We start from the raw sequence: 112,123 nt of genomic DNA on the forward strand, positions 1-112,123 counted from the left end.
GGTGGCCACCGTGATGGAGGCCGGCTCGGCCTATCCGGACCTGACGGTGCGCGAGCACCTGATGCTGGTCGCCGTCGGCCACGGACTCGGCCGCCGCGCGGGCGAGACGGTCGACCGGGTGCTGGCCGACCACCGGCTGGCCGGCCACGCCGGGTCCCGGCCCTCGGCGCTCTCGTCGGGGCAGACCCAGTCCCTGCTGCTGGCCTCCGCGTTCGTACGGCCGCACGACCTGCTGGTGCTGGACGAACCCGAGCAGCGGCTGGACGCCCGGGCCCGCGTGGAGCTGGCGCAACGGCTCACGGCCCACAAGCGGCGGGGGGCGGCGATCCTGCTCGCCACCCACGACGACGGGCTGGCGGCGGCCGTGGCCGACCACGTGCTCACGCTGGAGGACGGACGGGCCACCGTGGCCCCGGTCGGGGGGAACCGGTGAAGACCGACCGCACCCCCCGCGACACGGACCGCACCACCGGCACCGGCAGCGGCGAAGGCACCGGCACCGGCACCGGCACCCGCAGCGGTACCGACACCGACCTGCGCCGGCGCACGGACGAGACGCTGGCGTTCCTGCACGAGGCCCGCACCGCGACGCGCCTGGGCAAGCGCAGGAGCAACGCCTTCGTGCTGTACTGCGTCGCCCTGGGCACGGCCTTCTGGCTGGTGCCCCTGCTCATCGCCGCCGCCGGGGCCGGCCGGCGCGGGGAGTGGCACGGCAGCACCTCCGGCCACCTGCTGGCGGGCCTCCCCCTCGCCGTGCCCGCGCTGCTGACGCTGGTGGTGGTCCACGCCGCCCGCGGCGCCGTCTGGCGGGGCCCGGTGCTCGTGGACCTGCCGACCGTCTCGTGGCTGCTGCCCCTGCCCGTCCTGCGCGGTCCGCTCCTGCTGCCCCGGCTCCACGCCGCCGCGCTCCGCGCGGCCGCGATCGGCCTGGCCTGCGGCGGGGTGCTGGGCTACCTGCTCTCGATCGCGGGCTCCGCCGCCTGGCTGCCGCTGACCGCGGCGGGCGCGTGGGCCGGCACCGCCGCGGCGCTGACCGCGGTGGCCGCCGGGCTGCTCGTCGAACGCCACGACCGCGCCGTCGCCCGCAACGCCGTCCGGTTCCAGGGGATCACCTGGACACTGGCGGCGGGCTCGGCGGCGCTCTGCGCGTACGCGTCCCTGCGCGGCGCCGGCGGCCCCGCCGGCACGCTCGCCCTGTGGTCCGGCCCCTGGGGGTGGGCCGCCCAGCCGCTCGTCGCCGCGGCCGGGCACCCCGCCCCCGGCTGGCCCGCCGGGGCGGCCCTGTCCGCGGCGTTCACGCTCGCCGCGCTGCTGTTCGCCCGGCGCGCCACCCCGGACGTCCCCGAGGAGGCCCTCCGCGCCCGCGCCACCGTCGCGTCCCGGGTCTCCGCGTCCGTGTACTCCCTCGACCTGCGCCAGGCCCGTTCCGCGGCGCGCGCCACGCGGGGGCAGCGCGCCAGACCGCTGCTGCGGCTGCCCGTACCCCGCAGCCGGTGGCTGATCGTGCCCTGGCGCGACGCCACCGGACTGCTGCGGGCCCCGGGGCGGCTGCTGTGGGCGGCCCTGTGGGGCACCGCGGCCCTCGGCCTCGGCGCCGCCGCCCACCACGCCCGGCCCGACGGGCAGGCCGCCCTGTGCGCGGCCGCCCTCGTCGCCGAGTACCTGGCGGCGGCGCAGCTCACGGAGCCCGCCCGGCTCGACAGCGACGACGCCCGCCGCTCCGCCAACCTCCCCTGCTCGTTCCGGGACCTCGCGCTGCGGCACGCCTGGGTGCCGTGCGCCCTGCTGCTGGGCTGGCTCGGCGCGGGCACCGCCGCGGCCTGGTCCACCGGCCGGGGGACAGCGGCCTTCGCGGTCCTGGTGGCGGCGGTGCCGGCCATGGTGGCCGCCGCGCTGGTCAGTTCGTACCGCGGGCCGGTCCCCACCCACCTGCTGGTCGGCGCGGAGACCCCCATGGGCAACACCGCCGCGCTCCAGACCGGGCTCTGGTACGCGCGCGGCCCGCTGGCCGCGCTCGCGCTGTGCGCCCCCGCGCTGGTCACCGCCGACCGCGCCCGCGAGGCCGGCGCCGGCCACATCGGCTGGCTGCTCCTGGTGGGCGCGGCGGGCCTGTGGTGGGCGCGGCGCACCGCCCACCGGCTGCACGGCGCACCGCCGGGCCGGCCCCCCCGACACGCGGGCAGAAGACTGCGCGCCTACCTCATCACAAGGCTGAAATGACCGACGATCTCGCCACCACACCCGCCGTGCAGGCCCTCCTGGAGCGGCTCGGGCTCGGCCTGCTGCCGCCCCCGAAGGGCGACGGACCCACCGGCCGCAACCGGAACGCGGCCGGCCGGACCACCACCGGCCGCGCCGTCTTCGTCAAGCAGCTGGACGCCCGGCAGCCCGACGCGGCCCGCCGCTTCCGCCGCCAACTCGCCTACGAGGAGACGGCCACGGCCCACCCCGGGGCCCTCGCCTCGCCGCGGTGCCTGGGCTGGGACGCCGACGAGCTGCTGATCGTCTTCGAGTGGCTCGAAGGCGCCCGCTCCGGCTCCGACCTGGCCGCCGACGAGGAGTTCGACGACGAACTCGCGCGCCGGGCCGGGGAGATGATCGGCGCCCTGCACTCCCTCCCGCCCCGGGCCCTGCCCGCCCGGAGTGCCGCGGCCGCGGAGCCGGACCCGATCCTGCTCCCCCCGCTGGAGTTCTTCGACGCGCTCCCGCTGGCCTACCACACCCAGGCCAGCGGGGCCTCGCTGGAGGCCTGGGGGATGCTGCAACGCGACACCGAACTCGCCGGCGCGCTGCGCCGGCTGCGCGCCGAGGAGGCGGCCGCGCCGACCGCCCCCGTCCACGGCGACCTGCGCCTCGACCAGTTCCTGCTGCACGGCGGGCGGCTGCGCCTGTGCGACTGGGAGGAGTTCCGCAGGGCCGATCCGGCCCGGGACGTCGGCGCGTTCGTCGGCGAATGGCTGCACCGCGCCGTCCTCGACATCCCGTCGAAGGACGCGGAGCTGAGCGGCCCCGCTCCGCAGCTCTCCCACCAGGACGTCGTCGAGCGCGGCGTGGCCGAACTGAACCGGCTGCGGACGCGCAACGTCGCCTTCTGGGAGGGCTACCGGGCGGCCACCGCGTCCGCCCCCGCCGCGTCCGCCGCCCACGACCCCGGCCTGCCCGTCCGGGCCACCGCCTTCGCCGGCTGGCACCTCATCGACCGGATGTTCGCCTCCGCCGAGCAGCGGCCGCGGCTCACCGCCCTCGACCGGGCGGCGGCCGGCATCGGACGCTCCGCCGTGCTGCACCCCGAGAAGTTCACCACCGTCCTCGGCCTGGAGGCTTGAGATGGACGCCTTCCCCCACCTCGCGGAACTCCTGTCGGACGTGCGCGTGCACCCCGGGACCCGCGGCGCCCGCGTCGGCGACCGCGACATCACCGCGGACACGGCCGGCCGGCTCCGCCAGAAGCTGATCACCGCGCTCTACGAGACGTTCCACGTGGGCCACGCCTTCGCCGAGGAGCGGCCCCGGACCTACCGGGACCCGCTGTTCGAGGAGCTGCTGGGCGCGGCCACGCCGCACGACACGACGATGGCCGCCGCCCGCCTCGACGGCGACGGCCTGGTGCTGGTCGACGGGGTGCGCGTACGCGTGCCCGAGCCGGACGTGGTGGGACCGCGGGTGCGGATGCCCGCCCGGCGCCCCGGCCTCTCACCGGGCTTCTTCCTCGTCGACGGCTCCCGCGGGCACTCGTCCCGGCGGCCGCTGCTGCGGGTGTACGTCCACCTGCGCACCCCGGAGGAGGCCGTCCGCACCTGGGGAGAGGTGCTGCGCGCGCTGGAGCGCGACGGGGTGCCCTACCGGGCCAAGGTGACCTCGTCCCGCCGGCTGTTCCCGCGCAGGGACGGGCTGGTGGTCTACCTGGGCGAGGACGCCTGGCACGGCGCCTCGGTCGTCGCGGACGCGGTACCGCGGCCCGACGCGCCCCGCCTGACGGCCCCCACCTCCTCCTTCGCCCGGGAACTGGCTCCCGGGATCGCCATCGCCTGGGAGCCCGAGGACACCCGGCCGGGCATGCGGGGGATGAGTTTCGGGCAGCACCGCGCCGCCGCCGTCGCGGACGCGCTGCTGGCGCACGCCGCCGGGTCCGGCCGCACCCTGGACGACTGCCTGCGGGAGCAGCTGACCGCCGCGAACATCGACCACGAGGCGTTGTACAGGAATGCGAATTCGCCCCGACTTCCCGAAGTCGCGCATTCGACTTCCCGAAGTCGCGCCATTCCGGAGCGGAATGGAGGGCAACCTTCCTAAGTCGCAGCCGAACCCCGTGACGCGGCCCACAGATTGATCTCCGGAGCTCCGGAAGATGATCTACTGAGAAACGTCAGAAGGGCGGGGCCCGAACGGGAAACCGCTCATCGAATTCTTTATCAAGGGGGAATCCACATGGACTCCATGGACCTCATCGCCGGTTACGCCGCCTACACCACGCCGGAGGAGCTCGCCGCTTCCGAGGCCACCGACGCGCCGGCCATCACCACCACGGTGACCTCGTCGGAGATCTGCATCACGATCACCGTCGGCTGGGGCTGCTGACCTTCAGCGCCGATCCGCCAGTGGCCCGGGCCCGTCCTTCGGACGCCGCCCGGGCCCCGGTCCGAAGAGGGAGTTCCCACGTCATGCCGGAGGACCTCGAATCCCCCTCCCGCTTCACCCTGCCCAACGGCCTGCGCGTCGTGCTGTGCCGACGGGGCACGGCCCCGCTCGCGGCCGTCTGCGTGCACTACGACGTGGGGTTCCGGTCCGAGCCGGAAGGGCGCAGCGGATTCGCCCACCTCTTCGAGCACCTGATGTTCCAGGGCAGCGAGAACGTCGGACGTTCCGAGCACTTCACGATCGTGCAGGGATCGGGCGGAACGGCCAACGGATCCACGCGCCAGGACTACACCGAGTACTACCAGATCGCTCCCGCGTCGGCCCTCGAAAGACTGCTCTTCCTCGAGGCGGACCGCATGCGGACGCTGCGGCTCACCCAGAATTCCCTTGACACCCAGCTGGCGGTGGTCAAGGAGGAAATAAAGCTCAACGTCCACGACCGCCCTTATGGCGGATTTCCCTGGACGAACCTCCCTTCGATCCTCTTCCGGAAATTCTGCAACGCGCACAACGGCTACGGCGATTTCATCGATCTCGACCGCGCCACGCTGGAGGAGTGCGCCGCCTTCTTCGACGGCTACTACACGCCGTCCAACGCGGTGCTCACGATCGCCGGCGACATCGATCCGGCCCGGACCCTGGAATGGGTGACCCGGCACTTCGGCGACATCCCGGCACGGCCGGCGGCGGCCCCGCAGGACCTGGCCGAACCCTGGCCGTCCCGCCCCAGGACCGGCGACCACATCGACCCGCGCGCCCCGCTGTCCGCCACCGCCGTCGGCTACCGCCTGCCCGACCCGGTCGCCGGACGCGAGCGCTACCTCGGCCACATCGCCCTGGCCGCACTGCTGGGCGGCCCGTCCGGACGGCTTCGGCAGCAGGCCCTCGCCCGGGGCGTCGACCTCACGACCGCCACCGCCCAGTGCGGGTTCTTCGGCCCGTTCGACGCCCGCGACCCCGACACCTTCGTCGTGACGGCACGTCACCCCTCGAGCCGGCACCGGGAGGTCACCGGCGCCGTCACGGCCGCGCTGGAGGACCTCGCCGGACCGGGGCCCGACGACGCCGAGACGGCCGCCGCGATCGGCGGGACCGTCGCACGCTGGCACCGCCGGCACGACAACCTCCTCACCTTCGCGCGGGCCGTCGGAGCCTCGGCCCTGCTCCACGACGAGCCGTCGCTGCCGATGGACCTCCCCGGGCACCTGGAGGCCCTCGGCCCCGGCGCGGTGCGCGACGCGGCCGGGAGCCTGGCCGGCGGCGCACCCGCCGCACTCCTGGTCCACACGCGCGACGCCGGAGGAACACCGTGACGCGGCCCCTGCCCCCGCTCCACCCCGAGAAGCCCCTCGCCCTCCCCCGCGTGGCCGAGCGGCACCTGCCCTCCGGCCTGCGGATCTTCGCGGTGCCCAGGAAGGGCGCCCCGCTCGTCGAGGTCCGCGTCCTCGTCCCGCTGTCAGCCGGCGACCCCGTACGGTCGGCCGCGGCCGAGCTGCTCACGACGACGGCCTTCTCCGGGTCCGTACGGCTGGACGGCCGCGACGTCCCCTGGGACTCCGCCTTCACCACCGGCCGGCCGCAGGCGCAGCGCACGGCGGAGTGGCTGACGGTCGTCGGACACGTGCCCGCCGCCGGGCTCGACCGGATGCTCGCCATGACCGCCTCCTGGCTGGCCGCGCCCGCCGTCCCCGAGGACCGCCTCGCCCGCGAACGCGAGCGGCTGTCGCAGGCCCTGGCGATCCTCGACGCCCAGCCCCAGCGGATCGTGCTGCGCGAGCTCAACCGGGCCCGCTACGGAGACCTGCCGGTCTTCGGCGCGTGGCCGCCGGCCGCCACCGTGGCGGCACTCACCGCGGACGACGTGCTCGACACGCACCGCCGCTGCCTCTCGCTCCGCGAGGCCCGCGTGATCGTCGTCGGGGACATCGACGCCGACGCCACCGCCGACGCCGTGACCCGGGCCTTCGACGGCCTGCCCGCGGGCACCGCCGCACCCGTCCGCCCGGCGCCGGCCCCGGCCGGGCGCATGCGGCTGGTCGCGCGCCCCGGGGCCGCCCAGTCCCACGTGGCGCTGTCCGGCCGTTCCGTGCCCTTCGACGACCCCCGCTACCCCGCGCTCGCCGTGGCCAACGCGGTGTTCGCCGGGTACTTCTCCTCCCGGCTCGTGGCGAACGTCCGCGAGCGCCGGGGCCTGGCCTACCACGCCCTGTCGCGCTTCGACCGCACCCTCGGCTCCCCGTCCACGGTGACCGACGTGGTCTGCGGGACGCCGTCGACCGGGCTGGTGGTGTCCGAGGTCCTCACCGAGCTGACGAGGCTGGTGGAGAGCCCGCCGACGCCGCGGGAGATCGACGGCGCCCGCACGTACCTCAGGGGCTCGCTGCTGACCGCCACCGCCTCCCAGTCGGACCTGGCCAGCCTCCTCGCCTCGCTGTGCTGCTGGGACGTGGGCACCGACTGGATCCAGCAGTACCCCCGGCAGCTCCTGGAGGTGACCGCGGACGAGGTCGCCGCGGCCTGCCGGGACTTCTTCGGCCCCGGCCCGCAGGCGGGCGTCGTCCTCGGCGACCCGGCGGCCGTAGGGCCGTCCCTGACCCGGTTCGGATTCGATTTCGAGGCAGCAGGAGAGCAGACGTGACCCACGAGGAAGTCCACGCCGGCGGCGTACCCGTCCCGGAGTTCGCCGCCGAACGGCTGCTCGTCGTCGCCACGGGCGCCGTCCACGCGGCCCACCTGCCCACCTGGGCCGGCTGGCTCCGGCTCGCCTACCCGCGCCTGGAGACCCGTATCGTCCTCACCCGCAGCGCCGAACGCTTCGTCAGCCGGGCCGCGCTGGCCGCCCTCGGCGGCGGCGAGGTGCTGCCCGACGTCTGGCCGGAGGAGGCCACGACCACCGCCCGGCACGTCGAACTCGCCCAGTGGGCGGATGCGGCGATCGTCTATCCGGCCACCATGAACTTCATCGCCCGCTTCGCCACCGGCATGGCGGACACCCCGGCCCTGCTCGCCCTGCAGTGCACCCGCGCCCCGATAGCGGTGGCCCCGGCGCTGCCTCCGGGCGGGCAGGACAACGTGACCCTGCAACACCACCTCACCTCCCTCGGAGCCCGCCCGAACGTGGTCGTCGTCCCCACCACCCCCGGCCGCAGCATCACCACCGGACGCGACGACGCCGCCGTGCCGCCGCCGCTGCCCGTGGTGATCGGCGCCCTGGCACGGAAGCGCGCGGCCCATGCCGGTTGAGGAATACGGCACGAGCCGGCTGCGCACCCGCGTCGTCACCGCCCCCGACGGCCGCTACCTCTGGCACCGGACGCACCTGACGGGCACGCCGCCGGACCGGACCGCCCACCGGCTCACCCCGTCCCCGAACGTCGCGGCCGCCACCTTCGACTGGGACACGGAGACCGAGACGGAGACGGCCTCCTACACTGCCCCCGGCGCCACGTCCCTGGCCCGCACCGTCTGGCCGCCGACCCCCGCCCCCGCGCCCTTCGCCCTGGGCCCGGTCATGGAAGCCGTCGCCCGCGCCCTCCGCGACATCGGCCGGCGCCCCCTCCCGCCCGGCACCACGGGCCCCCCGCCCGCCCTCGGCCGGCTCGGCCGGTGGCTGCGCACCGGCGCCGGGCCGGCGGGCGCGGTCCGGCTCCACCGCCTCTGTACGGACCGCCTGGGGCCCGCCCGGCTGGACACCCTCGCCCAGTGGTGCCGGGACGCCGCCCCGGGCGGCCCGGGCGACGTACTGCTGCACGGCGAACCGTCCCTGGGGCTCACGGTCCCCGCCCCGGACGGCAGCCACACGGTCCTGCTCACCGGCGAGACCCTGTCCCGCGGCCGGCCCGAACACGACGCGGGCTGGATCCTCGGCGAGCTCGCCGAGATGGCGGACGTGGCCGCCCGCAACCTCCCGGACCCGTCGGCGCCCTCGCCGTTCCGGCTCATGGCCGGAGCCTTCCTCACCGCCTACGGCGCCGCCCCGGACGACACCCTCCTGTGCCGCAGCGCCACCCTGCGCCGCACGGCACACCTGCTGGACTTCGCCGAGAACGTCGGCTGGAGCGCGGGCGTCAGCGCGTACGCCGACGCCCTGGCCGGCCTCACCGACGCCCCCCGCTCCGTACTGGCCCCGCTCACCCCGCCCGCGTAACGGCCACCTCCACGACATCGCGGGACGGTCCGCGGCCCGGGGTTGCTACCGTCGATCCGATCTCCCCACCCCGCTCGCCGGAGAAGAAGGATCTTCCTCATGCATGATGCCCGCGCCCTGATCGACATGGGTGCCGAAGCGGTTCGTCGGCTCGCTCGTCGCGGCTACACCCTGGACCTGTCCCGGCTGGAGGACCTCCAGTCCCGGCGCAACCAGGGCATCCGCTCCGCCGACGACCTGCGGGCGGAGTCCAAGCGGGTCGCCAGCGAGGTCCAGCAGACGGCCAGGGCGGGCGGCGACATCTCCGAGCTCAAGGAACGCGCCCGCGAGCTGAAGGACCGGATCCGGGACATCGAGGCCGAGCAGGAGCAGGTCCAGGAGGAGCTGCGCGAACTGCTGCTGACCATCCCCAACCTGCCCGACGACGCGGCTCCCGACGGCGACTCCGAGGAGTTCGCGGTGGAGGTCCGCCGCGTCGGCACCCCGCCGGAGTTCCCCTTCGAGCCGAAGGACCACGTCGACCTCGGCGAGGCCACCGGCATCCTCGACTTCGCCCGCGCCACGAAGCTCTCGGGCCCGCGCTTCGCGGTCTCCCGCGGCGCCGGCGCCGCCCTGGAGCGGGCCCTGGCCGCCCTCTTCCTCGACCTCCACACCCGCCGCCACGGGTACGTCGAGCACGCCGTCCCGTACCTGGTCACCCGCAAGACGATGACCGGCACCGGCCAGCTGCCGAAGTTCGAGGAGGACCTGTTCAAGACGGGCGTCGCCGACCGCGAGCTGTTCCTGATCCCGACGGCCGAGGTCCCCCTGACCAACCTCTACGCCGACGAGATCATCCCGCCGGCCGAACTGCCGCTGGCGCTGACCGCGCACACCCCGTGCTTCCGCTCCGAAGCCGGCTCCTACGGCCGCGACACCCGCGGCCTGATCCGCCAGCACCAGTTCGCCAAGGTGGAGATCGTCAAGATCGTCGACCCGGAGACGGCGGACGCCGAGCTGGAGACGATGGTCGGCCACGCCGAGGCGTGCCTGCGGGAACTCGGCCTCGCCTACCGCGTCGTCCGGCTGGCCGCGGGTGACACGGGCTTCTCCGCGCAGCTCACGTACGACATCGAGGTCTGGATCCCGAGCCAGAAGACCTACCGGGAGATCTCCTCGGTCTCCAGCTTCGGCACCTTCCAGGCCCGCCGCGCGAACATCCGCACCCGCGGCGCGGACGGCAAGCCCAAGCCCGTCGCCACCCTCAACGGCTCCGGCCTCCCCATCGGCCGCACCCTGGCCGCACTCCTGGAACAGTGCCAGCAGGAGGACGGCTCCCTGGTCCTGCCCGAATCCCTCGTCCCCTACCTCGGCTTCCGCCACATCACGCCGAACGGCACCCCGGAGTCCTAGCCCACCGGCCCCAGGGCACCCACCCTGGGGCCACCCCGGCCACCGCCGAGGAGCCCGGCTTCCGGGCATGAAAAAGCCCCAGGTCACGGCGAGTGAGTCCTGGGGCTGATCCGAGCCGCCTTCGGGATTCGAACCCGAGACCTACGCATTACGAGTGCGTTGCTCTGGCCAACTGAGCTAAGGCGGCACCGCTGGGAAGACAAGGCTTTTCCCCGGGGGGAAGGCTCTCATCAGCAGCGGCGCCAAGTCTACAGGGTCAATCGGGGTGCCCCGAACCGGGTGGGCGGGCGGCCGTCAGCAGCGTTTGGCGTCCGCCGGGGGCTGGCCCTCGAGCAGGTATCGGTTGATCGCGGTGTCGACGCAGTCGCTGCCCCGGCCGTACGCGGTGTGGCCGTCGCCGTCGTACGTGAGGAGCGTGCCCGACTCCAGCTGGCCGGCCAGGGCCTGGGCCCACTTGTACGGGGTCGCCGGGTCGCGGGTCGTGCCGACCACCACGATCGGGGCCGCGCCGGCCGCCTTCAGGGGCTTCGCCGCGCCCGTGGCCTTCACCGGCCAGTACGCGCAGTTCAGGGAGGCCCAGGCCAGGCCCGCGCCGAAGACCGGGGAGGCCTTCTCGAAGGAGGGCAGCGCGGCGTCCACCGCCTCGGGGCCGCTGAAGGCGGCCGGCTGGTCCAGGCAGTTCACGGCCGCGTTGGCGTACATCAGGTTCGCGTACGAGCCGTCCGACTCGCGCTCGTAGTAACTGTCGGCGAGGGCCAGCAGGCCGGCGCCGTCGCCGTCCATCGCGGCCGTGAGCGCCTCGCGCAGCTGCGGCCAGGCGCTCTCGTCGTACAGCGCCGCGATCACGCCGGTCGTCGCGAGGGCCTCGCCCAGCGGGCGGGCCGGGTCGCCCGACGGGACCGGCTGGGCGTCGACCTTACGGAAGAACTCCTTCAGGCGCTGTGCCACCGCGTCCGGGCCGCCCTGGCCGAGCGGGCAGCCGGCCTGCTTCGCACAGTCCTTCGCGAAGGAGCGGAAGGCGGTCTCGAAGCCCGCCGTCTGGTCGCGGTTCAGGTCGAGGGACGACCGGGACGGGTCCATGGCACCGTCCAGGACCATCCGGCCCACACGGGCCGGGAAGAGGTCCGCGTACGTGGCGCCGAGGAAGGTTCCGTACGAGGCCCCGACGTAGTTCAGCTTCTCGTCGCCGAGGACCGCGCGGAGCATGTCCATGTCCCGGGCGGCGTCCACCGTCGAGACGTGCGGCAGCACCCGCCGGGAGCGGGTCTCGCAGCCCGCCGCGAACTCCTTGAACGCGGCCACCAGCTTCGCCCGCTCCGCCGGATCGTCCGGGGTCTGGTCCACCTGGGTGAAGCGGTCCATCGCCGGCCCGGTCAGACACTCCACCGGGCTGCTGCGGGCCACGCCGCGCGGGTCGTAGGAGACCATGTCGTACTGGGCGCGCACGGCGGCCGGGTAGCCGATGCCGGCGTACGCCTGGAGGTAGCCGATGCCGGAACCGCCGGGGCCGCCCGGGTTGACCAGCAGGGAGCCCAGCCGCTTGCCCGGGCCGGTGGCCGCCCTGCGGGCCACGGCGAGCTCGACGTCCTGCCCGGAGCCGGGGTCCGCGTAGTCGAGCGGCGCCTTCAGGGTGGAACACTGGAAGCCGGGGACACCGCAGTCGCGCCAGCTCAGCTTCTGGTCGTAGTACGGGCGCAGGGCGTCCGGGACCGCGGTGGGCTCGGCCGAGGCCGCCGCCCCGGGCCCCCCGGTGGTGCACCCGGAGACCAGCAGCCCGGCGGCTGCGATCACGGTTCCGGCGGTACGCAGCAGGCGCCTGGTGTCCATGCGGCGAGCCTACGTGCTGCCGGCCGCCCCCGTCGGGCGCGCCGGAGCCCGGACGGGAGCGCGGGCGGCCGCACCGACCCGGCGCCTTCCGGGCGCCAGCCGGGCGCGCGGCGCGTACCGGGGTCCCGCGGCGCTCCGCCCGGGACCGCTCGTACGGGTGAAGCGGCCGGGCTCCGCGCGGAAGGTCAGCCCGCGCGGAGCGCCATCGTCATGGCCTCCACCGCGAGCAGCGGCGCCACGTTCCGGTCGAGGGCCTGCCGGCAGGCGATGACCGCCTCGATGCGGCGCAGTGTGCGCTCGGGGCGCGAGGCGCGGGCGATCCGGTCGAGGTCCGGCCGTATGTCCTCGTTGGCGATGGCCACCGCCGAGCCGAGCTGGAGGGCCAGCACGTCCCGGTAGAAGCCGGTGAGGTCGGTCAGGGCGAGGTCGAGGCTGTCGCGCTGCGTCCTGGTGCGGCGGCGCTTCTGGCGGTCCTCCAGCTCCTTCATCACCCCGGCGGTGCCGCGCGGCAGCCTGCCGCCGGCACCCGCTCCGGCGCCGAGCGCGGCCCTCAGCTCCTCGGTCTCCTTGGTGTCGATCTCCTCCGCGACCTGCTTGGCGTCCTCGGAGGCGGCGTCGACCAGCTCCTGCGCGGCCTTGAGGCAGCCGCCTACGTCATCCACCCGCAGCGGGAGCTTGAGGACGGCGGTGCGCCGGGCCCTGGCGGCCTCGTCGGTGGCGAGCCTACGGGCCCGGTCGATGTGGCCCTGCGTCGCGCGGGCGGCCGCCGCCGCGGCGGCCGGCTCCACGCCGTCCCGGCGGACCAGGACGTCGGCCACCGCCGCCACCGACGGGGTGGTCAGGGTCAGGTGCCGGCAGCGGGAGCGGATCGTGGGCAGCACGTCCTCCAGGGAGGGCGCGCACAGCAGCCAGACCGTCCGCGGAGCGGGCTCCTCCACGGCCTTCAGGAGGACGTTGCCCGCGCCCTCGGTCAGCCGGTCGGCGTCTTCCAGGACGATGACCTGCCAGCGCCCGACCGCCGGCGACAGCTGGGCCCGGCGGACCAGGTCGCGGGTCTCCTTCACACCGATGGACAGCAGGTCGGTGCGCACGATCTCCACGTCGGCGTGGGTCCCGGCCATGCTGGTGTGGCAGCCGTCGCAGAAACCGCAGCCCGGTTCACCGCCGAGGGCGCGGTCCGGGCTGACGCACTGCAGGGCCGCCGCGAAGGCGCGGGCGGCGGTGGCCCGGCCGGAGCCGGGCGGGCCGGTGAACAGCCAGGCGTGCGTCATCTTCGACGCGGGGGGCGGCGGGGTGCCCCGCTCGGCGGCCGTGACCAGGGCGTCGGCGTCGCGAGCCGCGGCGGCCAGCTGCGCCTGCACGCGATCCTGACCCACCAGGTCTTCCCACACGGGCATGCCGCCCACCGCCTTTCACTCTCCGTCGACACTGCCTGCTCACATTGTGGCGCCCGCCACTGACAGTCCCCGCCCGCGGTCACTCTCCGTGGACGGGGCCGCCGTCAGCGGCGGCGGCGCGGCCTGCCCCGGCCGTCGGCCTCGTCCTGGCCGTCCTCGTCGTCCCGGCGCGGGCCCAGCAGCTCGTCCGCCAAGGTCGGCAGGTCGTCCATCGGGGTCGCCTCGGCCCAGTCGGACGGGGCCCGCCGCGGACGGCCGTCCTCACCGACGACGGGGAGCTCGCGGGTCACGTCGTTCCCCGAGTCCCGGAAGATGCCTGGCGGCACCCGGTCGGCCGGGGCCTCCTGCGAGTGGGGCTCCGTCGGCCGCTCCGCCGGACGGGCCCGTCCGGACGGGGCCTGCCGGGGCTCGTCCTCCGCGGAACCCTCCGGGCGCACGGGCGGCAGTACGGCCGTCTCGTCCAGGGGGCGCGGAGCGCGCGGGTCGATCTTGGGCACCGGAACGGTCTGCGTCACGTCGTCGGGCTGCACGAACCGGCGGACCACCGGCGTCTCGACCGTGACGGCGTCGTCCGGCAGCGGCTCCTTGCGCATGTCGACCCTCGGCGCGGACGGCCCGGCGGACTCCGCCGGGGCCGGCACGGCCGCTGCACGGGCCTGAGCCTCCGCCCGGGCCTGAGCCTGGGCCTGCGCCTGCGCCTGCGCCTGCGCCCGCGCCCGCGCCTCGGCAGCGGCACGCGCCTCGGCGGCCGCCTGGGCCTCGGCCGCGGCCTGAGCCTGCGCGGCCCGGGTCGCCTGCTCGGCGGCCGCGGCGGCGGCAGAGGCCTCCGCCAGCCGGCGCGCCTCCTCCGCCCGCAGCAGGGCCTCCTCGGCGCGCCGCTGCTTCTCCAGGCGCCGCTCCTCGGCCTCGGCCCGCAGCCGGGCCTCCTCCGCCTCCTGGAGCCGGATCCGCTCCCGCTCGGCGGCGCGTGCCTTCTCCTCCGCCTCGGCACGCAGCCGCTCGGCCTCGGCCCGGGCCCGGGCCTCCTCCTCGGCCCTCAGCCGCTCCTCCTCGGCGCGGCGGGCCGCCTCGGCCTCGGCGCGCAGCCGGGCCTCCTCGGCCTCCCGGGCCAGGCGGGCCTCCTCCTCGGCCTTCAGCCGGGCTTCCTCGGCCTTGCGCGCGGCCTCCTCCTCGGCCCTGCGCCGGGCCTCCTCCTCCGCGAGCCGGCGGGCCTCGATCTGCGCGGCCACCTCGGCCTCGGAGAGCGGGAGCATCCGGTCCAGGCGGTGGAGCAGGACGGTGGTCACCGAGCCCGGGTCCTGCCCGGCGTCGACCACGAGGTAGCGCCCGGGGTCGGCGGCGGCCAGCGTCAGGAAACCGGCCCGCACCCGCTGGTGGAACTCGGTCGGCTCGGACTCCAGCCGGTCGGGCGCCTCCGTGAACCGCTCCCGGGCGGTCTCCGGGGACACGTCGAGCAGCACGGTCAGGTTCGGCACGAGACCGCCGGTGGCCCAGCGGGAGATACGGGCGATCTCGGTCGGGGACAGGTCGCGCCCGGCACCCTGGTAGGCCACCGAGGAGTCGATGTAGCGGTCGGTGATGACCACCGCGCCCCGCTCCAGGGCGGGCCGGACCAGGGAGTCCACGTGCTCGGCGCGGTCGGCGGCGTACAGCAGGGCCTCGGCGCGGTTCGACAGACCGGCGGAGGAGATGTCGAGCAGGATCGAGCGGAGCCGCTTGCCGACCGGGGTGGCACCGGGCTCGCGCGTCACGACGACCTCGTGGCCCTTGCCCCGTATCCATTCGGCCAGCGCCTGCACCTGGGTGGACTTGCCGGCCCCGTCGCCGCCCTCCAGGGCGATGAAGAACCCGGTCGTGGGCGGGGCCTGGAGGGGCTCCCCGCCGCGCAGCGCCTCGCGCAGGTCGCGGCGCAGCGGCACCCCGCGCCGGTCGTCGGCCTTGACCAGGACCACCACCGCGACGGGCAGCAGCAGCACGCCGGCCAGCATCAGCGCGTAGCCGGCGCCGCCGTACCAGGGGCCGGACGGCCCGCCGACGTGGTGCGGGCCGATCGCCGCGGCCACCAGCGGGGCGGAGACCGCGCCGAGGGCGACCGCCACCCGGACCACGGCCTGCAGGTGCTCGGTGACCCGGCCCCGGCGGAACTCCTCGGTCTCCTGGTCGAGCAGGGTGTGCCCGGTGTTGGCCGCCACGCCCGCGGCGGTGCCGGCGAGCAGCGCCAGGAACAGCACGGTGGCCGTGTCGGAGACCAGCCCGGACAGCAGCAGCGCCAGCCCGGCGACGGCGACGGCCAGGGCCAGCAGCCGGCGCCGCGACAGCGCGGGCAGCACCTTGCCGGCCTGCGCGGCGCGGATCCCCAGCGCGGTACCGCCGACGAGGGCGAGCACCAGCAGGGCGACCGCGGACGGGCCGCCGCCCAGGTCGAAGGCGTGCAGCACGGAGACGGACGCGGCGAAGGCGACAGCCCCCGCGACGGCGGCGCAGGCCGTCACGAGCAGCCGGAGCGCGCCCGTACGGCCCTTCTCGGGCTTCTCCCCCGCCCGCGGGGCCCGCAGGCCCTCCAGCGGGGAACGCGGCCTCGGGGTCTTCACGGCGGGCAGCGTCAGCGGCACCAGCAGCGAGAGGGACGCGGCGAACAGGCCGGCGGCCACGTACGAGCCCAGCGCCGCCTGGTTCGCGGCGAACCAGTCCACGCCCAGGGCCAGCGCCCGCCCTATCAGGGTCGCGGCGAGCAACGCGGCGGCCGCCACGGGCATCGCCGCGAAGGCGGTGCGCAGCGAGAGCCGCCGCAGCGCGTCGAGGTGGTCGGGCAGGGGCCGTACGGTCGCCCCCTCCGGGGGCGGCGCGGGCAGCAGCGCGGGCGCGGCGCTCTCCTTGGCCAGCGTCCACACCCGCTCGGCACCGCCGGAGACGAACACGGTGGCCAGCAGCGCGATCGTGGCCTGCGCGGGGATCCAGTCGAGCCACAGCGGGGCGACGACGAACAGCCCGATCCGCAGCCCGTCGGCACCGACCATCGTCCAGCGGCGGTCGAGCTTGCCTCCAGGAGCGGTGAGCTGGGCCAGGGGGCCGAGCAGGACCGCGCCGAACAGGACGGTGGCGAGGAAGCGCACGGCGAAGACGGCGGCGACGGCGAAGGCCGCGCCCCGGTAGCCGCCGCCGAACAGCCCCTCGGCGCCGGCGGTGACGGCCGCCTGGAGGGTCAGCAGGACCAGCACCAGCAGGGCGAGGGCGTCACCGATGCCGCTCACCAGCTGCGCGCTCCACAGCCGGCGCAGCCCGGGTGTGCGCAGCAGGGCGCGCACCGCTCGCTCGCGGGAGTCCGCGGCCAGGGCTTCGTCGTAGGTGGGGTTATCGGAGTCGGTCACGACCGTCGGCTGCTCGGCTCGCGTCATCCGCCCAGCCTATCCGCTGCGCTTGGCCGTTGCGGGGGCCTGTGGACGACGCCGGGTGTGACCCGCCACCCACCTCCCGGGGCCGCTGCGCGGGCCGGGTCCCCTACCCGCCCTTCCACCGTTCCCAGGGGCTCCGCCCCTGACCCCGATACCGGACGCTCCGCGCCCGTTTGAGGCGCGGGGGTCTGGGGGCGGAGCCCCCAGGGAACGGGCGGAGGGCGGGGCGGGGAGCAGCACCGCGCAGCGGTATCCCCGCCCCGCCCCCCGGCGGCTTCGGTTACTCGTCCGCCGGGGCGGACGCCGCCGTCTTCTTCGCGGCCGCCGCCGTCGTCTTCTTGGCGGCAGCCGTCGTCTTCTTGGCGGCAGCCGTCGTCTTCTTGGCCGCCGCCGTCTTCGTGGCGGCCGCCTTCTTCGCCGGCGCCTTCTTGGCGGCAGCCTTCTTGGCGGGAGCCTTCTTCGCGGTCTTCTTCGCCGGCCCCTTGGCCCGCTTCTCCGCGAGCAGCTCGTAGCCCCGCTCCGGCGTGATCGTCTCGACGTCGTCGTCCCGCCGCAGCGTCGCGTTCGTCTCGCCGTCCGTCACGTACGGGCCGAAGCGGCCGTCCTTGACCACCACCGGCTTCTCGCTCACCGGGTCCGTGCCCAGTTCCTTCAGCGGCGGCTTGGCCGCGGCCCGGCCCCGCTGCTTCGGCTGGGCGTAGATCGCCAGGGCTTCGTCCAGGGTGATCGAGAACAGCTGGTCCTCGGTCTCCAGGGAGCGCGAGTCCGTGCCCTTCTTCAGGTACGGGCCGTAGCGGCCGTTCTGGGCGGTGATCTCCACGCCCTCCGCGTCCGTGCCGACGACGCGCGGCAGCGACATCAGCTTCAGGGCGTCGTCGAGGGTGACGGTGTCCAGGGACATCGTCTTGAACAGCGAGGCCGTCCGCGGCTTGACCGCGTTCTTGCCGGTCTTCGGCGTGCCCTCGGGCAGGATCTCCGTCACGTACGGCCCGTAGCGGCCGTCCTTGGCGACGATCTGGTTGCCGCTGACCGGGTCGGCGCCCAGCTGGAACTCGCCGCTCGGCTTCGCGAACAGCTCCTGCGCGTACTCGACCGTCAGCTCGTCCGGGGCCAGGTCGTCCGGCACGTCGGCCCGCTGGTGGCCCTCCGCGTCCTTCTCGCCGCGCTCCACGTACGGGCCGTAGCGGCCCACGCGCAGCACGATCCCGTCGCCGACGGGGAAGGAGGAGATCTCCCGGGCGTCGATCGCGCCGAGGTCCGTGACCAGCTCCTTCAGGCCGCCGAGGTGGTCGCCGTCGGCCGGTACGACCTCGGAGGCGTCCTCGGAGCCGAAGTAGAACCGCTTCAGCCACGGCACGGACTGGGCCTCGCCCCGCGCGATGCGGTCGAGGTCGTCCTCCATCTTGGCGGTGAAGTCGTAGTCGACGAGCCGGCCGAAGTGGGTCTCCAGCAGGTTCACCACGGCGAACGACAGGAAGGACGGGACGAGGGCCGTGCCCTTCTTGAAGACGTAGCCGCGGTCGAGGATCGTGCCGATGATCGACGCGTACGTCGACGGGCGGCCGATCTCGCGCTCCTCCAGCTCCTTGACCAGCGAGGCCTCGGTGTAGCGGGCCGGCGGCTTGGTGGAGTGGCCGTCGGCCGTGATCTCCTCGGCCGTCAGCGCGTCGCCCTCCGCGACCTGCGGCAGCCGCCGCTCGCGGTCGTCGAGCTCGGCGTTCGGGTCGTCCGCGCCCTCGACGTACGCCTTCATGAAGCCGTGGAAGGTGATCGTCTTGCCAGAGGCGCTGAACTCGGCGTCCCGACCGTCCGAGGCCCGGCCGCCGATCTTCACGGTCACCGAGTTGCCGGTCGCGTCCTTCATCTGGGAGGCGACGGTCCGCTTCCAGATGAGCTCGTACAGGCGGAACTGGTCGCCGGTAAGACCCGTCTCGGCGGGGGTGCGGAAACGATCACCCGAAGGCCGGATCGCCTCGTGCGCCTCCTGCGCGTTCTTGACCTTGCCCGCGTAGACGCGCGGCTTCTCCGGCAGGTAGTCGGCCCCGTAGAGCTGCGTGACCTGCGCCCGCGCCGCCGCCACCGCGGTGTCGGAGAGCGTGGTGGAGTCCGTACGCATGTACGTGATGAAGCCGTTCTCGTACAGCTTCTGCGCCACCTGCATCGTCGCCTTCGCACCGAAGCCCAGCTTGCGCGAGGCCTCCTGCTGGAGCGTCGTCGTACGGAAGGGGGCGTACGGGGAGCGGCGGTACGGCTTGGACTCGACCGAGCGGACGGCGAACGAGGTCTCGGCCAGCGCGGCGGCAAGGGCCCGGGCGTTCGCCTCGTCGAGGTGCAGCACCTCGCTCTTGAGCTGCCCGTTCGAGCCGAAGTCGCGGCCCTGCGCGACGCGCTTGCCGTCCACCGTGTTCAGGCGGGCGACCAGGGTCGACGGGTCGGAGGCGTCACCGGCGCGGCCGGTGGAGAAGGTTCCGGTCAGGTCCCAGTACTCGGCGGAGCGGAAGGCGATGCGCTCGCGCTCCCGCTCGACGACGAGGCGGGTGGCCACGGACTGGACGCGGCCGGCCGACAGCCGCGGCATGACCTTCTTCCACAGGACCGGCGAGACCTCGTAGCCGTAGAGGCGGTCGAGGATGCGGCGGGTCTCCTGGGCGTCGACCATGCGCTGGTTCAGCTCGCGCGGGTTGGCGACGGCGTCGCGGATCGCGTCCTTGGTGATCTCGTGGAAGACCATCCGGTGGACGGGGACCTTGGGCTTGAGGACTTCCTGCAGGTGCCACGCGATGGCTTCGCCCTCGCGGTCCTCATCGGTGGCGAGGAAGAGTTCGTCGGACTCGGCGAGCAGGTCCTTGAGCTTCCTGACCTGCGCCTTCTTGTCCGCGTTGACCACGTAGATCGGCGCGAAGTCGTGCTCGACGTCCACGCCGAGGCGGCGGACCTCGCCGGTGTACTTGTCGGGGACCTCGGCGGCCCCGTTCGGGAGGTCGCGGATGTGCCCGACGCTCGCCTCGACGACGTATCCCGGGCCGAGGTAGCCCTTGATCGTCTTCGCCTTGGCAGGGGACTCGACGATGACGAGTCGGCGGCCGCCCTTTGCGGTCTCGCTAGTCGGGGACAACTTGGCTCTTCTCTCCAGTCGGCACGGTCGGCACTCGGTCGCGGTACGGCGACGCTGCGGAGTGTGACGGTACAACCCGCCCCCGTGTCAAACGGCACAAGCCCGCAACGGCCACTCGAACGGTAACCCGACAAGTGCCGTTTCTGCCGCCCGGATGCCGCGCCGGGCCCCTCCCGGTCACCGGCCAGGGTGGCTCGGGGGCCGTCTGGCCCCGCCCCCGCACCGCTCGCGACGTCGGGTTTCTCACCCGGGGCGGACCGCCTCCGGGGGCCGCTTCAGATGTGCTGGAGGCACCAGATACCGAGGGCCAGCGAGCCCGCTCCGGCCAGTACGGCCAGCGGTACGGCCACGACGGGGCGCACGCCTTCGGCCACCGGCGCCCGGTGCCAGGCGCGCGCCCCCGTCCAGACCAGCAGAGCGGCCCCGAACAGCAGGAACACGGCTGCCGCGAAGATCGCCGGACCGCGTTCCATGCCGTTCCCCCTTTTCCCCCGGGCCGCTCGGGCGTCCCCCCGGATCGCCCGCTGCGGGGGAGCCTGCCACCCGAGGGGGTACGGCAGGCGAACCCCGGGTTACATCACGGCGCCGACCGCCGCCGGCTACTGGGCGGGGCCCTGCACGGGCTCCAGGAACCCCTGCTCGACCAGCATCCGGATCGCCTCCGGGGTCCGGTCCCGCAGGACGACCGGGTCCTCCTCCACCAGCTGTGCGATCGCGTCCAGGATCCGGCCCGCGCTGAGTGAGCCGTCGCACACCCCGGCGAAGCCCGCGCCGACCGTGTCCACCTTGGTGGCGCGGCGCATCCCCCGGTTCTGCCGGAGCACCACGTGCTCCGGGTCCTCCGCGCCCGGCGCGCCGACCTGCTCCTGCACGACCTCGGCGGTCAGCTGGAAGTACCCCGCCAGCAGGGCCGCGTCGTCGTGGTCGCGCAGGTAGTCCTGGCGGGCGAAGTGCGCGAGGACCGTATCGCCGAGCGGCTGCTCCACCGAGTGCGGCCACTCCTCCACCACGATCGAGGGCTCGGCCGCGTCCGTACGGCGCAGGGTGATCCAGCCGAAGCCCACCGCCTTGGTCTTGCGGGCTTCGAACTCGTCGAGCCAGTCCTCGTACCTGGCCGCGTACTCGGCCGGATCCGTGCGGTGGTCGCCCGCGTCGCGCAGCCACAGCTCCGCGTACTGCGTCACGTCCTGCACGTCACGCTGCACGATCCACGCGTCGCAGCCGTGCGGCACCCAGGAGCGGACCCGGTCGCGCCAGTCCTCCCCCTCCACGTGCTGCCAGTTGCCGAGGAACTGCGCGTACCCGCCCGGGTTGAGGTGGTCCCCGGCCTGCTGGACCAGGGTGCGGCACAGGTCGTCGCCGCCCATGCCGCCGTCCCGGTACGTGAGCCGCGCGCCGGGCGAGATCACGAAGGGCGGGTTCGACACGATCAGGTCGTACGCGGCGTCGCCCACGGGCTCGAACAGCGAACCCGCGAGCAGTTCGGCCTCCGGCGCCCCGGAGAGCGCCAGCGTCAGACGGGTGAATTCCAGGGCGCGCGGGTTGACGTCGGTGGCCGTGACCCGGGTGGCGTGCTGGGCGGCGTGCAGCGCCTGGATGCCGGAGCCGGTGCCGAGGTCGAGGGCGGAGCCGACAGCGATGGGCACGGTGATCCCGGCCAGGGTGGTGGAGGCGCCGCCGACGCCGAGCACGACGCCCTCCTCGCGGCTGCCGATCCCCCCGGCGCCGCCGACGGCGCAGCCGAGGTCGGAGACGATGAACCAGTCCTCGCCGTCGGGGCCGCCGTACGGGCGCACGTCGACGGTCGCGTGCACCTCGTCGCCCTCCCGGCGCAGCCAGCCGTCGGCGATGGCGCCCTCCACGGGCATCACGGCGGCGGTGTGCACGTACGGCTCCGGCTGCTGGAGCAGGAACAGCCTGATCAGGCTCGCGAGCCCGCCGTCCTCCGCTCCGCGGGTGGCGCGCAGGGCGGGGACCGTCTCGCTGCGGGCCAGCGCCGCGTAGGCGGGGGCGCCGAGCAGGTCGAGCAGTCCGTCGGCGGTGAACCCGGCGGCGAGGAACGCCTCGCGGAGTTCGGCGGCGTGGTCGGGCTTGGGGAGGCTGGTGGTACTCACCGGACCATTGTGGCCGCTGGGGTCGGTATTCCGTACGAGCCCCGGCGGCGGGCCCCCGGAACGCCGCGGGTGGCCCGATCCGGTCGGGATCCCGGCCGCCCGTCGCGCCCCCCGCCGCGCGGGGGTGCGCGGGGCGGGCGGCGCACAGCGCGCGCTCAGCTCTTCCCGGGCGTCGCGACCTGGCAGCCCTTCTGGCTGTAGATCACCTTGAGGCCGGTCGACTTGAGCTTCTCCTTGGCGGCCGTCTCGTTGGCCGCGACCTCGGTGAGCCCGCCGGCGACGCCCTGGAGGCCGTCCGCGAACTTGCTCTGGTCCTTGGGGTCGAGTCCGTCGATCTTCGTCTTGAGGTCGGTGTACCTCTTGGAGATCTCGTCGTAGCTCTTGACCACGGAATCCGCCGCGGACTTGCCGTCCTTGACGGGCGGTTCACCGGCCGACGTCAGGGCGCCGCCCATGGACTTGTAGGCGTCGGAGAGGTTCTGGAAGGCCGCCGAGTCGGTCTTCTGGACCTCCTCGGGCTTGGTGCTCGTGGACGCGACCCGCTTCAGCTCGTCGTTGGTCGTCTTGATCTTGGTGAGCTCGGGCTCCCACTTGTCGCAGACCTTCTTGGCCCAGGCGCCGGCCTTGTTGTCGCCGTCGTCGTCCCCGCCGCCGCAGCCGGACAGGACGAGCATCAGTACCGCACCGCCGGACACCGCGGCCGCAAGCTTCTTGTTCACCGGATTGGTCCCTTCGAAGGCTCTCGGCCGGAAGATACACGTCCGCCATCAGGGCTCGCACAAAGGCGGACAGACGGCGCGTCAGTCCGCGCCGCCCGTCCGCCGTTCGGGCGCATCTTCGAGCCGGCCGGCCCACAGGGGCCTCCGAGGCCGGCCTCAGGGACCCTGGAGCGTCAGGAGACCACCGCCGGATCGGCCGGCTGGGCCACCCGCTCGGCGTTGGCGCTGCCGCCGTCCTCGCCGACGGCGATGCCGCGGCGCTTGGAGACGTACACCGCGGCGACGATCACCGTGAGCGCGATCACCGCGACGACGGCCCGGACGATGGCGCTGGTGTCCGGTCCGTAGCTGAACTGCACGACCGCGGGGGCGATCAGCAGGGCCACCAGGTTCATGACCTTCAGCAGCGGGTTGATGGCCGGGCCCGCGGTGTCCTTGAACGGGTCGCCGACGGTGTCGCCGATGACGACCGCGGCGTGGGCCTCGCTGCCCTTGCCGCCGTGGTGGCCGTCCTCGACGAGCTTCTTCGCGTTGTCCCACGCGCCTCCGGAGTTGGCGAGGAAGACCGCCATCAGCGTGCCGGTGCCGATGGCGCCGGCCAGGAAGGAGCCGAGCGCGCCGACGCCGAGGGTGAAGCCGACCGCGATCGGGGTGAGCACGGCGAGCAGACCGGGCGTGGCGAGCTCGCGCAGCGCGTCCTTGGTGCAGATGTCGACGACGCGGCCGTACTCGGGCTTCTCCGAGTAGTCCATGATCCCGGGGTGCTCGCGGAACTGGCGGCGCACCTCGTAGACGACGGCGCCCGCGGAGCGGGAGACGGCGTTGATGGCCAGGCCCGAGAACAGGAACACCACGGCCGCGCCGAGGAGGAGGCCGACCAGGTTGTTGGGCTGGGCGATGTCGAGGCTGAGGTTCATCTCGCCGGCCTTGGCGCCGACTTCCTTGACCGCGTTGGTGATGGCGTCGTTGTACGAGCCGAAGAGCGCGGCCGCGGCCAGCACGGCGGTGGCGATGGCGATGCCCTTGGTGATGGCCTTGGTGGTGTTGCCGACCGCGTCCAGGTCGGTGAGGACCTGGGCGCCGGCGCCCTCGACGTCGCCGGACATCTCGGCGATGCCCTGGGCGTTGTCGGAGACGGGGCCGAAGGTGTCCATCGCGACGATGACGCCGACGGTGGTCAGCAGGCCGGTGCCGGCCAGGGCCACCGCGAAGAGCGCCAGCATGATCGACGTGCCGCCGAGCAGGAAGGCGCCGTAGACGCCGAGACCGATCAGGAGCGCCGTGTAGACGGCGGACTCCAGGCCGACGGAGATGCCGGCGAGGACCACGGTGGCGGGGCCGGTCAGCGAGGACTTGCCGATGTCCCGGACGGGACGGCGGGTGGTCTCGGTGAAGTAGCCGGTCAGCTGCTGGATCAGCGCCGCGAGCACGATGCCGATGGCGACGGCGACCACGGCCAGGACGCGCGGGTCCCCGCTGTGGTTGGAGATGGCGGCGTCCTCGACGCCGACGAGCTCCTTGTAGGTGGCCGGCAGGTAGCTGTAGACGGCGACGGCCACGAGCGCGAGGGAGATCACGGCGGAGATGAAGAAGCCGCGGTTGATCGCGGTCATCCCGCTGCGGTCGGCGCGGCGCGGGGCGACCGCGAAGATGCCGATCATCGCGGTGATCACGCCGATGGCGGGCACGATCAGCGGGAAGGCGAGGCCCAGGTCGCCGAAGGCGGCCTTGCCGAGGATGAGCGCGGCCACGAGGGTGACGGCGTAGGACTCGAAGAGGTCGGCCGCCATCCCCGCGCAGTCGCCGACGTTGTCGCCCACATTGTCGGCGATGGTCGCGGCATTGCGCGGATCGTCCTCCGGAATGCCCTGCTCGACCTTGCCGACCAGGTCGGCGCCGACGTCGGCGGCCTTGGTGAAGATGCCGCCGCCCACGCGCATGAACATCGCGATCAGGGCGGCGCCCAGGCCGAAGCCCTCCAGGACCTTGGGGGCGTCGGCGGCGTAGACCAGGACGACGCAGGACGCGCCGAACAGGCCCAGACCGACCGTGAACATGCCGACCACGCCACCGGTACGGAAGGCGATCTTCATCGCCTTGTGGGCCACCTCGGTCAGGTCCTTGGCGGGTTCGCCCTCGGCGGGGGTGGCCTCGCGGGCGGCCGCGGCGACGCGGACGTTGGCGCGGACCGCGAGGCGCATGCCGATGTAGCCGGTGACGGCCGAGAAGATGGCGCCGACGAGGAAGAAGGCGGAACGTCCGGCCCGCTGCGACCAGTCGTCGGCGGGGAGCAGGAAGAGCAGGAAGAAGACCACCACGGCGAAGACGCCGAGGGTGCGCAACTGGCGGCCCAGGTAGGCGTTGGCGCCCTCCTGCACGGCCGCCGCGATGCTCTTCATGCTGTCGGTGCCCTCGTCGGCGGAGAGGACCTGGCGGACCAGGATCTGCGCGACGACGAGCGCGGCCAGCGCGACGCCCGCGATGACGAACACGATGACTCTGTTGTCATCGGTGAGTACTGCGGCTGCCAGATCATGGGCGTGATCCGGCGCGATAGGGGTGAAGAGCCCCGTCATTCGTCCTCCTTGACGTGATGAGCTCAAGATGTGGACGGATTGTAGGGAGCGCGACCTGATCAAAACAGTGGGCGTGGAACGGAATTGGCGCGCTCTTGCTCCTCACCAATAGATCACGTCACTCCATTACCCCCGAAAGAGGTAATGGGGCAAAGGCATTGACGGTCGATCAGCGATCTAGAAGTTTTCCCGGGAAAACGAAAAAGGCCCTGCTCAGCAGGGCCTTGGTAAAGATCCGAGGAATTTCCGAAGATCGGAAAATAGGGTGAGGGGGGTGTTACGGAAGATCGGCAGCGCCGGCGACGGGCCAGCTCATGCGGATCGTTCCGCCCGATTCACCACTGGTCACCGAGACGTCGTCGACGAGCCCGCTGATCACCGCGAGCCCCATCTCGTCCTCCTCGTCCGCGTCCGGGTCGAGGACGGCGGCGATCCCCGGCACCGACTCCGCGGAACCGCCGGCCGGCCCGGGCACCTCGTCGCCGACCTCGATGGAGAACGACTTCTCCTCCTCGGTCAGCACGACGCGCACGGGCGCGGTCAGGCCGTTGCTGCGGTGCAGTCCGACGGCACGCGAACAGGCCTCGCCCACGGCGAGGCGGACCTCGTCGAGGACGGCCTCCTCCAGCCCCGCCCGGCGCGCCACGGCGGCCGCGACGAGGCGGGCCGTCCTGACGTGTTCGGGCTGGGCGCTGAAGCGCAGTTCAACGGTGGCCATGTGCGTCCCCCTCGGACTACGGGCGTGCCTTCACAGGGGCCCGGACCAACCGTGGCCCGGTACCCCCGCTCCTCGACGGCTCCTCGGTGTCGGGAGCCTTACGTCAGTCGGTGGCCTGGACGGCGTCCTCCACCGAGGTGTGGATCGGGAACACCTTGGTCAGACCGGTGATCCGGAAGATCTTCAGGATGCGCTCCTGGTTGCAGACCAGACGCAGCGAGCCCTCGTGCGCGCGCACGCGCTTGAGGCCTCCCACGAGCACACCGAGGCCGGTGGAGTCGAGGAAGTCCACTCGCTCCATGTCGACGACCAGGTGGTAACTGCCGTCGTTCACCAACTCCACCAACTGCTCGCGCAGCTTGGGCGCGGTATACACATCAATCTCGCCACCGACCTCTACGACCGTGCGGTCGCCGACAGTGCGAGTCGACAGGGACAGGTCCACGGATCCTCCAGCACCTTGCTATCGAGCGGCGCCCCCCAGGGGCCTCCCCACCCGAAGGTAGGGGAGGGGATCGGCTGCCGCGATGGCATTCAATCACTTACCGGCAGGCGCGCACGACGCCTTGGGACCATTGTCCCGCACGCCAGTGACACACTCGGTTCCAATGGCCAACACTCACCGCCCCGGTCCGCCCACGGCACCCGCCGATCCACGACCCGCTCCCGGCACGGTCCTGGACCGCCTGTCACGGGGGCCTTCCCGGGCTGCGCGCATCACCCATACGGAGCACTTGCCCCCTCGGGAGGGCCGTCATGCGGTCTGGCCCCATCGCATCCGAACGGATGTCGTAGCCGCGATCCGGGACGCGGGGATCGACCATCCGTGGGAACACCAGGCCGCGGCCGCCGAGCACGCCCTGGACGGCGAGTCCGTGGTCGTCGCCACCGGCACCGCCTCCGGCAAGTCCCTGGCCTACCTGGCCCCCGTGCTGTCCGCCCTCGCGGACGGCGCCCAGGCGCCGAACGGGCGGGGTGCGACCGCCCTCTACCTGGCTCCCACCAAGGCTCTGGCCGCCGACCAGCGGCGGGCCGTCCGGGAGCTGTCCGCACCCCTGGGCAACGCCGTGCGCCCGGCCGTGTACGACGGGGACACCCCCGTCGAGGAACGCGAATGGGTGCGCCAGTACGCCAACTACGTGCTGACCAACCCCGACATGCTGCACCGGGGGATCCTGCCCTCCCACCCCCGCTGGTCCTCCTTCCTGAAGGCCCTGCGCTACGTCGTCATCGACGAGTGCCACACCTACCGCGGCGTGTTCGGCTCCCACGTCGCCCAGGTCCTGCGGCGGCTGCGCCGACTGTGCGCCCGCTACGGTTCCGAACCGGTCTTCCTGCTGGCCTCCGCCACCGCCAGCGACCCCGCGGCCGCCGCGTCCCGGCTGACCGGCGTGCCGGTGACCGAGATCACTGACGACGCCTCCCCGCGCGGCGAGGTCGTCTTCGCCCTGTGGGAGCCGCCGCTGACCGAGCTCAAGGGCGAGAAGGGCGCCCCGGTACGCCGGACCGCGACCGCCGAGACCGCCGACCTGCTGACCGACCTGGTCGTCCAGGGCGTGCGGACCGTGGCCTTCGTCCGCTCCCGGCGCGGAGCCGAGCTGATCGCGGTGATCGCCCAGGAGCGGCTCGCGGCGGTGGACCGGTCCCTGCCCGGGCGGGTCGCCGCCTACCGCGGCGGCTACCTGCCCGAGGAGCGCCGGGCCCTGGAGCGGGCCCTGCACTCCGGGGAGCTGCTGGGACTGGCCGCGACCACCGCCCTGGAGCTGGGCGTCGACGTGTCCGGCCTGGACGCCGTGCTGATCACCGGCTACCCGGGCACCCGGGCCTCGCTGTGGCAGCAGGCCGGGCGCGCCGGACGCTCGGGGCAGGGCGCCCTGGCCATCCTGGTCGCCCGGGACGACCCGCTGGACACCTACCTGGTCCACCACCCCGAGGCCCTGTTCCGCCAGCCGGTGGAAGCCACCGTGCTGGACCCCGACAACCCGTACGTCCTGGCCCCGCACCTGTGCGCGGCCGCCGCCGAGCTACCGCTGACCGAGGCCGACCTGGACCTCTTCGGCCCCGCCTCGCGCGGCCTCATGCCCCAGCTGGAGGCGGCGAAGCTGTTGCGGCGGCGGGCCACGGCCTGGCACTGGACCCGCCGGGAGCGGGCCTCGGACCTGACCGACATCCGCGGCGGCGGGGGCCGCCCGGTGCAGATCGTGGAGGCCTCCACCGGCCGGCTGCTGGGCACCGTCGACGAGGCCGCCTCGCACACCGCCGTCCACGACGGTGCCGTCCACCTGCACCAGGGCCGCACCTACCTGGTGAAACACCTGGACCTGGAGGACTCCGCCGCCCTGGTCGAGGAGGCGAACCCGCCCTTCTCCACCACCGCCCGCGACACCACCTCCATCTCCGTCCTGGAGACCGAGACCGAGGTCCCCTGGGGCGCGGCCCGGCTCTGCTTCGGCTCCGTCGAGGTCACCAACCAGGTCGTCTCCTACCTGCGCCGCAAGCTGGTCACCGGCGAGGTGCTCGGCGAGGCCAAGCTCGACCTGCCGCCGCGCACCCTGCGCACCCGGGCCGTGTGGTGGACGGTGACCGAGGAGCAGCTGGACGAGGCCCGGATCGCCCCGGAGATCCTCGGCGGCGCCCTGCACGCCGCCGAGCACGCCTCCATCGGCCTGCTCCCGCTGTTCGCCACCTGCGACCGCTGGGACATCGGCGGGGTCTCCGTCCCGCTGCATCCGGACACCCTGCTGCCCACGGTCTTCGTGTACGACGGCCACCCGGGCGGCGCCGGCTTCGCCGAGCGGGGTTTCCAGACGGCGAGGGCCTGGCTGACCGCCACCCGGGACGCCATCGCCGCCTGCGAGTGCGAGGCGGGCTGCCCCTCCTGCATCCAGTCCCCCAAATGCGGCAACGGCAACGACCCCCTCCACAAACGCGGCGCCGTACGCCTCCTCACCCGCCTCCTCTCCCCGGCCCCCTGACCCCCGCCCGGCCCACCTCCCCGGCGGCCCCCTGACCCCCGCGAGCGGCAGGCCCCGGGGCGTCGGGCCCGGGCGGGGCGGGCTCCGCGGGGGCGGCCGCGGGTGGCCCCGCGCGGGCGGCGGCCTCGGGGGTGAAGGGGCCGGCCCGGACGCCCGCCCGGACCTCGGCGACCTCACCGCCGACCTCGCAGGCGGCCACCACCGCCCCCTGGGCCCCGGCCACCCGCCGGGCCGCCGCACAGGCCCGCTCGGGGCCGTGCGCCCAGCTCGCGGCCGCTGCCAGGGCCGCCAGGTCGGCCGCGGCGCCGGCCCGGTGGCGGGCCACCACCGCCTGCCCGAGCAGCAGCACGCCCCCGAACACGGCCACCAGCACCGCCGCCACCACGGTGGCCCACACCGTCGCGACCCCGCGGTCCCGCCCGGCACCCCGCCGCCGGCGCCGACACCCGCTCATGACGGCGGCCCCACGCTGTCCTCCGCCAGGGCCACCGCCCGCGCCCCCAGCCGTACCGGCAGGCCGCCCGGCCCCGGTGCCGGGGCGGCCACCCGGACCCGCCACAGGTCGCCGGACCGCTCCACCTCCACCTCGGCCCCAGCCGGAGCGGCCTCCCGGGCCGCCGCCACCGCCGCCGCCACCGGCTCGGACCGGGCCGCCACCCGGGCACCAGCCCGGGCGGCGTCCACACACCGGATCTGCGCGGCCGCCGCCATCAGCGCCCACACCAGCAGCGCCGCGAACAGCACCAGGGCCGGAATGACCACAGCGGCCTCGGCCGTCACATATCCGCGGTCCCCGATTCCCGGCCGCTTTCGCTCAGAAGGGCGCATCGAGCGCCTTCCCGATCGTCGACTGGAGTGCCGCCGACACCACGTCGCTCGTCACCACCTTGTACAGGACCGCCGCGAACGCGCAGGCCGCGATGGTGCCCATGGCGTATTCCGAAGTCGACATTCCCGCATCTCCCCCACGCCCCTTCAGCACCGCCCGCAACCGATTCCGGATGATCCTCATGACAACCTCCTGTGGGATTACGTTCTTGATCTGATTTCAGGTTTTGATTTCCGACGCACCGGACGGTTCGCGTCACCGCTGCGACAGCAGTCCCGAGGCCATTCCGATCACCACCGGCGCCACGCCGACCGCGAGGAACGCGGGGAGGAAGCACAGCCCCACCGGAGCGGTGACGAGCACCGCCGCCCGCTGCGCCCGGGCGCCCGCCCGCCGGGAGCGGTCCGCCCTCAGGGCCGCCGCCAGACGGGAGACCGGCTCCGCGGCCGGCGCCCCGGTCCGCGCGGCGCGCTCCAGGCACTCCGCCAGTCCCCGCGCCCCGGGTATCTCCGCCAACCTCCCCCACGCCGCCCCCGGTTCGCCGCCCAGCCGCAGCTCCGCCCCCGCGAGGGCCAGCCGCTCACCGACCGGGCCGCCCAGCGACTCCCCGACCACCTCGGCCGCCTCCACCGGCCCCGCCCCCGCCGCGAGACAGGCCGCCAGCAGGTCCGCCGCGAACGGCAACTGCGCCTGTGCCTCCCCCAGGTCCGGCCCGACGGCCGGCCGGGCCCGCGCGAGCAGCCGCCACGCCGCGAACGCCGCCCCGCACCCGACGAGGAGCCCCGGCACCCCGCCGACCAGCACCCAGCCCGCCAGCAGCGCCCCGGCCGGCCCCGCCCAGGACGGACCCGCGGCCCGGATCCCCGGCCCCCACCACGGGCCCCGCCGCACCGGCCCGCCCCGGAAGAGCACCGCCGTCCTGCGCCGGACCGCCCGCCGCCCCAGCCGCGCCACCACCGCCGAGACCGGCCACCACACCAGCGCCGCCGCGCACAACGCCGTCCCCAGCCTGTGGACCGCCGAGCCGTCCATCACCGCTCCCCCGTCCGGACGATCCGCCGGCACCAGAGCAGCCCCAGCGCCTCCAGCAGCCCGCCCGCGAGCAGGCAGCCCCACCCGACCGGGGAGTGCAGCAGCACCCGCAGCGGGTCCGCGCCCAGCGCGGTGCCCATCAGCAGTCCCACCAGCGGCAGCAGCGCGAGCACCACCGTCGTGGACCTGGCCCCCGCGAGCTGGGCCCGCAGCGACTCCTCCCGGTCCCGCTCGGCCCGCAACGCCCCTTCCAGCCGGTCGAGTCCGGCCGCGAGGCCCGCGCCCCCGTCCACCGATACCCGCCAGCAGGCGGCCATCCCGGCCAGTCCCCGCGCGCCGGGCTCCCGCGCCGCCTGGTGCAGGGCCCCGGCCACGTCCCCGCCGAACGCGGCTGCGGCCAGGACCCCCGTCTCCGCCGCCCCCGGACCGCCGGGGCCGGCCGCGGTACGCCGTATCGCCACGGTCAGCGCCCTGCCCGGCTGGGCGCCGGCCCGCAGCTCCCCCACGACGGCCCCGCACAGTTCCACGACCCCCGCGGCCCGGGCGGCGCGCGCCCGCTCCCGCTCCCTGGCCCGCAGCCAGCGCCGCAGCAGCGGCACCGAGGCGGCGCCGAGCGCCAGCGGGATCGCCGACCCGCCCGCCGCGGCGACCAGCACCCCGGCCGCCAGACCGGCCCACTCCCGCCAGCGCGCGGCCCGTACCCGCAGCGCGGCCGCCAGCCGCTGCCCGGGCGCCGGCCCGCCCGGAACCAGCGGTCCGCCCCCGGCCAGGACCAGCCGGGCCCGCCGGGGCCGCCCCTCACCCCCGGCCAGCCCCCAGGCCGCCGCCCCGGCGCAGAGCACCCCGGCGAACACCGGCACCGACCCGAGCGCCCCGGCGTTCACCGCGCACCCCCGAGCAGCGGGGCGAGCCGTGTCCAGCCGGCCTCCCGCACGAAGCCGCGCGGCCCCCACCGCAGCGCGGGCACGGTCACCACCAGCCCGGCCGGGTCCCGCTCCAGCACGTGCACCTCGGCCACCCGCCGCCTCCCGGACCGGTCCCGCACCAGGTGGACCACCAGGGTCAGCGCTGCCGCCAACTGGCTGTGCAGGGCGGCCCGGTCGAGCCCGGCGGCCGTCCCGAGGGCCTCCAGCCGGGCGGGCACGTGCCCCGCGGCATTGGCGTGCACCGTCCCGCAGCCCCCTTCGTGCCCGGTGTTCAGGGCGGCGAGCAGGTCGGCCACCTCCGCGCCCCGCACCTCGCCGACCACCAGCCGGTCGGGCCGCATCCGCAGGGCCTGGCGGACGAGGTCGGCGAGGGTGACGAGCCCGGCCCCCTCCTGGTTCGCGGGCCGGGTCTCCAGCCGCACCACGTGGGGGTGGTCGGGGCGCAGCTCGGCGGAGTCCTCGGCGAGGACGATCCGCTCGCCCGGCCCGACCAGTCCGAGCAGGGCGCTGAGCAGGGTGGTCTTGCCCGTCCCGGTCCCGCCGGAGACGAGGAACGACAACCGGGCCTCGACCATCGCCCGCAGCAGCCGCTGCCCGCCGGGCGGCAGTGTCCCGGCGGCGACGAGCTCGTCCAGCGTGAACGCCTTGGGCCGCACCACGCGCAGCGACAGACACGCCGATCCGACGGCCACGGGAGGCAGCACGGCGTGCAGCCGGGTGCCGTCGGGCAGCCGGGCGTCGACCCAGGGCCGGGCGTCGTCGAGCCGCCTCCCCGCGACGGCGGCCAGCCGTTGGGCCAGCCTGCGCACGGCCTCGGCGTCGGCGAAGGCCACCGGGGTCAGCTCCAGCCCGGCGCCCCGGTCCACCCACACCCGGTCCGGGGCGGCGACCAGCACGTCGGTGACGGCGGGGTCGGCGAGCAGCGGCTCCAGCGGCCCCGCGCCCACCAGTTCGGAGCGCAACTCGGCTGCCACCCCGAGCACTTCCGCGTCCCCGAGGAGCCGCCCCTGGGCCCGCAGGGCCGCGGCGACCCGGGCGGGCGTGGGCTCGGCCCCGCTCTCGGCGAGGTGCTGGCGCACCGCGTCCAGCAGCACGGCGCTCATGCGGGCACCCCCTGGGCGGAGCCGAGCGCCCGCCGCCAGAAGCCGTCGCAGAAGCGGGCCAGCGTGCCCCGCGCACCCGGCGGTTCCCCCTCGGCGACCCTCCCCGGAAGCCCCACCTCGACCGGTACCTCCCCGGCGAGCGGAGCCCCCAGCAGCCCCGCCACGGCTTCGGCGTCGAGCCCCTCGGGACAGCGGCCCCGCACGACGACGCGGACGTCCCGGGCCGCCATGCGCACTGCGGCGGCGACCCGCCCCGCCGCGGCCACCGAGCGCAGTTCGCCCGGCACCACCAGCAGCACGAGGTCCAGCTGGGCCAGCACCTCCGCGACGGCCTCGTCCACCCGGCGGGGCAGGTCGACCACCACGACCCCGCCCCGCCTGCGGGCGGCGGCCACGACCGACCGCATCGCGGCGGGCGGCACCACCACCCGCTCCCCGCGGTCCCAGCTCAGCACCCGCAGCGCGTGCAGCTCGGGCAGGGACTCCTCCAGCGCCCCGGCCCCGACGCGGCCGCGCGAAGCGGCGAAGTCGGGCCACCGCAGCCCTTCGGCGCTCTCGCCGCCGAGCAGGACGTCCATGCCCCCGCCGAGCGGGTCGGCGTCGATGAGGATGGTGCGCTCGCCGCCCTTGGCCGCCCGGAGGGCGAGCGCGCAGGCGAGGGTGGAGGCCCCGGCCCCGCCGCTGCCGCCGATCACGCCGACGGCCAGCGCGGGCCGGCCGGCGCCTTCCGCCACATCGGCGATGCGGTCGACGAGCGTGCTCTCGGCGTCGGGCAGGCGCAGGACCTCCTGGGCGCCGATCTCCACCGCCCGCTGCCACACGGAGGGGTCGTCGAGGTCCCGGCCGACGAGCAGCACCCCGTCCCGGCGGGGCGCCCCGCGCACCCGGCGGGCGGCGTCGTCCCCGATCAGCACCAGGGGCGCGGAGTCCCATCCGGGCGCCCCGGCCCCGTCCGTGGCCGGCTCCGGCACCGCGTGGTGCACGTGCGGCTCTGCGCCCGCGGCGGCGCACAGCCGCAGCAGGTCGTCGAGGAGCACCGGGTCCTCGGTGATGATCAGCGGCCGTCCGCCACCGGGCCCGGCGCCTCCGGCGCGGCCGCCGTTCCCTGCCCCGCCCGCCACCACGGGTGCCGCAGGTGCCTGCGCTTCACACGACTTCGATCCAGCCACGATCTCCGCCCCCTTCTCACTGCAAATCCACGAGCCGCGGACTTCGCGGCTGGAATCACGGTGGAGGGATCCGGAAAAAGAAGTGGATCTTGCTCGAAAACTGTGGACAAGAAGACGCCTGTGAATAACTTCGCCACACCATCAGGTGAGTTCCACAGCGCTGCGGAACCACTACGCAGCGTCACGAGTTCGGAGGAGTACAGGCCTGTGCCAGGCGGGCCCATCGATGAAGGAGGGCCGGGATGATGGTCGCCGCGGACCGGGTGGAGGGGACGCGAACCGCGTCCGGACATGCGACGACCCCCGCCGGGGGGGAGAGCGGGGGTCGTCCCCACGGTCCGACTCGGGGGGGGAGGAGCCAGACCGGGTTAGCACGGTCGCGAACGATCCGTGACTTCCATGGTGTACCCGAGAGCCTTCTCAGGCAAACCCACGCGCCACACCTTACGCCGAATGGTGGGCGCATATGCTCGGCTCGTGGAAAATCAGCCCTTGCCGCACTCGCTGCCTCGGACCGCCGCCTTCTTCGACCTGGACAAGACGGTCATTGCGAAGTCGAGCGCTCTGACGTTCAGCAAGTCCTTCTACCGGGGCGGCCTGATCAACCGCCGCGCCGTGCTGCGGACGGCCTACACCCAGTTCATCTTCCTGGCCGGCGGCGCCGACCACGACCAGATGGAGCGGATGCGGGAGTACCTGTCCGCCCTCTGCAAGGGGTGGAACGTCCAGCAGGTCCGGGAGATCGTCGCCGAAGCCCTGCACGACCTGATCGACCCGATCATCTACGACGAGGCCGCGTCCCTCATCGAGGCCCACCACACGGCCGGCCGTGACGTGGTGATCGTCTCCAGTTCCGGTGCCGAAGTCGTCGAGCCGATCGGCGAGATGCTCGGCGCGGACCGGATCGTCGCCACCCGCATGGTGGTCGGCGAGGACGGCTGCTTCACCGGGGAGATCGAGTACTACGCCTACGGCCCCACGAAGGCCGAGGCCGTCCGCGAGCTCGCCGAGTCCGAGGGGTACGACCTCGCGCGGTGCTACGCGTACAGCGACTCGATCACCGACGTACCGATGCTGGAGGCCGTGGGGCACCCGCACGCCGTCAACCCCGACCGTGCGCTGCGGCGCGAGGCCGTCGCGCGGGAGTGGCCGGTCCTGGTGTTCAACCGGCCGGTGCGGCTGAAGCAGCGCCTGCCCGGGCTGTCGATGCCCGCGCGGCCCGCCCTGGTCGCGGCGGCGGCCATCGGAGCGGCCGCCGCCACCGCCGGTCTCGTCTGGTACGCGAGCCGCCGGCGCGCGGGGATCTCCGCCGCCTCGGCCTGACCGGACCCTCCCGGCCTGGGGCGATACGGCTTGTCCGGTTCGCCCCGGGTCGCCCCGGAAAGTAAAGGAATCCTGCCAGGGGTTTCGCTCGGCACCGAAGCGGAGTAGAAAGGAGTCACGGCCCGCGAGACCAAAGAACATCCGAGAGGATCATCTTTAAAACGCAGTAAGGCCCACGGACCGAAGCATGAACGCCGAGCACCCACGCGACGTCGACCCGTCGATTACGGGCCAGCCGCACCAGGCCACGGGCAAAGTTCCCGGCCTGATGGGCAACCATCGAGGACGCTTGGTAACTGGGCGGGAATGCCAGCGGCGACACCAGAGCAAGACGGTGTCGCCGCAACCCTGCGCCCGGCCGGAACGGCCTCAGGCCGCGCCGCGCTGGAGCGCCTCGCAGACCGCGGTGGACTCGCGGACGCCGAGCTCGATCGAGCGGCCGCAGTGCCCGATCCACTGCGCCATCCCCTCCGCGGTGCCGGAGACGTAACCCTCGAAGGCCTTCAGGTAGGCCTCCGCCCCCTGCTCCGCGTGGCCGACCTCCGCCGGGCAGACCGCCTTCGGGTCCAGCCCGCTGTTGATCAGCACGATCCGCTCGGCCGCCCGCGCCACCAGCCCGTTGTACGAGGCGAAGGGCCGCAGGGCCAGCAGTTCCCCGTGCACCACCGCGGCCGTCACCAGCGCCGGAGCCGACCCGCCCGCGATGACCAGCCGGGACAGACCGTCCAGCCGCCCCGCGACCTCCTCGGCGTCCGGGAGCGGCAGGTCCACCAGGAGCTCCTCCACCGGCTCGCCCGCCAGCCGCGGCCGGCCGACGACGTCGGCGGTCCCGTCGGCCGACGCCGGGGCCGTCGCCCCGCACGCCACCAGGTGCAGCCGCGCCAGCACCCGCAGCGGCGACTGGCGCCAGATGCTCAGCAGCTGCCCGGCCTCCGCCGTCAGCCTCAGCGCGGCGCCCACCGTGCGCGCCTCGTCCTGCGCCCCGAAGTCGGTCCGGCGGCGCACCTCCTCCAGGGCCCAGTCGGCACCGGACAGCGCCGCGCTGCCCCGGGCGCCGCGCAGGGCGGCCTCGGAGGTGATCTCGCCGCTGCGCCGGCGCATCACCCGGTGCCCGTAGACGCGGTCCACGGCCTTGCGTACGGAATCCACCGACTCCGCGACCCCCGGCAGGGATCCGAGGGCCGCCAGCGGGTCAGAAGCGCTACTCATAAGTAGGGAGCCTACGCACTGCGCCCCCGTAGCACCGACCCCTCCTTGGAGTGGTCTTCTTCACTCACCTTGACCACACGGCGCTACCGAGCGGCTACGCTTGGTGAACATGAAGATCGCTTTCGTGGGAAAGGGCGGCAGCGGCAAGACGACGCTGTCCTCCCTCTTCATCCGCCACCTCGCAGCCAATGAAGCGCCCGTCGTCGCGGTGGACGCCGACATCAACCAGCACCTCGGGGCGGCCCTCGGGCTCACCGACGAAGAGGCCGCCGCGCTGCCCGCCCTGGGCGCGCACCTGCCCCTGATCAAGGAGTACCTGCGCGGCTCCAACCCGCGCATCGCCTCGGCCGACAGCATGATCAAGACCACGCCGCCCGGCGCCGGCTCGCGCCTGCTGCGCATCACCGAGGACAACCCGGTCTACGAGGCCTGCGCGCGCACGCTGCCGCTCGACGACGGGGATTCCGTACGGCTGATGGCCACGGGCCCCTTCACCGAGTCCGACCTGGGCGTGGCCTGCTACCACTCGAAGGTCGGCGCGGTCGAGCTCTGCCTCAACCACCTGGTCGACGGCCCGGACGAGTACGTGGTCGTCGACATGACGGCCGGGTCCGACTCCTTCGCGTCCGGCATGTTCACCCGGTTCGACGTGACCTTCCTGGTCGCCGAGCCGACCCGCAAGGGCGTCTCGGTCTACCGCCAGTACAAGGAGTACGCCCGGGACTTCGGGGTGGTGCTCAAGGTGGTCGGCAACAAGGTGCAGGGACCGGAGGACATCGAGTTCCTGCAGGACGAGGTGGGCGACGACCTGCTCGTCACCTTCGGGCATTCCGACTGGGTCCGCGCGATGGAGCGCGGCCGCCCGGCCGCGTTCGAACTGCTGGAGGCCGGCAACCGGCTCGCCCTCCAGGCGCTCCAGGACGCGGCGGAGGACTCCTACGCGCACCGCGACTGGAGCAGGTACACCGAGCAGATGGTGCACTTCCACCTGCGCAACGCCGAGAGCTGGGGGAACGCCAAGACCGGGGTCGACCTGGCGGAACAGGTCGACCCCGCCTTCGTCCTCCACGAGGCCCTGGTCAGCCCTCGCCCTGCTCCGCTGCCCGCTCCTCAGCCGGCTTGACCTTGTCCGCGCCCGGCGGGGCGGCCGGAGGCGCCGGCGGCCCCGCGGTGAGGAACTTCGTCCAGCCCTCCTTGGGCGCCTCGCCGACGTCGAGGGTGCGCATCCACTCCAGCGTCTTCGGGTTCTGGGCGTCCAGCCAGTCGGCCAGCTCGCGGAAGGGCACGCACCGCACCTCCGGCTTGGTGCACATGTCCTTGATGGACTCCTCGACGGCCCGCATGTAGGTGCCGCCGTTCCACGACTCGAAGTGGTTGCCGATGATCAGCGGTGCGCGGTTGCCCTGGTAGGCCCGGTCGAAGGCCTGCCGCAGGCCGTCGCGCATCTGGTCGCCCCAGTACTGGTGCTGCGCGGGATCGCCCTGCGTGGTCGTCCCGGACTGGTTGACCATGTAGTTGTAGTCCATGCTCAGCGTGTCGAAGGCGCGCCCCGGCATGGGCACCAGCTGGAGCGGCAGGTCCCAGAGCCCGTCCGTCTTCTTGGGCCAGATCTGCTTGCTGATGCCGCTGGAGTCGTAGCGGAACCCCATGTCCTTGGCCGCCAGCATGAAGTTCTTCTGGCCTTCGAGGCAGGGGGTGCGGGCCCCGATCAGCTCCTTGTCGTAGTCGAAGGGGAGCGGGGCCATGTTCTTCAGGCCCGCGTTCGTCTTCCAGTTCTTGACGAACGACTTGGCCTGGTTGATCTCGCTCTTCCACTCCGCCACCGACCAGGTGCCGACGCCGCCCTCGGGGCCGCAGAAGTGGCCGTTGAAGTGGGTGCCGATCTCGTTGCCCTCCAGCCAGGCGGCGCGGACCTGGGTGGCGGTGTCCTTGATGCCCTGGAGGTCGCCGAAGCCGATGTCGGAGAGGCCCGGGGAGTGCTGCGGCGCCGTGTAGAGGGAGCGCTTCTCCTCCGGCAGCAGGTACACCCCGCTGAGGAAGTACGTCATCCGGGCGTTGTACTGCTTGCCCACCTCGCGGAAGTGCGAGAAGAGCTTCTGGCTGTCCTCGCCCGCGCCGTCCCACGAGAACACCACGAACTGCGGGGGCTTCTCACCCGGCTTCAGCTTCTTCGGCACCTGCACGTTGGGCTGCGAGCCGGTGTAGGCCGTCGAACCGTCGCCGATGAGGCGGTTGAGGCTGCCGGGAGCGTCCGGGGCGGCGGGGCCCTTCTTCGCGCTCTGGCCACCGGGCGCCCCGGGCTTGGCCGGGCCGGAACCGCTGCACCCGGCGGCGCACAGGACCAGGGCCGTGGCGACCAGGCCGCCGGCGATCTTCTTCGTGGCGGCGATCATCCGCACACCTCTCCCTCGCAGTTCCATCGCGGGACCTTTCGCGATGGAACGTCCCATGCGGTCGTGTTTTAGGAAGGTGTGACAAGCCAGACAAAATACTTATTCACCCTTGAGTGCTAATTCCTAGGCCATTTGCCCGCATTACCCCCCACAGCCCTTTACTCTCCATTACCGTTCATTTACCGAGTGTTGAGACTCCCGCCGCTTCATCCCTCCTCAGAGGAGACGGGAACCCATGACAGCCACCACCCCAGCCCCCACCCCGGAACCGACCCCGGCCCCGCCCCCGTCCCCAGCCGCGGCCGGCCCGCGGAAGCGAAGTCCGCTCCAGGACCTCCCCGCCGACCTGTCCGCGTCCGCCGCCGTCTTCCTGATCGCCCTCCCGCTCTCCCTCGGCATCGCGCTCGCCACCGGAGCCCCGCTCCAGGCAGGGCTGGTGGCCGCGGCCGTGGGCGGGATCGTGGCCGGCCGGTTCGGCGGAGCCCCCCTCCAGGTGAGCGGCCCGGCGGCCGGACTCACCGTGGTGACAGCCGAGTTGATCCAGCGCTACGGCTGGCGCACCACCTGCGCCATCACCGTCCTCGCCGGCGTCTGCCAGCTCGGGCTCGCCCTCCTGCGGACCGCCCGGTCGGCGCTCATGGTGAGCCCGGCGATCGTGCACGGGATGCTCGCCGGCATCGGCGTCACCATCGCCCTGGCCCAGCTGCACATCGTGCTCGGCGGCAGTCCGCAGAGCTCCGCCGTGGCCAACGTGCTCGGGCTGCCGGCCCAGTTGGCGCACCCCCATCCCGCAGCCCTCGGGGTGAGCGCCCTGACGCTGTGCGTCCTGCTGGGCTGGGGCAGACTGCCCGGGAGGGTGGGCCGCGCCCTGCGCAAGGTGCCCGCCGCGCTCGCGGCCGTCGCCACCGCCACCGCCTTCGCGGCACTGGCCGGGCTCAGCCTGCCCCGGGTGGACCTGCCGTCGTGGCGCAGCCACGCCCTGCCCGAACTGCCCGAGGGGCCGGTGCTCGGCCTGATCGCCGCCGTCCTGACCATCACCCTGGTCGGCAGCGTGGAGTCCCTGCTGTCCTCGGTCGCCACCGACAAGCTGATCGCCGCCGAGCGCGGTACCGACAACCGCCCGCCCCGCGCCGACCTCGACCGCGAACTCCGCGGCCAGGGCGCGGCGAACATCGTCTCCGGCATGCTGGGCGGACTGCCCATCACTGGCGTGGCCGTGCGCAGCGTGGCCAATGTGAAGTCGGGTGCCGTCAGCCGAAAATCAGCCATGTTCCACGGGCTGTGGGTGGTGCTCGCGGCCGGGCTGCTCGTGCCCGTCCTCGACCTCATCCCGCTCGCCGCGCTGGCCGCCCTGGTCATGGCCGTCGGAGTGCAGATGGTCAGCATCACGCACCTGCGCACGATCAGCCGGCACGGGGAGGTGCTGGTCTACGCGACGACCATCGTCGCGGTGGTGCTGGGCGGAGTGCTGGAGGGCGTGGCCGTCGGGATCGCGGTCGCCGTGGCGCTGGCCCTGCGCCGGCTGACCCGGACCCGGATCACACTGACCGAACGGGACGGCGTACACGAGGTCTGCGCCCGCGGCCAGTTGACCTTCCTGGCCGTCCCCCGGCTGAGCAGGGTGCTGGGCCAGGTCCCGCACGGCGGGCACGTGGTGGTCGAACTGGACGGCTCGTTCATGGACCACGCCGCCTACGAGGCCCTGCACGACTGGCAGAACTCGCATCTGGCGCACGGCGGTTCGCTGGAGCTCACCGGCCGCGGCGGACGGGCCCTCGCGGGCACCGGTCCGGACGCGGACACGGAAGCCGAAGCGGACACGGACGCGGCCTCGCCCACCGCCGCGGACGCGGGCTCCGGTGCGGGCGGCGGGCACCACCGGACCGACTCCGGGCGCGGGGCGCACCACTGCTGCCGTCCCTGGACGCCGTGGCAGAACCACTGCGACCACCGCGCGGCCCACGCCCCCGCCGTCGCGGCGGGCCCCGGCGGCACGGTCGCGCGTACGATCCCCAGCGCGTCCGGGGTCCCGGCCGCCGAGACGGCGTCCCGCCGGCGCGGAGCCGGCCAACTGGCCAGCGGGATCAGCGCCTTCCAGCGGGACACCGCCCCGCACGTCCGGGACGAGCTGGCCCGGCTGGCCCGCGAGGGGCAGCGGCCTTCGCAGCTCTTCCTGACCTGCGCGGACTCCCGCCTGGTCACCAGCATGATCACGGCGAGCGGTCCGGGTGACCTCTTCACCGTCCGCAACGTGGGCAACCTCGTCCCGCTGCCCGGGGCCGAGGCCACGGACGACTCGGTGGCCGCGGCGATCGAGTACGCCGTGGACGTGCTCAAGGTCGCCAGCATCACGGTGTGCGGGCACTCGGGCTGCGGGGCCATGCAGGCCCTGCTGAACTCCCACCCGGAAGCGCCGGTGACCCCGCTGACCCGCTGGCTGCGGCACGGCCTGCCCAGCCTGAAGCGGATGGGCAGCCGGCACCACGCCTGGGCCCGGATCGCCGGGCGGCTCCCGGCCGACGCCGTGGAACAGCTCTGCCTGACCAACGTGGTGCAGCAGCTGGAGCACCTGCGGGCCCACGAATCGGTGGCCCGCCGGCTCGCGGAGGGCACGCTGGAGCTGCACGGGATGTACTTCCACGTGGGTGAGGCGCAGGCCTATCTGCTGTCCGAAGGAGAGGACTTCTTCGACTGTCGGGTTTTCGACAGCGTCGGCCAGAGCGTGTGATCCACGACAGGCCCGAACCGATAGCCTCCCGTATCCGTGCAAGCTGTTGGCCCCTTCCCGCACCCTGCAGGCGGGAAGGGGCCATTCGTACGCCGTGGACGTGCTCCCGGACCTGCGCCGCGACCCTCCCGGTCGTGATATAGGTCTAAACCAATTTTCGGCTACCCCTTGTCACCTGGGCATCCGACTGATGAGCTATGCCCGGAGACACAGCTATGCCCGGGGACAACGGAAACTCTGGGAAAGGGAGATGTCGTGAGCACTGACAGCCTGGCCAACCTGCTCAAGGAGGAGCGGCGGTTCGCGCCGCCCGCCGATCTGGCCACCGCCGCCAACGTGACCGAGGCGGCGTACGCACAGGCCGCCGAGGACCGGCTGGGCTTCTGGGCCGAGCAGGCGCGCCGGCTGAGCTGGGACACCGAGCCCACCCAGACGCTCGACTGGAGCAACCCGCCCTTCGCGAAGTGGTTCGCCGACGGCAAGCTCAACGTCGCGTACAACTGCGTGGACCGGCACGTGGAGGCCGGCAACGGCGACCGCGTCGCCCTCCACTTCGAGGGCGAGCCCGGCGACAGCCGCTCGATCACCTACGCCCAGCTCAAGGACGAGGTGTCCCAGGCCGCCAACGCCCTCACCGAGCTCGGTGTCCGGGCGGGCGACCGGGTCGCCGTCTACCTGCCGATGATCCCCGAGGCGGTCGTCGCGATGCTCGCGTGCGCCCGCGTCGGCGCCGCGCACTCGGTGGTCTTCGGCGGCTTCTCCGCCGACGCCGTCGCCTCCCGCATCCAGGACGCCGACGCCAAGCTGGTGATCACCGCCGACGGCGGCTACCGCCGCGGCAAGCCCAGCGCCCTCAAGCCCGCCATCGACGAGGCCGTCACCAAGTGCCCGCAGGTCGAGCACGTCCTCGTCGTGCGCCGTACCGGCCAGGACACCGCCTTCACCGAGGGCCGTGACGTCTGGTGGCACGACGTGGTCGGCCGGCAGTCCACGGAGCACACCCCGCAGGCCTTCGACGCCGAGCACCCGCTGTTCATCCTCTACACCTCGGGCACCACGGGTAAGCCGAAGGGCATCCTGCACACCTCGGGCGGCTACCTCACGCAGGCCGCGTACACCCACCACGCCGTCTTCGACCTCAAGCCGGAGACCGACGTCTACTGGTGTACCGCCGACATCGGCTGGGTCACCGGGCACTCGTACATCGTCTACGGCCCGCTCGCCAACGGTGCCACCCAGGTCATGTACGAGGGCACGCCGGACACCCCGCACCAGGGCCGGTTCTGGGAGGTCGTGCAGAAGTACGGCGTCACCATCCTCTACACCGCGCCCACGGCGATCCGTACGTTCATGAAGTGGGGCGACGACATCCCCGCGAAGTTCGACCTGTCGAGCCTGCGCGTGCTGGGCTCGGTCGGCGAGCCGATCAACCCCGAGGCCTGGATCTGGTACCGCAAGCACATCGGCGGCGACCGCTGCCCGATCGTGGACACGTGGTGGCAGACCGAGACCGGCGCCATGATGATCTCCCCGCTGCCGGGCGTCACCGCGACCAAGCCCGGCTCGGCGCAGCGCGCGCTGCCCGGCATCTCGGCCACCGTGGTGGACGACGAGGCCAACGAGGTCCCCGACGGCGGTGGCGGCTACCTGGTGCTCACCGAGCCGTGGCCGTCGATGCTGCGCACCATCTGGGGTGACGACCAGCGGTTCATCGACACCTACTGGTCGCGCTTCGAGGGCAAGTACTTCGCGGGCGACGGCGCCAAGAAGGACGACGACGGCGACATCTGGCTGCTCGGCCGGGTCGACGACGTCATGCTCGTCTCGGGCCACAACATCTCCACCACCGAGGTGGAGTCGGCGCTCGTCTCGCACCCCTCCGTCGCCGAGGCGGCGGTGGTCGGCGCGGCCGACGAGACGACGGGGCAGGCCATCGTGGCGTTCGTGATCCTGCGCGGCACCGCCTCGGAGACCGAGGGCCTGGTCGCCGAGCTGCGCAACCACGTCGGCACCACCCTCGGCCCGATCGCCAAGCCCAAGCGGATCCTGCCGGTGGCGGAGCTCCCGAAGACCCGCTCCGGCAAGATCATGCGCCGTCTGCTGCGTGACGTTGCGGAGAACCGCGCGGTCGGCGACGTCACCACGCTGGCGGATTCCTCGGTGATGGACCTGATCCAGACGAAGCTGCCCAGCTCCTCCGACGAGGACTGAGCACCGGCCGGCCACGGGCCGTCCGAGCCCTGGGGGCGTCCGGCGCACAACGCGCCGGACGCCCCCCGCGCGTTTAAGGTGAAGATCGCCCGATACGACCGAACGGGCCCTGTAAGACGGACCCTGTAAAATATGAAAAGCGTCAAGATGTGACGTTCTAAGTCTCAGGGTGCGCCGGGAAGTCTGGTCGGCAACTGCATGTGTCATGCCGTCGACCGACCGGAGGTTCCTCCGTGGCAACGCCCACCCCCCGCCGCAAACTGCTCGGCCGCCTCTCCCTGCCCGAGCGCCGCTTCGTCGCGGACGCCCTGCGCACGGAGACCGTCGGCGGCGTGCTGCTGCTGGTGGCCGCGATCGCCGCCCTCCTGTGGGCGAACATCCCCGCCGTCTCCGCGAGCTACGACACCGTCCGGTCCTTCCACATCGGCCCCGCCGCCCTCGGCCTGGACCTCTCCCTCCAGCACTGGGCGGCCGACGGACTCCTCGCGGTCTTCTTCTTCGTCGCCGGCATCGAGCTCAAGCGCGAACTCGTCGCGGGCGACCTGCGCGACCCCAAGGCGGCCGCCCTCCCGGTGATCGCCGCGATATGTGGCATGGCCGTCCCCGCCCTCGTCTACCTGCTGGTCAACACCCTGGGGAACGGCTCCACCTCCGGCTGGGCCGTCCCGACCGCCACCGACATCGCCTTCGCCCTCGCCGTCCTCGCGGTCATCGGCACCTCACTGCCCTCCGCGCTGCGCGCCTTCCTGCTGACGCTGGCCGTGGTTGACGACCTGTTCGCCATCCTGATCATCGCGGTGTTCTTCACCAGCGACCTGAACTTCGCCGCCCTCGGCGGCGCCGTCGCGGGCCTGGTCCTCTTCTGGTTCCTGCTGCGCGCCGGCGTCCGCGGCTGGTACGTCTACGTCCCCCTCGCCCTGGTCATCTGGGGCCTGATGTACAACAGCGGCGTCCACGCCACCATCGCCGGCGTGGCCATGGGCCTGATGCTCCGCTGCACCCGCCGGGACGGCGAGGAACACTCCCCCGGCGAGCACATCGAGCACCTGGTGCGCCCCCTGTCCGCCGGGCTGGCGGTTCCGCTCTTCGCCCTCTTCTCCGCCGGGGTCTCCCTTTCGGACGAATCCATCGCACAGGTCTTCACCCGCCCCGAGACCCTCGGCGTGGTGCTCGGCCTCGTCGTCGGCAAGGCCGTCGGCATCGTCGGCGGCACCTGGCTGGCCGCCCGCTTCACCCGGGCCGAGCTCAACGAGGACCTCGCCTGGCCCGACGTGCTCGCCGTGGCCTCCCTCGCCGGCATCGGCTTCACCGTCTCCCTGCTGATCGGCGAACTCGCCTTCGCCGGCGACGAGGTCCTCACCGACGAGGTCAAGGCCGCCGTACTCATCGGCTCCCTCGTCGCGGCGATCGTCGCGAGCGTCATGCTCAAGCTCCGCAACCGCACGTACCGGGCCCTGACGGAGGCCGAGGAGCGCGACGAGGACCTCGACGGGATCCCCGACGTCTACGAGCAGGACAACCCGGACTACCACCTGCGGATGGCTCGGATCCACGAGGAGAAGGCCGCCGAACACCGCCGCAGGGCCGCGGCCGTGGCCCTCGCGCGGGGCTCGGACGCGAACCCGGCCGCCGGAGAACCGGCGGGCGGGTCCAGCGCCGGCGCCGACCGTCCGGCATGATCTGAGGGACGACGGAGGACAGCCGCCGGCAGACGACGACAGAGGGAGACAGAGATGAGCGCAGTGGACCAAGGGGCTCCGGGAGCCGAGCGCACACTCGGCCAGCTGGTCGCCGCGGCCACCGCCGAGATGTCCGCCCTGGTGCACGACGAGATCGCCCTCGCCAAGGTCGAGATCAAGCAGGACGTCAAGCGCGCGGGCATCGGCAGCGGCGCCGCCATCGCGGCGGGCGTGCTCCTGCTCTTCTCCCTCCCCGTACTGAGTTTCGCCGCGGCCTACGGCATCCACAATCTCGGTCTCGGCCTGGCCTGGTCCTTCCTCATCGTCGGCGGCGCGTTCTGGCTGCTCGCGGGCCTCGTCGGGCTCCTGGCGGTGACGAAGTTCAAGAAGATCAAGCCGCCGGTGAAGACCATGGACTCCGTCAAGCAGACCGCCGCGCTGGTGGGAACCGTCAAGCCGCACCCGCGGCCGGTGAGTGACCAGGCTGTGGGTGTGGCACGCTCGTCCTCATGACAGCGCCCTCGGCCGACTCCGGCACTCCGCCCACCGCCGCCACGGCGGTACGGCTCGACCTGCCCGGCGGGCGGGCGGTGACGCACCGGGACGTCGCCGCCAACGGCGCCCGCTTCCACGTCGCGGAGGCCGGTGACGGGCCGCTGGTGCTGCTCCTGCACGGCTTCCCGCAGTTCTGGTGGACCTGGCGGCACCAGCTGGCCGCCCTCGCGGACGCCGGGTACCGGGCGGTGGCCATGGATCTGCGCGGGGTGGGCGGCAGCGACCGCACCCCGCGCGGCTACGACCCTGCGAACCTGGCCCTGGACATCACCGGGGTCGTGCGCTCCCTCGGCGAACCGGACGCCGCCCTCGTCGGGCACGACCTGGGCGGCTACCTCGCCTGGACGGCGGCCGTGATGCGGCCCAAGCTGGTGCGCCGGCTGGTCGTCTCCTCCATGCCGCACCCGCGTCGCTGGCGCTCGGCGATGATGGCCGACTTCGGCCAGACCCGGGCGAGTTCCCACATCTGGGGGTTCCAGCGGCCGTTCATCCCCGAGCGGCAGCTCGTCGCCGACGACGGGGCCCTCGTCGCGGAGCTGATCCGCGACTGGTCCGGGCCGCTGCTCCCGGAGGACGCCGATCTGGACGTGTACCGGCGGGCGATGTGCATCCCGTCCACCGCGCACTGCTCCGTCGAGCCCTACCGCTGGATGATGCGCTCGATGGCCCGCCCGGACGGGCTCCAGTTCTACCGCCGGATGAAGCGGCCCGTACGGGTGCCCACGCTGCACCTGCACGGCTCGCTGGACCCGGTGATGCGCACCCGCAGCTCGGCCGGTTCCGGGGAGTACGTCGAAGCCCCGTACCGCTGGCGGCTCTTCGACGGCCTGGGGCACTTCCCGCACGAGGAGGACCCGGACGGCTTCACCACCGAGCTGCTGAACTGGCTGAAGGACCCCGAACCCGACCGCTGACGAACCGTCGCAGGGGCCCGGGGCAAACCCGCCTGACGGGCCGTCCGGTCACTCGTACGGTGGTCCTACGGTCATTCAATTGCCCGGCGCATAGGCCAATTGGCCGCCCCGGACGGGATTACGGACCTTGGACCCCGGGCACAGCTCGTTGTATGGGCTGGACGCACGACCACGGTGACACCGCACGCGAACGCCGCTCGGCCAGGGTGCCGGGCACGCACGACAGGACCGGCCGGGACGACCACGACCCCCGGCTCGGGATTCCGCGCATCCTCCGCCGCCGCGCCCGCTGGGTCTCGGCGCGGCTGCGCCATCCACGCATGTAGGACCCCCGTCCGGGAGCGGCCCCGCCGGCCGGTACGCGCTCGCGTACCGGCGGGTCAGAGGGCGCAGCCCTGGGTGTCCGCCCGGCGCTCGGCGGTCTTCCCGACGCGGATGTCGTCGCGGATCTCGTCACCCGTCAGGGCGTAGCCGGTGTTCGGGTCGTCGAGCGACTTCGCGAAGACGACCCCGTACACCTTGCCCTCGGGCGTCAGCAGCGGGCCGCCGGAGTTGCCCTGGCGGACGGTCGCGTACAGCGAGTACACGTCACGGCGGACGGTGCCCCGGTGGTAGATGTCCGGGCCGTTGGCGTTGATCCGGCCGCGGACGCGGGCCGCGCGGACGTCGTAGGAGCCGTTCTCCGGGAAGCCGGCGACGATCGCGTCGCTGCTGCTCGTCGCGTCCTTGTCGGTGAACTCCAGCGCCGGGGCCTTCAGCTTGGGCACGTCGAGGACGGCGATGTCGCGCTCCCAGTCGTAGAGCACGACCTTGCCGTCGTAGAGCTTGCCCTCGCCGCCGATCTGCACCGTCGGCTCGACGACCCCGCCGACGACGTGGGCGTTGGTCATGACCTTGCCCGGCGCGAAGACGAAGCCGGTGCCCTCCAGGACCTTGCTGCAACTGGGCGCGGTGCCGACGACCTTCACGATCGAGAGCTTGGCCTGCTGGGCGACCGCGCTGCGGGCGAGGGCCGGGTCGGGGGCCTTCACCTCGGTGATCGGCTCGTTCGAGAACGGGCTGAAGACCTGCGGGAAGCCGTTGCGGGCGAGGGTGGAGCTGAAGTCCGAGAACCAGGTGTTCGCCTGGGCGGGCAGCACCCGCGAAACGCCGAGGAGCACCTTGGAGTTGCGCACCTCCTTGCCCAGGGTGGGCAGCGAGGTCCCGGCCAGGGCCGAGCCGATCAGCCAGGCCACGAGCAGCATGGCGACGACGTTGACCAGGGCGCCGCCGGTCGCGTCGAGCGCGCGGGCGGGCGACCAGGTGATGTGGCGTCTGAGCCGGTTGCCCAGGTGCGTGGTCAGCGCCTGGCCGATGGAGGCGCAGATGATGATGACCACGACCGCGATCACCACCACGGTGGTGGACACCTGGGTGCCGTTGTCGGTCACGCGGTCCCAGATCAGGGGCAGCAGGGACACGGCGATGAGGCCACCGCCCAGGAAGCCGATCACCGACAGGATGCCGACGACGAACCCCTGGCGGTAGCCGACGATCGCGAACCACACGGCGGCGACCAGCAACAGGATGTCCAGCACGTTCACGTGGGCCACCGTCTCATGCGTGCCAGTCGAGCGGGACGTGACGTGAGCGGTCCCACGGTCGCTCCCAGCCCGAGAAGTGCAGGATCCGGTCGATGACGCCGGCGGTGAAGCCCCAGACCAGGGCCGATTCCACGGTGAATCCGGGCCCTTCGTGCCCGCGCGGGTGGACCACGGTGACCCGGTGGGCGGGGTCCGTGAGATCCGCCACGGGCACCGTGAAGACCCGGGCCGTCTCCGCCGGGTCCACCGCGCCGACCGGCGAGGGCTCGCGCCACCAGCCGAGCACCGGGGTCACCACGAACTCGCTGACCGGGATGTAGAGGCGCGGCAGCACCCCGAAGAGCTGGACGCCGGACGGGTCCAGCCCGGTCTCCTCCTCCGCCTCGCGCAGGGCGGCGCGCAGCGGGCCGGTGGTGTGCGGGTCGCCGTCCTCCGGGTCGAGGGCGCCGCCGGGGAAGGAGGGCTGCCCGGCGTGCGAGCGGAGGCTGCCCGCGCGCTCCTGGAGCAGCAGCTCGGGGCCGCGCGGCCCCTCGCCGAAGAGGACGAGCACGGCGGACTGGCGGCCCCGGCCGTCCTCCGGGGGCAGGAAGCGGCTGAGCTGGCGCGGCCGGACGGTCCGGGCGGCCGCCACGACGGGCTCGAGCCAGGAGGGCAGGCCGGCCGTCGTGAGGGCCAGGCCGTCCCCCTCGCGGGCGGCTGCCGTGGTCTCGTCCTGCGTACCGCGCGTCATGGGCACCCCTGTCCGCGTTCCTCTGTCGGCTTTCCTCTGGCAACACCGTCTCCCACACCGCTGAACGCGGTCCGGTTCCCGATTCGTTCCGGCGGGGGCGCGGGGGCCGGGCGCCGCGCGCCCCCGCCGCGCCCCGCGCCCCGCCCGCCACGCCCCGCGCTCAGGGCTCCGTACGGGCTCCCAGCGGCGGCGCGGGCAGGCCCGGGTAGTCCGGGGGCGGGCTCAGGCGCTGGCCCGGCTGGCCGCCCTTCTCGTACTTCAGGAGCTTCTTCGCCTTCTCCGGGTCGGTCTCGCCCTCCCCGTAGGCCGGGCAGAGCGGGGCGATGGGGCAGGCGCCGCAGGCGGGCTTGCGGGCGTGGCAGATGCGGCGGCCGTGGAAGACGACGCGGTGGGACAGCATCGTCCACTCGCTCTTGGGGAAGATCGCGCAGATCTCCGCCTCGACCTTCTCCGGGTCCTCCTGCTCGGTCCACTTGAAGCGGCGCACCAGCCGGCCGAAGTGGGTGTCGACGGTGATCCCGGGGACCCCGAAGGCGTTGCCGAGGACCACGTTGGCCGTCTTGCGGCCGACGCCGGGCAGGGTGACGAGGTCCTCGATCCGGCCCGGCACCTCGCCGCCGAAGTCGTCCCGCAACGCCTTCGAGAGGCCCAGCAGGGACTTCGCCTTCGCCCGGAAGAACCCGGTCGGCCGGATGATCTCCTCCAGCTCCTCGGGCACGGCCTCGGCCATGTCCTCGGGGGTCGGGTAGGCGGCGAAGAGGGCGGGGGTCGTCTGGTTCACGCGCAGGTCGGTCGTCTGCGCGGAGAGGACCGTGGCGACGAGCAGCTCGAAGGGATTGCGGAAGTCCAGCTCCGGATGGGCGTACGGGTACACCTCGGCGAGCTCGCGGTTGATGCGGCGCGCCCGGCGGACCATCGCGAGACGGGATTCCGGCTTCGCCGCCCCCGGTTTCTTGGCCGAACCTTTACCCAACGGGACAGGTCGCACCTTTTCGGACGCCTCCACAGGGGCTTGTTCGCCCACGGCTGAATTCGGGGTCCCCGTCACTCCCGCGGACCCCTTGGCCTGTGCTCTCACCGGCCTATTGGACACCCGGCCAGCCTAAGCCCGGCCGCCGACACCCGCCCGGACCTCAGGTAACACCACCCCGATCGGCCTCTCGCCGCACAGCACGCCCATCCGTCCGGCATCCTTGTGATTGATCGCACTGTTTGAGCCGTCCGGCAAAATGGGGAGCGGTCCCCACTGGCTGGTCGACATAGGAGAGAGACTCGTGGACGACGTTCTGCGGCGCGCCCCGCTCTTCGCGGCGCTCGATGACGAGCAGGCCGCGGAGCTCCGCGCCTCCATGGCCGAGGTGACCCTCGCACGCGGCGACGCCCTGTTCCACGAGGGCGACCCCGGCGACCGGCTGTACGTCGTGACCGAGGGCAAGGTGAAGCTCCACCGCACCTCCCCCGACGGCCGCGAGAACATGCTGGCCGTCCTCGGTCCCGGCGAGCTGATCGGCGAGCTGTCGCTCTTCGACCCGGGCCCGCGCACCGCCACCGCCACCGCGCTGACCGAGGTCAAGCTCCTCGGCCTCGGCCACGGTGACCTCCAGCCGTGGCTGAACGCCCGGCCCGAGGTCGCGACCGCGCTGCTGCGCGCCGTCGCCCGGCGCCTGCGCAAGACCAACGACCAGATGTCCGACCTGGTCTTCTCCGACGTTCCGGGCCGCGTCGCCCGGGCGCTCCTCGACCTGTCGCGCCGCTTCGGCGTGCAGTCGGAAGAGGGCATCCACGTCGTGCACGACCTCACCCAGGAGGAGCTGGCGCAGCTCGTCGGCGCCTCCCGCGAGACCGTGAACAAGGCCCTGGCCGACTTCGCGGGCCGCGGCTGGCTGCGCCTGGAGGCGCGTGCCGTGATCCTGCTGGACGTGGAGCGGCTCGCCAAGCGCTCGCGCTGACGGCTGGGCACGTCTTCGCGCAGGGGCCCCGTCCGGGTGCGGACGGGGCCCCCGCGCGCGTTCCGGGGTGGCACGGCACGCACGGCCCGGCAGGACCGGCCGTTGAAGAACCGCCGGTCAGCGCCCCGGGCGGGCAGAGTAGGGCCATGGAGCGCAGAGGACTGGACGCGTACGGATACCTGGAGCGGGAGGGATCCCTCGGCCGGGTCCAGCCCGAGTTCGCGGCCCTGGTCGCGGCCACGCGGGGCCGGGTCGCGGAGGCGTACGGGCGCCGCCTGCACAGCGCCTACCTCTACGGCTCCGTACCGCGCGGGACGGCCCGGCCGGGGCGCAGCGACCTCGACCTGCTGATCGCCCTGCACCGGGAGCCGGGCGACGAGGACCGCGACACGGCCGAGGTGCTGGGGCGCGGGCTCGACGAGGACTTCCCGCAGATCGACGGCGTCGGCGTCCTGCTGTACGGCAAGGAGCGGCTGCTGAGCGAGCAGGAACGTTACGACCTGGGCTGGTTCCTCGCCTGCCTGTGCACCCCGCTGCTCGGCGACGACCTGGCCGAGCACCTGCCCCGCTACCGGCCCGACAGCCTGCTCGCCCGGGAGGCCAACGGGGACCTGGCCGCCCTGCTCCCACGCTGGCGGGCCCGGTTCGAGGCCGCCTCGGAACCCGCCGAGTTCCGCAGGATGAACCGCTTCTTCTCGCGGCACCTGGTGCGCACCGCGTTCACCCTCGTCATGCCCCGGTGGGGCGGCTGGACCAGCGACCTCACCGAGTCCGCCGAGGTCTTCGGCGGGTACTACCCGCAGCGGGCCGCCCAGCTGCGGCGCGCTGCCGCCGTGGCCCTGGACCCCGTGGACGACCCGGCCGTGGCCCGCGCCTACCTCGACGACCTCGGGCCGTGGCTCGCCGACGAGTACACGGCCCTCCACGGCACGAAGACGCCGCGGGACTAGGCCCCGGCGGCGGCGGGGGCTTCGAGGGCCTCCACCGCCCGCTTGGCCTCCGCCAGGCCCGCGCCCGTGATCCGCCGGTAGACCCTGATCGCCGAGATGGTCCGGCCGTCGCGCACCAGGGCGCGGACCTCGTCCATCCCGGCCGGCTCGGGCTCCTCGATGCCGAAGTGGTCCAGGACCAGGCCCAGCCGGCGCTCCAGCCGGGCGGCCTTGTCCTCCAGGGCCCGCACCTTCAGGTTCAGGGTCGAGGTGATCCACCCCGCCGCCGCGAGCAGCGCGAGGGTCAGGAAAAGCGTGTTCATTCGGGGCCCCCCGGGATCAGTCCGTGATCGCGAAGGTACTCCAGCTGTGCCTGGACCGACCACGTCGCGGCCGGCCACAGCGAACGGTCCACGTCCGCGTAGACCCGGGCGACGACCGCCTCGGCCGTGGTCAGCCCGTTCTCCACGGCCGTCTCGACCTGGGCGAGCCGGTGCGCGCGGTGCGCGAGGTAGAACTCGACGGCCCCCTGCGCGTCGTCCAGTACCGGCCCGTGGCCAGGGAGCACCGTGTGCACCCCGTCGTCGACCGTCAGGGAGCGCAGCCGGCGCAGGGAGTCGAGGTAGTCACCGAGCCGCCCGTCGGGGTGCGCGACGACGGTGGTGCCGCGGCCCAGGATCGTGTCCCCGGTCAGCACGGCCCGGTCGGCCGGCAGGTGGAAGCAGAGCGAGTCGGCGGTGTGCCCGGGGGTGGCCACCACGCGCAGCTCCAGGCCGCCGGTACGGATGACGTTGCCGGCCGCCAGGCCCTCGTCGCCGAGGCGCTGCGCGGGGTCGAGGGCGCGGACCTTCGTACGGGTGAGCTCGGCGAAACGGCCGGCGCCCTCGGCGTGGTCGGGGTGGCCGTGCGTGAGGAGCGTCAGCGCGACCCGCTTGCCGGCCTGCTCGGCGGCGCCGATGACCGCCCGCAGGTGCCCCTCGTCCAGCGGGCCCGGGTCGATGACGACGGCCAGCTCGGAGTCGGGCTCCGACACCAGCCAGGTGTTGGTGCCGTCCAGGGTCATCGCCGAGGCGTTGGGGGCCAGGACGTTGACCGCGCGGGCCGTGGCGGGCCCGGAGGAAACGGTCCCCCGGGGCTGGCCGGGGAGGGCTGCGGCATCGGTCATGCGGGGTCTCCCGGGCTCACTCGCTTCGTGAACTCGTCGTGGCCGGGCCAGCTGAGCACCAGCACGCCGTCCTCCAGCGCGGCCCGCGCCAGGACGGGGGCCAGGTCCTGCCCGCCGGCCGCGGCGAGCGCGTCGGCGGCGCTCCCGTACGGCTCCAGGGAACGCAGGGTGGAGATGGTCGGCGGCATCATCAGCAGCTCGCCCCGGTCGTACCCGTCGGCGGCGTCGGCGGGGCGGATCCAGACGGTCCGGTCGGCCTCGGTGGAGGCGTTGCGGGTGCGCTGGCCCTCCGGGAGGGCGGCGACGAAGAACCACGTGTCGTAGCGGCGCGGCTCGAACTCCGGGGTGATCCAGCGGGCCCACGCCCCGAGCAGATCGGAGCGCAGCAGCAGCTTGCGCCGGTCCAGGAACTCGGCGAAGGACAGCTCGCGCGCCACGAGGGCCTCGCGGTCGGCCTCCCAGTCGTCGCCGGTGGTGTCCCCGACGACCGTGTCCGGGGTCTCCCCCGCGAGCAGCACCCCGGCCTCCTCGAAGGTCTCGCGCACCGCCCCGCAGACGATCGCCTGGGCGGTGGCGGCGTCCGTGCCGAGGCGCTCCGCCCAGAGGTCCAGGCCGGGCCCGGCCCAGCCGATGCGGTGGTCCTCGTCACGGGGGTCGACGCCGCCGCCGGGGTAGGCGTACGCACCGCCGGCGAAGGCCATGGAGGAGCGACGGCGCAGCATGTGCACGGCGGGGCCGGCGGGAGTGTCGCGCAGCAGCATCACGGTGGCCGCACGTCTGGGCTCCACCGGGGTGAGGACCCCGTCGGCGAGCGCGCGGATGCGGTCGGGCCACTCCGGGGGGTACCACTGGCCTCCGGCGGGCGGCTGGCTGGGCGAGGGCTGACCGTGCTGACCATTGGGCATGGGCCGGATGCTACGGCCATCCGGCCCGATGTTCGAGGCCCCAGCCCTGGCCGGGCCACTCCCCACGCCGGGCGGGCGCGTCCGACACCGGCGGGCCGCCTGCGGGTGGTGCGCCGCCCCGGGTGGTCCGCCCCTGCGAGCGGTGGACCCCGGCGGGACGGTACGCCGCCGCGAGCAGTGGACCCCGGCAGGACGGTACGCCGCCGCGAGCGGTGGGCACCGGCGGCCGGTGCGCCGCCGCGCGGAGCGAGGTCCCCTACCCGCCCTTCGCCCGTTCCCCGGGCTCCGCCCGGACCCGTGCCTCGATCGCCGCCGGGGCTGAAAGACCCTGGCTCCGCCCCGGACCCCACCCGCGCCTCGGACGCCCGGCGGGGCTGGATCTTCCGGCCTCGCCGGCGTGTGAGGCGCGGGCGCAGTGGCGCCGTGTCCGTAGCCGCGCCCGGCGACTGAGGGCGAGAACGGTTGAAGGGCGGGGAGGGGCCGGCACCGCGCAGCGGCACACGAACCGGCCCCGCCCCGCACACCGCCGGACGGAGTCCGACGCGGCGGCGCGAAGCCGGTGAGGCGCCCGGGCGCCGAGCCGCGCGAGCGGCGAGTCAAAACAGGGGTCAGGCCCCGGCGGTCAGCTCGACCTGGATCTCGATCTCGACCGGCGCGTCCAGCGGCAGGACCGCCACACCGACCGCGGAGCGCGCGTGCACGCCCTTGTCGCCGAGCACCTCACCCAGCAGCTCGCTCGCACCGTTCAGCACGCCCGGCTGCGCCGTGAAGTCGGGGGCCGAGGCGACGAAGCCGACGACCTTCACCACACGGGCGATCTTGTCCAGGTCGCCGACCACGGACTTGACGGCGGCCAGCGCGTTCAGCGCGCACGTCGCCGCGAGTTCCTTCGCCTGCTCCGCGGAGACCTCGGCGCCGACCTTGCCGGTGACGGGGAGCTTGCCCTGCACCATCGGCAGCTGGCCCGCGGTGTACACGTACGCGCCCGACCGGACCGCCGGCTGGTACGTGGCCAGCGGCGGGACGACCTCGGGCAGGGTCAGGCCGAGCTCGGCGATCCGGGCCTCGACGACGCCGCTCATGCCTTCTCCCGCTTGAGGTAGGCCACGAGCTGCTCGGGGTTGTTCGGGCCGGGCACGACCTGGACGAGCTCCCAGCCGTCCTCGCCCCAGGTGTCCAGGATCTGCTTGGTGGCGTGAACCAGCAGGGGGACCGTCGCGTATTCGAACTTCTTGGTCATGGGGGCGAGCGTAATGCCTGAGCGGGAGTGGTTAGGCTCGGACGCTGTGAGCAGGCTCCAGGTGGTCAGCGGCAAGGGCGGCACCGGCAAGACCACGGTCGCCGCGGCACTCGCGCTGGCCCTCGCGCGCGAGGGCAGGCGGACTCTTCTCGTGGAGGTCGAGGGCAGGCAGGGCATCGCACAGCTTTTCGGCACGGAAGCGCTCCCCTACGAGGAGCGGAAGATCGCCGTCGCGCCCGGCGCGGGCGGGGGTGAGGTGTACGCGCTCGCCATCGACGCCGAACGGGCGCTGCTGGACTACCTCCAGATGTTCTACAAGCTCGGCTCGGCCGGCCGCGCCCTGAAGAAGCTCGGCGCGATCGACTTCGCGACGACGATCGCGCCCGGTCTGCGGGACGTCCTGCTGACCGGCAAGGCGTGCGAGGCGGTGCGGCGCAAGGACAAGGCCGGGCGGTTCGTCTACGACCACGTGATCATGGATGCGCCGCCGACCGGGCGGATCACCCGCTTCCTGAACGTCAACGACGAGGTGGCGGGGCTGGCCCGGTTCGGGCCCATCCACAACCAGGCGCAGGCCGTCATGAAGGTGCTGAAGTCCCCGGACACGGCCGTGCACCTGGTGACGCTGCTGGAGGAGATGCCCGTCCAGGAGACCTCGGACGGGATCGACGAGCTGGTGGGGGCGGGGCTGCCCGTCGGCCGGGTGATCGTCAACATGGTTCGCCCGCACCACCTCGACGAGGACACCCTGCGGGCGGCCGCGGACGGCCACCGCACCGAGATCGCCAAGGCCCTGTCCCGGGCGGGGCTGGGCGGGGCGCGGCGGGGCGGGCTGGCCGAGCGGCTGGTGGAGCCGCTCCTGACGCAGGCGGCCGAGCACGCGAGCCGGGTGGAGCTGGAGCGGGAGCAGCGCGCGGTGCTGGCGGGCCTTGGCGTGCCGACGTACGAACTCCCCCTGCTCGGCTCGGGGATGGAGCTGGCCGGGCTGTACGAGCTGGCGGCGGAGCTGCGCAAGCAGGTGGGCGCCGAATGAGCGGGGGCGGGGAGACCATGGGGCTGGACACGCCGCAGCGGCTGGCGGTCGACGCGCTGTTGGACGATCCGGGGACGCGGATCATCGTGTGCTGCGGCGCGGGCGGGGTCGGCAAGACCACCACCGCGGCCGCACTGGGCGTACGGGCGGCCGAGCGCGGGCGGAAGGTGGTCGTGCTGACCATCGACCCGGCGCGCAGGCTGGCCCAGTCGATGGGGATCGACTCCCTCGACAACACGCCGCGCCGGGTGCCGGGGATAGAGGGCGGCGGCGGGGCGGGCGGCGGTGAACTGCACGCCATGATGCTGGACATGAAGCGGACGTTCGACGAGATCGTCGAGTCGCACGCGGACGGCGAGCGGGCGCGCGCGATCCTGGCGAACCCCTTCTACCAGTCCCTGTCGGCCGGCTTCGCGGGCACGCAGGAGTACATGGCGATGGAGAAGCTGGGGCAGCTGCGGGCCCGGGACGACTGGGACCTGATCGTCGTGGACACCCCGCCGAGCCGGTCCGCGCTGGACTTCCTCGACGCGCCGAAGCGGCTGGGGTCCTTCCTGGACGGGAAGTTCATCCGGGTGCTGATGGCTCCGGCGAAGGTCGGCGGCCGGGCCGGGATGGCGTTCCTCAACGTCGGCATGTCGATGATGACCGGCACCCTGAGCAAGCTGATGGGTGCCTCGCTGCTGAAGGACGTGCAGACGTTCGTGGCGGCGATGGACACGATGTTCGGAGGGTTCCGCACGCGCGCGGACGCGACGTTCCGGCTGCTCCAGGCTCCCGGTACGGCGTTCCTCGTGGTCGCGGCGCCGGAGCCGGACGCGCTGCGCGAGGCGGCGTACTTCGTGGAGCGGCTGGCCGCGGAGAGGATGCCGCTGGCCGGTCTGGTGCTGAACCGGGTGCACGGGAGTGACGCGGAACAGCTGTCGGCGGAGCGGGCGCTGGCGGCCGCAGAGAATCTTGAAGAAGGCGGCATTGTCGATCAGGAGTCCGGGAAAGCTGGACTTCGTGACGCCGCCGACGACGGCTCCCCCGGTGTGGGCGACGTACATGACCAGCGCGACGTGAACGACGCGAACGACACGAATGACGTGGACGGCGTGAACGGCGTGGACGGCGTGGACCAGATCACCGCAGGACTGCTGCGCCTGCACGCCGAGCGGATGCAGGTGATCGCGCGTGAGCAGCGCACACGCGATCGCTTCACCTCTCTTCACCCGGAGGTGGCGGTGGCCGAAGTGGCCGCCCTGCCCGGCGATGTGCACGACCTCGCCGGGCTGCGGGCCATCGGAGAGCGACTCGCGGCCGGGGTTCCGGCCGCAGGAGCGTAGGCGTACGTACGAGTGGTGCCGGCGCGGCGCCCGGGTGGTTACCCGGCTGCCGCGTAGGTCTCGTACGACACGTCGATCTCCGCGTCGACATCCACGGTGAGGATGCCCGTACTGCGCTCGTACTCCGTGCGGGCGGTTTCGAGCAGCCGTCGCCACGAGGTGACGGTGGGACGCCGGCGCAGCAATGCGCGTCGTTCCCGCTCGGTCATGCCGCCCCACACTCCGAACTCGACACGGTTGTCGAGTGCGTCGGCCAGGCATTCGGTCCGCACCGGACACCCGGTGCACACCGCCTTGGCCCTGTTCTGTGCCGCTCCTTGAACGAACAGTTCATCCGGATCGGTAGTGCGGCAGGCTGCCTGCGCACTCCAGTCGGTAACCCAGCCCATCCCGGTGCCGTCCTCTCCCGAATCGAGGCTCCCCCACGGCGGTAGCGGCATATTCACCGCTGCCAGTTGAGGACGTTACGGAAGGCGGGGACGGTGCAACACCCCCGACGGGCCCAATCTTGAATGGTCCGAACGGACTATGGGTAAGCGGCAGATCACCCGACGGAGTGATCCGGCGACATGCCCGACCATTCCGGCGATTCGGGTGAAATCGGGGAGCGCCGGTGAGCCGCCGTCAGAGCGAAGGGCGGGATTCGGACATGAGTCCACCCCATTCGGGAAGGGTGAAAATCAAGCCGGGGGGTTGATGTCGCACCGCACTGCTGTGACAGTTGGGGACAGCTTAGGCCAAGGCATTCGCGCGTGTCCGGTGAATGAGAACGTAGGCTGCCCTCTATGGGAAAGAAGCGCTCGGGCGCAGGGCTGACGGGGCCGCAGCAGGCCGCCAAGTTCCTCGGGGTGTCGGTTCTCTCCGGAGTCGTACTTGCCGGCATCGCGATCCCGGGCGCAGGCGCGCTGGGCCTCGCGGCCAAGGGCACGGTCGAGGGTTTCGATGAGATCCCGGCCAATCTGAAGACGCCTCCGCTGAGCCAGCGCACCACGATCCTGGATGCCGAGGGTGGCTTGATCGCCACCGTCTATTCACGGGACCGGCAGGTCGTGCCGCTGACGGCCATGTCGCCCTACATGCAGAAGGCGATCGTCGCCATCGAGGACTCGCGCTTCTACGAGCACGGCGCGGTCGACCTCAAGGGCATCCTCCGTGCGGTCAACCGCAACGCGCAGGAGGGCGGCGCGGCCCAGGGCGCCTCCACGCTCACGCAGCAGTACGTGAAGAACGTCTTCGTCGAGGAGGCCGGCGACGACGAGACGAAGGTGCGCGAGGCCCAGGAGAAGAGCCTCGGCCGCAAGATCCGCGAGCTGAAGTACTCGATCCAGGTCGAGGAGGAGCTCGGGAAGAAGAAGATCCTCGAGAACTACCTCAACATCACCTACTTCGGCCAGGGGGCGTACGGCATCGAGTCCGCCGCCCAGCGCTACTTCAGCAAGCCCGCCAAGGACCTGACGCTGGAGGAGTCGGCGCTGCTCGCCGGCCTCGTGCAGTCGCCCAGCCGGTACGACCCGGTGAACGACAGCCAGGAGGCGATGAAGCGCCGCAACGTCGTCCTGCAGCGCATGGCCGACGTCAAGGACATCTCGCAGGCCGAGGCGGACGAGGCGAAGGCGAAGCCGGTCACGCTGAAGGTGACCCGGCCCAAAAACGGCTGCATCACCGCGGTCAAGGGCGCCGGGTTCTTCTGCGACTACGTGCGCGCCACCTTCCTCTCCGACCCGGTCTTCGGCAAGACCCGCGAGGAGCGGGCCAAGATCTGGAACCAGGGCGGCCTGACCATCCGCACGACGCTGGACCCGCAGTCGCAGGAGGCCGCCAACGCCTCGATCAAGGACCACGTCAACGAGGACGACTCGATCGCCACGGCCGTGACCATGGTCCAGCCGGGCACCGGCAAGGTCCTGGCGATGGGCCAGTCGAAGCCGTACGGCTTCGGGAAGAACGAGACGCAGATCAACTACTCCGTCGACAAGCGGATGGGCGGCTCCAACTTCGGCTTCCAGGTGGGCTCCACGTTCAAGCCGTTCATCGCGGCCGCCGCCATAGAGCAGGGCATGGAGCCGACGAAGGTCTACTCGGCCCCGAACAAGATGGAGTACCCGAGCCCGGTGGCGCGCTGCTCGGGCCCGGCCTGGCAGAACCTGCCGCTCGGCAACGGCAAGCTGCAGACCGCGGAGAACGAGACGCGGGACGAGGTCGGCCCGTACGCGCTGCGGACGGCGATGGAGAAGTCCATCAACACCTACTTCGTGCAGATGATCTCGGACATCGGCCTCTGCCCGGTGACGGAGATGACGCAGAAGCTCGGCGTGGTCCCGGCCAGCGGGGTCAAGCTGCCCGAGGAGCCGTCCATCGCGCTCGGCTCCGCCGAGATGTCCCCGCTGACGATGGCCAACGCGTACGCCGCCTTCGCGAACCGGGGCGTCTACTGCACCCCGATCGCCCTGGAGTCGATCACCGACGCGCACGGCAAGGCGCTCACGGTGCCGAAGACCAAGTGCGACCGGGCGATGTCCCAGGACACGGCCGACACCATCAACCAGCTGCTGCGCGGGGTCGTCGACTCCGGTACGGGTGAGCGGGCCGGCCTGACCGACCGCGACAACGCGGGCAAGACCGGTACCACCGACAACCGCTACAACGCCTGGTTCGTGGGCTACACCCCGAACCTGTCCAGCGCGGTGTGGGTCGGCTCCGGCGGCTCGAAGAAGATCTCGATGGAGGACATCACCATCGGCGGTCAGTACTACCCGAAGGTCTTCGGCGGCGGCCTGCCCGGCCCGATCTGGAAGGACGCCGTCTCGGGCGCGCTCTCCGGCCGCGAGGCCCCGAACTTCGTCGGCGCCAGCGTCCCGGAGTCCCCGGTCGGGGGCGGCGGCGCGGGCAACGGCGGCACCGGCGGGAACGGCGGCGGCCGGGGCAACACGCCCCAGCCGCCCGCCACCCCGCGCAAGCCGAACAAGCCCGGCAAGCCCGGCGGTGACAACAAGCCCGGCGGCGGGGCCGGTGGCGGCGGAGCTGCCGCCGGAGGCGGCGGGGTCAACCCGGTCCCCGACGTGCCGGTCAAGCCGGTGCCCGAGGTCCCGGTGATCCCGGGTCCGACGGGCGCCGGCGGCGGGGCGACCCCGTAGCCGAACGGAGACGAAAGAGGGGGAGGGCCCCGGCCGGATCACCGGCCGGGGCCCTCCCCTCTTCTTCTCTGCTGTTCCTGTCCCTACGAAGGCCGACCCTACGAAAGCTGCTTCTTGACGGCCGCGGCGACGCGGCCGCCCTCCGCCAGACCCGCCACCTTCGGGTTGACGATCTTCATGACGGCGCCCATGGCCCGCGGCCCCTCGGCACCAGCCGCCTTGGCCTCCTCGACGGCCTGCGCCACGATCGCGGTCAGCTCGTCGTCGCTGAGCTGCTTGGGCAGGTAGGCGTCGAGGAACTCGCCCTCCGCGGTCTCCCGCGCGGCCTGCTCGTCGCGGCCGCCCTGGGCGAAGGCCTCCGCGGCCTCGCGGCGCTTCTTCGCCTCCTTGGCGATCACCTTGAGGACTTCCTCGTCGGAGAGCACGCGCGCCTCCTTGCCCGCGACCTCCTCCTTGGTGATGGCGGAGAGGGTCAGGCGCAGGGTGGACGAGCCGAGTTCGTCGCGCGCCTTGATGGCGGTGGTGAGGTCTTCCTGGAGCTTGGCCTTGAGCGTGGTCATGCCCCTGAGTCTGCCAGGTGCGGGGCCTGGGGCGCCCATCGGTTTTCCTGGTCTGCGACGATGGGGGCATGCACGCGCGTTACGCAACCCCCCTGAAGGTGACCGCCTCGATCGCGGCGGTGGGGGCCGCTGGTGTGGCCTATGCCGCGGGGTTCGAAGCCCGGTCCTTCCGACTTCGCCGGATCACCGTTCCGGTACTGCCCGCCGGGATGCGCCCGCTGCGCGTACTGCAGGTCTCGGACATCCACATGGTCGGCGGCCAGCGCAAGAAGCGCGCCTGGCTGCAGTCCCTGGCCGGACTGCGCCCCGACTTCGTCGTGAACACCGGGGACAACCTCTCCGACACGGAGGGCGTGCCCGAGCTGCTCGACTCTCTGGGTCCGCTGATGGAGTTCCCCGGGGTGTACGTCTTCGGGTCCAACGACTACTACGGGCCGCGGCTGCGCAACCCCGGGCGCTACCTGATCGAGAAGGTGCAGGGCCGCCACGGCCTCAACGGCAACAAGCCGGTCGTCGGCGCCGTGCACAACCCGTGGGAGGACATGCGGGACGCCTTCGACGCGGCGGGCTGGCTGAACCTCACGAACACCCGGGCCCGGCTGAAGGTGAACGGGGTGGAGCTGGCCTTCACCGGCCTGGACGACCCGCACATCAAGCGGGACCGCTACGAGCGGGTCGCGGGCGGCCCGGAGGCGGACGCGGACTTCTCCCTGGCCGTGGTGCACGCCCCCTACCTGCGGGTACTGGAATCCTTCACGGCCGACCGCTACCCGCTGATCCTCGCCGGGCACACCCACGGCGGCCAGCTGTGCGTCCCCTTCTACGGGGCGCTCGTCACCAACTGCGACCTCGACACGAAGCGGGTGAAGGGCCTGTCCACGTACGAGACCCAGGGCCGGCGCTCGTACCTCCACGTCTCGGCCGGCTGCGGCACCAACCGCTTCACCCCGGTCCGCTTCGCCTGCCCCCCGGAGGCGACCCTCCTGACCCTGGCCCCCAAGGCCTGACCCCGGCCCCGGACCCCCGCGAAAACCGGATTTCGTCTCAGGCCGAGGGTCCGCTAAAGTAATCGATGTCGCCAGGACAGCACAGCTTCAGGGCGACGATCGGGGTGTAGCGCAGCTTGGCAGCGCGCTTCGTTCGGGACGAAGAGGTCGTGGGTTCAAATCCCGCCACCCCGACTTCGTAAGACCAGGTCAAGGGCCTGATCCGCATCGCGGATCAGGCCCTTCCTGCATTTCGGCGTGCCGTCCTTCGGGTACCCCCGGGCGTCCTCGACCGGATCGCCAGCAAGGCAAAAGCGGATGCGTGGACCCTGGATGCCGCAGCTTCGCAGCTCCTTGGAGCGCTCACGCCGCGGCCGGCTTTCCGTCGGCCGGAAAGGAACACCATCGTGCTTTCCCTGCCCCCGCGCCCCGGCGCGGCCCCGCGCGTCTTCGGTCCTGCCCCGCACGGCCAGGGCTCCCAGATCTCCCCGATCATGATGCAGGAGGAGCTGTGGGGGCGGATGCGGGCGCTGCCCTTCGTCTACATGGCCCCCACGCTCGTCTCCGTCTCGCACGCCCGCTCGCTCTTCCTGCCCGAGGGCATCGGGTCGGGTCCGGACGAAGCGTTCCAGGGCGGCCGGGAGTTCGCGCACATCCACCCCCACCACGACGGCTCCCTCCACGTGACCCTCCCGAAGGACATCGAGGCCGAGGTCATCGACGCCGGTTGGGGCGTGCACCACCCCGTCCAGAACGTGACGCTCATCTACGGGCCCCGGAACTCGGCGGAGCTGGAGATCGCCTGGCGGATCGTGCAGGAGTCGTACTGGTACGCGCTCGGCGCGAAGTAGCACCCGCCGCCTTCTCCAGGTCAGGGGCCTGATCCGAGGACCGGATCGGGCCCCTGCAGTGTCCTGACCGCTCCGGTGGGTGTGCGTGGGGTGCGGGGTGGGGGTGGGGGTGTTGGAATGCGGGGAGGGACAGGCTGCGGTGAGGAGCGGTCATGGGCGGCGGCTCCGGGTGGATGGTGGTGCTGGTGCACCTGCTGCGGGCGGTCGGGTCCGGGGCGCTGGTGACGTACCTGTACTACGTGGCCCCGCTGGACTACGGCTTCGGGGTCGTGGCCGTCGCGGCGCTGGCCGCGGGGCTGCTGGTCTTCGGGTGCCTGATCGTCTGGCAGGTCAAGGCCATCGCCCGTTCGGCCCATCCGAGGCTGCGGGTCCTGGAGGCCCTGGGCACCGCGGTGCCGCTGTTCCTGATGCTGTTCTCGGCGGCGTACTTCCTGCTCTCGGGTGACCGGCCCGGGTCGTTCTCCGAGGCGCTGAGCCGGACCGACGCCCTGTACTTCACGGTGACGGTGTTCGCGACCGTGGGCTTCGGCGACATCGTGCCCGCCGACGGGACCGGGCGGGCGCTGGTCACCGCGCAGATGGTGGCCGATCTGATCATGGTGGGGCTCGTCGCCAAGGTGCTCTTCGGAGCGGTGGAGACCGGGCTGTCCCGGCGGCCTGAGAAGAGGAGCGGTCCATGACGGCTACGGAACCCCAGCCCGGGCAGCCCGGCCGGCCCGCCCAGCCGGCCCGGCAGCCCGAACCGGTGGTGCTGCGGGGGCTGCTGAAGACGGCTTCGTACCGCAGGATCCTGCTGCTCTGCGCCCTGGTCGGGATTCCGGTGTCCCTCGTCTGCTTCTGGTTCCTCGCGGGGCTGCACGCGTTGCAGCAGCTGCTGTGGGAGAGCCTGCCGCACTCGCTCGGCTGGGACGGGCCGCCGTGGTGGTGGCCGCTGCCGCTGCTGCTGGTCGGCGGCATCGGCGTGGGCCTGGTGGTGGCCCGGCTGCCCGGGGCCGGCGGGCACGTCCCCGCGGCCGGGCTGGCCGTGGGCGGGGCGTCGACCAAGGTGCTGCCGGGGGTGGTGCTCGCGGCGGCGGCGAGCCTGCCGTTCGGCGCGGTGCTGGGCCCGGAGGCGCCGCTGATCGCCCTGGGCAGCGGCTTCGCGCTGCTGTTGAGGGACCTCGCGCGGGGGTCGGCCACCCCGCAGGCCACGGCGCTGCTGGGGGTGGCGGGCGCGGCCGCGGCCATCGCCGCCATCTTCGGGAGCCCGCTGGTCGCGGCCGTGCTGCTGATCGAGGTGGTGGGGGTGGGCGGCCCGCAGCTGGTCGCCGTCATGCTGCCCGCGATGCTGTCGAGCGGGGTGGGGGCCCTGGTGTTCACCGGGTTCGGGCGCTGGACCGGCCTGCAGACCGACGGGCTGGCCGTCACGCTCCCCGGGCCCGTGCCCCGGCTGGACGCGGCCGACGTGGGCTGGGCGCTGCTGCTGGCCGTGGTGCTGGCGGCCGTCGTGCGCGAGGCGGTGGGGGCGGGTCAGGTGGTGGCGGCGTTCGTGGCGAAGGGGCCGGTGACGCGTACGGCGCTGTGCGCGCTCGGCGCCGGTGTCTGCGCGGCCGTGTACGCGCTGGTCACGGACCGTTCCCCGGTGGACGTGGCCTCGTCCGGGCAGGCCTTGCTGGCCTCGCTGGCCGGTGATCCGAAGGCCTGGGGCGCGGGGGCGCTGGTGGCCGTGCTGCTGTGCAAGACCGTCGCGTACGCGCTCTGCCTCGGCGGCATGCGCGGCGGCCCGATCTTCCCCGCGCTGTTCCTGGGGGCGGCGGCCGGGGTGCTGGCGGCGCCGCTGCCCGGGCTGGGGGTGGTGCCGGCGGTGGCGGCGGGGCTGGCCGCGGCGGGGGCGAGCGTGCTGCGGCTGCCGGTCAGCAGCGCGGTGATGGCGATCCTGCTGGTCGGCAGCCCGGGGATGACGCCGGTGGTGATCCTGGCCGCCGTCGCGGCCCTGATCACCACCGAGCTGCTGCCCGGGCCCCGGCGTCAGCTGTCAGGCTGAGGGCCCGTCGGCGCCGAAGAACTCCGCCAGGGCGGGGGCCAGGACGGCCGGGTCCACGTCGTGGGTCTGGCCGTCCAGGGTGCGGTGGCGGCCCGCCGGCAGCAGGGCGGCGAGGGCCCGGGCGCCGGACTGGAGCCAGGGGTCGCTCGCGCCGCCGCCGATGGCCAGCACGGGGATCCGTACGGCCGCCCAGCGGTCGGCCGGCAGGGGGTGGCCGGACATGGTGTCGCCCATGACCCGGGCGTCGTACGGGAGGGTGTGCGCCAGCGCCGCGAAGTGGCTCCAGAGGCCGCTCGCCCGTATCTGGCCGACGAGTTCGGCCGGGACGAGGACGGCGGCGGTGAGCATGAGGGTGACGGCGTCGTCGCGCCGGTCCTCGGCGATGGCGGTGTCCAGCTGCTCCACGTAGTCGGCGGGGACCGGGGGGCGGCTGTCGTCGACGACGAAGGGGGGCTCGTACAGGGCGAGTTCCTTCATCGGGACGCCGTGGGCCGCAGCCTCCAGGGCCAGGACGGCGCCCGAGGACATGCCCATCACCCGGACGGGGCCGTCGAGTTCGGCGATGACGGCGGCCAGGTCCTCGACCTCCCGCTCCACCGCGTAGGGGGCGGTGTCGCCGCTGTCGCCCCGGCCGCGGCGGTCGTAGGTCACGACGGTGAAGCGCTCGCCGAGGAGCCCCGCGAGCACGGCCCACCTGGGGTCGTTGCGGACCTGGTAGGCGCCTCCGACGAGGACGAGGGCGGGACCCGCGCCGCTGCGGTCGTAGGCGATGGCGGTCCCGTCGCGGGAAATGGCTTTCTGCACGGTCTGCTCCCCCTCACACTATGTGAACGGCGTCCACATCTCGATCGTAGGCTATACCTGTAAGTTCACGCCGTCCACATAAAGCGAGGAATCGAGGCCCGATGCCTTCGGAGACCGAACCACCGCCCCCGCCCAAGCGCAGTACCTACCGCCACGGGAACCTGCGCAGCGCGCTGCTCGAAGCCGCCCTGGAGCTGGCGCGCGAGGGCGGACCGGACGCCGTCTCGCTGCGCGAGGTCACCCGGCGCGCCGGGGTGTCGCCCAACGCCGCCTACCGGCACTTCGCCGACCGGGGGGCACTGGTGCACGGGGTCTCGCAGGCCGCGATGGCCCGGGTGGCCCTGGCGATGGAGGCGGAGATCGACGGCCTGCCCCCCGCCCAGGACCCGGCCGAAGCCGCCCGCGCCCGCTTCCGCGCGGTGGGAACGGGCTACATCCGCTTCGCCGTGACCGAGCCGGGCTGGTTCCGGACCGCCTTCCACGTACCGGCCGACATGACGTACGCGGCCGACGCCACGGCCGCCGGGGCGGGCGGGCTCACGCCGTTCGAGCTGCTCGGCGCCTCGCTGGACGGGCTCGTGGAGACCGGCGCCCTGCCGCAGGCCCGCCGCCCGGGCGCGGAGTTCCTCGCCTGGTCCGCGGTGCACGGCCTGGCGTCCCTGATCATCGACGGCCCCCTGCGCGGCATCACCCCGGAGCAGGCCCACGACGCGGGCCGGGACGTGATCGCCATGATCGAGCGGGGGCTCTGACGCCCGACGGGGACCGGGCCGGGCCGGGGGCCGCCGCCCGGCCGGCCCCGTGCGTCACGCGTCGAGGGGGTTCGCGGCGATGCGCTTCGCCGCGCCGCCCGCGACGTAGGACGCCGCCGCGCAGGCGGGCTTGCGGGCCGCCTGGTCCTCGACCAGGGCGAGGAAGGAGGGGCCGAAGCCGAGGCGGGGGTAGTGCTCCAGCAGGCCGGAGAGGAAGGCCGGGTCGAAGTCGGCCACGCGCAGGCCGGACACGTCGGCGCTGGTGCCCACCTGGAGGAGGTGGCTCTCGACGTCCTCGGCGGCCGTGACGTCGTCGCGCATGTGCAGCACGATGACCTCCTCCGCGCGGGCCCGGCGGGCCGGGGGCCAGCCCAGGCCGGCCGTGAAGAGCCGGGCCACGTGTCCGCCGGCCTCCTCGAAGGGCAGGGTGTGGCTGTCGAACGGCGCGGTCAGGCCCAGGTCGTGGAGCAGGGCGCTGACGTAGAGCAGCTCCGCGTCGTACGAGAGCCCGTGCGCGCGGGCGTACTCGGCGCCGAAGGCGTAGGAGCGGACGGAGTGGTTGAGGAGGGCGGCGTCGGCGTACTCCGAGGCGATCTCGAAGGCCGAACGGGCCGTGTCCGAATCGAGGTTGTGAAGGGTCCACGTCATGGACCGCACTCTAGAGGGGGGTGGTGAAGTCCACCGCCGACGGGCCTTCCTCTCCCGGCCACCACAACCGGGCCGGTGCGGGCGGGGTTTCGGCGAGGACGGTGCCGCGCGAGACGACGTACCGCGGCCGGACCTGGCGGCGGATCGCCTCCGCGGGGGTGGGTGCCGGGAGGAGGACGAAGGAGGCGGGGGCGCCCGGCGTGATCCCGTACTCGGTGGAGGACAGGCCGAGGACCCGCGCCGCGTGCTCCGTCACCATCGAGAACGCGACCGGGATGTCGTCCGCGCCGGTGAGCTGGGCGGCGTACAGGCCGACGAGGGCGGTCTGGAGCGGGTTGGCGGTGCCGAGGGCGTTCCAGGGATCCATCACGTCGTCGTGGCCGAAGGCCACGTTGACCCCGGCGGCCAGCATCTCCTTCACCTGGGTGAGGCCGCGCCGCTTGGGGTAGGCGTCGAAGCGGCCCTGGAGGTTGAGGTTCGCGAAGGGGTTGGCGACCAGGTTGATGCCGGAACGGGCGAGCAGCCGCTGGAGTTTGAAGCTGTAGGCGCCGTTGTAGGAGCCCATGGCGGTGGTGTGGGAGGCGGTGGCGCGCTCGCGCAGGCCCGAACGCAGGGCGAGGCTGGCCAGCACCTCCACGAAGCGGGACTGTTCGTCGTCGATCTCGTCGCAGTGGGCGTCTACGCGGAGTCCGTGCTCCTCGGCCACCGCGAACGCGGTCCGCAGCGAGGCGACGCCGTCCTCGCGGGTGTCCTCGAAGTGCGGGATCGCACCGACCACGTCCGCCCCGCGGGCGACGGCCTCGCGCAGGAGCGCCTCGCCGTCGGGGAAGGAGACGATGCCCTCCTGCGGGAAGGCGACGATCTGCAGGGTCATGATGTCCCGCACCCGGTCGCGGACCTCCAGCAGCGCGTCCAGTGCGGTGAGGGACGGGTCGGTGACGTCGCAGTGCGTACGGACGTGCAGCACGCCGTTGGCCGCCTGCCAGCGCAGCACCTCGGTGGCCCGGGCGATCACGTCTTCGCGGGTCAGGGTGCGCTTGCGCTCGCTCCAGCAGGCGATGCCCTCCCACAGGGTGCCGGAGACGTTCGGGCGGGGCCGGCCTGCGGTGAGGGCGGTGTCCAGGTGGATGTGCGGCTCGACGAAGGGGGCGGTGAGCAGCCCGCCGTGGGCCTCGATGAGCACGCCGGTCGCGGGCGGCTCCTTCTGGTCGTCGTACGGGATCACCCGCGCGATCCGGCCGTCCTCGGCGACCTCCACGTCGGACAGGCCGTCTTCGTGCAGCAGCCGGGCGCCCCGGACGATCATCCGCATGCGAGCCAGCCTAGGCACCCCGCCCGGAGTGCGCACGCGGCTCGGCGGACCCGCGCGTGCACACATACCCGCGCGGGCACACGGACCCGCGCGGGCCCGGGGCCCGACACCGGCACGCGGCCCGACGTTTCACGTGAAACATCGGGCCGGTGACCGGTGCCGAGGCTCAGCCGCGCTTGGCCTGTGCCTTCTGCTGCATGCCTCGCGTCTTCGCGGAGAGCGACTGGGCCTCTCTGCCCGCGGCCTTGGCACGTGCCTCGGCCGCCGTGTTCTTCGCCATCGCGCGTTCGGAATCCTGGTGGCTGTGGTGGCCGGTACGAGCCTTCTTGGCCATGATCAACACCCTCTCGCAGCGTTCGGCGTACCCACACCACCATGCGCCCGTTCGGCGCAGTCGGCATCCCGGCCGCCCGCCGCGGCCGGACCCGTAAGAATGGGGCGCATGACCAGCAGCGACAGCGACCTGACCCCCGGCACCGCACCCGCTTCCGAGATGCCCGACTGGGAGAAGCGCTTCCGGGCACCGCGCGTGGGCCTTCCCGAGTGGGCCGAGGACGCCCCGGACCGCTCGCTCTTCGTCTCGAACGCCACCGGGACCTACGAGCTCTACGCCTGGGACCGGGCCACCGGCACGCAGCGGCAGGCCACCGACCGCCCCAACGGCACCACCGACGGCACGCTCTCCCCCGACGGGGAGTGGATCTGGTGGTTCTCCGACACCGACGGAGACGAGTTCGGCACCTGGGTCCGCCAGCCCTTCGCCGGCGGACCGGACGAGCCCGCCACGCCCGGACTGGAGCCCTCCTACCCCGCCGGCCTCGCCATCGGCCGTGACGGCACGGCGGTCGTGGGCCGGTCCACCGACGAGGAGGGCTCCACCATCCACGTCGTACGCCCCGGCGCCGCCCCCGAGGTCGTCTACCGGCACCGCGAGTCGGCCGGCGTGGGCGACCTCTCCTACGACGGGACCCTCCTGGCGATCGAGCACACCGAGCACGGCGACGCCATGCACACGGCGCTGCGCGTGGTCACCCTCGACGGCGCCACCGTCGCCGAGCTGGACGACTCCCGGGGCGGCACCGAGGAACTGGGCCTGGAGGTGCTCGGCTTCGCACCCGTCGCCGGGGACACCCGGCTGCTCATCGGGCACCAGCGCCGCGGCCGCTGGGAGCCGATGGTGTGGGACGTGGCCAGTGGGGCGGAGGAGGACCTGGCCGTCGACCTGCCCGGCGACGTGAGCGCCGAGTGGTACCCGGACGGGAGCGCGCTGCTCATCGCCCACAGCTTCGAGGCGCGCAGCGAGCTGTGGCGCTACGACCTGGCCGCGCGCGAACTCGTACGGGTGGACACTCCGCCGGGAACGGTGTCGGGTGCGACGGCCCGCCCGGACGGGACCGTGGAGTACCAGTGGTCCTCGGCCGCCGAGCCGGCCGTCGTACGGTCCACCGCGGGCGGGGTCGTCCTGGACCCGCCGGGCATGCGGCCGCCGGCCTCCGTCCCGGTGGAGGACGTCTGGGTGGAAGGGCCCGGCGGGCGGATCCACGCGCTCGCACAGCGGCCCGTGGGCCACGGTGACGGCCCCTTCCCGACGGTCTTCGAGATCCACGGCGGGCCGACCTGGCACGACTCCGACGCCTTCGCGGCCACCCCGGCGGCCTGGCTGGACCACGGTTTCGCGGTGGTCCGCGTCAACTACCGGGGCTCGACGGGCTACGGCCGCGAGTGGACCGACGCCCTCAAGCACCGGGTCGGCCTGATCGAGCTGGAGGACATCACTGCGGTCCGGGAGTGGGCCGTGGCCTCCGGCCTGGCGGATCCGGCGCGGCTGGTGCTCTCGGGCGGGTCCTGGGGCGGCTACCTGACACTGCTCGGCATCGGCATGCGGCCCGACGACTGGGCGGTCGGGCTGGCCGCCGTACCGGTCGCGGACTACGTGACGGCGTACCACGACGAGATGGAGGCGCTGAAGGCCCTGGACCGCACCCTCTTCGGCGGCACCCCGGAGGAGGTCCCGGAGCGGTTCGAGGCCTCCTCGCCGCTGACGTACGTGGACGCGGTGAAGGCGCCGGTGCACATCGCGGCGGGCGTCAACGACCCGCGCTGCCCGATCCGGCAGATCGAGAACTACGTCGACCGGCTCGCTGCGCGCGGCGCGGTGCACGAGGTGTACCGCTACGACGCGGGACACGGCTCGCTGGTGGTGGAGGAGCGCATCAAGCAGGTCCGGATGGACCTGGAATTCGCGCTGAAGCACCTGCCGCAGGGCCTGCCGGGCTGACCCGGCACCGGGCTTCCGGTGCACCCCCCGTACCGTTGGTGGGGTGCACCGGTTTCTCCTGACCCCGCGCTGGTGGGGGATCAACGTCTTCGTCGCGCTCTCCATCCCCTTCTGCCTGTTCATGGGGACCTGGCAGCTCGGCCGGTTCGAGGACCGCGTCGGCAGCCACGCGGAGGCGCGGGCCGAGCGGCCCGCCGACCAGGCGCCCGCGCCGCTGGACTCGCTGCTCCCGGTGGACACGAAGACCTCGGGGCGGCTTGCTTCCACGGCCGGCGAGTACGGTCAGCAGCTGCTCGTCCCCGAACGGGACCTCGGCGGGAAGCCCGGCTTCTACGTCCTGACCCTGCTGCGGACCGACTCCGGGAAGACGGTCCCGGTGGTCCGGGGCTGGCTGCCGGGTACGGCCGACCCGGCGAAGGCGCCGGCCCCGCCGACGGGTCGGGTCGAGGTGACGGGGGCCCTGCAGTCCTCGGAGAGCTCGGGCACCAAGGGCGTGCACGCGCAGGGCGGGCTGCCGCCGGGCCAGCTCGGGGTCATCGGTGCGGCCACGCTGGTCAACCTGGTGCACGAGCCGCTCTACGACGCCTGGCTGACGGTGCAGACCCCGGTCGACGGGATGACTCCGGTGCCGGCGAAGGCGCCGAACAACACCGGGCTGGACCTGAAGGCCTTCCAGAACCTCGGCTACACGGGCGAGTGGTTCGTCTTCGTCGCCTTCGTGCTCTTCATGTGGTTCCGGCTCTACCGGCGCGAGGTGGAAACCCTCCGCGACGCCGAGTCGGGACTGCTGCCCGCCGAAGCCCCCGCACCCGCTGCCGCGGACCCCGCCGGAAAGCCGGAAGCGACGCCGGAGCCGGGGCCGGAGCCTGAAGCGACGCCCGAGCCGGCTACGGCGCGCCCGGCGGAATGAGGCCCGTGCGGTAGACCGTGCCGCCGCAGGCCGCCGGGATGGTGGTCTGGGTGACGGGGGCGCCCGTGCCCGGGGTGTGGGAGACCTCGACCCCGGCCGACGGGCTCCGGGAGCCGGTCTGCGGATCCTTGGCCGGGGCCGTGTCGGCGCCCGCGGGCTCCGTGCCGCCGGCCGCACCGCCCCCCGTCGCCCCGCCCTGCCCGCCGGCCGCGGACTGCGCCCCACCGCCCTCCTGCCGGGAGCCCAGCGAAGGCGCCGGCTTCGCCGCCGGGCAGGACTGGCCGGAGGGGACCCAGGCGAAGCGCACCTCGTACGCGGTGTTGGGCTGGAGCAGCACGACGGGCGCCTCGGCGGACGGGTCGGGCAGCAGCGCGCTCGCCGGGTCCCCCGCCGTGTGGCCCGTCACCGTCACCGGCGGCGCGGCCGCCTGGACGGGCGGCGGGCCGGCGGGCGCCACCGAGGCGGCGGTCACGGTGTCCGGGCCGGAGACCGTGCAGCCCCGCGCCGAGACGTTGGTGACCTTGAAGCTGCCGTAGACCTTGCCGTCGGTCTCGGGGGCGCGGGCACTGCCCGACACGCCCAGCTGGTCGGCCGTGCACCCCGGCGCCACGCCGGGCGCCGCACCCACCGGAGGCAGCGGCCCGTGGCCGGCGCCGCCCGAGGGGGCGCCCGCTCCGGCACCGACGGGGCCCGCGGACGTGCCGCCGGACGGGGAGCCGCTCGTCCGCGGGGACGGCTGCGTGGCGCCGCCCGTGCTCTGGCCGCCGCTCGGTGACCCCACCGGCCGGGGTCCGGCCGCCGCGTCGGAACCGTTCTGCCGCGGGTCGGAGGCGTCGGCCGCCTTGGGGCCCTGCGACTCGCCGTGGCCGGCCATGGCCGAGTGCCCGGCCACCGCCCCCTCGTCGGCGTTCAGGTGCAGCGCGGCCGGGATCGCGGTGCCGGCGAGCAACGCCACCGCGGCCGTCGCCAGCAGGGCCTGCCGCTTGCGGGCCCGGCGCGCGGGCACCGCGTGCCGCAGCCGCTCCAGGGCCCCCTCGGAGGGCTCCAGCCCCTGCACGGCTCCGGCCAGCAGGCCGCGCAGCAGCTGCTCGTCGGCCGTGGCCGTCCCGGCCGGGCCGGGCAGGTTCTCGTGGTCGTCCCTCATGACTGCGCAGCCTCCATCGCCACCCGCAGCGCGGCAATGCCCCGCGATCCGTACGCCTTGACCGAGCCGAGCGAAATGCCGAGCGTCTCGGCGACCTGGACCTCCGTCATGTCGGCGAAGTAGCGCAGTACGAGCACCTCGCGCTGACGGCGCTGGAGCCCGCGCATCGCCCTGATCAGGTCGTCGCGCTCCAGCTGGTCGTAAGCCCCCTCCTCCGCGCTGGCCATGTCCGGCATCGGCTTCGACAGCAGCTTCAGGCCGAGGATGCGGCGGCGCAGCGCGGAACGGGAGAGGTTGACGACGGTCTGGCGGAGATAGGCCAGGGTCTTGTCCCGGTCCCGGACCCGGTTGCGGGCCGAGTGGACACGGATGAAGGCCTCCTGGACCACGTCCTCGCAGGAGGCGGTGTCGTCGAGGAGGAGCGCGGCCAGGCCCAGCAGGGAGCGGTAGTGGGCCCGGTAGGTCTCGGTGAGGTGGTCGACGGTGGTACCGGCCACGACCGGCCGCTCGGCGTCGGCACCGGCGCCGGCCTCGGCGCCGGCCTCGGCGGCCGCCCCGGGTATCGAAGCGCCGGGCGGGACGGCCGCGGGCGGGAGGACCTCCGTCGAGGATGGATTCGTGGCGGTGTCCGCGCTATCGCGGGGCGCGGGCACGCGGCCGCCCAGGGTCGGCGGTGCGATGTGCGGCACGCTGGCCGGCGGGACGGGCACGATCACAGGGAAGCCGCCGCCGGGCGTGCCTGGACGCCGGCGCGAGGGAACGATCCCGCTGCGCGCCGGTAGGACGGCCACGTCCAACAGTGCCTCTGCCACGCCCGTTGGACACGCATCCCCCCGTCAGGGTTGTACGCGCCAGGCAGAGTATTCAGCAATTTCCCTATTGCCTTCATGCGTACCCGCTCTTCCCGATTGCCCCATTCATCCAGGCGGCAGTCGGGCCATCACCTTGATCAAGGGATCGATGCCGATCCTACAAAGCGGATTACGCGAATTCACCCGCGATCAGTTCCGAGATCTGGGCGGCGTTCAGGGCGGCACCTTTGCGTAGATTGTCCGCACACACGAAGAATTCCAGGGCCCTCGGATCGTCGAGCGAGCTCCTCAGCCGCCCCACCCAGGCGGGATCGGTACCGGCCGCGTCCGCCGGCGTCGGGAACTCGCCCGCCGCCGGATCGTCGACGAGGACCACCCCGGGCGCCGCCTCCAGGACCTCCCGGGCGTGCGCCGCGGCCACCTCCCGCTCGAAGCGGGCCCGTACCGTCAGGGAATGCCCCGTCACCACCGGGACCTGGACGCAGGTCACGGCGACCGGCAGCGATTCCAGGCCCAGGATCCGCCGGGTCTCCGCCCGTACGGCCAGCTCGTGCGAGGACCAGCCGTCCGCGCGCAGCTCCCCGGACCAGGGCACCACGTTCAGCGCGAGCGGCGCCGCGAACGGCCCGGTGTCCTCGCCGACGGCGCGGCGCACGTCCCCGGGCAGCTCCCCGAGGGGGCTTCCGGCGACCTGGGTCAGCTGCCTGCGCAGGGCGTCCGCGCCCGCCCGGCCGGAGCGGCTGGCGGCCTGGTACGAGGAGACGGCCAGCTCGGCCAGCCCGTACTCGGAGTGCAGCGCGCCCACGGCGGCGATCATCGCGGCGGTCACGCAGTCCGGGCCCGCGACGATCCCGCGGGGGCGGCTGCGTACGGCGTGGCCGTTCACCTCGGGCACCACCAGGGGCACCTCGGGGTCTTCCCGGAAGGCGGCGGACTGGTCCACCACGACGGCGCCGCGCGCGGTGGCCACGGGGACCCAGCGCGCCGACACCTCCGCCGGGGTCAGGAAGAGCACGACGTCGCCCGCGCCGAGGCCCTCGAAGGCGTCCTCGGTGAGGGCGAGCACCTCGGCCTCCTCACCGCGTACGGCCAGCACGCGGCCGGCCGAGCGCGAGGAGGCGATCAGGCGGATGTCGCCCCAGACGTCCGCCCGCTGGGACAGGATCTGGAGCAGGATCGTTCCGACCGCCCCGGTCGCCCCGACCACGGCGAGCGCCGGGGCCGGGGCGGACCGGTGCGGACTCATCGTCCGGTGCCTCCGTAGACGACGGCCTCGTCGCTGTCGGAGTCGAGGCCGAAGGCCGTGTGGACGGCGATGACGGCCGCGTTGACGTCGTCCTGGCGGGTCACGACCGAGATGCGGATCTCGGAGGTGGAGATCAGCTCGATGTTGACGCCCGCGTCGGACAGCGCCTGGAAGAAGGAGGCGGTGACGCCCGGGTTGGTCTTCATACCGGCGCCGACCAGGGAGATCTTGCCGATCTGGTCGTCGTAGCGCAGGGAGTCGAAGCCGATCTGCGCCTTCGCCTTCTCCAGGGCGTCGATGGCCGTGTGGCCCTCGGCCTTGGGGAGGGTGAAGGAGATGTCCGTCAGGCCCGTGGAGGCCGCCGACACGTTCTGGACGATCATGTCGATGTTGATCTCGGCGTCCGCGATGGCGCGGAAGATGGCCGCGGCCTCGCCCGGCTTGTCCGGAACGCCGACGACCGTGATCTTGGCTTCGGAGACGTCGTGAGCGACTCCGGAGATGATGGCGTGCTCCACCTGCGCGTCCCCTTGCGGATTCTCGTTGCTGACCCAGGTGCCCGGCAGTCCGGAGAAGGACGAGCGGACGTGGATCGGGATGTTGTAGCGGCGGGCGTACTCGACGCAGCGGTGCAGGAGCACCTTGGAGCCGGAGGCCGCGAGCTCCAGCATGTCCTCGGAAGAGATCCAGTCGATCTTCCGGGCCTTCTTCACGACGCGGGGGTCCGCGGTGAAGACGCCGTCGACGTCGGTGTAGATCTCGCAGACCTCGGCGTCCAGCGCCGCGGCGAGCGCCACGGCGGTGGTGTCCGAGCCGCCCCGGCCGAGGGTGGTGATGTCCTTGGAGTCCGCGGACACGCCCTGGAAACCGGCGACGATGGCGATGTTGCCCTCGTCCAGCGCGGTGCGGATGCGGCCCGGCGTCACATCGATGATGCGCGCTTTGTTGTGGACCGAGTCGGTGATCACGCCTGCCTGGCTGCCGGTGAACGACTGGGCCTCGTGGCCCAGGTTTTTGATCGCCATGGCCAGCAGGGCCATGGAGATCCGCTCTCCGGCGGTCAGCAGCATGTCGAATTCACGCCCGGCAGGCATCGGGGATACCTGCTCGGCGAGATCGATCAGCTCGTCCGTCGTGTCGCCCATCGCGGAAACCACGACGACCACCTGGTGGCCGTTCTTCTTGGCATCCACGATCCGCTTGGCGACGCGCTTGATGCCCTCGGCATCGGCTACGGAGGAGCCTCCGTACTTCTGCACGACAAGGCCCACGTGCGCTCCTCGCTCAATCCAGTACTGCGGTCGCCGGTCAGTCTAACGAGCGACCGCGATACGGCCGACGAGTACCACATCGTGAGATGAACAGTTCAGCCCGTGATCATGCCTGGTCAGGCGCGACCCGCTACCGGTCTCCGGCCTGCTGGGCGGCCGGGCGACGGCCCAGTGTGCCGAGCTCCTCGGCCATGACCGCACCGGCCTGTTCCGCGAGGTCGTCCTCCGTCAGGTCCTCGTCCGTGTCCAGGCCGTCCAGGGCCGCGAGCGGCTGGTTGAGCCGGACGTGGGCGATCAGCGACTGGAGTGCGCGCAGCATCGCCGAGGCCGTCGGGCCCCAGTTGGTGAAGTACGAGAACTGCCACCACCACAGGGCCTCGGTGACCCGGCCCGCCTGGAGGTGGATCAGCCCGTGCCGCAGGTCGGCGACCACGTCGGCCAGGTCGTCGGAGATCCGGTGCGCGACCGGGGTCTTGCGCGGCTCGTAGGGGTCGAAGACCTCGGAATAGACGTCGACCGGCTCCAGCATCAGGGCGAACCGCTCGCGCAGGTCGTCCACGTCCGGTTCCGGGCCGAGGTCGGGCTCGTAGCGCTCCTCGGGCAGGACGTCCTGGTACGCGCCCAGCCGGCCGCCCGCCAGCAGCAGCTGGGACACCTCCAGGAGGAGGAAGGGGACGGCGCTGTCCGGGTCCTCGCCCTTGGCCACCTCGGTGACCGCGACGATGAAGGACTCGATCTGGTCCGCGATCGAGGCGGCGAAGTCGTCCGGATCCTGTCCCAGGGCGTGCAGCGTTGCGTCAGACATCAAGAAGTCGCCTTCCTTCAAAGGCCCGCCCGAGCGTGACCTCGTCCGCGTACTCCAGGTCTCCCCCGACGGGGAGCCCGCTGGCCAGGCGGGTGACCTTCAGGCCCATGGGCTTGATCATGCGGGCGAGGTAGGTGGCGGTGGCCTCGCCCTCCAGGTTCGGGTCGGTCGCCAGGATCAGCTCGGTGACCGCGCCGTCCGCCAGCCGCGCGAGCAGTTCGCGGATCCGCAGGTCGTCCGGGCCGACGCCCTCGATCGGGCTGATCGCCCCGCCGAGGACGTGGTACTTGCCCCGGAACTCGCGGGTCCGCTCGATCGCGACGACGTCCTTCGGCTCCTCGACCACGCAGATGACCGCCGGATCGCGGCGCGGGTCACGGCAGATCCCGCACAGCTCCTCCTGCGCCACGTTCCCGCACACCGCGCAGAAGCGGACCTTCGCCTTGACCTCCAGCAGCGCGTGCGCGAGGCGCCGGACGTCGGTGGGCTCGGCCTGCAGGATGTGGAAGGCGATCCGCTGCGCGCTCTTGGGCCCGACGCCGGGCAGCCTGCCCAGTTCGTCGATCAGGTCCTGGACCACGCCTTCGTACAACGGACTGCCTTCTTTCGTTTCTGCGTGCTTATGGGTGCGGGTGCGAGTGCGGGTGCGGTTCCGCGGAGCGGACCGCGGGAGCGATTAGAACGGAAGGCCGGGGATGCCGCTGCCGCCGCCCAGGGCCTGGGTCAGCGGTCCCAGCTTCTGCTGCTGGAGCGCCTGCGCGTTCTCGTTGGCCGCCTGGACCGCCGCCACCACCAGGTCGGCGAGGGTCTCGGTGTCCTCCGGGTCCACGGCCTTCGGGTCGATGACGAGGGCGCGCAGTTCACCGGAACCGGTGACGGTCGCCTTCACGAGGCCGCCGCCCGCCTGGCCCTCGACCTCGGCCGAGGCCAGCTCCTCCTGGGCCGCGGCGAGGTCCTGCTGCATCTTCTGGGCCTGCTGGAGCAGCTGCTGCATGTTGGGCTGGCCACCACCGGGAATCACAGGTACTCACTCCGTACGTCGAAACGGCTGCGGATCGCCTTCGGGGAAGGCTCGGTCAATCCGAGCCTACGTGCTCCCCGGGCGCCGCGCCCTACGCCGGGAGGACCAACTCTTTCGGGTGAGAGACGGGGCGTGCGCGTACCTGATGGAGCCCTCCTTGTGGGCGGAAAACCCGGGATTCGTTGCCCATCGCGCGTCATTCGAAGGTAGGAAGAGCATGCGCACCATTGCGCACACGCGCATCACACGTCAGCGCAGGCAGAGGGAGTGCCGGGTGAGTCAGCCGGAGATGCAGCCCGAGGGGCCACCCCGGGACCCCGCAGAGGACGGCGACCTTACCGGCCGGCCGTTCCCTCTCGGGGACTGGGGAGAGCCCGCCGAGCGGCTCGACGAGCTCTACCGGCGGGTGGAGGCCGATGCCCTGCGGACGGCCGAGTGGTACCTGTCCGACCGGGCGTGGAAGCGCCGCGGCGCGCGGGCGCTGCGGGCCGGCGCGGCCGTGGGCGCCGTCACGGGCGCTGCCATGCCCCTGCTGGAGCTGACGGGCTCGGCGCCCGGGGCGGCCTCGTACGGCTACCTGTCACTGCTGCTGGCTGCCGCCTGCATGGCCTGCGACCGCTTCTTCGGGCTGACCTCCGGGTGGATGCGGGACGTGGCGACGGCGCAGGCGGTGCAGCGGCGACTGCAGGCGCTCCAGTTCGACTGGGCCTCGGAGAACGTGCGCGAGGTGCTGGGCCCCACCGAGGGGACGGCCAGTGAGGCCGCCGAGCGGTGCCTGACGGTGCTGCGGCGCTTCTCGGAGGACGTCACGGAGCTCGTGCGCTCGGAGACGGCCGACTGGATGGTGGAGTTCCGGGCCGGTCCGGCGCCGCTGCTGATGCAGTCCCTGGCCGGAGCGCCCTCCCGCCCGGACCCGGGGATCGCCCCGGCCCGTTTCCCGCTGCCACCGGGAACCCGCCCGAACATGCCGCGCCAGCGGCCGCCGGAGCAGCCGCGCTGAGTCCCCGGGGCGCGCCGCTCACGGGGGCGGCGCGCCGCGGAGGCCGGGCCGGGGGAATCGGTCCCCGGGTCCGGCCAGTGCCCACGGCCGGTACCGACGACGACCACCGCCGCCGCGGCCGCCACCGCGGCATCAGCGTCAGCTGAAGATGATCATCGAGCCTTGGCCGAGGCTGCGGGTCGCCGCCGCGTGCAGCCCCAGCCACACGTGGCGCTCCCGGGCGAAGGGGCTCTCGTCGTACGGAATGGGCCCCGCGGGCTCCTCCAGCGCCGTCGGCCCCCCGGGCGGTGCGGGCGCCGCGGGCGGGTTCGCCGGGTCTATGCCGATCGCGGGGGCCACGAAGGCCAGCTCCCGCAGCAGCCCCTGCGCCGACCCCAGCGGGCCGCCGCCGGCCAGCAGCTCCTCGTTGGCCAGCGGAGCCTCGAAGTCCACCGGGACGTACGCCCCCGCGTGGTCGTAGTGCCACACCAGGTGCGACTGCTGCGCCGTGGCCTCGAACATCTCCAGCAGCTGCTCGTAGTCCCCGCCCAGCTCGTCCACCGGGGTCACCGGCAGCCCGCAGATCTGCAGCAGGTACGCCCGCCGCAGGAAGTGCAGGGCGTCGTAGTCGAAGCCGGCCACCGGGGCCACGTCCCCGCTCAGGCCGGGCATGTACGCGAACACGGGCACCGACGGCAGGCCCGCCTCACCCAGCGCCTTGTCGTACGAGGCGATCTCTTCCGCGAAGGGGTTGTCGGGGCTGTGGCACAGCACGTCGACAAGGGGGACCAGCCACAGGTCACAGGCCACGCGGGCTCCGATCAGTCGTTGCCGCCGATCGAGCCAGAGTAATGCGCCGGACACGCTCCGCGAAGGGGTGCGCAGAACCCGGGCGGGCGGACGGGCGGCGTCAGAGGCTCGCGGCCCAGTCCAGCCCGTGCTGGTTGTACGCGCGTACGAGGCGGCGTACCTCGTCGGCGTCGGCCAGGGTCACCGCGTCCACCAGCTCGTTGTGCCCGTCCCACAGCGCGGCCCGCAGCTCGGGGGCCCCCTGGAGGTGCGGCACGGAGAAGACCCAGCACTGCACGCGGATGCGGTGCAGGAAGTCCGAGATGTAGGCGTTGCCGACCAGCTCGCTGAGCTCCCGCCAGAAACGCAGGTCGTAGCCGATCAGCACTTCGAGCGAACCGCTGCGCGCGGCCCGCCGCGCCTCCTCAGCGCGGCGGCGCACGGACACCAGCAGTTCGGCGGTACCGGGCGGGGTGCCGCGTTCGGCGAGACGGCGGAAGATGCCGTCGAGTATCAGCGTCCGGGCCTCGATCATTCCCCGGAAGTCGTCGACGGTGAAGATCCGCACCCGGAAGCCCCGGTGCTGCACCGATTCCAGCAGCCCCTGCGCCGAGAGGTCGACCAGGGCCTCGCGCACCGGGGTCGCGGAGACCTCGTACTGCTCGGCGATCTGCTTGACCGTGAACTCGGTCCCGGGCGGGAGACGCCCCGCGAGCACCTCGTCACGCAGCGCGTCCGCGATCTGCTGCCGAAGGGTGTTGCGGGTGACACCTCCGCTCCGGCTGCCTGGCATAGGGGTCCGTCTCCTCCGTAGGTCATCGGACACCTTAGGCCAGGCAGCGCGGCTGAAACCGAGCGGTCTACGGCTGGAATGCGGATGTGATGTCGGCCGTGACGTCCGGACCGTCAGGCGCCGGTGGTGTGCCGGTCGGCCACCGTGAGCGTCTCGTCGAGCAGGGCCAGGCCCTCCTTGGCCTCGGCCTCCGTGACCGTGCACGGGGGGACGACGTGAGTCCGGTTCATGTTGACGAACGGCCACAGCCCGGACGCCTTGCAGGCCGCCGCGAATTCGGCCATCGGCGCGTTGTCGGCGCCCGAGGCGTTGTACGGGACGAGCGGCTCGCGCGTCCCCTTGTCGCGTACGAGCTCCAGCGCCCAGAAGACGCCGAGGCCGCGGACCTCCCCGACGGAGGGGTGGCGCTCGGCGAGGTCGGCCAGCCCGGGGGCGATGACCTCGGCCCCGATGCGGGCGGCGTTCTCGACGATGCCCTCCTCCTCCATCGTGTTGATCGTCGCGACGGCGGCGGCGCAGGCCAGAGGGTGGCCGGAGTACGTCAGTCCGCCCGGGTAGGGGCGGGTGGCGAAGGTCTCGGCGATGGCGGCGGAGATGGCGACGCCGCCGAGCGGCACGTAACCGCTGTTGACGCCCTTGGCGAAGGTGATCAGGTCGGGGGTGACGTCCCAGTGCTCGGCGGCGAACCACTTGCCGGTGCGCCCGAAGCCCGACATGACCTCGTCGAGGATGAAGACGATGCCGTAGCGGTCGCACAGTTCGCGCACGCCGGCCAGGTAGCCGGGCGGCGGGGTCATGATCCCGGCGGTGCCGGGCACCGACTCCAGGATGATCGCGGCGATGGACTGCGGGCCCTCGAAGGCGATCGTGTCGGCGAGGTGGGCGAGGGCGCGCTCGCACTCCTCCTGCTCGGTCGTCGCGTGGAAGGGCGAGCGGTAGAGGAACGGGCCCCAGAAGTGGACGACGCCGGCGGAGGCGGTGTCCGAGGGCCAGCGGCGCGGGTCGCCGGTCAGGTTGATCGCGGCGGCGGTGGCCCCGTGGTACGAGCGGTAGGCGGAGAGCACCTTCTGGCGGCCGGTGTGCAGCCGGGCCATGCGTACGGCGTTCTCCACGGCCTCGGCGCCGCCGTTGGTGAAGAAGACCTTGTCGAGGTCGCCGGGGGTCCGCTCGGCGATGAGGCGTGCGGCCTCGGAGCGGACGTCGACGGCGAAACCGGGCGCCAGGGTGCAGAGCTTCGCGGCCTGCTCCTGGACGGCCGCGACCACCTTGGGGTGCTGGTGGCCGATGTTGGTGTTGACGAGCTGGGAGGAGAAGTCGAGGAAGCGGTTCCCGTCGTAGTCCCAGAAGTACGAGCCCTCGGCGCCGGCGACCGCCAGCGGGTCGATCAGGGCCTGGGCGGACCACGAATGGAAGACGTGAGCGCGGTCGGCGGCCTTGACGGTCGCGCCGGTGACATGAGGGGTCATGCGGTCACGCTAGAAGTGCGCAGGTGGGAAGGGATATCGGCGGACTGTATGGGGGTGGGCGGCCGCTCTCGGCAGTCTGTCTGCCTGGACGAGCATTGACAGCACACTGCCATGATGACAGGCTTCTGTCATAGCTTTCGTCCTACCTGCTGGAGGCGAGCACCATGACCGAGAACCCCGCCAAGCCCGTCCACCTCGCGGTCTACGACACGTGGGCGGACTGGGAGACCGGACACACCACCGCGCACCTCACCCAGCGCGGCCACCGCGTCCGCACGGTCGGCCTCGCCGCCGGCACCCCGGTGACCACGATGGGCGGGCTGCGGATCCTGCCCGACCTGTCCCTCGCCGACCTGCGCCCCGAGGACTCCTCGCTGCTGATCCTGACCGGCGCCGAGCTCTGGGACTCCGGCGACGAGCTCGCCCCGTTCGCGGCCAAGGCCCGCGAGTTCCTGGCCGCCGGGGTGCCGGTCGCGGCCATCTGCGGAGCCACGGCGGGTCTGGCCCGGGAGGGCCTGCTGGACGACCGCCCGCACACCAGCGCGGTCTCGTTCTACCTCGCCGAGCAGCCGGGGTACGCGGGCGCCGAACAGTACGTGGAGGCCGACGCCGTGACGGCGGGCGACCTGATCACGGCCGGTCCGACCGAACCGGTGGCCTTCGCCCGGGAGGTCTTCGCCCGGCTCGGCGTCTATAAGCCGGACGTCCTCGACGCGTGGTACCGGCTCTTCCACGACTCCGACGCGAGCGCGTTCCCGGTCCTGATGGCGGCGGCGGAGGCCGGCGATGCCTGAACCGCTGTCCGGGCGGGAGCGGCAGGACCTGCTCAGCCGTACCGCGCTGGGCGTCTTCCACCTCAACGGCCAGTTCCTCTCCGTCTCCGAGGAACTGGCCCGCCCGGCCGGGCTGACGGCCGCCTGGTGGCAGGTCCTGGGCGCGGTGCTCACGGAGCCGCTGCCCGTGGCGGGCATCGCCCGGACCATGGGCATCACCCGCCAGAGCGTCCAACGCGTGGCCGACCTGCTGGCCGCCCGCGGCCTCGCCGAGTACGTCCCCAACCCGGCCCACCGCCGGGCGAAGCTGCTCCGCCCGACGGAGGCGGGGCGCGCCGCGATCGGCCGCATCGAGCCGGGACACGCGGAACTGGCCGACAGGCTGACGGAGGCCCTCGGCGAAGCCGGCTTCGCGGAGACGGTCGCGGTCCTGGACCGCCTCTCGGCGGCGCTGTCGGCGATCACGTCGGAGGCCTGAGGAGCCGGGCCCCACGCCGTATCCCGGAACTGTCAGGCGGGGGCGGGGGGCGAAGGGCCGGGCCAGGGCGGTGGCCCGGGTTGGGTGGTGGCCCGGCCGGGGCGGTGGCCCAGCCAGGGGGACGGCCGAGGGCGGTGGTGGTCCGGCCGGGGCAACCGCCCGGCCGGGGGACCGGTCCAGGGCGGTGGCCCCGCCAGGGCAACCGCCCGGCCGGGCAGGGGCGAAACCCCGGCCCCCTCCCGCCGCGGAGCGCCCCGCACTACGCTCGCCCCGTCCGGCCAGCCCAGGGGGAAGGGACCACCCGGCGATGGAGCAGCTCCACCCCACCGACCCGCACCACGTCGGCCCGTACCGACTCCTGTCCCGCCTCGGCGCCGGCGGGATGGGCCAGGTCTACCTCGCCCGCTCCGACCGCGGCCGCGCCGTCGCCGTCAAGCTCGTCCACCCCGGCCTGGCCCTGCGCGAGGAGTTCCGCTCCAGGTTCCGCCAGGAGGTCTCCGCCGCCCGGCGCGTCGGCGGGGCCTGGACCGCGCCCGTCCTCGACGCCGACACCGAGGCGGCGACCCCGTGGTTCGCCACCGGCTACGTCGCCGGGCCGAGCCTGCGCCAGGTCGTGGCCCGGGACTTCGGTCCGCTGCCCGCCCGCACGGTGGGGATCCTCGCGGCCGGGCTCGCGTACGCCCTCCAGGACATCCACCGCGCCGGCCTGATCCACCGCGACCTCAAGCCCTCCAACGTGCTGCTCACCATCGACGGCCCCCGCGTCATCGACTTCGGCATCGCCCGCCCCCTCGACGAGCCCGACGCCGGCCTGACCCGGACCGGGCAACTGGTCGGCTCCCCCGGCTTCATGGCGCCCGAGCAGGTGCGCGGAGGGCCGGTCACCCCGGCCTGCGACGTCTTCTGCCTGGGCGCCGTCCTCGCGTACGCCGCCACCGGACGGCTGCCGTTCGGCGACGCGGAACACCCCGGCGGGACCGCCGGGCTGCTGCTGCGCATCGTCGAAGCCGAACCGGACCTGGCCGGCGTACCGGACGGGCTGCGCGAGCTCGTCGCCGACTGCCTGCGCAAGGACCCCGCCGCCCGGCCGGACCCGGCGGCCGTGCTGGCCCGGGTGGGGGCGGGCGACACGGTGGCCGACGGCCGCGCGCTGGAACCCTGGCTCCCGGCACCGCTCGTGGCCCAGCTGGGGCGGCAGGCCGCGCAGCTCCTCGACCGCGAGGACGCCGGGCCGGCGGGGGCACCCCTGCCGTCGGCCCCGGCCCCGGCCACGCCCGTGGCCCCCGTGCCGCCCGTGCCGCGGGCCGTCCCCGTCACCCTCGCGGCGCCCGTCACCGCCGGCCCCGCGGGGCCCGTGCCACCGGTGCCCGTCCAGCCGTACGAGCCGCCTCCCGCGGTGCCCCCGGCCCGCCCCGGCACCGTGTCGACGGCGTTGCTCGCCGCGGTGGCGGTCGTCGTCGCGGCGGCCGCGGGCGGCACGGTGTACGCGGTGATGAGCGGGGACTCCGCGCCCCGGCCCCCGGTCACGGCGCCCTCCGGGTTCGCGGGCGCCCCCTCCCCGGGCTCCGGATCCGCTTCCGCCCCCGCCGCCGCAAGCCCCGGAAGCGGAACCCGGGCGGGCCGGCTCCCCCAGTCCTACGCCGGCACCTGGCGGGCCGTCTCCGGCTCCGCCGACTGGCACCTGACCCTCACCCCCGGCGCCGTCGGCGACCCCGTCATGACCCTGCGCGTCGAGCACCCCGGGTACTCCTGCTCCTGGCGGGCCGCCCTGCGCAGCGCCCCCGACCCGGTGGAACTCGAAGTCTCCGCCGTCACCTCCGGGACCCCTCCCACCTGCACGCCCGGAGGCTGGAGCCGGCTGCGGCTGCTGCCCGACGGAAGCCTGGTCCGCGAGCTGAGCGGGGGAGGCAGCCTCCCTCTCACGTACTACAGGGAGTAGTCGCCGAGCGTTTGTGTCGAAGTCAATAAGCCTGCAAACAGAGCTTGTTGCGAAAGAGGGGCCCATCGCACACTGCGGCACATGGAGCCCTTGAAGGTAGTGGCACGACTGTGGGAGCGGATCGGGGCACGCGACTGGGACGGCGTGGCCGGGCTCGTCGCCGAGGACGCCGTCATCGAATGGCCGGTCAGCGGCGAGCGGATCGTCGGCAGGGCCAACTTCATCGCCGTGCTCCGTGACGAGGAGGACGACACCGGCGACCGGTCCATCGGCTCCGTCGAGGTCCTGCGCATCCTCGCCGACGGGGACCTCGTCGTCACCGAGGTGGAGATACCCGAGGACCACGTCCTCTACCGGGCGGTATCACTGTGGACGGTGCGCGGCGGACGCGTCGTCGGCGCCCGGGAGTACTGGACAACGCCTGGACAGGACCCTGCGCCCCGCTGGAGAGCCGTTTACGTCGAACCCCTGGTGGCAGACTGAGCCGTGTGCTCACGCAACTCGCCGCGGCGACCGGCGTCCTGGCCCTGCTGACCCTCGTACCCGGCCCCGACATGGCCATCGTGACCCGGCGGGCCGTCTCCCGGGGACGTGCCGACGGGCTGCGCACCGTGGGCGGGATCGCCGTCGGGCTGCTGCTGTGGGGCGCCCTGACCGCGGCCGGGCTCGCGGCGCTGCTCGCCGCCTCGGCCGAGGTGTTCCTCGTGGTCAAGCTCGCGGGGGCGGCGTACCTCTGCTTCCTCGGCGCGCAGGCCCTGCGCCGCCCGGGCGCCGGGACCGCCCTGGACGGGACCGCCGGTGACGCGGCGGACCGTGCCGCGCCCGGCCGCGGCGGCAGCGCCTGGCGCACCGGCCTGGTCGCCAACGCCCTCAACCCGAAGATCGCCGTGTTCTACACCGGCCTGCTCCCCACCCTCGCGCCGCCGGGTCTGCGCCCGGCGGCGGGGATGGCGCTCCTCGTCCTGGTCCACGTCCTGCTGACGCTGGTGTGGCTGAGCACGTACGTCTACGTCCTCTCGCGCGCCCGGCGCTTCTTCACGCGGCCGCGCGTCCGCCGGGCGATGGACCGGGTGACGGGCGTCGTCCTGATCGGCTTCGGGGTGCGCGTGGCCACGTCCGCGACGTAGCTCCCGGGTAGGGGCCGGGCCGCTACGGGAGGAGGCGGTCGAGCTCCTCGGTGACGGCGGCCCGTATCCCGTCGTGGCGGGGCGCGAGCGCGTGGCGTTCGCCGCGCCAGCACTCCTCGTCCTCGTAGAGCCAGACCGGCATCCGGACGAGGTCCTCGGGCTCCCAGTCGTAGCGCGGCCAGATGTGGGCGTGCAGGTACGGGTCGGTGTTGCCGAGGATCTCGATGTTCACGCGGCGGAAGGCCGGGTCGAGCCGCGCGCAGGCCCGCTCGACGGCCTCGGCGAGCCGCTCCAGGTCGGTCAGGTAGGCGATCCGGCGCGCCAGGGGCAGGTCCGAGAGCCGGGTCACTGCGGGGTCGTCGGTCAGCAGCACCGAGTACCCGGGCAGGAACTGCCGGTCCCCGATGGCCGCGAATCCGGAGTCGAGGCGGCGCAGGACGGTGGGGTTCAGCCCCCGGTGCGCGCTGCCGATGCGGTCGTGTCGCCAGTCGGTCTCGTTCATCCCCGGACCCTAACGGAGGCCTGCGGGGGCCGATTTGCCGGTGGCGGGCCGCATGCCCCTGCTGTCTGCCGGTGCTCGCGGACCGGTGGAGAACCGCTGCCGGCTGGCTCTCAGGTAGCGGTGGTCATACCTGAGAGCTACCTGTGAAGGCGGCTCCGCAGCGTGACGCCGACGAGGGGTGCCTATTCCTAACTTCGTTACCAGAGCGGGCGCCTGCCCGCCTGGCCGAAGGACAGGAAGAGGAATCCGAGATGAGCACTGGCAGCCGCCTCCGCCGCACCCTGCTGGCCGGCCTCGTGGCCGCGGCCGTGGTGCTCCCCGTGTCGGCCGCCGCTTCCCCGCGGATCCCGGCGCCGGCCCCCGAGGCCGTCTCCGAGTCGGCCTCCCTGGAGAGCCGGTACGCGTCCTCCCTCGCGGGCATAGCCGGTGCGGCCCGTACGGCCGGGGAGTCGGGGCATGCCGACCGGGCCGCGAAGCTGCGGGCCATGGCCGGGACCGGAGCCCGGTTCCTCGTCTTCGACGGCCGCGGCCAGGGCCGCGCCGTGGAGGTGTTCGGCGATCTGGACGACGCGGACCGGATCGCGGTCCTGGTGCCGGGCTCGGACACGAACCTGGACACCTACCAGCGCTTCCGGGAGGGGGCCCGCTCCCTCCAGCAGCGGCTGAAGGCCGAGCACCCGCGCTCCGCGGTGGTCGCCTGGCTCGGCTACGACACCCCCGGCACGGTCAGCACCACCGTCCTGACCACCGACCGCGCCGACCGGGCCGCGGCCGAACTCGGGCCGTTCCTCTCCGGGTTGCGGAAGCTGACCCCGGCCGGCGCCCGGATCTCCCTGCTCTGCCACTCGTACGGCTCCGTGGTCTGCGGCCGGACCAGGACCGGCCCCGAGGTCACCGACATGGCCCTGTACGGCAGCCCGGGCACCGGAGCGGCCACCCGGGCGAAGCTGGCGACCACCGCCCGGGTGTGGGCCGGCCGGGGCTCCGGGGACTGGATCGGCACGGTCCCCCATGTCCGGCTCGGCGGGGCCGGGTTCGGTACCGATCCCGTGGATCCCGCCTTCGGCGCCCGCGCCTTCGCGGCCGGCTCCGCCGGGCACGGCGACTACCTCAAGCCCGGCACCGAGTCCCTCGGCAGCCTGGCCCGCATCGTCCTCGGAGCGGAGGCCCCGCATGCGTAGCCTGCCCGCCCGCTGGGCGGCGCTGGCCGGCCGCGTCGACGGGGCGACCCCCGCGGACCGGGACCGGTCGGTGGACGCCCTGCGGGCCCTCGCGATCCTCGGGGTGGTGCTCGGGCACTGGCTGGTGACCTCGCTGACCAGTACGGACGGCGGCCTGCGCGGGGGGAGTCCGCTGGCCCACATGCCCTGGCTGGCGCCGGTGTCCTGGGTGCTCCAGACGCTGGCCGTGTTCTTCCTGGTCGGCGGGCACGTCGCGGTCCAGGGGTACGCGTCGGCCCGGGCGCGCGGGGTCGGGTACGGGAGCTGGGTGCGGCTGCGGCTGGGGCGGCTGTTCCGCCCGGTGGCGGCGGTGCTCGCGCTGTGGGCGGTCGTGGCCGGCGGCCTGCTGCTGGGCGGCGCCGGGCTGGACACCGTCCGGACCCTGCTCCGGCTGGTGTGGTCGCCGCTGTGGTTCCTGCTGGTGTTCGCCGCGCTGACCGCCGCCACCCCGCTGGTGGTCCGGCTGAACCCGCTGTGGCCCGCTCTCGTGGTGGCGGCGGTCGACGTGTGGCGGTTCGGGCTCGGCGGGCCCGAGTGGATCGGCTGGGTCAATGTCGCCGCGGGCTGGCTCGTCCCCTACACCCTGGGCGCGGCCTGGGCCCGGGGTGCGTTCGCCCGGCGCCGTCCGGCCCTGCTCCTGCTGGGCGGGGGCGCTGCCGGGGCGGCCGCGTTGGTCCTGTGGGGCGGGTACCCGGCGTCGATGGTGGGGGTGCCGGGGGCGGCGGTGTCCAACCTGAACCCGCCTACGGCGGCCGCCGTCGCCTTCGGGCTGGCCCAGTGCGGGCTGGCGCTGCTGGCGCGCGGGCCGCTGGCGCGGGCCATGCGCCGGCCCCGCACCTGGGCGAAGGTGGCCCTGATGAACCTGTCCGCGATGACGGTGTTCCTCTGGCACCAGACGGCGATGATGTCCGTCACCGCCCTCGGGCTGCTGGTCTCCCGCGACCTGCCCGGGCTGCACACCGTGCCCGGTACGGCGGGCTGGATAGCCGCCCGGCTGCTGTGGCTGCCGGTGTTCGCGGCCGCCCTGGCCGTCTGCTGGGCCGCCTTCCACACCTACGAGCGGGCCCCCCGGCCGCGGAAGGCCGCGGGGACCCCGCGCGAGCGGCTTCCGGCAACCATGAGGGAGATCACCCATGCCTAGGGTGGACGACGTGAACGAGCAGAGAGAGACCGCGGCCGAAGGGCCGGGACAGGAGGTCCCCGCCGCGCGCGGTGTGGCCCGGCGGCTGTTCTCCCTCGGGCGGGATCCGCTGCCCCCGATGAAGCGGCCCCGCTGGCTGAACCGGCTGCCGCACGCCCTCGTCGTGTATGCCGCCGTCCTCTTCGGCTTCCTGACGTCCACACAGATCCAGGACAACTACCACGCGCGCGATCCGAGCGTGATCGTGCTGTCGCTCTTCACCGGCTTCTCCATCGTGGCCGCCATGTTCCGGCCCGTCGCCGCCTGGTGGCTCGGCCTGATGACCGCCGGCTTCATCGCCGCCACGCTCCACGGCCACGTCGGGCAGGGTCAGACCTGGCCGTGGACACCCGTCGGGCTGTTCGCCTTCGCCCCGCTGGTCCTGCTGGTGGCGCTGCGCGTGCCGCCGAAGGTGACGGCCGCGGTCGTCGCCGTGCCCGTGGCCTGCACCGGGACCGCCGAGATGCTCTTCAAGCCGGAGCACAGCCAGAGCAGCGCGGTCGGCGCGCTCCTCGTCTTCGGCTTCGCCGGCCTCCTCGGGTACGCGCTGCGGGCGACGCGGCTGGCCCGGGGCCAGCTCGTCGTGCAGGAGACCCTGACGGAGGAGGAGCGGGCGCGGCGGACGCTGCTGGAGGAGCGCAGCCGGATCGCCCGCGAGCTGCACGACGTCGTCGCGCACCACATGTCGGTGATCTCCATCCAGGCCCAGGTGGCCCCGCATCTGGTGCAGAACCCGTCCCCGGAGCTGAAGGAGAACCTCGCCGGCATCCGGCAGAACGCTCTGGAGGCCCTCACCGAACTGCGGCGCGTCCTGGGCGTGCTGCGCTCCGAGCACGCCGACGATCCGGCGAACCCGCACCACCCCCAGCCCACCCTCGCGGAGCTGGACGCGCTCGTGGACAACGTGCGCGCGGCCGGACTGGACGTCACCACCGAGACGGCGGGCATACGGCGGCCGCTGACCCCGGGCGTGGAGCTCACCGCCTACCGGATCGTGCAGGAGGCGCTGAGCAACTGCCTGCGCCACGCCCCCGGTTCCCGCGTGGAGGTCGGCATCGCCTACGGGCCGCGCGACCTGCACCTGTGCGTGGCGAACTCGGCGCCGACCCGGCCGGCCCCGCCGTCGCCCGGTGCGGGGCACGGGCTGCTCGGCATGCGGGAGCGGGCGGGCATGCTGGGGGGAGAGCTGGCGGCCGGCCCGCGCCCTGACGGCGGGTACGAGGTGAGCGCCGTGCTCCCCATGGACCCGCCCGGCGGTTCCGTTTCCGAGGAGAAGAAGGACGCATGAGCACTCCGATCAGGGTGATGATCGCCGACGACCAGGTGATGGTCCGGCAGGGCTTCACCGTCCTGCTGAACGCCGAGCCCGACATCGAGGTGGTCGGCCAGGCGATAGACGGCGCCGACGCGGTGGCGAAGGCCGGGGAGCTCACGCCGGACGTGGTCCTGATGGACATCCGCATGCCGGGGATGGGCGGCATCGAGGCCACCTCCGTCCTCACGGGCACGCCCGGCTCGTTGGTGAAGGTGCTGGTGCTGACCACCTTCGACCTGGACGAGTACGTGTACGAGGCGCTGCGCGCGGGTGCTTCGGGCTTCCTCCTGAAGGACGCCTCGGCGGACCAGCTGGCCGAGGCCGTGCGGGTGGTCGCGGCCGGCGAGGCCCTGCTGTCGCCGAACATCACCAAGCGTCTGATCACCGAGTTCTCGCGGCTGGGAGCCCCGCGTGCGCCTTCCAGGGCGCGCATCGAGGAGCTGACGGAGCGGGAGACCGAGGTGCTGTCGCTGATCGCCCAGGGCCTGTCGAACGGGGAGATCGCGACGCACCTGGTGGTGGCCGAGCAGACGGTCAAGACCCATGTGGGCCGGATCCTGGTGAAGCTGGGCCTGCGGGACCGGACCCAGGCCGCGGTGTTCGCCTACGAGACGGGTCTGGTCCGTCCGGCGGGCTACTGAGTCACCCTTGTAGTACCTGAGGGGGACCCCGGGAAATCCCCTTCAGCGGCGACGCGGTCGAGGCGGGCACCGGCCTACGGTTTGGACATGACCGAGACGACCACCGGGGCGACCCCCCGGCCTCCCGAACTGCGGATGGCTTCGGGCCTGATGCAGAGCCTGCGCGACGAGCTGATCACCGACGCCTTCGCCTACCGGCCGCTGCCGCGGATGCGGACGGACGGGCCGCTGGTGCGCCGGCTCCCCGAGGGCATACGGCCGAGGGCGGCCTACCTGCCGCATGCCGTGGTGGTCGTGACGGCGTTCATCGTGACGATGCTCGCGAGCGCCGACAACCAGTACGGCGGGCCGCCGGTCCAGTTCGTGGTGCTGGGGCTGCTGGCGGCGGGGCCGGTGCTGATGACCCTGGTGCGGCCGGCGGGGGCGTTCTGGGTGGTGCTGGCGCTGACCACCGCCCTGTCGGTGTTCTCCGACCGGAACCTGTCCTGGCCGTGGTCGCCGAGCACGTTCGTGGCCACGCTGGCCGTGATGACCTTCGTGGCGATGCGGCTGCGGCCCCGGGCCGCCGCGTGGATGTGGTTCATCACCCTGCTGTACGGGACGCTCCTGCCGATCCTGGTCGGTGGCGCGGATGGGGGCGCCGTCGCGCCGATGGCCTTCTTCTCGGCGGTGGCCCTGCTGGTGGTGACGGTCCGCAACACGCGCAGGGAGGCCCGGCGCGAGGTGATCGCCGAGCGGGAGGTGACCGCCGTCGAGCGGGACCGGCGGACGCTGCTGGAGGAGCGGACGACGATCGCGCGGGAGCTGCACGACGTGGTCGCGCACCACATGTCGGTGGTGGCGATCCAGGCCGAGGCGGCCCCGTACCGGGTGAAGAATCCGCCGCCGGAGCTGGAGGCGGCCTTCGCGACCATCCGGGAGAACGCGGTGGCGGCCCTGACGGAGCTGCGGCGGGTGCTGGGTGTGGTGCGGTCCGCGGACTACGAGGCCCCGGAGGCCCCGCAGCCGACGCTGGCCTCCCTGGACGGGCTGCTGGCCAATGTGCGGGAGGCCGGTCTGCGCGTGGACAAGACCGTCACGGGTGCGGTGCGCGAGCTGCCGCAGGGCGTGGAGCTGTCGGCGTACCGGATCATCCAGGAGGCCCTGAGCAACAGCCTTCGGCACGCGCCGGGGGCACCGGCCGAGGTGGAGGTCTCGTACGTACTGGGCGGGCTGGGGATACGCGTGGTCAACGGTCCGGCGGACGGGGACGTCCCGCCGTCGCCGGGAGCCGGGCACGGGATCACGGGAATGCGGGAGCGGGTGGCGATGCTGGAGGGGGAGATGACGGCCGGAGAGACCGGTGCGGGCGGGTACGAGGTGGCCGTGTTCATACCGGTGCGCAGCCGGCCGGAGCCCGAGGAGGCACCGGCATGACGATCCGGGTGCTGATCGTCGACGACCAGATGATGGTCCGCGAGGGGTTCTCCGTCCTGCTGAACGCGATGGAGGGCATCGAGGTCGTCGGGGAGGCCGTGGACGGCAGGCAGGCCATCGCGCAGGTCGCGGTCCTGAGGCCGGACGTGGTGCTGATGGACATCCGGATGCCGGAGATGAACGGCCTGGAGGCGACGCGGCAGATCGTGGCGGCGGACACGGACGCGAAGGTGCTGGTCCTGACGACCTTCGACCTCGACGAGTACGTGTACCAGGCGCTGCGGGCGGGGGCGTCCGGGTTCCTGCTGAAGGACGCCTCGGCCCGGCAGCTGGCGGAGGGGGTGCGGGTGGTGGCGTCCGGGGATGCGCTGCTCGCCCCGTCGGTGACGAAGCGGCTGATCTCGGAGTTCTCGAAGCTGTCGGAGGTGCAGAGGGCGGCGGACCCGTCGGGGGTGTCGGAGTTGACGGAGCGGGAGACGGAGGTGCTGGTGCTGATCGCGCAGGGCCTGTCCAACGGGGAGATAGCGGACCGGCTGCTGGTGGCGGAGTCGACGATCAAGACGCATGTGAGCCGGATCCTGGTGAAGCTGGGGCTGCGGGACCGGACCCAGGCCGCGGTGTACGCCTACGAGACACGGCTGGTGACGCCTGCTTAGCGGCGGGACGGCCTAGGGTGCTGGGATGCGCTTTGATCCTTGGGATGCCGCGTTCGTAGCCGATCCGTACCCCGCCTACCGGGAGTTGAGGGAGCGGGGGAGGGCGGTGTGGTGCGAGGCGACGGGGCAGTGGCTGGTGCCGCACTACGCCGATGTGAGCGCGCTGCTGCGGGACCGGCGGCTGGGGCGGACCTACCTGCACCGCTTCAGCCACGAGGAGTTCGGGCGCAAGGCTCCGCCGCCGGAACACGAGCCGTTCCACGTCCTCAACGGGAACGGCCTGCTGGACCTGGAGGATCCCGCGCACGCCCGGGTGCGGCGGCTGGTGTCGAAGGCGTTCACCCCGCGGATGGTGGAGCGGCTCGCGCCGTCGGTCGAGCGGCTGGCACGGGAGCTGGCGGGCGGGCTGCGGGCCGCCGGGGGCGGGGACCTGCTGACCGCCGTCGCCGAGCCGCTGCCGGTGGCGGTGATCGCGGAGCTGCTGGGGATCCCGGAGGGGGACCGGGGGCTGCTGAGGCCCTGGTCGGCGGACATCTGCGGGATGTTCGAGCTGCGGCCGGACGCGGAGACCGCGCGGCGGGCGGTGACGGCGAGCGTGGAGTTCAGCGCGTACCTGCGGGAGCTGATCGCCGAGCGCCGCAAGGCGCCCGGCACGGATTTGATCTCCGCGCTGATCGCCGCCCACGATGAGGAGGGCCGGCTCAGCGAGCAGGAGATGATCTCCACCTGCGTCCTCCTGCTGAACGCCGGGCACGAGGCGACCGTGAACACCACGGTGAACGGCTGGTGGGCCCTGTTCCGCAATCCCGGTCAGCTCGCCGGCCTGCGCGCGCACCCCGGCCCGGGGAATGCGGAAAAGTTGTCCACAGCTGTGGATGAACTGATGCGCTACGACACACCCCTCCAGATGTTCGAGCGCTGGGTGCTGGACGACATCGAGATCGGGGACACCCTCATCCCCCGCGGAGCCGAGGTGGCGCTGCTCTTCGGGTCCGCGAACCGGGACCCGGCGCGCTTCGAGGACCCTGACGCGCTCGACCTCGGGAGGGCCGACAACCCCCACCTGACCTTCGGGGCCGGGATCCACTACTGCCTCGGCGCGCCCCTGGCCCGGCTGGAGCTGGCCGCCTCGTTCGGGGCCCTGCTCGACCCGGACGGCCCGCCGATGCGGCTGGTGAGGGAGCCGCAGTGGCAGGAGGGCTACGTCATCCGGGGGCTGCGGGAGCTGCTGGTGGAGTTCTAGGCCGCCGCACGCCTCACCTCGGCAGTGTCAGCGCCCAGGCCGCGCGCCGCACCGTCCACGTGCGCCGCCGTACCGGGCCGGCCAGGGCGTGGTCCGCCCGGTAGCGGAAGTCCTCACCGGACGCCCCGACCACGGCGGACACCGTGACCGCCTCCGCGCAGCCCCTCAGCGGCGGCGCTCCCGACAGCCGCACCACCACCTCCGCCGGGCCCGCGCCGCCCCCGGCGGTCCGCACGGCCACGTCCTCCACCGGGCGGTCCCCGTCGGCGACCACGACCCCGTCGACCTCCACCCGCAGCCGGTGCACCGGCCCCACGGGCGACGCCGGGCTCGGCAGCAGCGTCCGCAGCAGCGAGCGGTAGCCCCCGCCGCGCCGCACGGCCGACACCGGCGAGCTGATCCGCAACCCGCCCAGCACCACCCCGCCGCCGTCGTCCACCAGCAGGTCACGCGGCCGCGCCACCCCGTCCAGCGCCGTCCTCGCCGCCAGCACCGCCGACAGCGGCACCCCGAGGGACCGGGCCAGCGCCAGCGACCCCGCGGGCCCCACCGGAATCAGCGACACCACCCGCTCGCCGGGCTCCCGCTCCCGGTGCAGCAGCCCCACGGCCCGCACCAGCGCCCGGTCGTCCCCCACGACCACCGGCCGCCGATGACCTCGGCGGGCGAGGGCCCGCGCAAATTCCTCCTGCGAATCCGGGAGGCAGATTTTCGCCGCCGCTCCCGCTGACAACACATCCTTCGCGATTCGCACGGCCTCGCCGTCAAGACGGCGGGCGACCGGGTCTACGAGCACGAGCAGGCCGCCTACCGGCGCGCCCGCATGGCTCATGGCGGGCTCTGGAGCCGACACCTCGGTCCTTCCTCGGGTAGCATCTTTGTGCAAGAGGCCCTTGCGCTATTGCGCCAGGGCCTTCGTCTATTCCGGGGCACCGGTCCGACGGCTCAGCCTGCGGTGTACATCGTCGTACGCCCCCTGACCTTGGACATGCCCCATCCGGAAGAGGTGTACGCCTGTGCCCGCTCTTGTGCTGCTCGGAGCTCAGTGGGGTGACGAGGGCAAGGGAAAGGCCACCGACCTGCTCGGTGGATCCGTTGACTATGTGGTGCGCTACCAGGGCGGCAACAACGCCGGCCACACGGTCGTCGTAGGCGACCAGAAGTACGCGCTCCACCTCCTCCCTTCCGGCATCCTCTCCCCCGGATGCACCCCGGTCATCGGCAACGGTGTCGTCGTCGACCCGGCCGTCCTGCTCTCCGAGCTGCGCGGTCTGAACGAGCGCGGCATCGACACCTCCAAGCTGCTCATCAGCGGCAACGCGCACCTGATCACGCCGTACAACGTCACCCTCGACAAGGTCGGCGAGCGCTTCCTCGGCAAGCGCAAGATCGGCACGACCGGCCGCGGCATCGGTCCGACCTACGCGGACAAGATCAACCGCGTCGGCATCCGCGTGCAGGACCTGTACGACGAGTCGATCCTCACCCAGAAGGTCGAAGCGGCCCTCGAGGGCAAGAACCAGCTCCTCGCGAAGCTGTACAACCGCCGCGCGATCGAGGCCTCCGCGATCGTCGAGGAGATGCTCCAGTACGCGGACCAGATCAAGGGCTACGTCGCCGACACCACCCTGATCCTCAACAACGCGCTGGACGAGGACAAGGTCGTGCTCTTCGAGGGCGGCCAGGGCACCCTGCTCGACGTCGACCACGGCACGTACCCCTTCGTCACCTCCTCGAACCCGACCGCCGGCGGCGCCTGCACCGGCACCGGCGTGGGCCCGACGAAGATCAGCCGCGTCATCGGCATCCTCAAGGCCTACACGACCCGCGTCGGCGCGGGCCCGTTCCCGACCGAGCTGTTCGACGAGGACGGCGAGGCGCTGCGCCGCATCGGCGGCGAGCGCGGCGTGACCACCGGCCGCGACCGCCGCTGCGGCTGGTTCGACGCCCCGATCGCCCGCTACGCCACCCGCGTGAACGGCCTGACGGACTTCTTCCTCACCAAGCTGGACGTCCTGACCGGCTGGGAGGAGATCCCGGTCTGCGTCGCGTACGAGATCGACGGCAAGCGCGTCGAGGAGCTGCCCTACTCGCAGACCGACTTCCACCACGCGAAGCCGATCTACGAAACCCTCCCGGGCTGGTCCGAGGACATCACCAAGGCCAAGACCTTCGCCGACCTGCCGAAGAACGCGCAGAACTACGTGAAGGCGCTGGAGGAGATGTCGGGCGCCCCGATCTCCGCGATCGGCGTCGGCCCCGGCCGCACCGAGACGATCGAGATCAACTCGTTCCTCTAGGCACCGCAGCCCGAGGGGGCGGGGAGCGCACGGCGCTCCCCGCCCCCTCGGCGTTTTCGGCAGACGCGCGAACACGTACCGCACCCGGCGGATCACGTTCGGTACAGTCGGGGCACCGACACCCAGGGCTGGGGATTCCAGATGCACGACCTCCGCGCGCCGGCGCTCCCGGCCACCCGAGGCGAGGCGCTCGACGCCGACGCCTACGCCGAAGAGCTGCGGGAACGCCGCGCGTCGGTCCGCAACGGCGAGTCCTGGCAGCTGGAGCGGCTCCAGCACTTCGAGGAGACCGGCAGCCCGACCCGCGACGCGCTGCGCCGCGGCGACTGGCGGGAGGTGCTCCGGCTGATCGAGGCGGAACGCACCACCGCGCGCCGGGCCGCCGACGACGACGGCCGCAACGGCTCCTTCCTCCGCCGGCTGCGGGTGGTGGAGGAGCCGCTGTCCCCGTACATGCGCTGGCAGCTGCACTGGCTCCACATGCGCGCCGAGGCCGGGCACCAGACCCGGGTGCTGTCCGCCGAGGAGTTCTCCTTCGCCGAGGCGGCCGGCGGCGGCCGGCTCCCCGAGATCCTGATCGTCGACGGCCGCGTGCTGTACGAGGTCCTCCACACCCCCGACGGCGTCCACACGGGCAGCCGCCGCTACGAGGACCCGGCGATCGTCCGGTCCTGGGAGGTGTACGTGAAGCGGGCCTACGCGATGGCCGAGGACCTGCGGAACTACTTCACCCACTCCGTCGCGCACCTGCCGCCGCCGCCTGCGTGCTGAAAAAACTTCTCCGGGTCCGTCACATCCGCGTCCTCCCCCGGGTCAGTGCTGTGAAGACACCGACCGAAGGAGCAGCAGCCATGACGAACGCCCCCGCCTCGATCTCCCGGATGCCCAACCCGGGCGAGTTCGTGCCCGAGCTGAGCGACATCAGCGCCGCCCTCTTCCGTGCCACCGGCAACCGCTCGGTGCCGCGCACCACGATCAGCCTGGTGCACCTGCGCGCCGGCCAGATCGTCCACAACACCTATCTGACCGTCCTGAACACCGCCTTCCTCCGCAAGGCCGGCGAGTCCGAGGAGCGGATCACCGCCGTCTCCTCCTGGCAGGACGCGCCGTACTTCACCCCGGCCGAGCGCGCCGCGCTCGCCCTGGTGGAGGCCACCCTCCAGCCCGCCCCGCGCGGGCAGGAGCGCGTCCCGGACGAGCTGTACGCCGAGGCCGCGAAGCACTACGACGAGAAGGCGCTGGCCACCCTCACCATCGCGATCGGCCAGATCAACTTCTTCATCGCGCTGGCGCTGATCGGCAAGCCCCAGCCGGTGGCCTCCCTCGCCGACCAGCAGTGGGACTGAGGGCCGGCGGCCCCCACCGGGTCAGGACACCAGGGTCTGCTCCTCCAGCTCGGTCAGCCGGACCGTGCACAGACCGCCGCGCTCGGTCCTCACGTCCGTGACCTTCAGCTGCGTTCCCGGGGAGAGGATGAACTCCTCCTCCTCGGTGAACGCGGAGAAGTCGCGGATGCCGACCGCCCGGGCGGGCACCACCTCGAAGAGCGTCCGCTTGCCGCGGCTGCCGAGGAACCCCCGCGCGACACCGAGCTTCGGCGTGCAGGAGGACACGCCCCACCAGGTGACGGTGCGGCCCAGCGGGTACTGCGCCCGCAGGTCCAGCGCCACGCCCCGGTACAGCGGCTCGGTGCGCGCGGGCAGCCCCGACACGGCCGAGAACAGCAGCCGCAGGTAGGGCAGGTACGGGACGAGCCTGGAGCGGTCCGGGGAGCGCAGGACGGCGTTGATCTCCCGGTAGAACGCGGACTCGCAGGTGTAGAGGTAGAGCGCGGAGACCGCGTCGGCGGACAGCCCGCCGGCCGCTCCGTCCGCCCGCGTCCTGCCGAACTCGTACGACCGGTCGACGTGCCGGCCGAGTCCGGCCAGCAGCTCGGCGACGGGCGCGACGGCGTCCCGGAAGTCCATGAGCGGGGTGTCGAACACACCGGTGATGGCGGGGAGGACGAGGCCCTCGTCCTTGACGCTGGAGAGGCGCTCCAGATACAGCTGGTGCAGCTCCATCGTGGAGGCGATGAAGGCGCCCATGCGCGCCGCGACGTCCTCGCCGGCCGCCCCGCCGTCCTCGTCGGCGCGCTCGTTCCACCCCTTCTCCGGGAGCCAGTCGACGGGGGCCGCGCCCACGGAGGCGAGCGCGTCGTTGACCGTCGCGAAGTGGTCCCCGTCGCAGAAGATGTCGCCCTGCGCGGCCGGATTGGCGTGGTCGATGTGCCGGACCTCGACGGCGGGGTACTTCTTCTGGAGTTCGAGGACGACCTTCTTCAGGCTGCGCGCGTGGGCGCCCCACCAGGCGAAGACGACCCCGCGGTCCTCCTCGTCGGCGTCCTGCTTGGCCTTGAGGATCTCCTCGACGATGCGCTCGGCGACCGGCCGCCAGAAGGCGGTGTGGGGATCGGCGCCGCCCCGGGGGCCGTCGCTGCTCGCGGTGAGCGCGGCGTTCAGCAGGAGCACGCCCTGGGTGAGCATCGCCTGGAACCATTCCGGCGGCTGCACGGTGTCCCGCTCCTTGAGGAGCGCGCGTATGTCGGCGATGGGGGTCTTCTTGGGAATTCCGTGCTTCCACATCGCCGCTGCCTTGATGATGCAGCGAATGCTGACGACGCGGCCGAACTGGCTGTCCTTCCAGTCGTGGAAGGTGTTGTCGAACATCGCTATGCCGGTGGCGCTTTCCGGCCGCGGATACGGGTTCTGCCCGAAGACGACGACTTTCCACTTGTGCGGCGGATTCGGCTTGAGCGCCTGGAAGGTCAGCTCGCGGACCGGGACGACGTCCGGGCCGCGGCCCGCGCCGATGAACGCGGCGGCGTTGGGCCGGGCCTCGATGACGGGCTTCAGCAGCGGGAACCACGGTTCGCCGCCGCCCTTGAACAATTCGGCGAGGGCCAGGGGGTCATGGGGGTCGGGCTGTACGGGATCGGCCGGGGAATTGGTTTCGGGCATGGCGGCAACTCCGAAATGTCGAAGCGGTTTTCGAGTCTTTCCGCAGGCTAACAGCGGGCACTGACAACGCTGACCGACCGTCACCAGAAGGCGCACCGAAGGGGATTGTCAGTGCCCGCCGCTAGCGTGGTGAGTGGTCGCAAAGACCGATTCCCGATTGGAGTGGATGATGACCGAGGACCGCGTGCAGCCTGCGCTCAGGGTCGTACTGACCGACGTCAACGCCGAAGTGGTGGAGTCGTGGCGGGCCGCCTTCGCCGACACCCCCGGGATCGAGATCCGCCGGGGCTCGATCCTCGACGAGGACGTCGACGCGTGGGTCAGCCCGACCAACTCCCGCGGCCGGATGGACGGCGGGGTCGACGCCGCCGTCAAGCGCTTCCTGGGGGCGGGCATCCAGCTGCGCGTGCAGCGGGCGATACGCGACGGGTTCGCCGGCAGCCTCCCGGTGGGCAGCGCGGTGTGCGTGCCGTCCGGGGCCGTCACCCCGCGCTTCCTGATCTCGACGCCGACGATGGAGACGTCCTCGCAGAACGTCAGCCAGACGCTGAACGTGGCCCTGGCCTGCGCGGCCGCCTTCCAAGCGGTCCACCGGCAGAACGACGAGAAGCCCGGCAGCATCCGCTCCGTGGCCCTGGTCGGCATGGGCGCCCGGACCGGCCGCGTGCCGGCGCGGGTCTGCGCGAACCTGATGTGGACCGGCTACACCCTCTTCAACGACCACCGCTTCGACGACTACGACGACCTGCGCTCAACGATCACCGCCCAGCTGGACGACATAGAGAACGCCCCCGCCACGAAGCGGGTACGCATCACCCCGCCGAAGCGGGCCACGGCCCGGCGCTGACCGGCCGGGGCGGCGAGGGCACCGGCTACCAGGCCAGTTGGGAGATCTCCTCCGCGACCACCGCGCAGGCGTCCGCCGCCGGGTCGATCAGGGGGAAGTGGCCGACGCCCTCGACCAGGGTCAGGCCGACCATCTCCCCCGCCTTGGCCGCCGCGGCCACGTACGACTCCGCCACCGCGGGCGGGACCACGATGTCCTCGCGCCCGTGCACCACGGTGGTGGCGATGCCCGTCGGGAGCAGCGCCGCCGGGTCGGCGCACGGCAGCCGGGCCTCCCAGTGCTCCGGCCCGCCCAGCAGCTGCGCCGACGCGCCGCCGCACACGCCGAGTTCCTCGGCGACCGCGAAGTCCGCGATCGGGGCCAGCGCCACCACACCGCGCAGCGGCGGCGGGGCGGGCAGCCGCCAGGGGGAGCCGGCCGGGAGCACGTGCCGCGCCGCCGCCCACAGCGCGAGCTGTCCGCCCGCCGAGTGGCCGGTCACCACGGTCCGGCGGAAGTCGGCGGCGGGCAGGGCCGCGGCGGCCAGGGCGGGCAGGGCGTCCATGGCGGCGGCCACGTCGTCGAAGGTCTCGGGCCAGCGGCCGGCCACCGGAGCGCCGCCGCCCTGGCGGGGCAGGGAACCGCCGCGCCGGTACTCGACGTTGGCGACGGCGAAACCGCGCCGGGCCAGCAGGTCCACGAAGGGGGTGACGTGCTGCCGGTCGTAGGGGGCCCGCCAGGCACCCCCGTGCAGGACCACGACCAGCGGGGCGGAGCCCGTGGACCGCCCGCGCGGGGCGTGGAAGTCGATGACCTGGTCGGGGTGGTCCCCGTACGCGGCGCTCGCGTCGGGTGCGACCGGGGGGTGGGCGAAGGCCGAGGCGGCCTCGGCGGCGTCCCGTTCGACTGCGGGGTCCGTCATCGGCTCGACCTCTCGGTAACGCGTGGGACAAGGGGGACAGGTGTTCCGGTGTTCCGACTGAGCGGGACCGTACCAGGCCGACACCCGCCCCCGGCCGCCGGAAGGGGTGCGCACGTGGGCGGGCGGAGCCGTAGCCCCGCCCGCCCCGTGGTGTGACGTTTCGCTACCGCGTCACCCGAAAATGTGACCCAGTGTGCGCGCGGCGCGCTCCACGTCGGCGAAACCGACGTAGAGCGGGGTGAAGCCGAACCGCAGGACGTCGGGGGCGCGGAAGTCGCCGACGACCCCCCGGGAGATGAGCTCCGCCATCACCTCGCGGGCGCCCTCGGCGCGCAGCGAGACCTGGCTGCCGCGCCGGCCGTGCTCGGCCGGGGTGACCGGCTCGACCCGGCCCGGCGGGACGTACGCGGCGACGCATTCGAGGAAGAAGTCCGTCAGCGCCAGCGACTTGGCGCGCACGTCCTCGACGTCCACGCCGTCCCAGGCTTCGAGGGCCGACTCCAGGGCCAGCATCGACAGGATGTCCGGGGTCCCGACGCGCATCCGGGCCGGTCCCTCGGCGGGGACGTAGTCCGGGGTCATCGCGAAGGGCTCCGCGTGGCCGTTCCAGCCGGGCAGCGGGGAGTCGAAGGCCCCCTGGTGCCGTTCGGCCACGTAGATGTAGGCCGGGGCGCCGGGGCCGCCGTTGAGGTACTTGTAGGTGCAGCCCACCGCCAGGTCGACGGCGTGCGCGTCGAGCCCGACGGGCAGGGCCCCGGCGCTGTGGCACAGGTCCCACACGATCAGCGCGCCCGCGGCGTGCGCGGCCGCGGTGAGGCCGGGCAGGTCGTGCAGCCGGCCGGTGCGGTAGTCGACGTGGTTGAGCAGCACCACCGCGGTGTCGTCGCCGAGGGCGCCGGCCGCGTCGGAGGGGTCGACCGGGACGAGTTCGAGGCCGGTCATCCGGGCGGCGGACGCGGCGATGTAGCCGTCCGTCGGGAAGGTGGTGGCGTCGACCAGCATCCGGGTCCGGCCGGGCGCGGCCAGACGGGCGGCGCCGACGAGGGCCTTGAAGAGGTTGACGCTGGTGGAGTCGCCCACGGTCACCTGGCCGGGGGCGGCACCGATCAGCGGGGCGATGCGGTCGCCGATCCGCTGCGGGGCGGTCCACCAGCCGCTCTCGTCCCAGGAGCGGATGAGGAGCTCGCCCCACTGGCGGTTCACGACGTCGGCCACCGCGCCGGGGACGGCGGCCGGCAGCGCGCCGAGGGAGTTCCCGTCGAGGTAGACGACCCCGTCGGGCAGGGTGAAGCGCTCGCGGAGCTTGCCGAGGCCGTCCTCGGCGTCCAGGCGCGCGGCCCGCTCCCGCAGCTCCGGTATCGGGTCCGGGTTCAGGTCCGGGTTCAGGTCCGGGTTCGGGTTCGGGGCGGCGTCAGACATGGCTGCGGGCCGTCCAGAGCTCGGGGAAGACGTTCTTCGTGGCGCGCTTCTCCAGCCAGGTCACCCCGGCCGAGCCGCCCGTGCCCGTCTTCGCGCCCATCGCCCGGCGCGTCGCGACGAGGTGGTCGTTGCGCCAGCGCCAGACCAGCTCGGCGACGTCCGTGAGCACCTCGCCGAGGCGGTGCAGGTCGGCGTGCCGGCCGTCCGGGTCCGCGTAGAGCTGCGTCCAGACGGCCTCGACCTCGGCGGAGGGCTCGTAGCGCTGGGCGAGGTCCCGGTCCAGGACCGACTGGGGCACCGGCAGGCCGCGGCGGGCCAGCAGGCGCAGCGTCTCGTCGTACACGCTGGGCTCGTGGAGCGCCTTCTCCAACTCGGCGTGCACCCGCGGGGCGCCCCGGTGGGGGACCAGCATCGACGCGGACTTCTCGCCCAGCAGGAACTCCATCCGGCGGTACATCGCCGACTGGAAACCGGAACCCTCGCCGAGGGCGGCGCGGTACGAGTTGAACTGGGCGGGGGTGAGCTGGGCCAGCGGCCGCCAGGAGGCGTTCAGGGCCTCCAGCTCACGGAGGGATCGTTTCAGCGCGGCCATCGCCACCGGGACGTCGTCCTCGCGCAGGGCGCGGGCGGCGGTCTCCCACTCGTGGACGATGACGGTGAACCACAGTTCCATGACCTGGGTGGTCACCAGGAACACCATCTCGCCGGGGTCGTCCGAGCGCAGGTGCTGGAGGTGGGTGAGGACGTCCGCCTGGACGTAGTCCTCGTACGGAGTCGTGCCGTCGAAGTCGAGGTTCGGGGTGTCCGAACCGGCTCCGGAGGCATCAAGGGCGTGCGACATTTCTGTCTCCTCGACACGTGCTTCCGGGTAGCGGTCCGCTCCTTCCGATGAGGTAAGTGGAGCCCCGGTCCCCTGCTCCGCATCATAAGCAGGGGATCCGGAAGCCCTCTAGGGCGCTCCTGGAGAGCGTTATGCGAGCGTGTCCGCCGCCGTCGGGGAGGAGTCGCGCAGGAACGTCGAGCAGCGCTCGTACTCGTCCTTCTCGCCGATGGCCCCGGCGGCCCGCGCCAGGGCGTGCAGGGCGCGCAGGAAGCCGCGGTTCGGCTCGTGCTCCCACGGCACCGGGCCGTGGCCCTTCCAGCCGGCGCGGCGCAGCGCGTCGAGGCCGCGGTGGTAGCCCGTACGGGCGTACGCGTACGACTCGACCGTGCGACCGGCCTCGAAGGCCTGGTCGGCGAGGGCGGCCCAGGCGAGGGAGGAGGTGGGGTGCGCGGCAGCCACCTCGGCCGGGTCGGTACCGGCGGCGAGGGCCTCGCGGGGCGCGGGCTCGTCGGGCAGGTGGGTGGGGGCGGGGCCCCCGAGCAGGTTCTGGTGAATCGACATGGCTTCAGTCTGGCCGACGCGGCCGCCGCCCGGCGCCCGGCCCCGCATCACGGCCCGGCGCCCGGCCCCGCATCACGGCCCGGCGCCCGGCCCCGCATCACGGGCCGGCGTCACGCCCCCGCCGCCGGGTGGCGGGGGCCCGGGGGGACGGCCGGCGGGCGGGAGGCGGCCAGCTCCCGGCGCAGGACCGGCACGATCCGCTCGCCCAGCACGTCGACCTGCTCCAGGGCCGCCGCCGCCGGCAGCCCGGCGTGGTCCACGGCGAACAGCTGCCGCTGGTAGTCCCCGTACACCTCCCGGAAGCCGAGGACCTTCTCGATCACCTGGTCCGGACTGCCCACGGCCAGCGGCGTCCGCGCCACGCACTCCTCCAGCGAGTAGCGCCCGCCGTGGAACCGGGACCGGTCGAAGTAGGGGCGGAACTCCCGCACCGCGTCCTGGGAGCGCGCCCGTACGAAGACCTGCCCGCCGAGCCCGACGACGGCCTGCTCGGCGGTGCCGTGGCCGTGCTCCTCGTACCGGGCGCGGTACAGCTCCACCAGGCGGGCGTACTGGTCGACCGGCCCGAAGAGGTTGTCCGCGAAGAAGCCGTCGCCGTAGTACGCGGCACGCTCCGCGGTCTCCGGCGAGCGCACCGACCCGTGCCACACGAAGGGCGGCACGCCGCCCAGCGGGCGGGGCACGGAGGTGAAGCCGTCGAGGCGGGCCCGGAAGCGGCCCCGCCAGTCGACGTCCTCCTCCCGCCACAGGCGGTGCAGCAGGGCGTAGTTCTCCCGGGCCAGAGCGCTGCCCTGGCGCAGGTCCTGGCCGAACCACGGGTAGCAGTTCGGGGTGTTGCCGCGGCCGGTGATCAGGTCGAGGCGCCCGCCCGCCAGGTGCTGGAGCAGCGCGTACTCCTCCGCGACGCGGACCGGGTCGTTGGTGGTGACCAGGGTGGTGGCGGTGGACAGGATCAGCCGCCGGGTGCGCGCCGCGAGGTAGCCCAGCAGGACCGGCGGCGAGGAGGTCACGTAGGGCGGGCTGTGGTGCTCGCCGGTGGCGAAGACGTCGAGGCCGGCGTCCTCCGCCCGCAGGGCGAGCGCGGTCATGGCCAGGATCCGCTCGTGATCGGTCGGGGTCCGGCCCGTCGTCGGGTCGGGCACGACCTCGCCGACCGAGAAGACGCCGAACTGCACGCCGCCCCTCCCGTGTCGACACCGCCGCCGCGCGGGGTGCGGAGCCGGGGGGCAGGCCCCGGCACCGGCTCGCGGCCCCGCCAGCAGACCGTGCCCGATGCGCGGCGGCCGGGCCAGGTCCGCCCGGGCAGTCCGTCAAGTCACCGGGGGTGGTGGCGCCCCCACCACGATCGGGCCGAGTGCGGTGACCGGGACACCTCCCCGGAAGAGGGGTGCTCGGCCGACGGTAGAGGTGCAGTGGACGCACGCCGAGGGGGCATGTCGTGAAAGCGGTCATGAGCAGCATCAACAGCATCAGCGGGGGCACCGGTACGGGTACGGTGGCGCCGGTCCGGCGGGACCCGGCCCGGGAGGCGGCCGACGAACTGTGTTCCGTCGTCCTGTCCTCCCTGCGCCGCAAGGACCAGCGGGAGAAGGGCCGGCAGTACGTGCAGGGCCTGCTCGCACTGCCCGGCCGCAAGTCGATGCGGGGCATCGCGGGGCAGGTCGGGGGCGGGGCCGCAGAGCAGAGCATGCACCACTTCATCTCCGGCTCCACCTGGGACTGGGAGCCGATCCGCGCCTCGCTCGCGGGGTTCCTCCAGGCGGCCACCCCGCTGACGGCGTGGGTGGCGCAGCCGATGGCCATCCCGAAGGGCGGGGAGCACTCGGTGGGGGTGGCGCACCGCTTCGACCCGCACCAGGGGCAGATGTTCCGGGGACAGCAGGCCTTCGGGACCTGGTTCGCCTCGGCGGGGCTGGTCACTCCGGTCGGGTGGCGCATGCACCTGCCGGAGGAGGACGCCCCCGGCACCGCCGGCACACCCGGGACCCCGGGCACCTCCGCCGCCCCCGGCGCCTTCGACGCCGCCGACGCGCAGGCCGCGTACGAGGAGTCCGCCGCGGACGCCGTCATCGAGACGGTGCGGCGCAGCGGCAACCGGCGCCCGGTGGTGCTGGACATCCAGCGGATCGGCACCCGGTCCACGATGAACCGCTTCGCCGAGGCCGGGCTCCCCGTCATCGCCCGCGTCGCACCGTCGACGCCGCTGCTCGTCACCGACCCCGCGCTGCCCGGCCACGGCGCCGGGGCGCGCCCCGCGCGGGACGTCCTGCAGTCGGTGAAGGGGCTGTGCACCCCGGTGGAGTGGACCGACCCGGACCCCGCGCTCCCGGGCGGCCGCCACCGCAGCACCCTGGCGGTCGCGGTGCGGGTGATGATGCCCGACCCGTCCCCGGCCCGCCGCCGCCACCTGCTGCTGGTCGGCGAGTGGACGGACCCCCGCCGCCCTCCGGCGCAGCTGTGGGTGACGGACCTGGTACGGCTTCCCGTGGGTCCGCTGCTGCGGCTGACGAAGCAGGGCCGGCGGGTCTCCGTCGCCGCCGAGCACAGCGGCCGGGAGGCGGGGCTGCGGGACTTCGCCGGGCGGGCCCTGCCCGGCTGGCACCGGCACGTCACGCTGGCCTCGGTCGCGCACGCGGCCCGCGCGCTGACCGGTACGGAGCACTACGCGGCGGCCTAGGCCGGACGCCCGGCCCGGTTACACCGCGTTCGAGCGGTCGGCGGCCGTGCGGCGGTCGTGCAGGACGGTGCGGGCCTTGCGCAGCCGCAGGGCCATCTGGATCTCCAGCGCCCCGGCGGGCTTCTGCCAGTCGGGGCCGAGGAGTTCGGCGATGCGGTCCAGTCGGCGGGAGACGGTGTTGGGGTGCACGTGCAGGGCCTCGGCGGCGTGGGTGGGGCTGGCCCCCGAGGCGAAGTACGCCTCCAGGGTGCGGGTCAGCTCCGTCAGCCGGTCCGCGTCGTACTCCAGCACGGGGCCGATCGTCGCCGCGATGAACGACTCCACGTCGTGGTCGGCGGACAGCAGCATGCCGAGGAAGCCCAGTTCGCGCAGGGAGGCGGTGCCGCCCACCCCGTCGAGCGCGGTCAGCGCGTCCAGGCAGCGCACGGCCTCGGCGTAGACGCGGGCCACCTCGCCCGGGCTCCCGGTCGGGCCCGCCGCACCGGTGGACACGGCGTGGCCCAGCAGCGGCGACAGCTCGCCGGAGACCCGGTGCGCGGCGGCGGAGGCGTCGGTGCCGGGCAGGACCAGGACGATGCAGCCGCGGCGGACGCCCTTGAGCCCGCCCATCCGGTACGCGTACGAGGACGCCCAGGCCACGGCCCGGCCCAGCTCGCCGCCCTCCGGCCGGGCCACGACCACGACGTGCGGGCCGTCCAGGTCGATGCCGAGGCGGCGGGTGCGTTCCAGCAGGTGCAGGTCGACGGAGTGCGGGCGGTCCAGCAGGTCGGCGAGGAGTTCGTCGTGCACGGGACCCTCGGCGGCGACCGTGCCGCGCTGGATCAGCATCAGTGAGGCCACGGACTGGGCGGCCAGCTGGAGCAGCCGTACGTCCTCCTCGGCGAGGGGTTCGGAGGCGCTCAGCAGCAGCACCCCGAGGTCCTCGGCCCCCGCCAGTACCGGGGCGAGCCACAGGTCGCCGGGCAGGCGCACCGGGCGGCGGTCGGTGAGCGCCTGGAGGGCGCCCTTGGTCACGGCGTCCTCGTCCAGGCCGGGCAGTTCCCCGGTCGCGGTCAGCGGCCGCCCGCCCGGGTCCCGTACCTGGAGGACGCCGTCCAGCGCGTCGGCGGTGGCCCGGGCGAGGGTGGCGAGGCCGGCCCCGTCCAGGACCAGCCCGGCCAGCCGGGCGTGGCACTCCCACAGGTAGCGGACCCGGGTGAGGGCGGTGTTGGTGCGCGAGCCGAAGGCCGCCAGCTCGGTGACCTCGTCGCGGGTCTGCTCCAGCAGCCGGGCCTTCTCGATGGCGACGGCGGCCAGGTCGGCGAGGGAGAGCATGATGCCGATCTCGTCCGGGGTGAACTCCCTTACGGCGCGGTCGGATCCGTAGAGGGCGCCGAGGGTGGAGTTCCCTCGCCGCAGCGGGACCGCGATGATCGCGTGCAGCCCCTCCGCCTCGACGACGGCGTCGATGCCGGAGGCGTGCGCGATGGAGGAGTCGGCGAGGTAGTCGGGGGTCCACACCGGTGAGCGGCGGGCCTGCGCGATGCTGCCGAGGCCCCGGCCGGTGCCGAGTTCGAGGCCGACGTTGAGGGCGGTGGTCTCTCCCTCGGAGGTGCGCACGTACGCAGAGCCGTCCGGGCGGCTCAGCGACAGCCAGGCCATGTCGAAGCCGAGGAGGCGCCTGGCCCGGCGGGTGATCAGGCGCAGCAGGCCGTCGATGTCGTACGGGGAGGTGAGGTCGTGGGCGGTGTCGACGAGGGCGGTGAGGGCGGCCTCGCGCTGTCTGCCGCTGCTCGCGCGGGCCCGTACCGAGCCGGCCAGGTCCACGGCCCGGGTGAGGTCGGCGAGTTCGGCCTCTCCGGCGCCGGCGGCGCGGGCCTCGGCGAGCAGGGTCTCGTACCGGCTCTGCGGGGCGTCCTGCGCGAGCAGCTCCAGTACGGCCAGTGGGCCGCCCCCGTCCCCGCGTCGCATACCGCCGCTCCCCCCACCCCGACCAGCCGCTTCACGTCCCCGGCCCCGAACCTAGGTTCCGTGGGGCGAGGGGTCAAGCAGAGGCCCCGGTCCGGGCGCGGGCCCGGCCACGGGCCCCGGTCAGCGGCGGGCCGCGCCGGTCAGGGAGGGGCCGGGGGCCGGGCGGGCCCTGCCGGCGGCGTCGACGCGGGCCTCGGCCCGGCGCAGCGCCGCCAGGTAGGCGCCGCCGGGGCGGCCGGTCCCGGAGCCGCGCAGGACGGCGAGGGCGAGGCGCAGCTCGCGGTGGCGTCCGAGGGCGAGCTCCGCCTCGGCCCACTGGCCGAGCACGGAGACCCGGTCGGCGTCGAGGCAGGCGATGCGGCGGCGGAGCCAGGTCCCGGCGTCGATGCCGTCCAGGGCGGGGCCGGTCCACAGGTCCAGTGCCCGGCGCAGGCGCGCGGCGGCCTGCTCGTGGTCGCCGCGTTCCATGGCCCGGTATCCGGCGCCCGCCTCGCGTTCGAAGTCGCGGACGTCGCAGCGGCCGCCGGCGGTGTCGAGAAGATACCCGCCGGGCCGGGTGGCCAGCACGGCTTCGGGAGTTCGTACCGAGCCGGCCCCCAGCGCCTGCGCGAAACGCTCGCGCAGGCGGCGTACGGCGGTGTGCAGGGCGGCGTGGGCGTGCTCGGGCGGGACGCGGCGGGCCAGCTCGTCCGCGAGCACGGAAGCGGGGACGACCCGGTCGGGACAGGCGGCGAGGACCGCCAGGACGTGCCGGGACTCCGGCGTGGGGGCGGTGATGGGCACGCCGTTCTCGATGACCCGCGGTGTGCCGAGTACCTCAATGTCCACAGTGATCTCCCTGGGCAGGCCAGCGGAAAAATAATACCCGGGAGGATCTTTCAGGGAAGAGGGAGGGCCGGTCGGAGTCAGGCCTCCTCCTCCTGCGGGGGCACCCCGCCCGCGCAGCCGTGCCGGCACGCGTGCGCGCCCTGCGGTCCGTACAGGGCCCGCGCGCCCCGGCCGGGGGCGGTGTCCAGCCGGATCGCCACGGCCGGGACCACCACGGCGGGCATCACGTGCGTGTAGAGCTCCGAGACCTGGACGTCCATGTCCAGCCCGAGCGTGTAGGACATGGTGTTCAGGCCCGCGTACGCGCCCACGATCAGGCGCGCCGGCACCCGGGGGTCCACGTTCGGCAGCAGCTCCCCGCGCCGCTGGGCCTCTTCCAGCAGCGGGACGTGCAGCTCGATCCAGGTCTGGTACGGGGTCACCCGGTCGAGGCCCCGGCCCGCGTGGTCCAGCGTGAGCCGGGTGCTGGCCCGCATCAGGGCGTCGTGCCGCAGCTGGTGCGAGAAGACCATCCCGATGTCCACGAACTCCTGCGCCTTGAACCGCTGCGGCAGCATCTGCGGCTGCGCCTCGTTCTGCGCGTCGATGACGGCCTGGGCCAGGCCTTCCTTGGACTCGAAGTGGAAGTACAGCGCGCCCTTGGTGACGTTGGCGATCTTGACGATGTCGGAGAGCTTGGCCGTGTCGTAGCCCTGCTCCTCGAAGACCAGCGCGGCCGCCTCCAGGATCGCCCGGCGCGTGCGCACCGCCCTCTCCTGCTTGACCTGGGGTCGCTGTGTCCTCATCGCTGGCGTCGCCTCTCCTGGCCCGCCGGTTTTACATCCCCACGGGTACGTTTCTCTGGGTAGTAGATTCCACACCATCGCGCCGCCGCCCGTCCACCGACGTATGTCACCTCGGGCGAATTCCCCGCGAATCCACCACCCCGCACGCAGAGAGGGGCCCGCCGGCCCGTGTCGGACCGGCGGACCCCTCTCCCAGGTCCCGGCGAACCCTTCCGGGTCCTCGCCGCCTACTTCAGCTTGGTACCCGTGGAACGCAGGTCGGCGCAGGCCTGGGTGACGCGCTTGGCCATGCTCGCCTCGGCCAGCTTGCCCCAGGTGCGCGGGTCGTAGGTGGACTTCTTGCCGACCTCGCCGTCGACCTTCAGGACACCGTCGTAGTTGCGGAACATGTGGTCCGCGACCGGGCGGGTGAAGGCGTACTGGGTGTCGGTGTCGAGGTTCATCTTCACGACGCCGTTCTCCAGCGCGGTGGCGATCTCCTCGGGCGTGGAGCCCGAGCCGCCGTGGAAGACGAAGTCGAACGGCGAGGCCTTGCCGAACTTCTCGGCGACGCCGGCCTGCAGGTCCTTGAGCAGCTCCGGCCGCAGGACCACGTTGCCCGGCTTGTAGACGCCGTGCACGTTGCCGAAGGAGGCGGCCAGCAGGTAGCGGCCCTTCTCGCCCAGACCCAGGGCCTCGGCGGTGCGGATCGCGTCCTCGACGGTGGTGTACAGCTCGTCGTTGATCTCGTGGCTGACGCCGTCCTCCTCGCCGCCGGTCGGGGTGATCTCGACCTCGAGGATGATCTTCGCGGCGGCGGCCTTGGCGAGCAGCTCCTGGCCGATGGCCAGGTTGTCGGCCAGGGTCTCGGCGGAACCGTCCCACATGTGCGACTGGAAGAGGGGGTTCAGGCCGCGGGCGACGCGCTCGGCGGAGACCTCCAGGAGCGGACGTACGTAGCCGTCCAGCTTGTCCTTGGGGCAGTGGTCCGTGTGCAGCGCGACCGTGACGTCGTACTTGGCGGCGACGACGTGCGC

The 112,123-nt window shown here is 73.4% G+C and carries 104 protein-coding genes and 2 tRNA genes (2 of these 106 running past the window's edge); 50 read left to right on the forward strand and 56 right to left on the reverse strand.

All coding sequences use genetic code 11. From position 1 onward, the window contains the following. The 10 genes from D1J60_RS15990 to serS form a co-directional block, all read left to right on the forward strand. On the forward strand, positions 1–433 hold the 3' portion of the coding sequence (locus tag D1J60_RS15990) for an ABC transporter ATP-binding protein (protein WP_125821545.1). The gene continues 272 nt to the left of window position 1, outside the view; 433 of the gene's 705 nt are visible here — the last part of the coding sequence; the start codon falls outside the window, past its left edge; its stop codon occupies positions 431–433. Continuing rightward, positions 430–2,220: a DUF6297 family protein gene (locus tag D1J60_RS15995; RefSeq protein WP_125821546.1), complete on the forward strand. Its 1,791-nt coding sequence runs from the start codon at positions 430–432 to the stop codon at positions 2,218–2,220. The genes D1J60_RS15990 and D1J60_RS15995 overlap by 4 nt, the downstream gene beginning before the upstream one ends. After that, positions 2,217–3,326 carry a class V lanthionine synthetase subunit LxmK gene (gene lxmK, locus D1J60_RS16000; protein ID WP_125821547.1) on the forward strand — a complete coding sequence of 370 codons (1,110 nt, stop codon included), beginning with the start codon at positions 2,217–2,219 and terminating at the stop codon, positions 3,324–3,326. The genes D1J60_RS15995 and lxmK overlap by 4 nt, the downstream gene beginning before the upstream one ends. Before the next feature lies 1 nt (position 3,327). Further along, positions 3,328–4,293, forward strand: a complete 966-nt coding sequence (locus D1J60_RS16005) for a T3SS effector HopA1 family protein (protein ID WP_125821548.1) — start codon at positions 3,328–3,330, stop codon at positions 4,291–4,293. A 135-nt stretch (positions 4,294–4,428) separates the two neighbouring features. Beyond that, a complete protein-coding gene (locus D1J60_RS37275) occupies positions 4,429–4,578 on the forward strand; it encodes an LxmA leader domain family RiPP (RefSeq protein ID WP_007264905.1) in 150 nt (49 codons plus the stop codon). An 83-nt stretch (positions 4,579–4,661) separates the two neighbouring features. After that, on the forward strand, positions 4,662–5,951 hold the full coding sequence (locus tag D1J60_RS16010) for a pitrilysin family protein (RefSeq protein WP_125821549.1): 1,290 nt from the start codon (positions 4,662–4,664) through the stop codon (positions 5,949–5,951). Beyond that, positions 5,948–7,276: a pitrilysin family protein gene (locus D1J60_RS16015; protein WP_125821550.1), complete on the forward strand. Its 1,329-nt coding sequence runs from the start codon at positions 5,948–5,950 to the stop codon at positions 7,274–7,276. The genes D1J60_RS16010 and D1J60_RS16015 overlap by 4 nt, the downstream gene beginning before the upstream one ends. Then, the gene (locus D1J60_RS16020; protein WP_125821551.1) at positions 7,273–7,881 is read left to right on the forward strand and encodes a flavoprotein; all 609 of its coding nucleotides are present in this window, start codon (positions 7,273–7,275) and stop codon (positions 7,879–7,881) included. Before D1J60_RS16015 ends, D1J60_RS16020 begins: the two co-directional genes overlap by 4 nt. Further along, on the forward strand, positions 7,871–8,785 hold the full coding sequence (locus D1J60_RS16025) for a hypothetical protein (protein ID WP_125821552.1): 915 nt from the start codon (positions 7,871–7,873) through the stop codon (positions 8,783–8,785). The genes D1J60_RS16020 and D1J60_RS16025 overlap by 11 nt, the downstream gene beginning before the upstream one ends. 99 nt (positions 8,786–8,884) lie before the next feature. Next, positions 8,885–10,177: a serine--tRNA ligase gene (gene serS / locus D1J60_RS16030; RefSeq protein ID WP_125821553.1), complete on the forward strand. Its 1,293-nt coding sequence runs from the start codon at positions 8,885–8,887 to the stop codon at positions 10,175–10,177. Between the two features lie 113 nt (positions 10,178–10,290). On the opposite strand, the gene D1J60_RS16035 is transcribed toward serS, so the two are convergent. The 11 genes from D1J60_RS16035 to bldG all read right to left on the reverse strand — a co-directional run bounded on the left by D1J60_RS16035 (position 10,291) and on the right by bldG (position 26,480). After that, positions 10,291–10,364: transfer RNA gene (locus D1J60_RS16035), tRNA-Thr, on the reverse strand. A 107-nt stretch (positions 10,365–10,471) separates the two neighbouring features. Then, positions 10,472–12,004: an alpha/beta hydrolase gene (locus tag D1J60_RS16040; protein WP_125821554.1), complete on the reverse strand. Its 1,533-nt coding sequence runs from the start codon at positions 12,002–12,004 to the stop codon at positions 10,472–10,474. A gap of 185 nt (positions 12,005–12,189) precedes the next feature. Next, positions 12,190–13,401: a DNA polymerase III subunit delta' gene (locus D1J60_RS16045; RefSeq protein WP_125821555.1), complete on the reverse strand. Its 1,212-nt coding sequence runs from the start codon at positions 13,399–13,401 to the stop codon at positions 12,190–12,192. Between the two features lie 104 nt (positions 13,402–13,505). Then, positions 13,506–16,796: a dTMP kinase gene (tmk, locus tag D1J60_RS16050; RefSeq protein ID WP_125821556.1), complete on the reverse strand. Its 3,291-nt coding sequence runs from the start codon at positions 16,794–16,796 to the stop codon at positions 13,506–13,508. A 277-nt stretch (positions 16,797–17,073) separates the two neighbouring features. Continuing rightward, positions 17,074–19,908: a type I DNA topoisomerase gene (gene topA, locus D1J60_RS16055; protein WP_125821557.1), complete on the reverse strand. Its 2,835-nt coding sequence runs from the start codon at positions 19,906–19,908 to the stop codon at positions 17,074–17,076. Positions 19,909–20,183: 275 nt separating this feature from the next. Next, on the reverse strand, positions 20,184–20,381 hold the full coding sequence (locus tag D1J60_RS16060; protein WP_125821558.1) for a hypothetical protein: 198 nt from the start codon (positions 20,379–20,381) through the stop codon (positions 20,184–20,186). Between the two features lie 126 nt (positions 20,382–20,507). Continuing rightward, positions 20,508–22,022 (reverse strand): methyltransferase, encoded by a 1,515-nt coding sequence (locus tag D1J60_RS16065; protein ID WP_125821559.1) that lies wholly within the window; start codon positions 22,020–22,022, stop codon positions 20,508–20,510. A gap of 155 nt (positions 22,023–22,177) precedes the next feature. Continuing rightward, positions 22,178–22,741 carry a small secreted protein gene (locus tag D1J60_RS16070; protein ID WP_125821560.1) on the reverse strand — a complete coding sequence of 188 codons (564 nt, stop codon included), beginning with the start codon at positions 22,739–22,741 and terminating at the stop codon, positions 22,178–22,180. Between the two features lie 173 nt (positions 22,742–22,914). Beyond that, the gene (locus tag D1J60_RS16075) at positions 22,915–25,317 is read right to left on the reverse strand and encodes a sodium-translocating pyrophosphatase (protein WP_125821561.1); all 2,403 of its coding nucleotides are present in this window, start codon (positions 25,315–25,317) and stop codon (positions 22,915–22,917) included. Between the two features lie 277 nt (positions 25,318–25,594). Next, positions 25,595–26,035, reverse strand: a complete 441-nt coding sequence (locus D1J60_RS16080; protein WP_125821562.1) for an ATP-binding protein — start codon at positions 26,033–26,035, stop codon at positions 25,595–25,597. Positions 26,036–26,138: 103 nt separating this feature from the next. After that, a complete protein-coding gene (bldG, locus tag D1J60_RS16085; protein WP_007264942.1) occupies positions 26,139–26,480 on the reverse strand; it encodes an anti-sigma factor antagonist BldG in 342 nt (113 codons plus the stop codon). A gap of 82 nt (positions 26,481–26,562) precedes the next feature. Here bldG and D1J60_RS16090 point away from each other — a divergent pair, with 82 nt between their 5' ends. Next, on the forward strand, positions 26,563–29,010 hold the full coding sequence (locus D1J60_RS16090) for a DEAD/DEAH box helicase (RefSeq protein WP_125821563.1): 2,448 nt from the start codon (positions 26,563–26,565) through the stop codon (positions 29,008–29,010). Here the strand turns inward: D1J60_RS16090 and D1J60_RS16095 are convergent. From D1J60_RS16095 to ssd, 7 genes are all read right to left on the reverse strand, one after another. Continuing rightward, entirely contained in the window at positions 28,982–29,464 is a 483-nt protein-coding gene (locus tag D1J60_RS16095; protein WP_125821564.1) for an Rv3654c family TadE-like protein, read from the reverse strand. The genes D1J60_RS16090 and D1J60_RS16095 overlap by 29 nt on opposite strands. Further along, positions 29,461–29,838, reverse strand: a complete 378-nt coding sequence (locus tag D1J60_RS16100; RefSeq protein WP_125821565.1) for a TadE family type IV pilus minor pilin — start codon at positions 29,836–29,838, stop codon at positions 29,461–29,463. Before D1J60_RS16100 ends, D1J60_RS16095 begins: the two co-directional genes overlap by 4 nt. After that, a complete protein-coding gene (locus D1J60_RS16105; RefSeq protein WP_125595112.1) occupies positions 29,825–30,022 on the reverse strand; it encodes a DUF4244 domain-containing protein in 198 nt (65 codons plus the stop codon). The genes D1J60_RS16100 and D1J60_RS16105 overlap by 14 nt, the downstream gene beginning before the upstream one ends. A 72-nt stretch (positions 30,023–30,094) precedes the next feature. After that, positions 30,095–30,871, reverse strand: a complete 777-nt coding sequence (locus D1J60_RS16110) for a type II secretion system F family protein (RefSeq protein ID WP_125821566.1) — start codon at positions 30,869–30,871, stop codon at positions 30,095–30,097. Then, positions 30,871–31,755, reverse strand: a complete 885-nt coding sequence (locus D1J60_RS16115) for a type II secretion system F family protein (RefSeq protein WP_164720906.1) — start codon at positions 31,753–31,755, stop codon at positions 30,871–30,873. Before D1J60_RS16115 ends, D1J60_RS16110 begins: the two co-directional genes overlap by 1 nt. Next, positions 31,752–32,900: a TadA family conjugal transfer-associated ATPase gene (locus D1J60_RS16120; protein WP_125821567.1), complete on the reverse strand. Its 1,149-nt coding sequence runs from the start codon at positions 32,898–32,900 to the stop codon at positions 31,752–31,754. The genes D1J60_RS16115 and D1J60_RS16120 overlap by 4 nt, the downstream gene beginning before the upstream one ends. Further along, complete coding sequence (gene ssd, locus D1J60_RS16125; RefSeq protein ID WP_125824053.1) at positions 32,897–34,021, reverse strand: septum site-determining protein Ssd; 1,125 nt, start codon at positions 34,019–34,021, stop codon at positions 32,897–32,899. The genes D1J60_RS16120 and ssd overlap by 4 nt, the downstream gene beginning before the upstream one ends. Positions 34,022–34,522: 501 nt before the next feature. Between ssd and D1J60_RS16130 the strand changes: the two genes are divergently transcribed. Continuing rightward, positions 34,523–35,392, forward strand: coding sequence for an HAD-IB family hydrolase (locus tag D1J60_RS16130; RefSeq protein ID WP_125603884.1), 870 nt, complete (start codon positions 34,523–34,525; stop codon positions 35,390–35,392). A 369-nt stretch (positions 35,393–35,761) separates the two neighbouring features. On the opposite strand, the gene D1J60_RS16135 is transcribed toward D1J60_RS16130, so the two are convergent. Continuing rightward, on the reverse strand, positions 35,762–36,601 hold the full coding sequence (locus tag D1J60_RS16135) for an oxidoreductase (protein WP_125821568.1): 840 nt from the start codon (positions 36,599–36,601) through the stop codon (positions 35,762–35,764). 109 nt (positions 36,602–36,710) lie between these two features. Between D1J60_RS16135 and D1J60_RS16140 the strand changes: the two genes are divergently transcribed. Further along, positions 36,711–37,724 (forward strand): ATP-binding protein, encoded by a 1,014-nt coding sequence (locus D1J60_RS16140; protein WP_125603886.1) that lies wholly within the window; start codon positions 36,711–36,713, stop codon positions 37,722–37,724. On the opposite strand, the gene D1J60_RS16145 is transcribed toward D1J60_RS16140, so the two are convergent. Continuing rightward, complete coding sequence (locus D1J60_RS16145; RefSeq protein WP_125821569.1) at positions 37,681–38,994, reverse strand: hypothetical protein; 1,314 nt, start codon at positions 38,992–38,994, stop codon at positions 37,681–37,683. The two genes, D1J60_RS16140 and D1J60_RS16145, sit on opposite strands and share 44 nt — an antisense overlap. 235 nt (positions 38,995–39,229) lie before the next feature. Here D1J60_RS16145 and D1J60_RS16150 point away from each other — a divergent pair, with 235 nt between their 5' ends. The 6 genes from D1J60_RS16150 to D1J60_RS37280 all read left to right on the forward strand — a co-directional run bounded on the left by D1J60_RS16150 (position 39,230) and on the right by D1J60_RS37280 (position 47,407). Continuing rightward, complete coding sequence (locus D1J60_RS16150; protein WP_125821570.1) at positions 39,230–41,722, forward strand: SulP family inorganic anion transporter; 2,493 nt, start codon at positions 39,230–39,232, stop codon at positions 41,720–41,722. A gap of 255 nt (positions 41,723–41,977) precedes the next feature. Further along, positions 41,978–43,933 (forward strand): acetate--CoA ligase, encoded by a 1,956-nt coding sequence (gene acs / locus D1J60_RS16155; RefSeq protein ID WP_125821571.1) that lies wholly within the window; start codon positions 41,978–41,980, stop codon positions 43,931–43,933. Positions 43,934–44,166: 233 nt separating this feature from the next. Continuing rightward, positions 44,167–45,612: a Na+/H+ antiporter NhaA gene (gene nhaA, locus D1J60_RS16160; RefSeq protein ID WP_125821572.1), complete on the forward strand. Its 1,446-nt coding sequence runs from the start codon at positions 44,167–44,169 to the stop codon at positions 45,610–45,612. A gap of 54 nt (positions 45,613–45,666) precedes the next feature. Next, positions 45,667–46,125 (forward strand): phage holin family protein, encoded by a 459-nt coding sequence (locus tag D1J60_RS16165; RefSeq protein WP_125599958.1) that lies wholly within the window; start codon positions 45,667–45,669, stop codon positions 46,123–46,125. Then, positions 46,122–47,081, forward strand: coding sequence for an alpha/beta hydrolase (locus D1J60_RS16170; RefSeq protein WP_125599961.1), 960 nt, complete (start codon positions 46,122–46,124; stop codon positions 47,079–47,081). Before D1J60_RS16165 ends, D1J60_RS16170 begins: the two co-directional genes overlap by 4 nt. A 152-nt stretch (positions 47,082–47,233) precedes the next feature. Continuing rightward, positions 47,234–47,407, forward strand: coding sequence for a hypothetical protein (locus tag D1J60_RS37280; protein ID WP_164720907.1), 174 nt, complete (start codon positions 47,234–47,236; stop codon positions 47,405–47,407). A gap of 54 nt (positions 47,408–47,461) precedes the next feature. On the opposite strand, the gene D1J60_RS16175 is transcribed toward D1J60_RS37280, so the two are convergent. The 3 genes from D1J60_RS16175 to nth all read right to left on the reverse strand — a co-directional run bounded on the left by D1J60_RS16175 (position 47,462) and on the right by nth (position 50,382). Beyond that, positions 47,462–48,664 carry a MarP family serine protease gene (locus D1J60_RS16175; RefSeq protein ID WP_125599964.1) on the reverse strand — a complete coding sequence of 401 codons (1,203 nt, stop codon included), beginning with the start codon at positions 48,662–48,664 and terminating at the stop codon, positions 47,462–47,464. Positions 48,665–48,677: 13 nt separating this feature from the next. Further along, positions 48,678–49,394 (reverse strand): CoA pyrophosphatase, encoded by a 717-nt coding sequence (locus D1J60_RS16180; protein ID WP_241253290.1) that lies wholly within the window; start codon positions 49,392–49,394, stop codon positions 48,678–48,680. A 160-nt stretch (positions 49,395–49,554) separates the two neighbouring features. Next, on the reverse strand, positions 49,555–50,382 hold the full coding sequence (gene nth / locus D1J60_RS16185; RefSeq protein ID WP_241253569.1) for an endonuclease III: 828 nt from the start codon (positions 50,380–50,382) through the stop codon (positions 49,555–49,557). 286 nt (positions 50,383–50,668) lie between these two features. Here nth and D1J60_RS16190 point away from each other — a divergent pair, with 286 nt between their 5' ends. Beyond that, on the forward strand, positions 50,669–51,343 hold the full coding sequence (locus D1J60_RS16190) for a Crp/Fnr family transcriptional regulator (protein ID WP_007264960.1): 675 nt from the start codon (positions 50,669–50,671) through the stop codon (positions 51,341–51,343). A 146-nt stretch (positions 51,344–51,489) separates the two neighbouring features. After that, positions 51,490–52,293, forward strand: a complete 804-nt coding sequence (locus D1J60_RS16195) for a nucleotidyltransferase domain-containing protein (RefSeq protein ID WP_125821574.1) — start codon at positions 51,490–51,492, stop codon at positions 52,291–52,293. Here the strand turns inward: D1J60_RS16195 and D1J60_RS16200 are convergent. The 5 genes from D1J60_RS16200 to D1J60_RS16220 form a co-directional block, all read right to left on the reverse strand. Next, the gene (locus tag D1J60_RS16200) at positions 52,290–52,595 is read right to left on the reverse strand and encodes a hypothetical protein (RefSeq protein WP_125821575.1); all 306 of its coding nucleotides are present in this window, start codon (positions 52,593–52,595) and stop codon (positions 52,290–52,292) included. The genes D1J60_RS16195 and D1J60_RS16200 overlap by 4 nt on opposite strands. Then, on the reverse strand, positions 52,592–53,437 hold the full coding sequence (locus tag D1J60_RS16205) for an MBL fold metallo-hydrolase (protein ID WP_125821576.1): 846 nt from the start codon (positions 53,435–53,437) through the stop codon (positions 52,592–52,594). The genes D1J60_RS16200 and D1J60_RS16205 overlap by 4 nt, the downstream gene beginning before the upstream one ends. Then, positions 53,434–54,342, reverse strand: coding sequence for an NUDIX hydrolase (locus tag D1J60_RS16210; RefSeq protein ID WP_125599977.1), 909 nt, complete (start codon positions 54,340–54,342; stop codon positions 53,434–53,436). Before D1J60_RS16210 ends, D1J60_RS16205 begins: the two co-directional genes overlap by 4 nt. A 608-nt stretch (positions 54,343–54,950) precedes the next feature. Then, positions 54,951–55,424, reverse strand: a complete 474-nt coding sequence (locus tag D1J60_RS16215) for a RidA family protein (protein WP_125598345.1) — start codon at positions 55,422–55,424, stop codon at positions 54,951–54,953. Next, complete coding sequence (locus D1J60_RS16220; protein WP_007264966.1) at positions 55,421–55,582, reverse strand: DUF4177 domain-containing protein; 162 nt, start codon at positions 55,580–55,582, stop codon at positions 55,421–55,423. The genes D1J60_RS16215 and D1J60_RS16220 overlap by 4 nt, the downstream gene beginning before the upstream one ends. Before the next feature lie 46 nt (positions 55,583–55,628). Between D1J60_RS16220 and D1J60_RS16225 the strand changes: the two genes are divergently transcribed. Continuing rightward, positions 55,629–56,615, forward strand: coding sequence for an ArsA-related P-loop ATPase (locus D1J60_RS16225; protein WP_125821577.1), 987 nt, complete (start codon positions 55,629–55,631; stop codon positions 56,613–56,615). Further along, a complete protein-coding gene (locus tag D1J60_RS16230) occupies positions 56,612–57,943 on the forward strand; it encodes an ArsA family ATPase (protein WP_125821578.1) in 1,332 nt (443 codons plus the stop codon). Before D1J60_RS16225 ends, D1J60_RS16230 begins: the two co-directional genes overlap by 4 nt. A gap of 38 nt (positions 57,944–57,981) precedes the next feature. Here D1J60_RS16230 and D1J60_RS16235 read toward each other — a convergent pair whose 3' ends face one another. Further along, complete coding sequence (locus D1J60_RS16235; RefSeq protein ID WP_030228569.1) at positions 57,982–58,332, reverse strand: WhiB family transcriptional regulator; 351 nt, start codon at positions 58,330–58,332, stop codon at positions 57,982–57,984. 396 nt (positions 58,333–58,728) lie between these two features. Here D1J60_RS16235 and D1J60_RS16245 point away from each other — a divergent pair, with 396 nt between their 5' ends. Beyond that, positions 58,729–61,077, forward strand: coding sequence for a transglycosylase domain-containing protein (locus D1J60_RS16245; RefSeq protein ID WP_125603878.1), 2,349 nt, complete (start codon positions 58,729–58,731; stop codon positions 61,075–61,077). Between the two features lie 98 nt (positions 61,078–61,175). On the opposite strand, the gene D1J60_RS16250 is transcribed toward D1J60_RS16245, so the two are convergent. Then, on the reverse strand, positions 61,176–61,637 hold the full coding sequence (locus tag D1J60_RS16250; RefSeq protein WP_125603877.1) for a GatB/YqeY domain-containing protein: 462 nt from the start codon (positions 61,635–61,637) through the stop codon (positions 61,176–61,178). Between the two features lie 68 nt (positions 61,638–61,705). Here D1J60_RS16250 and D1J60_RS16255 point away from each other — a divergent pair, with 68 nt between their 5' ends. The 5 genes from D1J60_RS16255 to D1J60_RS16275 all read left to right on the forward strand — a co-directional run bounded on the left by D1J60_RS16255 (position 61,706) and on the right by D1J60_RS16275 (position 65,497). Beyond that, entirely contained in the window at positions 61,706–62,644 is a 939-nt protein-coding gene (locus D1J60_RS16255) for a metallophosphoesterase (RefSeq protein WP_125821579.1), read from the forward strand. A 100-nt stretch (positions 62,645–62,744) separates the two neighbouring features. Continuing rightward, positions 62,745–62,818, forward strand: a tRNA-Pro gene (locus D1J60_RS16260). A 212-nt stretch (positions 62,819–63,030) separates the two neighbouring features. Further along, positions 63,031–63,474, forward strand: coding sequence for a luciferase family protein (locus tag D1J60_RS16265; protein ID WP_125821580.1), 444 nt, complete (start codon positions 63,031–63,033; stop codon positions 63,472–63,474). Between the two features lie 152 nt (positions 63,475–63,626). After that, complete coding sequence (locus tag D1J60_RS16270) at positions 63,627–64,154, forward strand: potassium channel family protein (protein WP_125821581.1); 528 nt, start codon at positions 63,627–63,629, stop codon at positions 64,152–64,154. Then, positions 64,151–65,497, forward strand: a complete 1,347-nt coding sequence (locus D1J60_RS16275; protein ID WP_125821582.1) for a chloride channel protein — start codon at positions 64,151–64,153, stop codon at positions 65,495–65,497. Before D1J60_RS16270 ends, D1J60_RS16275 begins: the two co-directional genes overlap by 4 nt. Here D1J60_RS16275 and D1J60_RS16280 read toward each other — a convergent pair. After that, positions 65,489–66,301, reverse strand: coding sequence for an alpha/beta hydrolase (locus tag D1J60_RS16280; RefSeq protein ID WP_125821583.1), 813 nt, complete (start codon positions 66,299–66,301; stop codon positions 65,489–65,491). The two genes, D1J60_RS16275 and D1J60_RS16280, sit on opposite strands and share 9 nt — an antisense overlap. Before the next feature lie 101 nt (positions 66,302–66,402). On the opposite strand from D1J60_RS16280, the gene D1J60_RS16285 reads away from it, so the two are divergent. Beyond that, the gene (locus D1J60_RS16285; RefSeq protein WP_125821584.1) at positions 66,403–67,053 is read left to right on the forward strand and encodes a TetR/AcrR family transcriptional regulator; all 651 of its coding nucleotides are present in this window, start codon (positions 66,403–66,405) and stop codon (positions 67,051–67,053) included. Positions 67,054–67,107: 54 nt separating this feature from the next. On the opposite strand, the gene D1J60_RS16290 is transcribed toward D1J60_RS16285, so the two are convergent. From D1J60_RS16290 to D1J60_RS37285, 3 genes are all read right to left on the reverse strand, one after another. Further along, on the reverse strand, positions 67,108–67,701 hold the full coding sequence (locus tag D1J60_RS16290) for an HD domain-containing protein (RefSeq protein WP_125821585.1): 594 nt from the start codon (positions 67,699–67,701) through the stop codon (positions 67,108–67,110). Positions 67,702–67,711: 10 nt separating this feature from the next. Then, positions 67,712–69,013 (reverse strand): cytosine deaminase, encoded by a 1,302-nt coding sequence (codA, locus tag D1J60_RS16295; RefSeq protein ID WP_277607500.1) that lies wholly within the window; start codon positions 69,011–69,013, stop codon positions 67,712–67,714. Between the two features lie 166 nt (positions 69,014–69,179). Continuing rightward, positions 69,180–69,347, reverse strand: a complete 168-nt coding sequence (locus D1J60_RS37285) for a hypothetical protein (RefSeq protein WP_164720908.1) — start codon at positions 69,345–69,347, stop codon at positions 69,180–69,182. A gap of 108 nt (positions 69,348–69,455) precedes the next feature. Between D1J60_RS37285 and D1J60_RS16300 the strand changes: the two genes are divergently transcribed. Continuing rightward, the gene (locus D1J60_RS16300; protein WP_125821586.1) at positions 69,456–71,291 is read left to right on the forward strand and encodes a prolyl oligopeptidase family serine peptidase; all 1,836 of its coding nucleotides are present in this window, start codon (positions 69,456–69,458) and stop codon (positions 71,289–71,291) included. 43 nt (positions 71,292–71,334) lie between these two features. Then, the gene (locus D1J60_RS16305) at positions 71,335–72,201 is read left to right on the forward strand and encodes an SURF1 family protein (RefSeq protein ID WP_125821587.1); all 867 of its coding nucleotides are present in this window, start codon (positions 71,335–71,337) and stop codon (positions 72,199–72,201) included. On the opposite strand, the gene D1J60_RS16310 is transcribed toward D1J60_RS16305, so the two are convergent. The 7 genes from D1J60_RS16310 to D1J60_RS16340 all read right to left on the reverse strand — a co-directional run bounded on the left by D1J60_RS16310 (position 72,179) and on the right by D1J60_RS16340 (position 78,500). Further along, a complete protein-coding gene (locus D1J60_RS16310) occupies positions 72,179–73,345 on the reverse strand; it encodes a hypothetical protein (protein ID WP_125821588.1) in 1,167 nt (388 codons plus the stop codon). The genes D1J60_RS16305 and D1J60_RS16310 overlap by 23 nt on opposite strands. Further along, complete coding sequence (locus D1J60_RS16315) at positions 73,342–73,908, reverse strand: SigE family RNA polymerase sigma factor (protein WP_125824056.1); 567 nt, start codon at positions 73,906–73,908, stop codon at positions 73,342–73,344. The genes D1J60_RS16310 and D1J60_RS16315 overlap by 4 nt, the downstream gene beginning before the upstream one ends. Positions 73,909–74,326: 418 nt before the next feature. Next, positions 74,327–75,403, reverse strand: a complete 1,077-nt coding sequence (locus tag D1J60_RS16320; protein ID WP_125821589.1) for an aspartate-semialdehyde dehydrogenase — start codon at positions 75,401–75,403, stop codon at positions 74,327–74,329. Beyond that, positions 75,400–76,674, reverse strand: coding sequence for an aspartate kinase (locus tag D1J60_RS16325; protein ID WP_125821590.1), 1,275 nt, complete (start codon positions 76,672–76,674; stop codon positions 75,400–75,402). The genes D1J60_RS16320 and D1J60_RS16325 overlap by 4 nt, the downstream gene beginning before the upstream one ends. 130 nt (positions 76,675–76,804) lie before the next feature. Then, a complete protein-coding gene (locus D1J60_RS16330) occupies positions 76,805–77,479 on the reverse strand; it encodes a DUF5063 domain-containing protein (RefSeq protein ID WP_125598060.1) in 675 nt (224 codons plus the stop codon). Beyond that, complete coding sequence (gene recR / locus D1J60_RS16335) at positions 77,472–78,071, reverse strand: recombination mediator RecR (protein ID WP_125598056.1); 600 nt, start codon at positions 78,069–78,071, stop codon at positions 77,472–77,474. Before recR ends, D1J60_RS16330 begins: the two co-directional genes overlap by 8 nt. 84 nt (positions 78,072–78,155) lie before the next feature. After that, positions 78,156–78,500, reverse strand: a complete 345-nt coding sequence (locus D1J60_RS16340; RefSeq protein ID WP_125598053.1) for a YbaB/EbfC family nucleoid-associated protein — start codon at positions 78,498–78,500, stop codon at positions 78,156–78,158. A gap of 274 nt (positions 78,501–78,774) precedes the next feature. Between D1J60_RS16340 and D1J60_RS16345 the strand changes: the two genes are divergently transcribed. Then, a complete protein-coding gene (locus D1J60_RS16345) occupies positions 78,775–79,500 on the forward strand; it encodes an SLATT domain-containing protein (protein WP_125598050.1) in 726 nt (241 codons plus the stop codon). Between the two features lie 138 nt (positions 79,501–79,638). On the opposite strand, the gene D1J60_RS16350 is transcribed toward D1J60_RS16345, so the two are convergent. The 3 genes from D1J60_RS16350 to D1J60_RS16360 form a co-directional block, all read right to left on the reverse strand. Further along, positions 79,639–80,289 carry a hypothetical protein gene (locus D1J60_RS16350; RefSeq protein WP_125598047.1) on the reverse strand — a complete coding sequence of 217 codons (651 nt, stop codon included), beginning with the start codon at positions 80,287–80,289 and terminating at the stop codon, positions 79,639–79,641. 100 nt (positions 80,290–80,389) lie between these two features. Then, complete coding sequence (locus tag D1J60_RS16355) at positions 80,390–81,061, reverse strand: GntR family transcriptional regulator (protein WP_125821591.1); 672 nt, start codon at positions 81,059–81,061, stop codon at positions 80,390–80,392. A gap of 113 nt (positions 81,062–81,174) precedes the next feature. Beyond that, positions 81,175–82,527 carry an aspartate aminotransferase family protein gene (locus tag D1J60_RS16360; protein WP_125821592.1) on the reverse strand — a complete coding sequence of 451 codons (1,353 nt, stop codon included), beginning with the start codon at positions 82,525–82,527 and terminating at the stop codon, positions 81,175–81,177. A gap of 164 nt (positions 82,528–82,691) precedes the next feature. Between D1J60_RS16360 and D1J60_RS16365 the strand changes: the two genes are divergently transcribed. From D1J60_RS16365 to D1J60_RS16385, 5 genes are all read left to right on the forward strand, one after another. Further along, entirely contained in the window at positions 82,692–83,321 is a 630-nt protein-coding gene (locus D1J60_RS16365) for a DJ-1/PfpI family protein (RefSeq protein WP_125821593.1), read from the forward strand. Next, positions 83,314–83,778 carry a helix-turn-helix domain-containing protein gene (locus D1J60_RS16370; protein WP_125821594.1) on the forward strand — a complete coding sequence of 155 codons (465 nt, stop codon included), beginning with the start codon at positions 83,314–83,316 and terminating at the stop codon, positions 83,776–83,778. The genes D1J60_RS16365 and D1J60_RS16370 overlap by 8 nt, the downstream gene beginning before the upstream one ends. A 307-nt stretch (positions 83,779–84,085) precedes the next feature. Then, positions 84,086–85,717, forward strand: a complete 1,632-nt coding sequence (locus D1J60_RS16375; protein ID WP_125821595.1) for a serine/threonine-protein kinase — start codon at positions 84,086–84,088, stop codon at positions 85,715–85,717. Between the two features lie 81 nt (positions 85,718–85,798). After that, a complete protein-coding gene (locus D1J60_RS16380; RefSeq protein WP_164720909.1) occupies positions 85,799–86,200 on the forward strand; it encodes a nuclear transport factor 2 family protein in 402 nt (133 codons plus the stop codon). Between the two features lie 5 nt (positions 86,201–86,205). Further along, on the forward strand, positions 86,206–86,844 hold the full coding sequence (locus tag D1J60_RS16385; protein ID WP_125604129.1) for a LysE family translocator: 639 nt from the start codon (positions 86,206–86,208) through the stop codon (positions 86,842–86,844). 22 nt (positions 86,845–86,866) lie between these two features. On the opposite strand, the gene D1J60_RS16390 is transcribed toward D1J60_RS16385, so the two are convergent. Continuing rightward, entirely contained in the window at positions 86,867–87,346 is a 480-nt protein-coding gene (locus D1J60_RS16390) for a diadenosine tetraphosphate hydrolase (RefSeq protein WP_125821596.1), read from the reverse strand. Between the two features lie 251 nt (positions 87,347–87,597). Here D1J60_RS16390 and D1J60_RS16395 point away from each other — a divergent pair, with 251 nt between their 5' ends. The 7 genes from D1J60_RS16395 to D1J60_RS16425 all read left to right on the forward strand — a co-directional run bounded on the left by D1J60_RS16395 (position 87,598) and on the right by D1J60_RS16425 (position 95,017). Continuing rightward, entirely contained in the window at positions 87,598–88,527 is a 930-nt protein-coding gene (locus tag D1J60_RS16395; protein WP_241253291.1) for an alpha/beta hydrolase, read from the forward strand. Beyond that, entirely contained in the window at positions 88,520–89,707 is a 1,188-nt protein-coding gene (locus D1J60_RS16400) for an acyltransferase (protein ID WP_125821598.1), read from the forward strand. The genes D1J60_RS16395 and D1J60_RS16400 overlap by 8 nt, the downstream gene beginning before the upstream one ends. 10 nt (positions 89,708–89,717) lie before the next feature. Next, positions 89,718–91,034, forward strand: coding sequence for a sensor histidine kinase (locus D1J60_RS16405; RefSeq protein WP_241253292.1), 1,317 nt, complete (start codon positions 89,718–89,720; stop codon positions 91,032–91,034). Further along, the gene (locus D1J60_RS16410) at positions 91,031–91,702 is read left to right on the forward strand and encodes a response regulator transcription factor (RefSeq protein ID WP_125821600.1); all 672 of its coding nucleotides are present in this window, start codon (positions 91,031–91,033) and stop codon (positions 91,700–91,702) included. Before D1J60_RS16405 ends, D1J60_RS16410 begins: the two co-directional genes overlap by 4 nt. An 87-nt stretch (positions 91,703–91,789) precedes the next feature. Continuing rightward, entirely contained in the window at positions 91,790–93,118 is a 1,329-nt protein-coding gene (locus tag D1J60_RS16415) for a histidine kinase (RefSeq protein ID WP_125821601.1), read from the forward strand. Then, positions 93,115–93,774, forward strand: a complete 660-nt coding sequence (locus tag D1J60_RS16420) for a response regulator transcription factor (protein WP_125821602.1) — start codon at positions 93,115–93,117, stop codon at positions 93,772–93,774. Before D1J60_RS16415 ends, D1J60_RS16420 begins: the two co-directional genes overlap by 4 nt. A gap of 25 nt (positions 93,775–93,799) precedes the next feature. Beyond that, positions 93,800–95,017, forward strand: coding sequence for a cytochrome P450 (locus D1J60_RS16425; RefSeq protein ID WP_125821603.1), 1,218 nt, complete (start codon positions 93,800–93,802; stop codon positions 95,015–95,017). A gap of 13 nt (positions 95,018–95,030) precedes the next feature. Here D1J60_RS16425 and D1J60_RS16430 read toward each other — a convergent pair whose 3' ends face one another. After that, positions 95,031–95,870 carry a diacylglycerol kinase gene (locus D1J60_RS16430; protein WP_125821604.1) on the reverse strand — a complete coding sequence of 280 codons (840 nt, stop codon included), beginning with the start codon at positions 95,868–95,870 and terminating at the stop codon, positions 95,031–95,033. Positions 95,871–96,033: 163 nt separating this feature from the next. Between D1J60_RS16430 and D1J60_RS16435 the strand changes: the two genes are divergently transcribed. The 3 genes from D1J60_RS16435 to D1J60_RS16445 all read left to right on the forward strand — a co-directional run bounded on the left by D1J60_RS16435 (position 96,034) and on the right by D1J60_RS16445 (position 98,663). Continuing rightward, positions 96,034–97,317, forward strand: a complete 1,284-nt coding sequence (locus D1J60_RS16435) for an adenylosuccinate synthase (protein WP_125599878.1) — start codon at positions 96,034–96,036, stop codon at positions 97,315–97,317. Positions 97,318–97,458: 141 nt separating this feature from the next. Then, entirely contained in the window at positions 97,459–98,088 is a 630-nt protein-coding gene (locus tag D1J60_RS16440) for a DUF6879 family protein (RefSeq protein WP_125599875.1), read from the forward strand. An 80-nt stretch (positions 98,089–98,168) separates the two neighbouring features. Next, positions 98,169–98,663 (forward strand): carboxymuconolactone decarboxylase family protein, encoded by a 495-nt coding sequence (locus D1J60_RS16445; protein WP_125821605.1) that lies wholly within the window; start codon positions 98,169–98,171, stop codon positions 98,661–98,663. Between the two features lie 21 nt (positions 98,664–98,684). Here D1J60_RS16445 and D1J60_RS16450 read toward each other — a convergent pair whose 3' ends face one another. Then, entirely contained in the window at positions 98,685–100,316 is a 1,632-nt protein-coding gene (locus tag D1J60_RS16450; protein WP_125821606.1) for an ADP-ribosyltransferase domain-containing protein, read from the reverse strand. Positions 100,317–100,485: 169 nt separating this feature from the next. On the opposite strand from D1J60_RS16450, the gene D1J60_RS16455 reads away from it, so the two are divergent. Then, the gene (locus tag D1J60_RS16455) at positions 100,486–101,163 is read left to right on the forward strand and encodes a macro domain-containing protein (RefSeq protein WP_164720910.1); all 678 of its coding nucleotides are present in this window, start codon (positions 100,486–100,488) and stop codon (positions 101,161–101,163) included. A 25-nt stretch (positions 101,164–101,188) separates the two neighbouring features. Here the strand turns inward: D1J60_RS16455 and D1J60_RS16460 are convergent, their stop codons facing one another. The 5 genes from D1J60_RS16460 to D1J60_RS16485 form a co-directional block, all read right to left on the reverse strand. Further along, positions 101,189–102,064 (reverse strand): alpha/beta hydrolase, encoded by an 876-nt coding sequence (locus D1J60_RS16460; protein WP_125821608.1) that lies wholly within the window; start codon positions 102,062–102,064, stop codon positions 101,189–101,191. 171 nt (positions 102,065–102,235) lie between these two features. Continuing rightward, entirely contained in the window at positions 102,236–103,483 is a 1,248-nt protein-coding gene (kynU, locus tag D1J60_RS16465) for a kynureninase (protein WP_241253293.1), read from the reverse strand. Beyond that, positions 103,476–104,324 carry a tryptophan 2,3-dioxygenase family protein gene (locus D1J60_RS16475; protein WP_125821609.1) on the reverse strand — a complete coding sequence of 283 codons (849 nt, stop codon included), beginning with the start codon at positions 104,322–104,324 and terminating at the stop codon, positions 103,476–103,478. The genes kynU and D1J60_RS16475 overlap by 8 nt, the downstream gene beginning before the upstream one ends. A gap of 129 nt (positions 104,325–104,453) precedes the next feature. Next, a complete protein-coding gene (locus D1J60_RS16480) occupies positions 104,454–104,867 on the reverse strand; it encodes a DUF3151 domain-containing protein (RefSeq protein ID WP_125821610.1) in 414 nt (137 codons plus the stop codon). Positions 104,868–104,977: 110 nt separating this feature from the next. Next, on the reverse strand, positions 104,978–106,042 hold the full coding sequence (locus D1J60_RS16485) for a CE1758 family FMN-dependent luciferase-like monooxygenase (protein ID WP_125605544.1): 1,065 nt from the start codon (positions 106,040–106,042) through the stop codon (positions 104,978–104,980). Between the two features lie 275 nt (positions 106,043–106,317). Between D1J60_RS16485 and D1J60_RS16490 the strand changes: the two genes are divergently transcribed. Then, on the forward strand, positions 106,318–107,544 hold the full coding sequence (locus D1J60_RS16490; RefSeq protein WP_241253294.1) for a transposase: 1,227 nt from the start codon (positions 106,318–106,320) through the stop codon (positions 107,542–107,544). A gap of 18 nt (positions 107,545–107,562) precedes the next feature. On the opposite strand, the gene D1J60_RS16495 is transcribed toward D1J60_RS16490, so the two are convergent. The 4 genes from D1J60_RS16495 to fbaA form a co-directional block, all read right to left on the reverse strand. Beyond that, positions 107,563–109,494, reverse strand: a complete 1,932-nt coding sequence (locus tag D1J60_RS16495) for a helix-turn-helix domain-containing protein (RefSeq protein WP_125821611.1) — start codon at positions 109,492–109,494, stop codon at positions 107,563–107,565. Positions 109,495–109,614: 120 nt separating this feature from the next. After that, a complete protein-coding gene (locus D1J60_RS16500) occupies positions 109,615–110,322 on the reverse strand; it encodes a BTAD domain-containing putative transcriptional regulator (RefSeq protein WP_164720911.1) in 708 nt (235 codons plus the stop codon). A 77-nt stretch (positions 110,323–110,399) separates the two neighbouring features. Continuing rightward, the gene (locus D1J60_RS16505; RefSeq protein WP_241253295.1) at positions 110,400–111,107 is read right to left on the reverse strand and encodes a ScbR family autoregulator-binding transcription factor; all 708 of its coding nucleotides are present in this window, start codon (positions 111,105–111,107) and stop codon (positions 110,400–110,402) included. Positions 111,108–111,334: 227 nt separating this feature from the next. Continuing rightward, positions 111,335–112,123 carry the 3' portion of a class II fructose-bisphosphate aldolase gene (gene fbaA / locus D1J60_RS16510; protein WP_125595483.1) on the reverse strand. Its footprint extends 234 nt past the window's final position, so only the last 789 of its 1,023 coding nucleotides appear in the window; the start codon falls outside the window, past its right edge; it ends in the stop codon at positions 111,335–111,337.

The organism is Streptomyces sp. W1SF4 (assembly GCF_003950035.1).
Classification (GTDB): domain Bacteria; phylum Actinomycetota; class Actinomycetes; order Streptomycetales; family Streptomycetaceae; genus Streptomyces; species Streptomyces racemochromogenes.

Excerpts from the sequence above, each read along its gene's own strand:
- lxmK (WP_125821547.1), top strand. The coding sequence starts at position 2,217 with ATGACCGACGATCTCGCCACCACACCCGCCGTGCAGGCCCTCCTGGAG.
- D1J60_RS16005 (WP_125821548.1), top strand. The coding sequence starts at position 3,328 with ATGGACGCCTTCCCCCACCTCGCGGAACTCCTGTCGGACGTGCGCGTG.
- D1J60_RS37275 (WP_007264905.1), top strand. The coding sequence starts at position 4,429 with ATGGACTCCATGGACCTCATCGCCGGTTACGCCGCCTACACCACGCCG.
- D1J60_RS16010 (WP_125821549.1), top strand. The coding sequence starts at position 4,662 with ATGCCGGAGGACCTCGAATCCCCCTCCCGCTTCACCCTGCCCAACGGC.
- D1J60_RS16025 (WP_125821552.1), top strand. The coding sequence starts at position 7,871 with ATGCCGGTTGAGGAATACGGCACGAGCCGGCTGCGCACCCGCGTCGTC.
- serS (WP_125821553.1), top strand. The coding sequence starts at position 8,885 with ATGCATGATGCCCGCGCCCTGATCGACATGGGTGCCGAAGCGGTTCGT.
- D1J60_RS16040 (WP_125821554.1), bottom strand. The coding sequence starts at position 12,004 with ATGGACACCAGGCGCCTGCTGCGTACCGCCGGAACCGTGATCGCAGCC.
- D1J60_RS16045 (WP_125821555.1), bottom strand. The coding sequence starts at position 13,401 with ATGCCCGTGTGGGAAGACCTGGTGGGTCAGGATCGCGTGCAGGCGCAG.
- tmk (WP_125821556.1), bottom strand. The coding sequence starts at position 16,796 with ATGACGCGAGCCGAGCAGCCGACGGTCGTGACCGACTCCGATAACCCC.
- D1J60_RS16060 (WP_125821558.1), bottom strand. The coding sequence starts at position 20,381 with ATGGAACGCGGTCCGGCGATCTTCGCGGCAGCCGTGTTCCTGCTGTTC.
- D1J60_RS16075 (WP_125821561.1), bottom strand. The coding sequence starts at position 25,317 with ATGACGGGGCTCTTCACCCCTATCGCGCCGGATCACGCCCATGATCTG.
- D1J60_RS16080 (WP_125821562.1), bottom strand. The coding sequence starts at position 26,035 with ATGGCCACCGTTGAACTGCGCTTCAGCGCCCAGCCCGAACACGTCAGG.
- D1J60_RS16090 (WP_125821563.1), top strand. The coding sequence starts at position 26,563 with ATGGCATTCAATCACTTACCGGCAGGCGCGCACGACGCCTTGGGACCA.
- D1J60_RS16095 (WP_125821564.1), bottom strand. The coding sequence starts at position 29,464 with ATGAGCGGGTGTCGGCGCCGGCGGCGGGGTGCCGGGCGGGACCGCGGG.
- D1J60_RS16100 (WP_125821565.1), bottom strand. The coding sequence starts at position 29,838 with ATGCGCCCTTCTGAGCGAAAGCGGCCGGGAATCGGGGACCGCGGATAT.
- D1J60_RS16105 (WP_125595112.1), bottom strand. The coding sequence starts at position 30,022 with ATGAGGATCATCCGGAATCGGTTGCGGGCGGTGCTGAAGGGGCGTGGG.
- D1J60_RS16110 (WP_125821566.1), bottom strand. The coding sequence starts at position 30,871 with ATGGACGGCTCGGCGGTCCACAGGCTGGGGACGGCGTTGTGCGCGGCG.
- D1J60_RS16120 (WP_125821567.1), bottom strand. The coding sequence starts at position 32,900 with ATGAGCGCCGTGCTGCTGGACGCGGTGCGCCAGCACCTCGCCGAGAGC.
- D1J60_RS16130 (WP_125603884.1), top strand. The coding sequence starts at position 34,523 with ATGGTGGGCGCATATGCTCGGCTCGTGGAAAATCAGCCCTTGCCGCAC.
- D1J60_RS16135 (WP_125821568.1), bottom strand. The coding sequence starts at position 36,601 with ATGAGTAGCGCTTCTGACCCGCTGGCGGCCCTCGGATCCCTGCCGGGG.
- D1J60_RS16140 (WP_125603886.1), top strand. The coding sequence starts at position 36,711 with ATGAAGATCGCTTTCGTGGGAAAGGGCGGCAGCGGCAAGACGACGCTG.
- D1J60_RS16145 (WP_125821569.1), bottom strand. The coding sequence starts at position 38,994 with ATGATCGCCGCCACGAAGAAGATCGCCGGCGGCCTGGTCGCCACGGCC.
- D1J60_RS16150 (WP_125821570.1), top strand. The coding sequence starts at position 39,230 with ATGACAGCCACCACCCCAGCCCCCACCCCGGAACCGACCCCGGCCCCG.
- D1J60_RS16165 (WP_125599958.1), top strand. The coding sequence starts at position 45,667 with ATGAGCGCAGTGGACCAAGGGGCTCCGGGAGCCGAGCGCACACTCGGC.
- D1J60_RS16170 (WP_125599961.1), top strand. The coding sequence starts at position 46,122 with ATGACAGCGCCCTCGGCCGACTCCGGCACTCCGCCCACCGCCGCCACG.
- D1J60_RS37280 (WP_164720907.1), top strand. The coding sequence starts at position 47,234 with ATGGGCTGGACGCACGACCACGGTGACACCGCACGCGAACGCCGCTCG.
- D1J60_RS16180 (WP_241253290.1), bottom strand. The coding sequence starts at position 49,394 with ATGACGCGCGGTACGCAGGACGAGACCACGGCAGCCGCCCGCGAGGGG.
- D1J60_RS16195 (WP_125821574.1), top strand. The coding sequence starts at position 51,490 with ATGGAGCGCAGAGGACTGGACGCGTACGGATACCTGGAGCGGGAGGGA.
- D1J60_RS16200 (WP_125821575.1), bottom strand. The coding sequence starts at position 52,595 with ATGAACACGCTTTTCCTGACCCTCGCGCTGCTCGCGGCGGCGGGGTGG.
- D1J60_RS16205 (WP_125821576.1), bottom strand. The coding sequence starts at position 53,437 with ATGACCGATGCCGCAGCCCTCCCCGGCCAGCCCCGGGGGACCGTTTCC.
- D1J60_RS16210 (WP_125599977.1), bottom strand. The coding sequence starts at position 54,342 with ATGCCCAATGGTCAGCACGGTCAGCCCTCGCCCAGCCAGCCGCCCGCC.
- D1J60_RS16215 (WP_125598345.1), bottom strand. The coding sequence starts at position 55,424 with ATGAGCGGCGTCGTCGAGGCCCGGATCGCCGAGCTCGGCCTGACCCTG.
- D1J60_RS16220 (WP_007264966.1), bottom strand. The coding sequence starts at position 55,582 with ATGACCAAGAAGTTCGAATACGCGACGGTCCCCCTGCTGGTTCACGCC.
- D1J60_RS16230 (WP_125821578.1), top strand. The coding sequence starts at position 56,612 with ATGAGCGGGGGCGGGGAGACCATGGGGCTGGACACGCCGCAGCGGCTG.
- D1J60_RS16235 (WP_030228569.1), bottom strand. The coding sequence starts at position 58,332 with ATGGGCTGGGTTACCGACTGGAGTGCGCAGGCAGCCTGCCGCACTACC.
- D1J60_RS16245 (WP_125603878.1), top strand. The coding sequence starts at position 58,729 with ATGGGAAAGAAGCGCTCGGGCGCAGGGCTGACGGGGCCGCAGCAGGCC.
- D1J60_RS16250 (WP_125603877.1), bottom strand. The coding sequence starts at position 61,637 with ATGACCACGCTCAAGGCCAAGCTCCAGGAAGACCTCACCACCGCCATC.
- D1J60_RS16255 (WP_125821579.1), top strand. The coding sequence starts at position 61,706 with ATGCACGCGCGTTACGCAACCCCCCTGAAGGTGACCGCCTCGATCGCG.
- D1J60_RS16270 (WP_125821581.1), top strand. The coding sequence starts at position 63,627 with ATGGGCGGCGGCTCCGGGTGGATGGTGGTGCTGGTGCACCTGCTGCGG.
- D1J60_RS16275 (WP_125821582.1), top strand. The coding sequence starts at position 64,151 with ATGACGGCTACGGAACCCCAGCCCGGGCAGCCCGGCCGGCCCGCCCAG.
- D1J60_RS16285 (WP_125821584.1), top strand. The coding sequence starts at position 66,403 with ATGCCTTCGGAGACCGAACCACCGCCCCCGCCCAAGCGCAGTACCTAC.
- D1J60_RS16290 (WP_125821585.1), bottom strand. The coding sequence starts at position 67,701 with ATGACGTGGACCCTTCACAACCTCGATTCGGACACGGCCCGTTCGGCC.
- codA (WP_277607500.1), bottom strand. The coding sequence starts at position 69,013 with ATGCGGATGATCGTCCGGGGCGCCCGGCTGCTGCACGAAGACGGCCTG.
- D1J60_RS37285 (WP_164720908.1), bottom strand. The coding sequence starts at position 69,347 with ATGGCCAAGAAGGCTCGTACCGGCCACCACAGCCACCAGGATTCCGAA.
- D1J60_RS16300 (WP_125821586.1), top strand. The coding sequence starts at position 69,456 with ATGACCAGCAGCGACAGCGACCTGACCCCCGGCACCGCACCCGCTTCC.
- D1J60_RS16310 (WP_125821588.1), bottom strand. The coding sequence starts at position 73,345 with ATGAGGGACGACCACGAGAACCTGCCCGGCCCGGCCGGGACGGCCACG.
- D1J60_RS16320 (WP_125821589.1), bottom strand. The coding sequence starts at position 75,403 with ATGAGTCCGCACCGGTCCGCCCCGGCCCCGGCGCTCGCCGTGGTCGGG.
- D1J60_RS16330 (WP_125598060.1), bottom strand. The coding sequence starts at position 77,479 with ATGTCTGACGCAACGCTGCACGCCCTGGGACAGGATCCGGACGACTTC.
- D1J60_RS16355 (WP_125821591.1), bottom strand. The coding sequence starts at position 81,061 with ATGCCAGGCAGCCGGAGCGGAGGTGTCACCCGCAACACCCTTCGGCAG.
- D1J60_RS16360 (WP_125821592.1), bottom strand. The coding sequence starts at position 82,527 with ATGACCCCTCATGTCACCGGCGCGACCGTCAAGGCCGCCGACCGCGCT.
- D1J60_RS16365 (WP_125821593.1), top strand. The coding sequence starts at position 82,692 with ATGACCGAGAACCCCGCCAAGCCCGTCCACCTCGCGGTCTACGACACG.
- D1J60_RS16370 (WP_125821594.1), top strand. The coding sequence starts at position 83,314 with ATGCCTGAACCGCTGTCCGGGCGGGAGCGGCAGGACCTGCTCAGCCGT.
- D1J60_RS16375 (WP_125821595.1), top strand. The coding sequence starts at position 84,086 with ATGGAGCAGCTCCACCCCACCGACCCGCACCACGTCGGCCCGTACCGA.
- D1J60_RS16380 (WP_164720909.1), top strand. The coding sequence starts at position 85,799 with ATGGAGCCCTTGAAGGTAGTGGCACGACTGTGGGAGCGGATCGGGGCA.
- D1J60_RS16390 (WP_125821596.1), bottom strand. The coding sequence starts at position 87,346 with ATGAACGAGACCGACTGGCGACACGACCGCATCGGCAGCGCGCACCGG.
- D1J60_RS16395 (WP_241253291.1), top strand. The coding sequence starts at position 87,598 with ATGAGCACTGGCAGCCGCCTCCGCCGCACCCTGCTGGCCGGCCTCGTG.
- D1J60_RS16400 (WP_125821598.1), top strand. The coding sequence starts at position 88,520 with ATGCGTAGCCTGCCCGCCCGCTGGGCGGCGCTGGCCGGCCGCGTCGAC.
- D1J60_RS16410 (WP_125821600.1), top strand. The coding sequence starts at position 91,031 with ATGAGCACTCCGATCAGGGTGATGATCGCCGACGACCAGGTGATGGTC.
- D1J60_RS16415 (WP_125821601.1), top strand. The coding sequence starts at position 91,790 with ATGACCGAGACGACCACCGGGGCGACCCCCCGGCCTCCCGAACTGCGG.
- D1J60_RS16420 (WP_125821602.1), top strand. The coding sequence starts at position 93,115 with ATGACGATCCGGGTGCTGATCGTCGACGACCAGATGATGGTCCGCGAG.
- D1J60_RS16425 (WP_125821603.1), top strand. The coding sequence starts at position 93,800 with ATGCGCTTTGATCCTTGGGATGCCGCGTTCGTAGCCGATCCGTACCCC.
- D1J60_RS16440 (WP_125599875.1), top strand. The coding sequence starts at position 97,459 with ATGCACGACCTCCGCGCGCCGGCGCTCCCGGCCACCCGAGGCGAGGCG.
- D1J60_RS16445 (WP_125821605.1), top strand. The coding sequence starts at position 98,169 with ATGACGAACGCCCCCGCCTCGATCTCCCGGATGCCCAACCCGGGCGAG.
- D1J60_RS16450 (WP_125821606.1), bottom strand. The coding sequence starts at position 100,316 with ATGCCCGAAACCAATTCCCCGGCCGATCCCGTACAGCCCGACCCCCAT.
- D1J60_RS16455 (WP_164720910.1), top strand. The coding sequence starts at position 100,486 with ATGACCGAGGACCGCGTGCAGCCTGCGCTCAGGGTCGTACTGACCGAC.
- D1J60_RS16460 (WP_125821608.1), bottom strand. The coding sequence starts at position 102,064 with ATGACGGACCCCGCAGTCGAACGGGACGCCGCCGAGGCCGCCTCGGCC.
- kynU (WP_241253293.1), bottom strand. The coding sequence starts at position 103,483 with ATGTCTGACGCCGCCCCGAACCCGAACCCGGACCTGAACCCGGACCTG.
- D1J60_RS16475 (WP_125821609.1), bottom strand. The coding sequence starts at position 104,324 with ATGTCGCACGCCCTTGATGCCTCCGGAGCCGGTTCGGACACCCCGAAC.
- D1J60_RS16480 (WP_125821610.1), bottom strand. The coding sequence starts at position 104,867 with ATGTCGATTCACCAGAACCTGCTCGGGGGCCCCGCCCCCACCCACCTG.
- D1J60_RS16490 (WP_241253294.1), top strand. The coding sequence starts at position 106,318 with ATGAGCAGCATCAACAGCATCAGCGGGGGCACCGGTACGGGTACGGTG.
- D1J60_RS16495 (WP_125821611.1), bottom strand. The coding sequence starts at position 109,494 with ATGCGACGCGGGGACGGGGGCGGCCCACTGGCCGTACTGGAGCTGCTC.
- D1J60_RS16505 (WP_241253295.1), bottom strand. The coding sequence starts at position 111,107 with ATGAGGACACAGCGACCCCAGGTCAAGCAGGAGAGGGCGGTGCGCACG.